The sequence below is a fragment of the Streptomyces roseolus genome (genome assembly GCF_014649855.1).
Taxonomy (GTDB): domain Bacteria; phylum Actinomycetota; class Actinomycetes; order Streptomycetales; family Streptomycetaceae; genus Streptomyces; species Streptomyces roseolus.
Genome location: NZ_BMTV01000016.1, coordinates 57,672 through 169,002, shown reverse-complemented (window position 1 = coordinate 169,002; position 111,331 = coordinate 57,672). Strand labels below are relative to the sequence as shown.

Annotated in this window: 108 protein-coding genes and 9 tRNA genes (2 of these 117 only partly in view); 79 read left to right on the top strand and 38 right to left on the bottom strand. The window is 74.1% G+C overall.

Going from position 1 to position 111,331, the window contains the following annotated elements; translation table 11 throughout:
- The 5 genes from dop to prcA all read left to right on the top strand — a co-directional run.
- Positions 1–191, top strand: partial view of a depupylase/deamidase Dop gene (gene dop / locus IE245_RS20500; protein WP_189949656.1) — the 3' end only. The gene continues 1,321 nt to the left of window position 1, outside the view; the window shows 191 of its 1,512 coding nt (coding positions 1,322–1,512); the start codon falls outside the window, past its left edge; the stop codon is at positions 189–191.
- Positions 192–359: 168 nt separating this feature from the next.
- The gene (locus tag IE245_RS20495) at positions 360–572 is read left to right on the top strand and encodes a ubiquitin-like protein Pup (protein WP_189949653.1); all 213 of its coding nucleotides are present in this window, start codon (positions 360–362) and stop codon (positions 570–572) included.
- Between the two features lie 36 nt (positions 573–608).
- The gene (locus IE245_RS20490) at positions 609–1,208 is read left to right on the top strand and encodes an endonuclease VII domain-containing protein (protein WP_189949651.1); all 600 of its coding nucleotides are present in this window, start codon (positions 609–611) and stop codon (positions 1,206–1,208) included.
- Positions 1,160–1,999, top strand: coding sequence for a proteasome subunit beta (gene prcB, locus IE245_RS20485; protein ID WP_189949649.1), 840 nt, complete (start codon positions 1,160–1,162; stop codon positions 1,997–1,999). The genes IE245_RS20490 and prcB overlap by 49 nt, the downstream gene beginning before the upstream one ends.
- Positions 2,000–2,045: 46 nt before the next feature.
- Complete coding sequence (prcA, locus tag IE245_RS20480) at positions 2,046–2,798, top strand: proteasome subunit alpha (RefSeq protein WP_189949647.1); 753 nt, start codon at positions 2,046–2,048, stop codon at positions 2,796–2,798.
- Between the two features lie 63 nt (positions 2,799–2,861).
- Here prcA and IE245_RS20475 read toward each other — a convergent pair whose 3' ends face one another.
- Entirely contained in the window at positions 2,862–3,881 is a 1,020-nt protein-coding gene (locus IE245_RS20475) for a LacI family DNA-binding transcriptional regulator (protein ID WP_189949699.1), read from the bottom strand.
- Between the two features lie 144 nt (positions 3,882–4,025).
- Between IE245_RS20475 and IE245_RS20470 the strand changes: the two genes are divergently transcribed.
- The 12 genes from IE245_RS20470 to IE245_RS20415 all read left to right on the top strand — a co-directional run bounded on the left by IE245_RS20470 (position 4,026) and on the right by IE245_RS20415 (position 16,965).
- Positions 4,026–5,297, top strand: a complete 1,272-nt coding sequence (locus IE245_RS20470; protein ID WP_189949645.1) for an MFS transporter — start codon at positions 4,026–4,028, stop codon at positions 5,295–5,297.
- A gap of 69 nt (positions 5,298–5,366) precedes the next feature.
- Positions 5,367–6,728 carry a Pup--protein ligase gene (gene pafA, locus IE245_RS20465; protein ID WP_189949642.1) on the top strand — a complete coding sequence of 454 codons (1,362 nt, stop codon included), beginning with the start codon at positions 5,367–5,369 and terminating at the stop codon, positions 6,726–6,728.
- A gap of 118 nt (positions 6,729–6,846) precedes the next feature.
- Positions 6,847–7,782, top strand: a complete 936-nt coding sequence (locus IE245_RS20460) for an FKBP-type peptidyl-prolyl cis-trans isomerase (RefSeq protein ID WP_189949640.1) — start codon at positions 6,847–6,849, stop codon at positions 7,780–7,782.
- Positions 7,783–7,878: 96 nt separating this feature from the next.
- Positions 7,879–8,259 carry an FKBP-type peptidyl-prolyl cis-trans isomerase gene (locus IE245_RS20455; RefSeq protein WP_189949638.1) on the top strand — a complete coding sequence of 127 codons (381 nt, stop codon included), beginning with the start codon at positions 7,879–7,881 and terminating at the stop codon, positions 8,257–8,259.
- Between the two features lie 127 nt (positions 8,260–8,386).
- Positions 8,387–9,343 carry a helix-turn-helix transcriptional regulator gene (locus IE245_RS20450; protein ID WP_189949636.1) on the top strand — a complete coding sequence of 319 codons (957 nt, stop codon included), beginning with the start codon at positions 8,387–8,389 and terminating at the stop codon, positions 9,341–9,343.
- Positions 9,344–9,359: 16 nt separating this feature from the next.
- The gene (locus IE245_RS20445; protein WP_189949634.1) at positions 9,360–10,325 is read left to right on the top strand and encodes a helix-turn-helix transcriptional regulator; all 966 of its coding nucleotides are present in this window, start codon (positions 9,360–9,362) and stop codon (positions 10,323–10,325) included.
- Between the two features lie 140 nt (positions 10,326–10,465).
- On the top strand, positions 10,466–10,711 hold the full coding sequence (locus tag IE245_RS20440; protein WP_373305361.1) for a hypothetical protein: 246 nt from the start codon (positions 10,466–10,468) through the stop codon (positions 10,709–10,711).
- A gap of 35 nt (positions 10,712–10,746) precedes the next feature.
- The gene (locus IE245_RS20435; RefSeq protein WP_189949630.1) at positions 10,747–10,944 is read left to right on the top strand and encodes a hypothetical protein; all 198 of its coding nucleotides are present in this window, start codon (positions 10,747–10,749) and stop codon (positions 10,942–10,944) included.
- 188 nt (positions 10,945–11,132) lie between these two features.
- Complete coding sequence (gene tatA / locus IE245_RS20430) at positions 11,133–11,417, top strand: Sec-independent protein translocase subunit TatA (RefSeq protein ID WP_189949628.1); 285 nt, start codon at positions 11,133–11,135, stop codon at positions 11,415–11,417.
- An 80-nt stretch (positions 11,418–11,497) separates the two neighbouring features.
- On the top strand, positions 11,498–12,454 hold the full coding sequence (gene tatC / locus IE245_RS20425; RefSeq protein WP_506005185.1) for a twin-arginine translocase subunit TatC: 957 nt from the start codon (positions 11,498–11,500) through the stop codon (positions 12,452–12,454).
- 128 nt (positions 12,455–12,582) lie between these two features.
- The gene (locus IE245_RS20420; protein WP_189949625.1) at positions 12,583–15,411 is read left to right on the top strand and encodes a DEAD/DEAH box helicase; all 2,829 of its coding nucleotides are present in this window, start codon (positions 12,583–12,585) and stop codon (positions 15,409–15,411) included.
- A 168-nt stretch (positions 15,412–15,579) separates the two neighbouring features.
- A complete protein-coding gene (locus IE245_RS20415) occupies positions 15,580–16,965 on the top strand; it encodes a cytochrome P450 (protein WP_189949623.1) in 1,386 nt (461 codons plus the stop codon).
- 52 nt (positions 16,966–17,017) lie between these two features.
- On the opposite strand, the gene IE245_RS20410 is transcribed toward IE245_RS20415, so the two are convergent.
- The 3 genes from IE245_RS20410 to IE245_RS20400 form a co-directional block, all read right to left on the bottom strand.
- On the bottom strand, positions 17,018–17,947 hold the full coding sequence (locus tag IE245_RS20410) for an ADP-ribosylglycohydrolase family protein (RefSeq protein ID WP_189949621.1): 930 nt from the start codon (positions 17,945–17,947) through the stop codon (positions 17,018–17,020).
- A 125-nt stretch (positions 17,948–18,072) separates the two neighbouring features.
- Positions 18,073–18,921 carry a siderophore-interacting protein gene (locus tag IE245_RS20405; protein ID WP_189949619.1) on the bottom strand — a complete coding sequence of 283 codons (849 nt, stop codon included), beginning with the start codon at positions 18,919–18,921 and terminating at the stop codon, positions 18,073–18,075.
- Between the two features lie 70 nt (positions 18,922–18,991).
- The gene (locus IE245_RS20400; protein ID WP_189949696.1) at positions 18,992–19,903 is read right to left on the bottom strand and encodes a 5'-3' exonuclease; all 912 of its coding nucleotides are present in this window, start codon (positions 19,901–19,903) and stop codon (positions 18,992–18,994) included.
- Between the two features lie 464 nt (positions 19,904–20,367).
- On the opposite strand from IE245_RS20400, the gene IE245_RS20395 reads away from it, so the two are divergent.
- The 4 genes from IE245_RS20395 (at position 20,368) to IE245_RS20380 (ending at position 24,804) form a co-directional block, all read left to right on the top strand.
- Positions 20,368–21,423, top strand: a complete 1,056-nt coding sequence (locus IE245_RS20395) for a quaternary amine ABC transporter ATP-binding protein (RefSeq protein ID WP_189949617.1) — start codon at positions 20,368–20,370, stop codon at positions 21,421–21,423.
- Positions 21,416–23,224, top strand: a complete 1,809-nt coding sequence (locus IE245_RS20390) for an ABC transporter permease/substrate binding protein (protein ID WP_189949615.1) — start codon at positions 21,416–21,418, stop codon at positions 23,222–23,224. Before IE245_RS20395 ends, IE245_RS20390 begins: the two co-directional genes overlap by 8 nt.
- 288 nt (positions 23,225–23,512) lie before the next feature.
- Entirely contained in the window at positions 23,513–24,064 is a 552-nt protein-coding gene (locus IE245_RS20385) for a helix-turn-helix domain-containing protein (RefSeq protein ID WP_189949612.1), read from the top strand.
- Positions 24,061–24,804: a helical backbone metal receptor gene (locus IE245_RS20380; RefSeq protein ID WP_189949610.1), complete on the top strand. Its 744-nt coding sequence runs from the start codon at positions 24,061–24,063 to the stop codon at positions 24,802–24,804. Before IE245_RS20385 ends, IE245_RS20380 begins: the two co-directional genes overlap by 4 nt.
- Here the strand turns inward: IE245_RS20380 and IE245_RS20375 are convergent.
- On the bottom strand, positions 24,731–25,891 hold the full coding sequence (locus tag IE245_RS20375; RefSeq protein ID WP_189949608.1) for a TDT family transporter: 1,161 nt from the start codon (positions 25,889–25,891) through the stop codon (positions 24,731–24,733). The genes IE245_RS20380 and IE245_RS20375 overlap by 74 nt on opposite strands.
- A gap of 70 nt (positions 25,892–25,961) precedes the next feature.
- On the opposite strand from IE245_RS20375, the gene IE245_RS20370 reads away from it, so the two are divergent.
- Positions 25,962–27,053: a LysR family transcriptional regulator gene (locus IE245_RS20370; protein ID WP_229851413.1), complete on the top strand. Its 1,092-nt coding sequence runs from the start codon at positions 25,962–25,964 to the stop codon at positions 27,051–27,053.
- Positions 27,054–27,116: 63 nt separating this feature from the next.
- Here the strand turns inward: IE245_RS20370 and IE245_RS20365 are convergent, their stop codons facing one another.
- Together IE245_RS20365 and IE245_RS20360 are read right to left on the bottom strand one after the other, a co-directional pair.
- Positions 27,117–28,748, bottom strand: coding sequence for an amidohydrolase (locus IE245_RS20365; protein WP_189949606.1), 1,632 nt, complete (start codon positions 28,746–28,748; stop codon positions 27,117–27,119).
- A gap of 410 nt (positions 28,749–29,158) precedes the next feature.
- Positions 29,159–29,929: a TetR/AcrR family transcriptional regulator gene (locus tag IE245_RS20360; protein ID WP_189949603.1), complete on the bottom strand. Its 771-nt coding sequence runs from the start codon at positions 29,927–29,929 to the stop codon at positions 29,159–29,161.
- A gap of 67 nt (positions 29,930–29,996) precedes the next feature.
- Here IE245_RS20360 and IE245_RS20355 point away from each other — a divergent pair, with 67 nt between their 5' ends.
- Positions 29,997–31,442, top strand: coding sequence for a purine-cytosine permease family protein (locus IE245_RS20355; protein WP_189949601.1), 1,446 nt, complete (start codon positions 29,997–29,999; stop codon positions 31,440–31,442).
- 87 nt (positions 31,443–31,529) lie between these two features.
- Here IE245_RS20355 and IE245_RS20350 read toward each other — a convergent pair whose 3' ends face one another.
- Positions 31,530–32,219, bottom strand: coding sequence for a gamma-glutamyl-gamma-aminobutyrate hydrolase family protein (locus IE245_RS20350; protein ID WP_189949599.1), 690 nt, complete (start codon positions 32,217–32,219; stop codon positions 31,530–31,532).
- A 77-nt stretch (positions 32,220–32,296) separates the two neighbouring features.
- Positions 32,297–33,031: a FadR/GntR family transcriptional regulator gene (locus IE245_RS20345; RefSeq protein WP_189949692.1), complete on the bottom strand. Its 735-nt coding sequence runs from the start codon at positions 33,029–33,031 to the stop codon at positions 32,297–32,299.
- A gap of 93 nt (positions 33,032–33,124) precedes the next feature.
- Here IE245_RS20345 and IE245_RS20340 point away from each other — a divergent pair, with 93 nt between their 5' ends.
- From IE245_RS20340 to IE245_RS20330, 3 genes are read left to right on the top strand one after another with little or no spacing between them, the layout of a single operon-like run.
- Complete coding sequence (locus IE245_RS20340) at positions 33,125–34,492, top strand: glutamine synthetase family protein (protein WP_189949597.1); 1,368 nt, start codon at positions 33,125–33,127, stop codon at positions 34,490–34,492.
- Between the two features lie 55 nt (positions 34,493–34,547).
- A complete protein-coding gene (locus IE245_RS20335) occupies positions 34,548–35,963 on the top strand; it encodes an aldehyde dehydrogenase family protein (protein WP_229851412.1) in 1,416 nt (471 codons plus the stop codon).
- Positions 35,964–35,965: 2 nt separating this feature from the next.
- Entirely contained in the window at positions 35,966–36,751 is a 786-nt protein-coding gene (locus IE245_RS20330; RefSeq protein ID WP_373305360.1) for a 3-oxoacyl-ACP reductase, read from the top strand.
- Positions 36,752–36,754: 3 nt separating this feature from the next.
- Here IE245_RS20330 and IE245_RS20325 read toward each other — a convergent pair whose 3' ends face one another.
- Positions 36,755–37,957, bottom strand: coding sequence for an amino acid deaminase/aldolase (locus IE245_RS20325; RefSeq protein WP_189949595.1), 1,203 nt, complete (start codon positions 37,955–37,957; stop codon positions 36,755–36,757).
- A gap of 106 nt (positions 37,958–38,063) precedes the next feature.
- Between IE245_RS20325 and IE245_RS37140 the strand changes: the two genes are divergently transcribed.
- The 3 genes from IE245_RS37140 to IE245_RS20310 are packed head-to-tail and all read left to right on the top strand — an operon-like array spanning position 38,064 to position 41,560.
- Positions 38,064–39,587, top strand: coding sequence for a hypothetical protein (locus tag IE245_RS37140; protein ID WP_229851411.1), 1,524 nt, complete (start codon positions 38,064–38,066; stop codon positions 39,585–39,587).
- Complete coding sequence (gene mycP / locus IE245_RS20315; RefSeq protein WP_373305359.1) at positions 39,584–40,801, top strand: type VII secretion-associated serine protease mycosin; 1,218 nt, start codon at positions 39,584–39,586, stop codon at positions 40,799–40,801. Before IE245_RS37140 ends, mycP begins: the two co-directional genes overlap by 4 nt.
- Positions 40,802–40,825: 24 nt before the next feature.
- A complete protein-coding gene (locus IE245_RS20310; RefSeq protein WP_189949593.1) occupies positions 40,826–41,560 on the top strand; it encodes an SseB family protein in 735 nt (244 codons plus the stop codon).
- A gap of 30 nt (positions 41,561–41,590) precedes the next feature.
- Here the strand turns inward: IE245_RS20310 and IE245_RS20305 are convergent, their stop codons facing one another.
- The gene (locus IE245_RS20305; protein WP_189949591.1) at positions 41,591–41,980 is read right to left on the bottom strand and encodes a DUF1844 domain-containing protein; all 390 of its coding nucleotides are present in this window, start codon (positions 41,978–41,980) and stop codon (positions 41,591–41,593) included.
- Positions 41,981–42,284: 304 nt separating this feature from the next.
- Between IE245_RS20305 and infC the strand changes: the two genes are divergently transcribed.
- From infC to IE245_RS20255, 10 genes are all read left to right on the top strand, one after another.
- Positions 42,285–42,986, top strand: a complete 702-nt coding sequence (infC, locus tag IE245_RS20300; protein ID WP_189949589.1) for a translation initiation factor IF-3 — start codon at positions 42,285–42,287, stop codon at positions 42,984–42,986.
- 124 nt (positions 42,987–43,110) lie between these two features.
- Entirely contained in the window at positions 43,111–43,305 is a 195-nt protein-coding gene (rpmI, locus tag IE245_RS20295; protein ID WP_015032399.1) for a 50S ribosomal protein L35, read from the top strand.
- Positions 43,306–43,411: 106 nt separating this feature from the next.
- Positions 43,412–43,798 carry a 50S ribosomal protein L20 gene (gene rplT, locus IE245_RS20290; protein ID WP_030493496.1) on the top strand — a complete coding sequence of 129 codons (387 nt, stop codon included), beginning with the start codon at positions 43,412–43,414 and terminating at the stop codon, positions 43,796–43,798.
- A 115-nt stretch (positions 43,799–43,913) separates the two neighbouring features.
- On the top strand, positions 43,914–44,753 hold the full coding sequence (locus tag IE245_RS20285; protein WP_189949682.1) for a TrmH family RNA methyltransferase: 840 nt from the start codon (positions 43,914–43,916) through the stop codon (positions 44,751–44,753).
- Between the two features lie 146 nt (positions 44,754–44,899).
- Positions 44,900–46,033 (top strand): sensor histidine kinase, encoded by a 1,134-nt coding sequence (locus IE245_RS20280; RefSeq protein WP_189949586.1) that lies wholly within the window; start codon positions 44,900–44,902, stop codon positions 46,031–46,033.
- 166 nt (positions 46,034–46,199) lie between these two features.
- On the top strand, positions 46,200–47,327 hold the full coding sequence (gene pheS / locus IE245_RS20275) for a phenylalanine--tRNA ligase subunit alpha (protein WP_189949585.1): 1,128 nt from the start codon (positions 46,200–46,202) through the stop codon (positions 47,325–47,327).
- On the top strand, positions 47,327–49,855 hold the full coding sequence (gene pheT, locus IE245_RS20270) for a phenylalanine--tRNA ligase subunit beta (protein ID WP_189949584.1): 2,529 nt from the start codon (positions 47,327–47,329) through the stop codon (positions 49,853–49,855). The genes pheS and pheT overlap by 1 nt, the downstream gene beginning before the upstream one ends.
- Before the next feature lie 286 nt (positions 49,856–50,141).
- Entirely contained in the window at positions 50,142–51,227 is a 1,086-nt protein-coding gene (locus tag IE245_RS20265) for a PP2C family protein-serine/threonine phosphatase (protein WP_189949582.1), read from the top strand.
- Positions 51,228–51,511: 284 nt separating this feature from the next.
- Entirely contained in the window at positions 51,512–52,852 is a 1,341-nt protein-coding gene (locus IE245_RS20260; RefSeq protein ID WP_189949581.1) for an NsdA family TPR-like regulatory protein, read from the top strand.
- A 62-nt stretch (positions 52,853–52,914) separates the two neighbouring features.
- The gene (locus IE245_RS20255) at positions 52,915–53,445 is read left to right on the top strand and encodes an NUDIX hydrolase (protein WP_189949579.1); all 531 of its coding nucleotides are present in this window, start codon (positions 52,915–52,917) and stop codon (positions 53,443–53,445) included.
- Between the two features lie 127 nt (positions 53,446–53,572).
- Here the strand turns inward: IE245_RS20255 and IE245_RS20250 are convergent, their stop codons facing one another.
- A complete protein-coding gene (locus IE245_RS20250) occupies positions 53,573–54,433 on the bottom strand; it encodes a 3-hydroxybutyryl-CoA dehydrogenase (RefSeq protein WP_189949577.1) in 861 nt (286 codons plus the stop codon).
- 170 nt (positions 54,434–54,603) lie between these two features.
- Here IE245_RS20250 and IE245_RS20245 point away from each other — a divergent pair, with 170 nt between their 5' ends.
- Entirely contained in the window at positions 54,604–55,968 is a 1,365-nt protein-coding gene (locus IE245_RS20245) for a glycoside hydrolase family 10-like protein (RefSeq protein WP_444545738.1), read from the top strand.
- Here the strand turns inward: IE245_RS20245 and IE245_RS20240 are convergent.
- The gene (locus tag IE245_RS20240) at positions 55,965–56,162 is read right to left on the bottom strand and encodes a DUF1918 domain-containing protein (RefSeq protein WP_189949573.1); all 198 of its coding nucleotides are present in this window, start codon (positions 56,160–56,162) and stop codon (positions 55,965–55,967) included. The two genes, IE245_RS20245 and IE245_RS20240, sit on opposite strands and share 4 nt — an antisense overlap.
- Positions 56,163–56,230: 68 nt before the next feature.
- Positions 56,231–57,172, bottom strand: a complete 942-nt coding sequence (locus tag IE245_RS20235; protein ID WP_189949571.1) for a DMT family transporter — start codon at positions 57,170–57,172, stop codon at positions 56,231–56,233.
- On the opposite strand from IE245_RS20235, the gene IE245_RS20230 reads away from it, so the two are divergent.
- The 4 genes from IE245_RS20230 to IE245_RS20215 all read left to right on the top strand — a co-directional run bounded on the left by IE245_RS20230 (position 57,171) and on the right by IE245_RS20215 (position 60,997).
- The gene (locus tag IE245_RS20230) at positions 57,171–58,604 is read left to right on the top strand and encodes an aminotransferase-like domain-containing protein (protein ID WP_189949568.1); all 1,434 of its coding nucleotides are present in this window, start codon (positions 57,171–57,173) and stop codon (positions 58,602–58,604) included. The genes IE245_RS20235 and IE245_RS20230 overlap by 2 nt on opposite strands.
- A 90-nt stretch (positions 58,605–58,694) precedes the next feature.
- Positions 58,695–59,138, top strand: coding sequence for a GNAT family N-acetyltransferase (locus tag IE245_RS20225; RefSeq protein ID WP_189949566.1), 444 nt, complete (start codon positions 58,695–58,697; stop codon positions 59,136–59,138).
- Positions 59,139–59,206: 68 nt separating this feature from the next.
- On the top strand, positions 59,207–59,785 hold the full coding sequence (locus IE245_RS20220) for a histidine phosphatase family protein (RefSeq protein WP_189949564.1): 579 nt from the start codon (positions 59,207–59,209) through the stop codon (positions 59,783–59,785).
- Between the two features lie 51 nt (positions 59,786–59,836).
- A complete protein-coding gene (locus IE245_RS20215; RefSeq protein WP_189949563.1) occupies positions 59,837–60,997 on the top strand; it encodes a methyltransferase in 1,161 nt (386 codons plus the stop codon).
- Between the two features lie 5 nt (positions 60,998–61,002).
- Here the strand turns inward: IE245_RS20215 and IE245_RS20210 are convergent, their stop codons facing one another.
- Both IE245_RS20210 and IE245_RS20205 read right to left on the bottom strand, forming a co-directional pair.
- Entirely contained in the window at positions 61,003–61,611 is a 609-nt protein-coding gene (locus IE245_RS20210) for a sigma factor-like helix-turn-helix DNA-binding protein (RefSeq protein ID WP_189949560.1), read from the bottom strand.
- A gap of 26 nt (positions 61,612–61,637) precedes the next feature.
- Positions 61,638–62,114: a hypothetical protein gene (locus tag IE245_RS20205; protein ID WP_189949558.1), complete on the bottom strand. Its 477-nt coding sequence runs from the start codon at positions 62,112–62,114 to the stop codon at positions 61,638–61,640.
- Positions 62,115–62,558: 444 nt separating this feature from the next.
- Between IE245_RS20205 and argC the strand changes: the two genes are divergently transcribed.
- From argC to IE245_RS20180, 5 genes are read left to right on the top strand one after another with little or no spacing between them, the layout of a single operon-like run.
- Positions 62,559–63,587 (top strand): N-acetyl-gamma-glutamyl-phosphate reductase, encoded by a 1,029-nt coding sequence (argC, locus tag IE245_RS20200; protein WP_189949556.1) that lies wholly within the window; start codon positions 62,559–62,561, stop codon positions 63,585–63,587.
- Positions 63,584–64,750, top strand: a complete 1,167-nt coding sequence (gene argJ, locus IE245_RS20195) for a bifunctional glutamate N-acetyltransferase/amino-acid acetyltransferase ArgJ (RefSeq protein WP_189949555.1) — start codon at positions 63,584–63,586, stop codon at positions 64,748–64,750. The genes argC and argJ overlap by 4 nt, the downstream gene beginning before the upstream one ends.
- Complete coding sequence (gene argB, locus IE245_RS20190) at positions 64,747–65,652, top strand: acetylglutamate kinase (RefSeq protein WP_189949553.1); 906 nt, start codon at positions 64,747–64,749, stop codon at positions 65,650–65,652. Before argJ ends, argB begins: the two co-directional genes overlap by 4 nt.
- On the top strand, positions 65,649–66,854 hold the full coding sequence (locus IE245_RS20185; protein WP_189949551.1) for an acetylornithine transaminase: 1,206 nt from the start codon (positions 65,649–65,651) through the stop codon (positions 66,852–66,854). Before argB ends, IE245_RS20185 begins: the two co-directional genes overlap by 4 nt.
- Before the next feature lie 7 nt (positions 66,855–66,861).
- Complete coding sequence (locus tag IE245_RS20180; RefSeq protein WP_189949549.1) at positions 66,862–67,398, top strand: arginine repressor; 537 nt, start codon at positions 66,862–66,864, stop codon at positions 67,396–67,398.
- A gap of 7 nt (positions 67,399–67,405) precedes the next feature.
- Here IE245_RS20180 and IE245_RS20175 read toward each other — a convergent pair whose 3' ends face one another.
- From IE245_RS20175 to IE245_RS20160, 4 genes are read right to left on the bottom strand one after another with little or no spacing between them, the layout of a single operon-like run.
- Complete coding sequence (locus IE245_RS20175; protein WP_189949546.1) at positions 67,406–68,101, bottom strand: L,D-transpeptidase family protein; 696 nt, start codon at positions 68,099–68,101, stop codon at positions 67,406–67,408.
- Between the two features lie 38 nt (positions 68,102–68,139).
- Complete coding sequence (locus tag IE245_RS20170; RefSeq protein ID WP_189949544.1) at positions 68,140–68,745, bottom strand: pyridoxamine 5'-phosphate oxidase family protein; 606 nt, start codon at positions 68,743–68,745, stop codon at positions 68,140–68,142.
- A 59-nt stretch (positions 68,746–68,804) separates the two neighbouring features.
- Complete coding sequence (locus tag IE245_RS37750; RefSeq protein ID WP_189949542.1) at positions 68,805–69,944, bottom strand: hypothetical protein; 1,140 nt, start codon at positions 69,942–69,944, stop codon at positions 68,805–68,807.
- Positions 69,945–69,953: 9 nt separating this feature from the next.
- Positions 69,954–70,751 carry a hypothetical protein gene (locus tag IE245_RS20160; RefSeq protein ID WP_189949541.1) on the bottom strand — a complete coding sequence of 266 codons (798 nt, stop codon included), beginning with the start codon at positions 70,749–70,751 and terminating at the stop codon, positions 69,954–69,956.
- Between the two features lie 139 nt (positions 70,752–70,890).
- On the opposite strand from IE245_RS20160, the gene argH reads away from it, so the two are divergent.
- The 3 genes from argH (at position 70,891) to IE245_RS20145 (ending at position 74,568) form a co-directional block, all read left to right on the top strand.
- Positions 70,891–72,321, top strand: a complete 1,431-nt coding sequence (gene argH / locus IE245_RS20155) for an argininosuccinate lyase (protein WP_189949538.1) — start codon at positions 70,891–70,893, stop codon at positions 72,319–72,321.
- A 136-nt stretch (positions 72,322–72,457) separates the two neighbouring features.
- A complete protein-coding gene (locus tag IE245_RS20150; RefSeq protein WP_189949536.1) occupies positions 72,458–73,009 on the top strand; it encodes a TetR/AcrR family transcriptional regulator in 552 nt (183 codons plus the stop codon).
- The gene (locus tag IE245_RS20145) at positions 73,006–74,568 is read left to right on the top strand and encodes an MFS transporter (protein ID WP_189949534.1); all 1,563 of its coding nucleotides are present in this window, start codon (positions 73,006–73,008) and stop codon (positions 74,566–74,568) included. The genes IE245_RS20150 and IE245_RS20145 overlap by 4 nt, the downstream gene beginning before the upstream one ends.
- A gap of 72 nt (positions 74,569–74,640) precedes the next feature.
- Here the strand turns inward: IE245_RS20145 and IE245_RS20140 are convergent, their stop codons facing one another.
- Complete coding sequence (locus IE245_RS20140; RefSeq protein ID WP_373305358.1) at positions 74,641–75,264, bottom strand: lysophospholipid acyltransferase family protein; 624 nt, start codon at positions 75,262–75,264, stop codon at positions 74,641–74,643.
- A gap of 274 nt (positions 75,265–75,538) precedes the next feature.
- Here IE245_RS20140 and IE245_RS20135 point away from each other — a divergent pair, with 274 nt between their 5' ends.
- The 3 genes from IE245_RS20135 (at position 75,539) to IE245_RS20125 (ending at position 77,874) form a co-directional block, all read left to right on the top strand.
- Positions 75,539–76,720, top strand: a complete 1,182-nt coding sequence (locus IE245_RS20135) for a glycerophosphodiester phosphodiesterase (RefSeq protein ID WP_189949529.1) — start codon at positions 75,539–75,541, stop codon at positions 76,718–76,720.
- Positions 76,721–76,826: 106 nt separating this feature from the next.
- Positions 76,827–77,369: an RNA polymerase sigma factor gene (locus IE245_RS20130; RefSeq protein ID WP_189949528.1), complete on the top strand. Its 543-nt coding sequence runs from the start codon at positions 76,827–76,829 to the stop codon at positions 77,367–77,369.
- 25 nt (positions 77,370–77,394) lie between these two features.
- A complete protein-coding gene (locus IE245_RS20125) occupies positions 77,395–77,874 on the top strand; it encodes a GNAT family N-acetyltransferase (protein ID WP_189949526.1) in 480 nt (159 codons plus the stop codon).
- 6 nt (positions 77,875–77,880) lie between these two features.
- Here the strand turns inward: IE245_RS20125 and IE245_RS20120 are convergent, their stop codons facing one another.
- Together IE245_RS20120 and IE245_RS20115 are read right to left on the bottom strand one after the other, a co-directional pair.
- Entirely contained in the window at positions 77,881–78,309 is a 429-nt protein-coding gene (locus tag IE245_RS20120) for a hypothetical protein (protein WP_189949524.1), read from the bottom strand.
- A gap of 2 nt (positions 78,310–78,311) precedes the next feature.
- Entirely contained in the window at positions 78,312–78,674 is a 363-nt protein-coding gene (locus IE245_RS20115; RefSeq protein ID WP_169092653.1) for a hypothetical protein, read from the bottom strand.
- Positions 78,675–79,224: 550 nt separating this feature from the next.
- Between IE245_RS20115 and IE245_RS20110 the strand changes: the two genes are divergently transcribed.
- From IE245_RS20110 to IE245_RS20075, 8 genes are all read left to right on the top strand, one after another.
- The gene (locus tag IE245_RS20110; protein WP_189949522.1) at positions 79,225–80,298 is read left to right on the top strand and encodes a methionine ABC transporter ATP-binding protein; all 1,074 of its coding nucleotides are present in this window, start codon (positions 79,225–79,227) and stop codon (positions 80,296–80,298) included.
- Entirely contained in the window at positions 80,295–80,963 is a 669-nt protein-coding gene (locus IE245_RS20105; RefSeq protein WP_189949520.1) for a methionine ABC transporter permease, read from the top strand. Before IE245_RS20110 ends, IE245_RS20105 begins: the two co-directional genes overlap by 4 nt.
- 77 nt (positions 80,964–81,040) lie before the next feature.
- The gene (locus tag IE245_RS20100; RefSeq protein ID WP_189949519.1) at positions 81,041–81,895 is read left to right on the top strand and encodes a MetQ/NlpA family ABC transporter substrate-binding protein; all 855 of its coding nucleotides are present in this window, start codon (positions 81,041–81,043) and stop codon (positions 81,893–81,895) included.
- 126 nt (positions 81,896–82,021) lie between these two features.
- A complete protein-coding gene (locus IE245_RS20095) occupies positions 82,022–82,669 on the top strand; it encodes a GNAT family N-acetyltransferase (protein ID WP_189949517.1) in 648 nt (215 codons plus the stop codon).
- A gap of 73 nt (positions 82,670–82,742) precedes the next feature.
- The gene (gene cbiE, locus IE245_RS20090; protein WP_189949515.1) at positions 82,743–83,966 is read left to right on the top strand and encodes a precorrin-6y C5,15-methyltransferase (decarboxylating) subunit CbiE; all 1,224 of its coding nucleotides are present in this window, start codon (positions 82,743–82,745) and stop codon (positions 83,964–83,966) included.
- Positions 83,967–84,281: 315 nt separating this feature from the next.
- The gene (gene cobT, locus IE245_RS20085) at positions 84,282–87,845 is read left to right on the top strand and encodes a nicotinate-nucleotide--dimethylbenzimidazole phosphoribosyltransferase (RefSeq protein ID WP_189949513.1); all 3,564 of its coding nucleotides are present in this window, start codon (positions 84,282–84,284) and stop codon (positions 87,843–87,845) included.
- A 388-nt stretch (positions 87,846–88,233) separates the two neighbouring features.
- A complete protein-coding gene (cobA, locus tag IE245_RS20080; protein WP_189949511.1) occupies positions 88,234–89,475 on the top strand; it encodes a uroporphyrinogen-III C-methyltransferase in 1,242 nt (413 codons plus the stop codon).
- 95 nt (positions 89,476–89,570) lie between these two features.
- Positions 89,571–90,389: a TrmH family RNA methyltransferase gene (locus IE245_RS20075; protein WP_189949509.1), complete on the top strand. Its 819-nt coding sequence runs from the start codon at positions 89,571–89,573 to the stop codon at positions 90,387–90,389.
- Positions 90,390–90,459: 70 nt separating this feature from the next.
- Here the strand turns inward: IE245_RS20075 and IE245_RS20070 are convergent, their stop codons facing one another.
- Positions 90,460–91,629, bottom strand: a complete 1,170-nt coding sequence (locus IE245_RS20070) for a serine/threonine-protein kinase (RefSeq protein ID WP_189949506.1) — start codon at positions 91,627–91,629, stop codon at positions 90,460–90,462.
- Positions 91,630–92,135: 506 nt separating this feature from the next.
- On the opposite strand from IE245_RS20070, the gene IE245_RS20065 reads away from it, so the two are divergent.
- The 3 genes from IE245_RS20065 to IE245_RS20055 all read left to right on the top strand — a co-directional run bounded on the left by IE245_RS20065 (position 92,136) and on the right by IE245_RS20055 (position 93,773).
- Positions 92,136–92,303, top strand: coding sequence for a hypothetical protein (locus IE245_RS20065; protein ID WP_189949504.1), 168 nt, complete (start codon positions 92,136–92,138; stop codon positions 92,301–92,303).
- 181 nt (positions 92,304–92,484) lie between these two features.
- Positions 92,485–93,441 (top strand): phosphotransferase family protein, encoded by a 957-nt coding sequence (locus IE245_RS20060; RefSeq protein WP_189949501.1) that lies wholly within the window; start codon positions 92,485–92,487, stop codon positions 93,439–93,441.
- A gap of 47 nt (positions 93,442–93,488) precedes the next feature.
- Positions 93,489–93,773, top strand: a complete 285-nt coding sequence (locus IE245_RS20055) for a TFIIB-type zinc ribbon-containing protein (RefSeq protein ID WP_189949499.1) — start codon at positions 93,489–93,491, stop codon at positions 93,771–93,773.
- A 114-nt stretch (positions 93,774–93,887) separates the two neighbouring features.
- On the opposite strand, the gene IE245_RS20050 is transcribed toward IE245_RS20055, so the two are convergent.
- The 7 genes from IE245_RS20050 to IE245_RS20020 all read right to left on the bottom strand — a co-directional run bounded on the left by IE245_RS20050 (position 93,888) and on the right by IE245_RS20020 (position 94,556).
- Positions 93,888–93,959, bottom strand: a tRNA-Val gene (locus IE245_RS20050).
- A 27-nt stretch (positions 93,960–93,986) separates the two neighbouring features.
- Positions 93,987–94,061: transfer RNA gene (locus IE245_RS20045), tRNA-Val, on the bottom strand.
- Between the two features lie 27 nt (positions 94,062–94,088).
- Positions 94,089–94,163: transfer RNA gene (locus tag IE245_RS20040), tRNA-Val, on the bottom strand.
- Between the two features lie 27 nt (positions 94,164–94,190).
- Positions 94,191–94,265, bottom strand: a tRNA-Val gene (locus IE245_RS20035).
- Between the two features lie 32 nt (positions 94,266–94,297).
- Positions 94,298–94,369 (bottom strand) — tRNA-Val (locus IE245_RS20030).
- Between the two features lies 1 nt (position 94,370).
- Positions 94,371–94,444: transfer RNA gene (locus IE245_RS20025), tRNA-Cys, on the bottom strand.
- A 39-nt stretch (positions 94,445–94,483) separates the two neighbouring features.
- Positions 94,484–94,556: transfer RNA gene (locus tag IE245_RS20020), tRNA-Gly, on the bottom strand.
- Positions 94,557–94,789: 233 nt separating this feature from the next.
- Between IE245_RS20020 and IE245_RS20015 the strand changes: the two genes are divergently transcribed.
- Genes IE245_RS20015 through IE245_RS20005 form a run of 3 tightly spaced genes read left to right on the top strand, consistent with a single transcriptional unit; the run spans position 94,790 to position 97,582 of the window.
- Entirely contained in the window at positions 94,790–95,872 is a 1,083-nt protein-coding gene (locus IE245_RS20015) for a chorismate-binding protein (protein WP_189949497.1), read from the top strand.
- Positions 95,869–96,699 carry an aminotransferase class IV gene (locus tag IE245_RS20010; protein WP_189949495.1) on the top strand — a complete coding sequence of 277 codons (831 nt, stop codon included), beginning with the start codon at positions 95,869–95,871 and terminating at the stop codon, positions 96,697–96,699. The genes IE245_RS20015 and IE245_RS20010 overlap by 4 nt, the downstream gene beginning before the upstream one ends.
- A gap of 43 nt (positions 96,700–96,742) precedes the next feature.
- Positions 96,743–97,582, top strand: a complete 840-nt coding sequence (locus IE245_RS20005; protein WP_189949492.1) for a GNAT family N-acetyltransferase — start codon at positions 96,743–96,745, stop codon at positions 97,580–97,582.
- 12 nt (positions 97,583–97,594) lie between these two features.
- Here the strand turns inward: IE245_RS20005 and IE245_RS20000 are convergent, their stop codons facing one another.
- Complete coding sequence (locus tag IE245_RS20000; RefSeq protein ID WP_189949490.1) at positions 97,595–98,107, bottom strand: DsbA family protein; 513 nt, start codon at positions 98,105–98,107, stop codon at positions 97,595–97,597.
- A 181-nt stretch (positions 98,108–98,288) separates the two neighbouring features.
- Here IE245_RS20000 and IE245_RS19995 point away from each other — a divergent pair, with 181 nt between their 5' ends.
- Together IE245_RS19995 and IE245_RS19990 are read left to right on the top strand one after the other, a co-directional pair.
- On the top strand, positions 98,289–98,732 hold the full coding sequence (locus tag IE245_RS19995; RefSeq protein WP_189949488.1) for a hypothetical protein: 444 nt from the start codon (positions 98,289–98,291) through the stop codon (positions 98,730–98,732).
- A gap of 132 nt (positions 98,733–98,864) precedes the next feature.
- On the top strand, positions 98,865–99,047 hold the full coding sequence (locus tag IE245_RS19990; RefSeq protein WP_189949486.1) for a hypothetical protein: 183 nt from the start codon (positions 98,865–98,867) through the stop codon (positions 99,045–99,047).
- Positions 99,048–99,051: 4 nt separating this feature from the next.
- Here IE245_RS19990 and IE245_RS19985 read toward each other — a convergent pair whose 3' ends face one another.
- On the bottom strand, positions 99,052–99,609 hold the full coding sequence (locus IE245_RS19985) for a CGNR zinc finger domain-containing protein (RefSeq protein WP_189949484.1): 558 nt from the start codon (positions 99,607–99,609) through the stop codon (positions 99,052–99,054).
- A gap of 191 nt (positions 99,610–99,800) precedes the next feature.
- Entirely contained in the window at positions 99,801–100,214 is a 414-nt protein-coding gene (locus IE245_RS19980) for an SsgA family sporulation/cell division regulator (protein WP_030493555.1), read from the bottom strand.
- A gap of 189 nt (positions 100,215–100,403) precedes the next feature.
- Here IE245_RS19980 and IE245_RS19975 point away from each other — a divergent pair, with 189 nt between their 5' ends.
- Entirely contained in the window at positions 100,404–100,826 is a 423-nt protein-coding gene (locus tag IE245_RS19975) for a TIGR02611 family protein (RefSeq protein WP_189949482.1), read from the top strand.
- Between the two features lie 54 nt (positions 100,827–100,880).
- Positions 100,881–100,952, top strand: a tRNA-Val gene (locus tag IE245_RS19970).
- Between the two features lie 61 nt (positions 100,953–101,013).
- On the opposite strand, the gene IE245_RS19965 is transcribed toward IE245_RS19970, so the two are convergent.
- A complete protein-coding gene (locus IE245_RS19965; RefSeq protein ID WP_189949480.1) occupies positions 101,014–103,479 on the bottom strand; it encodes an SCO7613 C-terminal domain-containing membrane protein in 2,466 nt (821 codons plus the stop codon).
- An 80-nt stretch (positions 103,480–103,559) separates the two neighbouring features.
- Here IE245_RS19965 and IE245_RS19960 point away from each other — a divergent pair, with 80 nt between their 5' ends.
- Both IE245_RS19960 and IE245_RS19955 read left to right on the top strand, forming a co-directional pair.
- The gene (locus IE245_RS19960) at positions 103,560–104,006 is read left to right on the top strand and encodes an SRPBCC family protein (RefSeq protein ID WP_189949478.1); all 447 of its coding nucleotides are present in this window, start codon (positions 103,560–103,562) and stop codon (positions 104,004–104,006) included.
- 45 nt (positions 104,007–104,051) lie between these two features.
- A tRNA-Val gene (locus IE245_RS19955) sits at positions 104,052–104,123 on the top strand.
- 57 nt (positions 104,124–104,180) lie between these two features.
- Here the strand turns inward: IE245_RS19955 and IE245_RS19950 are convergent.
- Positions 104,181–104,909, bottom strand: a complete 729-nt coding sequence (locus IE245_RS19950; RefSeq protein WP_189949476.1) for a 3'-5' exonuclease — start codon at positions 104,907–104,909, stop codon at positions 104,181–104,183.
- A 121-nt stretch (positions 104,910–105,030) separates the two neighbouring features.
- Here IE245_RS19950 and IE245_RS19945 point away from each other — a divergent pair, with 121 nt between their 5' ends.
- The 3 genes from IE245_RS19945 to thrS all read left to right on the top strand — a co-directional run bounded on the left by IE245_RS19945 (position 105,031) and on the right by thrS (position 109,052).
- Positions 105,031–105,597, top strand: a complete 567-nt coding sequence (locus IE245_RS19945; RefSeq protein WP_189949474.1) for a DUF4365 domain-containing protein — start codon at positions 105,031–105,033, stop codon at positions 105,595–105,597.
- Positions 105,597–106,955, top strand: a complete 1,359-nt coding sequence (locus IE245_RS19940) for a serine/threonine-protein kinase (RefSeq protein ID WP_189949472.1) — start codon at positions 105,597–105,599, stop codon at positions 106,953–106,955. The genes IE245_RS19945 and IE245_RS19940 overlap by 1 nt, the downstream gene beginning before the upstream one ends.
- A 111-nt stretch (positions 106,956–107,066) precedes the next feature.
- Entirely contained in the window at positions 107,067–109,052 is a 1,986-nt protein-coding gene (gene thrS, locus IE245_RS19935) for a threonine--tRNA ligase (protein ID WP_189949470.1), read from the top strand.
- Between the two features lie 27 nt (positions 109,053–109,079).
- Here thrS and IE245_RS19930 read toward each other — a convergent pair whose 3' ends face one another.
- Positions 109,080–109,784 (bottom strand): potassium channel family protein, encoded by a 705-nt coding sequence (locus IE245_RS19930; protein WP_189949468.1) that lies wholly within the window; start codon positions 109,782–109,784, stop codon positions 109,080–109,082.
- A gap of 65 nt (positions 109,785–109,849) precedes the next feature.
- Here IE245_RS19930 and IE245_RS19925 point away from each other — a divergent pair, with 65 nt between their 5' ends.
- Entirely contained in the window at positions 109,850–110,413 is a 564-nt protein-coding gene (locus IE245_RS19925; protein WP_189949467.1) for an HIT family protein, read from the top strand.
- Positions 110,414–110,480: 67 nt separating this feature from the next.
- Here the strand turns inward: IE245_RS19925 and IE245_RS19920 are convergent, their stop codons facing one another.
- Positions 110,481–111,331: the 3' portion of an AbeC-like domain-containing protein gene (locus IE245_RS19920; protein WP_189949465.1), read on the bottom strand. It continues 808 nt past the right edge of the window; the window shows 851 of its 1,659 coding nt (coding positions 809–1,659); the start codon falls outside the window, past its right edge; the stop codon is at positions 110,481–110,483.

The following is a 111,331-nucleotide window of genomic DNA, read 5'->3' as shown; positions in this document are numbered from 1 at the left end:
GCCTGGAGCAGTACGCCGACGACGTGGCCGCCGCCTCCTGGGACTCGGTGATCTTCGACCTGCCGGGTCGCGACTCGCTCCAGCGCGTCCCGACCCTGGAGCCGCTGCGCGGCACCAAGGCCCATGTGGCGGCCCTCCTGGACCGCTGCCGCACGGCGGAGGAGCTCGTCAGGGTCCTCTCCGGCAGCTGATTCGAGACCGGAAAAGGGCCTGAAACACCCGGGCCCTGGGAATCATGGAAGCAGTGCGCGGGCGTTGCGGAAATGCGGGGGCCGATGTCGGTCCCGGCTTGTAGGGTCTGATCTTGCAGGACCCCAGCAGCACATGTCCGAGCGATCCGATTCGAGCGGGGTGAGGAAATGGCGTCCAAGGACACCGGCGGCGGACAGCAGAAGGCCACGCGTTCCACGGAGGAGGTCGAGGAGACCACCACGGAGGCGAACTCCGACCTCAAGGAACGCCAGGAGAAGCTGAGCGAGGACGTGGACTCGGTCCTCGACGAGATCGACGACGTGCTCGAGGAGAATGCTGAGGAGTTCGTTCGAAGCTTCGTGCAAAAAGGCGGCCAGTAGCCTTCGAATCGAAGGTGAAGTCGCAGGGGTGGGGAGATGTCGGATGCCGTCAAACATTGCCGCGGTTGCGGGAGGGACGTCCCGCTGGCCGGGTTCGCGCAGGACTGCAATCGCGGTGACGGACTGCAGGTGAGGTGCCGGGAATGCGTTTCGGCCTACGGGGCCGAGCGCTACCGGATCAGACAGGCAGCCAAGGGCAAGGTCGTCCGAAGCGCGGTGGACGTACCGGTGGGGCACAAGCTCTGCCGGCAGTGCGGTGAGGTCAAGCCGCATGACGACTGGCATCGCAACGCCACCGCGTCGGACGGCCTCGCCACTCGCTGCAAGGCGTGCAAGAAGGCCCAGGGGCGAGCCGGGCATCTCAAGCGTCAGTACGGCATCACCGAAGTCCAGCGCGAGCAGATGATCGCCGACCAGGGTGGTGTCTGCGTGATCTGCCAGGCGGGTCCGGCGGAGCATGTGGATCACGATCATCGGACGGGTAAGGTCCGAGGCGTACTGTGCTTCAGCTGCAACGCGGCTCTGGGGCAACTCAAGGATCGGCCGGACGTCATCAGGCGTGCAGCCGCATACGTGGAAGGAAACCTGTGGAACCCAACACTCGTAGCACAGGGCGTCTACCGGCAGCCTTCCTGACGCCGGGGTCCTCGTCCTTCATCGACTTCCTCGCCGACCACTCGCCGGAGCTGCTGCCGGGCAACCGGAAGCTGCCGGAGGGGATCGTCGAGGCTCCGCACGGCACCACCATCGTGGCCGCGACGTTCCCGGGGGGCGTCGTGCTCGCGGGTGACCGGCGGGCCACCATGGGCAACATGATCGCGCAGCGGGACATCGAGAAGGTGTTCCCGGCGGACGAGTACTCCGCGGTCGGCATCGCCGGCACCGCCGGTCTCGCCGTCGAGATGGTGAAGCTCTTCCAGCTGGAGCTGGAGCACTTCGAGAAGGTGGAGGGCGCCACGCTCTCCCTGGAGGGCAAGGCGAACCGTCTCTCCACCATGATCCGCAGCAACCTCGGCATGGCCATGCAGGGCCTCGCCGTCGTGCCTCTCTTCGCAGGCTGGGACGAGGGCCGCGAGAAGGGCCGGATCTTCTCGTACGACGTGACCGGCGGCCGCTCAGAGGAGCACGGCTTCGCCGCCACCGGCTCGGGTTCCATCTTCGCCCGCGGCTCCATGAAGAAGCTGTACCGCGAGGACCTGACCGAGCAGCAGGCGACCACCCTGGTCGTGCAGGCGCTGTACGACGCGGCGGACGACGACTCGGCGACCGGTGGTCCGGACCTGGCCCGCCGGATCTTCCCGATCGTCACCGTCATCACCGACGAGGGCTTCCGCAGGCTGACCGAGGCGGAGTCCTCCGAGCTGGCCCGTTCGGTCACCGAGCGGCGTCTGGAGCAGCCGGACGGACCGCGCGCCGCCCTGCTCTGACCCGTACGTCGCCCCCTCACAGCCCAGAAGAAAGGGACGAGCGCCGGTGTCGACACCGTTCTACGTCTCCCCCCAGCAGGCCATGGCCGACCGCGCGGAGTACGCCCGCAAGGGCATCGCGCGGGGCCGCAGCCTCGTGGTCCTCCAGTACGCCGACGGCATCGTCTTCGTCGGCGAGAACCCGTCCCGTGCCCTGCACAAGTTCAGCGAGATCTACGACCGGATCGGCTTCGCCGCCGCCGGCAAGTACAACGAGTACGAGAACCTGCGCATCGGCGGCGTCCGCTACGCCGACCTGCGCGGCTACACCTACGACCGGGACGACGTCACCGCGCGCGGCCTGGCCAACGTCTACGCGCAGACGCTGGGCACCATCTTCTCCAGCGCCGGCGAGAAGCCGTACGAGGTGGAGCTGGTGGTCGCCGAGGTCGGTACCGAACCGGCCGGTGACCAGATCTACCGGCTGCCGCACGACGGTTCCATCGTGGACGAGCACGGCTCGGTCGCGGTGGGCGGCAACGCGGAGCAGATCAGCTCGTTCCTGGATCAACGGCACCGGGACGGGATGTCGCTCGCGGAGGCCCTGAAGCTCGCGGTGCAGGCGCTCTCCCGGGACACCAACGGCACCGAGCGGGAGATCCCCGCCGAGCGCCTGGAGGTGGCGGTCCTGGACCGCACGCGTCCGCAGCAGCGGAAGTTCAAGCGGATCGTCGGCCGCCAGCTGTCCCGTCTCCTGGAGGCGGACAACGCGGCGGCGGCGAAGACGGACGAGCCCTCGGACGAGGCCCCCGAGGAGTAGACGGGCCCGCACGCGTGGAGGGGCCCGGTCCACCTGGACCGGGCCCCTCCACGCGTTCCGGGTTCAGGGGGCCGGTGCCGGGCCTGTGGAGCCGCGCGGGACCAGTTCGGCGGGCAGGACGTCCGAGCGGGCCGGTTCGCCCGCCAGGACGGCGAGCAGCGCCTCCATGCCCCGGCGGCCGAACTCCTCGGCGGGGAGCCGGACGGTGGTGAGTTCCGGTTCGACCGCGGTCGCGAGCGCCATGTCGTCGAAGCCGGTGACCGACAGGTCCTCCGGCACCCGCAGGCCGAGCCGTCGGGCGGCCTTGCAGACACCGGCCGCGAGGATGTCGTCGTCGCAGACGACGGCCGTGGGGCGGGGGCCGGGCGCGGCGAGGGCGGCCCCGGCGGCCTCCCGTGCGGCCGCGACGGTCAGCGGGGACCGCACGGTGCGGACCTCGGCTCCGCGCAGCGCCTCGCCGAGCGCGGCGGCCCGGACGTCGAAGGTCCAGGAGGGGGCGGCGGAGGCCAGGTGGAGGAAGCGGCGGTGGCCGAGGGCGAGCAGGTGGGCGGTGACGAGCCGCATGCCCCGGGCGACGTCGAGGTTGACGTGGGCGGCCGCGCCCGTGTCCGCCGGGTCGCTGTCGAGCATGACGAGCGGCAGTTCGCCGCCCCGGAAGGCCTCCAGGGCGGCGGTGGCCATGGAGGAGGCCAGGACGCCGTCCAGGGCCGTCTGGGCGGAGGCGAAGGGGTCGCGGGCCGGGCCGACGCCGTCGGGGGAGGGGTAGAGCACGACGCCGAAGCCGTGGTCGGCGGCGACGGCCGCCGCGCCGGTGTACACGTGGGCGAAGAACTCGTTGGTGAGGGCGGGGACGACGAGCAGGGCGGTGCGGGTGCGGCCGAGGCGCAGGTTGCGGGCCGCGAGGTTGGGCCGGTAGCCGAGCTCGCGGGCGGCCTCCCGGACGGTGCCGGCGGTGCGTTCCGACACGCGGCCGCGCCACTTCTCGCCGAGGACGAGCGAGACGGTGGCCTGGGAGACGCCTGCTGCCCGGGCCACGTCCTTGCTGGTCGGACGGGTGGCGCCCAGGGGTTCGGGGGTCTGCACGGGGCCTCCGCGTCGGGCGCTGTCGGTGGGGAGCCGGTCGGTGGGGTGGGGCGCGGGGTGGACCCGCGTCACGTCGCCATGGTACGTATGACCTCGGAAGTTATACGTAAAACCTCGGCGGGAGCCGACGGAGGGGAGACCCGCATGGCCACCGAGGCCACGGCACACGGCGGCTACCGCGACATCCTGCGGGCGCCGCACGCGCTCCGCCTGCTCACCGGCACCCTGGTCGGCCGACTGCCCAACGGCACCGGCCCCGTCGCCATGACCCTCTTCGTCCGCGAGCAGGGCGGCAGTTACACCCTCGCGGGCGGCCTCGTCGCCGCGTACGGCCTCGCCAACGCCGTCGGCCAGCCGCTCCTCGGCCGCGCCGTGGACCTCAAGGGCCAGCCGCGGGTCCAGCTGCCCGCCGCCGTGCTCTCCGCCCTCGGCATGGCCCTCTTCGCCCTTGCTGGCACCGGGAACCTCCCGCTCGCCTACGCCGCCGTCGTCCTCGCCGGGTTCTTCACCCCGCCGCTGGAGGGCGGCCTGAGGGCCCTCTGGCCGAGCGTCCTGGGCCGCGAGGACCGGGTCCACCGCGCCTACGCCCTCGACGCGGTCGCCCAGGAGGTCATGTTCACCGTCGGCCCGCTCCTGGTGACCCTCCTCGTCGCCCTGTGGTCGCCCGCCGCCGCCCTCCTCGTCATCAACCTCCTGGGTGTGCTCGGAGCCCTCTCCGTCGTCCTCTCCGAGCCCTCCCGGGCCTGGCGCTCCGCCCCCCGCGAGGCCCACTGGCTCGGCGCCCTGCGCTCTCCGGGGCTGCTCGCCCTGCTCGGCTCGTTCTTCTTCGTCGGCCTCGCCCTCGGCTCCATCACGGTCGCCGCCGTCGCCTACGCCGACGACCGCGGCGCCCCGTCCGTCTACGGATGGCTGATGGCCGCCCTCGGCCTCGGCGCCCTCCTCGGCGGCGTCCTCTACGGCGCCCGGCGGTGGGCCGGCGCGCCCGAGCGCCGGCTGCGCGTCCTGGTGGCGCTCCTCGCGCTCTGCTACCTGCCGCTGACGCTCATGCCCGGCCCGGTCGCCATGAGCGGCCTCGCGGCCCTCTCGGGCTTCTTCCTCGCCCCCGTCCTGGCCTGCGCCTTCATCGTGGTGGACCGGCACGCCCCGGCCGGCACGGTCACCGAGGCCTTCTCCTGGCTGGTCACGACCTTCGGCGTCGGTGCCGCCCTGGGCTCGGCCGCCGCCGGGCCCGCCGTCGAAATGGCCGGTACCGTGGCCGGTTTCGCCGTGGCGGGGGCCGGTGGCCTGGCCGCGCTGCTGGTCCTGCTCGCCACCGGACGGGTGCTGAACGACCCCGACGCGCCCGGGCGCGGCTCGCGACACGCCGTGAGCGGGGGCGCCGCCACCGCCGTGCACGCCGAAAAGAACGCCCTCTGACCGGAAAACGATCGGGACGGAAACGTCCAACCCGGTTTCAGCACAGGCCGTCAGGCGTAATGTTCAGACATGGACCGCCGCATTTTCGGGCTGGAGAACGAGTACGGCGTCACGTGCACGTTCAGGGGACAGCGCCGACTGTCTCCTGACGAAGTGGCGCGGTACCTCTTCCGCCGAGTCGTGTCATGGGGCCGCAGCAGCAATGTCTTCCTGCGGAACGGCGCCCGCCTGTACCTCGACGTGGGTTCGCATCCGGAATACGCCACACCGGAATGCGACGACGTGACCGAACTGGTCACCCACGACAAGGCCGGCGAGCGCATTCTCGAAGGTCTTCTCGTGGACGCCGAACGCCGCCTGCACGAGGAGGGAATCGCGGGCGACGTCTATCTCTTCAAGAACAACACCGACTCCGCCGGAAACTCCTACGGCTGCCACGAGAACTATCTCGTCGCCCGCCACGGCGAGTTCTCCCGCCTCGCCGACATCCTCATCCCCTTCCTGGTGACGCGTCAGCTGATCTGCGGCGCGGGCAAGGTGCTCCAGACCCCGCGGGGTGCCGTGTACTGCGTCTCCCAGCGCGCCGAGCACATCTGGGAGGGCGTCAGCTCCGCCACCACCCGCTCCCGGCCCATCATCAACACCCGGGACGAGCCGCACGCCGACGCCGAGCGCTACCGCCGGCTCCACGTCATCGTCGGCGACTCCAACATGTCCGAGACGACCATGCTCCTCAAGGTCGGCGCCACCGACCTCGTGCTGCGCATGATCGAGGCGGGCACCGTGATGCGCGACCTGACCCTGGAGAACCCGATCCGGGCCATCCGCGAGGTCAGCCACGACATCACCGGCCAGCGCAAGGTGCGGCTGGCCAGCGGCCGCGAGGCCTCCGCCCTGGAGGTGCAGCGCGAGTACTTCGAGAAGGCCTCCGACTTCGTCGACCGGCGCGGCATCCGCTCCGGCACGGTCGCCCAGGTGCTGGAACTGTGGGGCCGCACGCTCGACGCGATCGAGCAGGAGGAGCTGGACCGCATCCAGACCGAGATCGACTGGGTGATGAAGTACAAGCTCATCGAGCGGTACCGCGCCAAGCACAACATGACCATGTCGAACCCGCGGGTCGCCCAGATAGACCTCGCGTACCACGACATCCACCGCCGCCGCGGGCTGTACTACCTGCTCCAGAAGAACGGGCAGGCGGCGCGGATCTGCAACGACGTGAAGATCTTCGAGGGCAAGTCCGTGCCCCCGCAGACCACCCGGGCCCGGCTCCGCGGCGACTTCATCCGCCGCGCCCAGGAGCAGCGCCGGGACTTCACCGTCGACTGGGTCCACCTCAAGCTCAACGACCAGGCGCAGCGCACGGTCCTGTGCAAGGACCCGTTCCGCTCGGTCGACGACCGGGTGGAGAAGCTGATCGCCGGCATGTAGGACGATCACAAGAACAGGCCGGGGCCCCGCGCGTGCGACGCGCGGGGCCCTGGACGTCTCGGGCGGGTCCCCTAGAGTGTCCGGACAACTACTGTGCCGTCTGAGATCTGAGGAACACGTGCGCCGAATTGCCGGCCTTCTCGTCGTCCCGCTGCTGCTGCTCACAGCGGCCTGCGGCAGCGACACCAAAGGCTCCGATAACGCCTCGATGACCAACGGGCTCCCCGCCATCACCGCGGGCGAGAAGTTCGGCGAGAAGCCGACCCTCGCCAAGGGCGAGGGCGACCCGCCGAAGGAGCTCAAGGTCAACGTCATCAGCGAGGGCGACGGCCCGGCGACCAAGGACGGCGACGCCCTCCAGGTCAACTACCTCGGTCAGACCTGGGACTCGACGACCCCCTTCGACAACAGCTTCGACCGCGGCGAGCCCTTCACGCTCACCCTCGGCGCCGGCCAGGTCATCAAGGGCTGGGACCAGGGCCTCAAGGGCCAGAAGGTCGGCAGCCGCGTCGAGATCGGCATCCCGCCGGAGCTCGGCTACGGCGAGCAGGGCTCCCCGCCGAGCATCAAGGGCGGCGCCACCCTCGTCTTCGTCGTCGACATCCTGAAGGCGACCACGATCCCGAAGTCCGCCGAGGGCACCGTCGTCGCCCAGGAGAACAAGGACCTGCCCAAGGTCGGCACCAACACCGACGGCAAGGCCCCCTCGCTGACCGTCCCGAAGACCGACGCGCCCACGAAGCTCGTCTCGAACTACGTCATCGAGGGCAAGGGCGAGGCCGTCAAGGCCACCGACACCCTGACCGTCCAGTACCAGGGCGTGCTCTGGAAGGACGGCAAGAAGTTCGACAGCTCCTACGACCGGGGCGCCCCGGCCACCTTCCCGCTCGCCAACGTCATCAAGGGCTGGAGCAAGGGGCTGGAGGGCAAGAAGGTCGGCAGCCGCGTGCTGATCGTCGTCCCGCCGGCCGACGGCTACGGCGACCAGGCCCAGGGGCCGATCCCGGCGAAGTCGACCCTCGTCTTCACCGTGGACATCCTGGCCAAGCAGTGACGGGTTCCCGCGCGCCCCGGCCCTCCAGGCGGTAGGTTGTCGGGGTCGCGCGGGCCATCGTCCGCGCGGTTCCACCCGTATGAGGAGCACACTGCAGTGAGCATCGAGAAGCCCGAGGTCGACTTCCCGGGCGGCGAGCCGCCGGCCGACCTGGAGATCAAGGACATCTGGCAGGGCGACGGCGCGGAGGCCGCGGCCGGCGACCACGTCAAGGTCCACTACGTGGGTGTCTCCTTCAGCACCGGCGAGGAGTTCGACGCCTCCTGGAACCGCGGCGAGGCGCTGCCGTTCCAGCTCGGTGTCGGCCAGGTCATCAAGGGCTGGGACCAGGGCGTCCAGGGCATGAAGGTCGGCGGTCGCCGCCAGCTGGTCATCCCCGCGCACCTGGCCTACGGCGACCGCGGCGCCGGCGCCAAGATCGCCCCCGGCGAGACGCTGATCTTCGTCTGCGACCTGGTGGACGTGAAGAAGGGCTGACCCGGCCCCACGCACCGACGAGGGCCCCCGCCTCCGCGGCGGGGGCCCTCGGCTTTTGCCCGGACACCCCGGGGCGGTACGGTCGGACGTCCGAGAACGGAACCGGGGAAGAGGGTGCAAGGCGTCCATGGCGATTGCCAAGGCCGAGCGGCTCATGAATCTCGCGCTGTGCCTGCTCGGGACGCGGCGCGCCCTCAGCAAGCGGGAGCTGCGCGGCTCCATCGAGGCCTATCTGGAGGCCAGCGGCGACGAGGCCTTCAACCGCATGTTCGAGCGCGACAAGGACGACCTGCGCGAGCTCGGACTGGTGATCGAGACCGTCGAGAACCTCGACGGCGAGACCGGCTACCTCGCCCGCCGCGACTCCAACCGCCTCCCTCCCATCACCCTGGACGTCGAGGAGGCCGCCGCGCTGGGCCTCGCCGCCCGCGTCTGGCAGCAGGCCCGGCTCGCCGGGGCCGCCAGCGGCGCCCTCCAGAAGCTGCGCGCCGCCGGCATGCCCGAGGCCGAGGACGCCTACGAGATCCAGCCGGGCGCCCTCGAACCCCGCATCCCGGTCCACGAGGCCGCCTTCGAGCCGCTGATGCTCGCCTGCCGCGACCGGCGCCCGGTCTCCTTCGAGTACCGCAAGGCCAACGCCGCCCGCCCCGAGCCCCGCCAGGTCGAGCCCTGGACGCTGGAGTGCTGGCGCGGCCACTGGTACCTCGCCGGCTGGGACCGCGACCGCGGCGCCGAGCGCGTCTTCCGCCTCTCCCGCATCACCGGCAAGGTCCGCTCCCGGGCCGGCGCCTTCACCGCGCCGGTGCCCGACGCCGTCACCGTCCGCGAGACCGTCGAGAGCTGGGCGGGGGAGACCGCCACCCGCTCCGCCCGGATCCGGCTGCGGAGCGGCTGCGGCTATCCGCTGCGGGCCCGCGCCACCGAGACGCGCGAGGGCGCCGACGGCTGGGACGAGCTGGAGATCCCGTACGGGCACGGCCTCGACGCCTGGCTCGTCGAGTTCGGCCCCGACGTCGTCGTACTGGAACCGGCCGACCTGAGGGCCGACGTGGTGGAGCGGCTGCGCGCCGTCGCCAAGGGCTGAGGGGAAGACGAACCGCATGGCTGCCAACGCGATCGACCAGACGAGGCGGATGCTCTCCCTCGTCACCTACCTCCGGGAACGCCCCGGCGCGCACGTCGCCGACGTGGCCCGCGCCTTCGGCATCACCGAGGACGAGCTCATCTCCGACCTCGACGTGCTGCCCATGTGCGGCACCAGCTTCCGGGGCGGCGACCTCCTCGACATCGACACCGACGGCGACCGGATCTGGTGGCGCAACCCGGGCGCCCTGAGCGCGGAGGCCTCCGAGCCGCTGCGGCTCGCCGCCGACGAGGCCACCGCCCTGCTCGTCGCCGCCCGCGCCGTCGCCACCCTGCCGGGGCTGCGGGAGGGCGACCGGGACGCGCTGGTGCGCGCCACCGCCAAGCTGGAGGCCGCCGCGGGCGAGGCCGCCGGCGCCAGCGCCCGGCTCTCGGTCACCTTCGAGTCCGAGGGCGGCGTCTTCGCCGAGGTGGACCGCGCCATCTCCGAGCGCAAGCGGCTCTGGCTCCGCTACTACTCGCCGGCCCGCGACGAGCTCACCGAGCGCGAGGTCGACCCCATCCGCCTCTTCGCGGTCGGTCACACCTACATGGAGGCGTGGTGCCGCCTCTCGGAGGACCGCCGCACCTTCCGGCTCGACCGGGTCGCCGAGATCCGGATCCTGGAGGAGGCCGCCGCGCCCCCGGAGCTGGAGCTGCGGGACCTCTCCGAGGGGCTGGTCCAGCCCTCCGCCGACGACCCGGAGGTCGTGGTCGAGGTCGGACCCGGCGGGCGCTGGGTCGCCGAGTACTACCCCCACGACCGGGCCGACGAGCTGCCCGACGGCGGCCTGCGGATCACCCTGCGGACCCCCGACCCGGCCTCGCTGAAGCGGCTCGCGCTGCGGCTCGGCAGCGACGGGCGGATCGTCGCGCCGACCGGGCTCGCGGACAGCGCCCGCGAGGCGGCGGCGGCGGCCCTGGCCGCGTACGAGGGCGTGTGACCCGTCTCTCGTACGAGGGTGGGTGACCGGCCCCGGCGCGAGGGCCGGGCGGGAAGGCCGCTCCCGAGGGGGGCGACTTTCCCGAGTGGCAGCGAATCCCAGCGAGTCTTCCAGGTAGAGAGTTGAGGGAAATGTCCGTGATGTCCGGCTTGTCGGCGTCGATCGCCCCGGTCCTCTTCAAGGCCGCCTGCCCCGACTGCCGCTGCCGCTTCGAACTGGCCGCCGGCGCTCTGCGCCTGGCCATCGGGGCCAGCCGCCGCACCACCTTCTACTCCTTCACCTGCCCCGAATGCGGAAGCTCCGTCCGCAAGCCCGCCGGCGAGCGCATCGTCGAACTCCTCACCGGCGGCGGCGTCCGCACCCTCCGCCTCCACACCACCGCCTGACCGGCGCCCCACCCCGAAAACGCTAGGCTCCGCCCATGTTCTGGCCCATGCTCGCGATCGCCCTCGGCTTCCTCGGCCTCGCCGTCCTCGGCGTCCTCGCCGTCCGGGTCTTCCTGGAGGTGCGGCGTCTCGGTCGACAAGTGGAAGACACCACACGGCGCATCCAGCGCGCCGCGGACGACCTGGAGACCGCGGCCGGCGGACTGGCGCGAACAAGCCGTTCCCTGCCGTGAGTCGAAAGGCCCGACCCCGGGCCGATACGGCCTGATCAGGGCCCCTCGGACGCAATCGCGAGTACGCACGGGCATTGCCCGACGTTTACTCCTGCGGGTTACGATCGCAGACAGCGCGGAGGCCGGACGCATGTCCGACCGGCCGGGCACGCACCCATGCCGCCTCGGTGAGAAGAGAGACCACAGTCATGTTCCGTCAGATCGGTCCCCTGGAGATCAGCCTCATCCTGCTGGTCGTCGTGCTCCTCTTCGGTGCCAAGAAGCTCCCGGAGATGGCCCGCTCCCTCGGCAAGTCGGCCCGCATCCTCAAGAGCGAGGCCAAGGCCATGAAGTCGGAGGGCCAGGAGGCCGCTCCGGCCGAGGCCCCGGCCGACCAGGCCGCCCCCGCGGCCCCGCGCACCATCAAGGCCGCCCCCGGCGACGTCACCGGCGCCCGTCCCGTGACCGAGGCGTCGGACACCACCCAGCGCTGACCCGGCCCGCGCCGGCCGCTGAACCGTTCGCCCGCAAGTTCGCCGCCCAGCGGCCTGCCCGCACGAGATGAGGACGTGGGTTGCTGAAGTCTGCCCGCATCAAGAAGGAGAAGGACCCCGAGGGGCGGATGCCGCTCGCGGACCACCTCCGTGAGCTGCGCAACCGCCTGGCCAAGGCGATGCTGGCGGTCGTGCTCGCCTCCGTGGTGGCCGCGTTCTTCAGCCAGCAGCTGATGGACCTCCTGTCGTCCCCCGTACCGAAGTGCCCTCCGGACACCTCCCTGTCCGAGAACACCGGCGGACGGTGCGTCGTCATCGCCTACCAGACCATGCTCTCCCCCTTCACCTCGACGGTGAAGGTGATCATGCTGGCGGGTCTCATCGCCTCCAGCCCGGTCTGGCTGTACCAGCTGTGGGCCTTCGTCGCGCCCGGCCTCCACAGGAGCGAGAAGAAGTACACGTACTGGTTCGCCGCCATCGCCGTCCCGCTCTTCGCGGCCGGCGCCTACACGGCGTTCCTGATCATGCCGGTCAGCGTCCGGGTCCTCATCAGCATCACGCCCGACGTCGCCTCGAACTTCCTCTCCCTCGACGACCTCCTGGACTTCACCACCAGGATGGTGCTCGTCTTCGGCCTCGCCTTCGAACTGCCGCTCCTGCTGATCATGCTCAACCTCACCGGCGTGGTCACCGGCAAGCGCATGGCCGGCTGGTGGCGCGCCATGGTGATGGGCACCTTCGTCTTCGGAGCCGTCGCCACCCCGTCCACCGACCCGGTCGGCATGATCGCCCTCGCCGGGCCGATCATCGTCCTGTACTTCATCGCCGTCGGCTTCTCGCTCCTCAACGACAGGCGGCGGGCCCGCAACAACCCCGACGCCCAGCTCGCCGACGACGAGGCGTCCGTACTGGACCTCACCCCCGAGCCCGTCGGAGCCCTGGACCCCGTCCCCGCCGCCCGCGCCCTGCCCGAGCAGGCCACCGGCGACAGCGACGGCGCCCGCGCCCACCGCGCCGGCTACGACGACATCACCTGACCCCGGCCCGGTCGCCCCAGGTCCCCCCGGACGCGAACCGGGGGGACCTCGTCGTCTCCGGGAAGCCGTGAAGCCCCTCGATAAAGATCGCGTCACTGTCGGAGGGGGCGGGTAGGCTCGAAGGCAAGATGACAGAGGACCTCACCCCAGCCGAGGCGTACGCGGCCGCACGGGCGCGCAACGCGGAGCAGGCCACCGCGCTGGCCCCCTTCCGAGAGATGTACGAATTCGGACTGGACGCGTTCCAGATCGAGGCGTGCCAGGCTCTCGAAGCGGGCAAGGGCGTGCTCGTCGCCGCCCCCACGGGCTCCGGCAAGACCATCGTCGGCGAGTTCGCCGTCCACCTCGCCCTCACCCAGGGCCGCAAGTGCTTCTACACGACGCCCATCAAGGCGCTGTCGAACCAGAAGTACGCCGATCTCGTCAAGCGGTACGGCCCCGGCAAGGTCGGCCTGCTCACCGGCGACAACAGCGTGAACGGCGACGCGCCGATCGTCGTCATGACCACCGAGGTCCTCCGCAACATGCTCTACGCGGGGTCCCAGGCGCTCTCCGGCCTCGGCTACGTCGTCATGGACGAGGTCCACTACCTCTCCGACCGGTTCCGCGGCGCCGTCTGGGAGGAAGTGATCATCCACCTCCCCGAGTCGGTCACCCTCGTCTCCCTCTCCGCCACCGTCTCCAACGCCGAGGAGTTCGGCGACTGGCTCGACACCGTCCGTGGTGACACCGAGGTCATCGTCTCCGAGAGCCGGCCCGTCCCGCTCTGGCAGCACGTGCTCGCCGGCCGCCGGATGTACGACCTCTTCGAGGAGGAGACCGACCACGGCGGCCGCGGCGCCGGCCGCCGCGAGGTCAACCCCGACCTCCTCCGCCTCGCCCGCACCGAGAACTCGCGCACGTACAACCCCCGGGACCGCCGCCGCGGCAAGATGGTCCGCGAGGCCGACCGCGAGCGCGAGCGCCGCCAGCGCTCCCGCATCTGGACCCCCGGCCGCCCCGAGGTCATCGAGCGCCTCGACAACGAGGGCCTGCTCCCGGCCATCACCTTCATCTTCAGCCGCGCCGGCTGCGAGGCCGCCGTCCAGCAGTGCCTCTACGCCGGCCTCAGGCTCAACGACGACGAGGGCCGCCGCCGCGTCCGCGAGATCGTCGAGGCCCGCACCGCCTCCATCCCCGACGAGGACCTCCACGTCCTCGGCTACTTCGAGTGGCTGGAGGCGCTGGAGCGCGGCATCGCCGCCCACCACGCCGGCATGCTCCCCACCTTCAAGGAGGTCGTCGAGGAGCTCTTCGTCCGCGGCCTCGTCAAGGCCGTCTTCGCCACCGAGACGCTCGCCCTGGGCATCAACATGCCCGCCCGGTCGGTCGTCCTGGAGAAGCTGGTCAAGTGGAACGGCGAGCAGCACGCCGACATCACCCCCGGCGAGTACACCCAGCTCACCGGCCGGGCCGGCCGCCGTGGCATCGACGTCGAGGGCCACGCCGTCGTCCTCTGGCAGCGCGGCCTCGACCCGGAGCACCTCGCCGGGCTCGCCGGAACCCGCACCTACCCGCTGCGCTCCAGCTTCCGCCCCTCGTACAACATGGCGGTCAACCTGGTCGAGCAGTTCGGCCGCCACCGCTCCAGGGAGCTCCTGGAGACCTCCTTCGCCCAGTTCCAGGCGGACCGCTCCGTCGTCGGCATCTCCCGCCAGGTCCAGCGGAACGAGGAGGGGCTGGAGGGCTACCGCGAGGGCATGACCTGCCACCTCGGCGACTTCGAGGAGTACGCGCGGCTCCGCCGCGACCTCAAGGACCGCGAGACGGACCTGGCCAAGCAGGGCGCCGCCCAGCGGCGCGCCCAGGCCGCCGCCTCCCTGGAGAAGCTGAAGCCCGGCGACGTCATCCACGTGCCCACCGGCAAGTTCGCCGGCCTCGCGCTCGTCCTCGACCCCGGCATCCCGGCCGGCCGCACCAACGGCCACCGCGGCTTCGAGCACCACGACGGGCCACGGCCCCTCGTCCTCACCGCCGAGCGGCAGGTCAAGCGCCTCGCCTCCATCGACTTCCCCGTCCCGGTGGAGGCCCTGGAGCGCATGCGGGTCCCCAAGTCGTTCAACCCGCGCTCCCCGCAGTCCCGCCGCGACCTCGCCTCGGCGCTCCGCTCCAAGGCCGGGCACATCAACCCCGAGCGGCACCGCAAGCAGCGCTCCGGCGCGGCCGACGACCGCGAGATCGCGCGGCTGCGCTCGGCGATCCGCGCCCACCCCTGCCACGGCTGCGACGAGCGCGAGGACCACGCCCGCTGGGCCGAGCGCTACCACCGCCTCCAGCGCGACACCAAGCAGCTGGAGCGGCGCATCGAGGGCCGGACGAACACCATCGCCCGCACCTTCGACCGGATCGTCGCGCTCCTCACCGAGCTCGACTACCTGCGCGGCGACGAGGTCACCGACAACGGCAAGCGGCTCGCCCGCCTCTACGGCGAACTCGACCTCCTCGCCAGCGAATGCCTCCGCGAAGGCGTCTGGGAGGGGCTCGCCCCCGCCGAGCTCGCCGCCTGCGTCTCCGCCCTCGTCTTCGAGGCGCGGCAGGCCGACGACGCCGTGGCGCCGAAGGTGCCCGGCGGCCAGGCCAAGGCGGCGCTCGCCGAGATGGTCCACATCTGGGGCCGGCTCGACGCACTGGAGGAGGAGTTCAAGATCAACCAGGCGGAGGGCGTCGGCCAGCGCGAGCCCGACCTCGGCTTCGCCTGGGCCGCCTACCAGTGGGCCTCCGACAAGAGCCTCGACGAGGTGCTGCGCGAGGCGGAGATGCCGGCCGGCGACTTCGTCCGCTGGTGCAAGCAGGTCATCGACGTCCTCGGACAGATCGCCGCGGCGGCCCCCAAGGAGAACAGCACGGTCGCGAAGAACGCGCGCAAGGCCGTGGACGCGCTGCTGCGCGGTGTGGTGGCGTACAGCTCGGTGGGCTGACGTCGCGTCACTTCCCGCTGGGAGGGCCCGTGGTGGAGGACACCGCGGGCCCTCCCGCCGTTTCGGCGCGGTTGTCCACAGGCCGTCGTCCACAGGGGTGGCGCGGTGGCCCTGCCTTCCGCTTGCATGGACTCGCACAGGGGACAGCGAGTGGGGGAGGGGCCGTACATGACCACGCACGCCGGCGCGGAGGCGGGAAGCGCCATCACCATCGCCGAGGGACCGCGCGGGGTGCCGGTGCTCGGCAATCTGCCGGCCTTCGGCAAGGACCCGCTCGCCTTCTTCGAACAGCTGCGGGAGCGGGGCGACTTCGTCCGCTGGCGGTTCGGCCCCAGCCCCGCGCTCTTCATCGCCCACCCCGAGACCATCGGCGAACTCCTCACCGGGATCGAGTCCGCCTTCGACCAGCCGGACCTGGGCATCGCGCTGCGCACCCTGCTCGGGAACGGCGTGGTGGTCGCCAAGGGCCGCGACTGGCGCCGCAAGCGCTCGCTGGTCCAGCCGTCGGTCCGCCCCAAGCAGGTCCGCTCCTACGCGGCGACCATGACGGAGTGCGCCGTCGCCCTCGCCGACCGCTGGTCGGACGGGCAGCGGATCGACATCAAGAAGGAGATGGCGGCCCTCACCCAGCTCATCGCCGTCCGCACCATCTTCGGGGCCGACACCGCCGCCGACGCGGAGGCCATCGGGCGGGCGATGGACGTCGCCCAGCAGGAGATCGGCGCCGAGCTGAGCGGGATCGGCGCCCTCCTGCCCGACTGGGTCCCCACCCCCGGACGGGCCCGCGTCAAGCGCGCCACCGCCGTCATCGACGCCGAGGTCGCCCGCCTCGTCGCCCGCCACCGGGACGGCGACGAGGACCGCCCCGACCTCCTCAGCCGGCTTCTGACCGCCCGGGACGAGACGGGCGCCCAGCTCTCCGACCGCGAGATCCGCGACGAGACGGTCACCCTCTACATCGGCGGCCACGAGACCACCAGCTCCACCCTCGTCTGGGCCTGGTACCTCCTCTCCCGCGACGAGAAGGTCCGGCGGACGCTGACCGAGGAGCTCGACCGGGTCCTCGCCGACCACGAGCCCGGCCACGACGACTACGCCTCCCTCACCTACACCCAGGCCGTGATCAAGGAGACCCTCCGCCTCTACCCCACGATCTGGCTGCTCACCGGCGTCGCCAAGGAGGGCGCCACCCTCGGCGGCACCCCCGTCCCGCCCGGCACCCGCGTCTGGTCCAGCCAGTGGGCCACCCACCGCGACCCCCGCTGGTACGGCGACGCCGACACCTTCCGCCCCGAGCGCTGGCTCACCGACGACGAGGCCGCGCCGGCCGAGAAGATCCCCGAATACGCCTGGTACCCCTTCGGCGGCGGCCCCCGCGTCTGCCTCGGCACCCGCTTCGCCCTCGTGGAAGCGGTCCTCGTCCTCGCCGTCCTCGCCCGCCGCTACGACCTGGACGTGGACCCCGAGGAGATACGCCCGGTCCCCGGCCTCACCCTCCAGCCCCACCGCGAGGTCTTGGCCCACGTCCGGGCACGGGGGAGCGCGACGGGGTGACCGGGCGTGCGGTTCGGCGGCGTGGCGGTTCAGCGGACGGACGGAACCGGGGTCAGGTGCTGAGGCGCAGAGCGAGCGCCAGCGACCGTAGGTCGCCCGCACGCAGGACGCGGCCGCCGAAACCGGGAAGGGGGACGTGCAGCGCGGCCGTCCAGCGGTCCGGGATCGCCCCGGCGCCGTGCACGGCGCCCGCCAGCATGCCGGTGACGGCGGCCACCGTGTCGGTGTCCCCACCGAGATCGACGGCAGCGGTCAGAGCCTCCTCGAAGGTGCCGGTGGTGCGCAGCGCCCACACGGCGGAGCCGAGGCAGGGCCACACGGCCCCGTTGAACTCCGTCGCGTCCTCCGGCCGCCAGCCGGGCGCCAGGACGGTGGCCCAGCGCTCCCGATGACGCGGGTCCACCTCGGCGAGGACGTCAGGGAGCGCGGCCAGGGGATCGCCGTCGAGCAGGGCCACGCGGATCAGCTCGTGCAGCAGTGCGGTGCCCTCCCAGGCGGCAGGGTCCCCGTGGGTGAGGGCGGCGAGCCGGCGGCCGGCGTCCATGGTCGCGGTCCGCCCCCGGGCGGCGAAGTGGACGGCGGCCGTGGAGGCCCGCATCAGAGAACCGTTGCCGGCGCCGCGCCCCTCCACCCGGAAGTCCAGGGCGGCCGCCCGGTCCCACGGCTCGCCGCCCAGCAGCACGCGCTCGGTCAGGAGGCCGATGTCCTTGGGATCGGCGGCAGCCCAGCGCCGGAACCGGTCGAACACGTCGGGAAGGTCGAGCCCGCCGCGGTCGAGCAGCGACTCCCCGATGAGCACCGCCATCTGGGTGTCGTCGGTGGCCTCGCCCGGGTCCCAGCCCCCGCCCCCGCACAACTCCCCGACACCGTCCGGGAACCGGGCGCTGAAGACACCGGGCAGCCCGAACTCGAAGGGCGCGCCCAACGCGTCGCCGACCGCGGAGCCGAGCACGGCGCCCACGGCGCGTTCGGGGGTGACCATGGCGCCAGGATAGGTGCCTGGAAGGGGCAGGGGAGGAGAGGGAGGGGGGAGGGGAGGGGGAGGGAGAAGGAAGGGGTAAGAGGGAAGGGGTAAGAGGGAAGGGGCTTCCCCGGTCCGGGTGTTCGTCAGGGGGTCTGGGTGGGTTCCTGTTCGCGTTCCACCTGGGCGTTCCATTCCCGCTTGATGGCGCGCCAGGCCTCGTCCGTCTTGCCATGGCGCCAGTAGCCGGAGATGGAGAGGCGTTCGCGGGGGACCTGGCGGTCCATGCGGAGGTGGCGGCGGAGTTCCTTGACGAAGCCGGCCTCGCCGTGGACGAAGGCGTGGACGTCGCCCTCGGGGAAGGGCAGGGCGCGTACGGCTTCGATGAGGGCTTCGCCGGTCGGGCGGCCGGTGCGGTGGAGCCAGGTCACCTCGATGCCCGCCTCGGTCGCGAACTTCTGCTCGTCGGCGGCGTCCTCGATCTCGATGAAGGCGTGCACCTTCGCGTTCGCGGGGAGGCGTTCGAGGGCGACCGCGATGGCCGGGAGGGCGCTCTCGTCGCCGACGAGGAGGTGCCAGTCCGCGGCCGGGTCCGGGGCGTAGCCGCCGCCGGGGCCGAGGAAGCGGACCGTCTCGCCGACCTGGGCGCGGGCCGCCCAGGGGCCCGCCAGGCCCTCGTCGCCGTGGACCACGAAGTCCAGGGTCAGCTCGCGGTGGACCGGGTCCCAGGCGCGCACCGTGTACGTGCGGGTGGTGGGCCACTGCTCGCGCGGGTACTCGGCCCGGATCCGCTCCATGTCGAAGGGCTCCGGGTAGGTGACCTCCGCGGGAGCGAAGAGCACCTTCACGTAGTGGTCGGTGAAGGACCCGGCGTCGAAACCGTCCAGGCCCGGACCGCCGAGCACGATCCGCACCATGTGCGGGGTGATGCGCTCGGTGCGCACCACGCGCGCTTCGGTGGCCTGGGGGGCCTTGCGGGCCGGCTGCTCTGCCACGGCGGGCTCTCCTGACTGCCTGGGTGAGACTTAGGTATGCCTAAGTTAACATCCCCGCCCGTTCGGCGCGTCAGCCGCGGCCGGCGAGGACCGGCAGCAGCCGGTTCACGGCGCCTCCGAGGTTCCAGCGGGCCGCCAGCGCGTCCAGGGCCGCCGGATCGCGCGGGGCCGCCGGCAGCGCCGGGTCGAAGTCGGGCAGCTTCACGTCCCGCGCGACCCGGACCACCGTCGGCGCCACGTCCAGATAGGCCGCCGCCTCCACGATCCCCCGCCGCTTGGCCGGGGTGAGCTTCGAGGTGCCGTCCTCGGCCGCCGCCCGCACGCCGGCCAGGTCGCCGTATTCCGTGATCAGCTGCGCCGCCGTCTTCTCGCCGATGCCCTTCACGCCGGGCAGGCCGTCGCTGGCGTCGCCGCGGAGGGCCGCGAAGTCGGCGTACCGGTCGGGCCGCACCCCGTACTTGGCGCGGATCAGCTCGTCGTCCACCAGGTCGCAGTCGCCGACGCCCTTGCGCGGGTACAGCACCCGGACCGCCCGCTCGTCGTCGACGAGCTGGAAGAGGTCCCGGTCACCGGTCACGATGTCCACCGGGCCCTTCGCCCGCTCCGCGAGCGTGCCGATCACGTCGTCCGCCTCGTAGCCCGCCGCGCCGATCCGGGCGATGCCGAGCGCCGCGAGGACCTCCTCGATCACCGGCACCTGCGGGGCGAGCGTGTCCGGGATCTCCTCCTCGTCCGGCCCGGTCTCCGTCTCCACGGCCACCCGGTGCGCCTTGTAGGAGGGGATCAGGTCCACCCGCCACTGGGGGCGCCAGTCCTCGTCCCAGCAGGCGACCAGGTCGTCCGGCCGGTGGTCGTGGACCAGCCGGCCGATGAAGTCGAGCAGCCCCCGCACGGCGTTGACCGGCGTCCCGTCCGGGGCCCGGACCGAGTCCGGCACGCCGAAGTACGCACGGAAGTAGAGGCTGGCGGTGTCCAGGAGCATCAGGCGTCGCGTCACACCCCGATCATGCCGCACCCGACCGACACCGTCCCGGACCGGACGCCGCCGCACCCGACCGGCACCGGCCTGGACCGGATGCCGCCGCACCCGACCGGCACCGGCCTGGACCGGATGCCGCCGCACCCGACCGGCACCGGCCCGGGCCGGACGTCGCCGCACCCTGCCGCACCGGCCCGGAGCTGCGGTCGCCGCGTCCTGCCGCACCCGCCCGGCGCCTGCCTCCCGCCCCCGCGCGGAGACCCGTCCTTCGTACGTCGCCGTGACCCCCGTCACCTTTGCGTTTGCCCTTGGGGGGGCGGGGCAGGCGCGAGCCCGGAGCGGACCCGGTAAGGGGCCCCGAGTGGTGGGCCCCGTACGCGACGGGTGTCGCGGGCAGATCCCGCCCCGCTCCAACGGCCCGGTCGCGGGGGTGGCGGGCCGTTTTCCCTGCTATCCGTGAGGTGAATGTGTCCAGGCTCCAGGCCGACCACCTGTTCAAGGTGTTCGCCAGACGCCCCGCCGACGAGACCGCGGCCGTCCGCGCGCTCGTGAACGGCGCCGACCGCGACGCACTGCGCGAGGACGGCGTCACCGCCGCCGTCGTCGACGCGTCGTTCGTGGTCGAACCGGGTCAGATCTTCGTGGTCATGGGCCTCTCGGGTTCCGGCAAGTCCACCCTGCTGCGCATGCTCAACGGCCTGCTCGAACCGACCGCGGGCCGCGTCCTCTACGACGGCGACGACCTCACCGCGCTCTCCCCCCGCGCGCTGCGCGAGGTCCGCTCCCGCCGCGTCAGCATGGTCTTCCAGCACTTCGCGCTCTTCCCGCACCGCACCGTCCTGGAGAACGCCGGCTACGGCCTGGAGGTCCAGGGCGTCCCGCGCGCCGAACGCGAGAAGCGCGCCGCCGAGGCGCTGGAGCTGTGCGGCCTGGCCGGCTGGGAGAACTCCTGGCCCGACGAGCTCTCCGGCGGCATGCAGCAGCGCGTGGGCCTGGCCCGGGCGCTCGCCACCGACGCCGACCTGCTGCTCATGGACGAGTCCTTCAGCGCCCTCGACCCGCTGATCCGACGCGACATGCAGGACCAGCTCCTGGTGCTCCAGAAGCAGCTGAAGAAGACCATCGTCTTCATCACCCACGACCTCAACGAGGCCATGCGCCTCGGCGACCGCATCGCCGTGATGCGCGGCGGCCGGATCGTGCAGCTCGGCTCGGCCGAGGACATCCTGGTCCGGCCAGCCGACGACTACGTCGCCTCCTTCATCCAGGACGTCGACCGCTCCCGGGTGCTCACCGCCTCCGCCGTGATGACCTCCCCCGAGGCCGGTGCCGAGCCCGACCCGGACGCCCCGGTCGCGGGCCCCGACACGCTCCTCGCCGACCTGTGCGCCCTCGCCGCCGAGGGCCCGCACCCGGTGACCGTCCGGGACTCCGGCGGGGTCACCCTCGGAGTCGTACGGAAGGAGAAGCTGCTCGCCGTGATGGGCGGGCTCGCGACCGAGGGGGTGACCGCTCATGCCTGAGCTTCCCCTCGGTTCCTGGGTCGACGCCTCCGTCGACTGGCTCCAGGCACGGTTCTCCTGGCTCTTCGACGCCGTCAGCTCCGGCATCACCGGCCTGTACGACGGCATCGACGCCGTCCTGTCGGCGCCGCAGCCGCTGCTCTTCGCCGGCATCCTCGCCGTCGTCGCCTGGTGGCTGCGCGGCCTCGCCGCCGGCCTTCTCTCCTTCGCCGGGCTCGCGCTCGTCGACTCCGTACAGCTGTGGGACGAGGCGATGGCGACGCTCTCGCTGGTCCTCGTCGCCACCCTCGTCACCCTGGTGATCGCCGTCCCGCTCGGCATCTGGGCGGCCCGGTCCAAGACGGTCAGCGCCGTGCTGCGGCCCGTCCTCGACTTCATGCAGACCATGCCGGCGATGGTCTACCTCATCCCCGGCATCATCTTCTTCGGCGTCGGCGTGGTCCCCGGCATCATCGCCACCATCGTCTTCGCGCTGCCGCCCGGCGTCCGCATGACCGAGCTCGGCATCCGGCAGGTCGACGCCGAACTCGTCGAAGCCGCCGAGGCGTTCGGCACCACCCCGCGCAACACCCTGCTCCGCGTCCAGCTGCCGCTCGCCGTGCCGACGATCATGGCCGGCGTCAACCAGGTCATCATGCTCGGCCTCTCCATGGTCGTCATCGCCGGCATGGTCGGCGGCGGCGGGCTCGGCGGCGCCGTCTACAAGGCCATCGGCAACGTCGACATCGGCCTCGGCTTCGAGGCGGGCGTCTCCATCGTCGTCCTCGCCATGTACCTCGACCGGATGACCGGCGCGCTCGGCCGCCAGGTCTCCCCGCTCGGCCGCCGCGCCCTCGTGAAGGCCCGCGCCGCCGTCGCCCGCCGCCGCACCGCGAGGCTGTGGGCGCACCGCCCGCAGCCCGTCACCGCGCTCGTCGGCATCGTCGTCCTCGCGCTCGTCGCGGGCGGCACCGGCTTCCTCGGCGGCTCCGGTGCCACCTCGACCGCCGCGTCCGGCGCGGGCGCCGGCCACGGCAAGAAGATCAGCATCGGCTACATCCCGTGGGACGAGGGCATCGCCTCCACCTACCTGTGGAAGGAGCTCCTGGAGCGCCGCGGGTACGAGGTCGAGACCAAGCAGCTGGAGGCCGGCGCGCTGTACACCGGCCTCGCCGGCGGGCAGCTCGACTTCCAGACCGACGCGTGGCTGCCCGTCACCCACGCCTCGTACCTGGAGAAGTACGGGAACAAGCTGGAGGACCTCGGTTCCTGGTACGGCCCGACCTCCCTGGAGCTGTCCGTCCCCTCCTACGTGAAGGACGTGAAGTCCCTCGCCGACCTCAAGGGCAAGGGCGACCGCTTCAAGGGCCGCATCGTCGGCATCGAGCCCAGCGCCGGCATGATGGGCATCCTCAAGGACAAGGTCCTGAAGGAGTACGGCCTGGAGGGCGAGTACGAGGTCGTCGACGGCTCCACGCCCGGCATGCTCGCCGAGCTGAAGCGCGCCTACGACCGCGAGGAACCGGTCGTCGTCACCCTGTGGTCCCCGCACTGGGCCTACTCCGCGCACGACCTGACGAAGCTCGCCGACCCGAAGGGCGTCTGGGGCAAGGGCGACGGCGTCCACACCCTGGCCCGCAAGGGCTTCAGCGAGGAGAACCCCGAAGTGGGGGCCTGGCTGAAGGACTTCGAGCTCAGCGAGAAGCAGCTCACCGGCCTCGAGGCGGAGATCCAGGAGAGCGGCAAGGGCAAGGAGCAGGAGGCCGTCCGGGCCTGGCTGGACGCCCAGCCGGGCCTCGCGGAGCGGCTCGCCCCGCAGTGACGGGGGAGTGACGGGGGACCGTCATCCGTGGGGGAGGGGTGGTCGCCGGGCACGTCCGGCGACCACCCCTCCCCGGATCCGGCCCCGGCTCGTCGCCCGCTCGACCCGGGATCCACCCCGACTCGTCCCCGACTCGTCCCCGACTCGTCCCCGACTCGTTCCTTGGCCCGTTCCCCGCTTCCTTCCGGGCTCCTTTCCGCCACGACGCGAAACCCCGGCCCAAAGCTGCGTAAGGTGCAGGTAACCAGCAGGTACGCGTCGAGGCAGCCGGCAGAGGGAGGGAGCGCCATGGACGAGAAGGAAGCACCCCGCGTGGGCGCGGCCGTCAAGAGGCGCCGCAGGGCCCTCCAGCTCACCCTGGCCGTCGTCGCCTCCCGCAGCGGCCTCTCCGTGCCCTTCCTCAGCCAGATCGAGAACGAGCGCGCCCGCCCCAGCCGCCGCTCCCTGGAACTGGTCGCCGAGGCCCTCCAGACCACCGCCGCCGAACTCCTCGCCGCCGCCGAGGCCGCCCGCACCGTCGACGTCGTCCGCGCCGACGAGGGCACGCCCGGTCTCCCCGACGGGATCCGGCGCCTGGTCCGCGCCCGGCACCAGCTGCACGCCCTGGAGTTCACCGGCGAGCAGGACGCGGGCCGCGAGTTCCAGCACCGCAACGACGAGCTGCTGTACGTCGCCGACGGCGCCGTCGAGGTCGAGGCCGAGGGCCGCGCCCACCGCCTCGGCCGGGGCGACACCCTGTACCTCTCCGGCGGCGTCCGGCACCGCTGGCGCGCCACCGAGCCCGGCACCCGCCTCCTGGTCGTCGCGGTCGCCGACCACGTCGAGGTGGAGGAGGAGTGACGCGGCTCAGGAGCCGGTCCCCGCGCGTGGTCTCCCTGGTGCCCTCGCTCACCGAGGCCGTCGCCGTCACCGCCCCCGGGCTCCTCGTCGGCGCCACCGACTGGTGCGCCCGCCCCGCCGGGCTCGACGTCGCCCGGATCGGCGGCACCAAGAACCCCGACGTGGCCGCGGTCCTCGCCCTCCGGCCCGATCTCGTCCTCGCCAACGAGGAGGAGAACCGCGCCCCCGACCTGGACGCCCTGCGCGCGGGTGGCGCCGACGTCCTCGTGACGGAGGTCCGCACCCTCGACCAGGGGCTCGACGTCCTCGGGGACGTCCTCGCCGCCTGCGGCGCGCCCCGGCGCCCGCGCTGGCTGGCGGAGGCGGAGGAGGCGTGGGCGGCGGCCGAACCGGTCGGGGACGGCGTCACCGCCGTCGTGCCGATCTGGCGGCGGCCCTGGATGGTGCTCGGCCGGGACACCTTCGCCGGCGACCTCCTCGCCCGGCTCGGCGTCCGCAACCTGTACGCCGACCACCCCGAGCGCTACCCGAAGGTCCCGCTCGCCGAACTGACGGCGGCCGGTCCGCGGCTCGTGGTCCTGCCGGACGAGCCGTACCGCTTCACGGCGGACGACGGCCCCGAGGCGTTCCCCGGGGCCGCGGCCGCGCTCGTCGACGGGCGGATGCTCACCTGGTACGGGCCGTCGCTGGTCCGGGCGCCGCGGCTGCTCCACCGGGCCCTGCGAGCAGCGCTCCGCTGACCAGGCCGCGCACGGTGTGCGCACCGGCCACCAGCCAGGCCGCGGCCAGGAGGACGTACAGGGCGACGGCCAGCCAGCGGAAGGCGTCGAGCCCGGTGTGGCGGGCCAGCCCCTCGGCGCCGGTGACGCAGGTGCCGACCGGGAAGGTGAAGGCCCACCAGGTCATCGCGAACCCCATGCCGGCACGCCGGGCCCGCACCACCATCGCGCCGGCGAGCGCCAGCCACAGCAGGGCGAAGCCCATGACGGGCACGCCGTAGAGGACGGCGAAGGCGGCGAAGCCGTGCGCGTACGGCTCGGGGAGCACGCCCGCGGCGGTGTCGGCGAAGGCGTTGGCGGCGGTGGTCGACTGGCCCAGCGGGCCGAGGACCAGGAAGAGCGTGGGGGTGAGCGCGAGCGGCAGCGGCCCGGTGAGGACCAGCCGGCCGAAGACCAGCGGCAGCATCACCAGGGTGGCGAGCAGGCTGATCCCGAACATCGCGTAGCAGGCGAGCAGGAGGGTCTGCCGGGCCTGGCCCCCGGGCAGGTGGGGGAGGAGCAGCGGGCCGAGCGCGGCGGAGACCATGGGCGCGACGACGGGCAGCAGCCAGATCGGGGAGGCGTGCTCGATACGGTGCCGGACCACCATCAGATACGGAACGGCGACCGCCGCGGCCAGGCCCACGGCGGTGCCCGCGGTGAAGAGGACGGCGTCGACGGCGACGGCGGCGGGGAGTCCGATCCAGTCCCGGCCGACCGTCAGCGTGCCGCCCCCGACGGCCAGCAGCGCCATCGACAGACAGCCGTAGAAGGGGGCGACCGCCGGGTCCAGGAGGTGGGCGCGGGCCTGGTCGGGGTGGCGGCGCCAGTGGGCGGCCCGGGCGGTGAGCAGGGTCAGCAGCATCGCGAGCGAGAGCGCCCAGACGGCGGTGCAGAGGGTACGGAGACCGGGCACGGCGACCGGAAGCGCGGCGCCCGCCGTGCCGACGACGGAGGTGCCCATCACGGAGGCGTACCAGTTGGGTCCGAGGTGACGGACGGTGCGGGGCGCGCGGAGGCCGGGGGTGGTGGCTCCGAGGAGGGTGCCGGAGGGTGCGAGGCTTGCCATGACCCCACCGTCGCCCGCGCGCGCCTCCCCCACCAGGGATCATGCGGCTATGACGTCATAAGCTGGCCTTATGAGCAGGGAGCGGGGCGCGGGCGGCGCGGAACCGGTGCGGGGCACCGGGGGCGCGGGTTTCGGCGCGGGGGCGGCGGGCCGGGGGACGGGTGCGAGCGGGGGCTCGGGCGTGGGTGCGGGGGCGGGTACGGGCGCGGGGTCCGGTACGGGCTCCGGACCCGGCTCCGGTTCGGGATCCGGTTCCGGGACCGCGCACCTGTCGCACCGGGTTCCCGACCTCGGTGCCCTCGAACTGCTGCTCGCGGTCGCCCGGCACGGCAGCCTCGGCGCCGCCGCGCGCGAGGTGGGGATCACCCAGCCCGCGGCGAGCAGCCGGATCCGTTCGATGGAGCGGCAGCTCGGCGTGGCGCTGGTGGACCGTTCGCCGCGCGGTTCCCGGCTGACCGACGCGGGGGCGCTGGTCACGGACTGGGCGCGGCGGATCGTGGAGTCCGCGGAGGCGTTCGACGCGGGCGTACAGGCGCTGCGCGGCCGCCGGGACTCGCGGTTGCGGGTGGTCGCGTCCATGACGATCGCCGAGTACCTGCTGCCCGGGTGGCTGATCGCGCTGCGCGCGGAGCGGCCGGACACCGCGGTCTCGCTCCAGGCGGGGAACTCGGCGGTGGTCGCGGAGCGGCTGCTCGCCGGGGAGGCGGACCTCGGGTTCGTCGAGGGCCTGGCCGTCCCCGACGGGCTCGACGGCACGATCGTCGCCCACGACCGGCTGGCCGTGGTCGTGGCGCCCTCGCACCCGTGGGCCCGCCGCCGGAAGCCGATCGACCCGGCCGAACTGGCCGCGACCCCGCTGGTGCTGCGGGAGCACGGCTCGGGCACCCGCCAGGTGCTCGACGCGGCGCTCGCCGGGCACGGCGGGCTCGCCCGGCCGCTGCTCGAACTGGCCTCCACCACCGCGGTCAAGGCCGCGGCGGTCAGCGGCGCGGGCCCGGCGGTCCTCAGCGAACTGGCCATCGCCGAGGAGCTGTCCTCGCGCCGTCTGGTCGCCGTCCCGGTCGCGGGCGTGCGCCTCGCCCGCGACCTGCGCGCCGTCTGGCCCACGGGCCACCGCCCGACCGGCCCGGCCCGCGACCTGCTCTCCCTGACGAGGTCCTAGGACCTCCCGGCCCGTCCCGGCCCGTCCCGGCCCGACCCGTCGCCCCGGGCCGGGCCGGGGCGGTCACAGCTGCGGAGCGCGGTGGGTGACGCGGCCGTCGACGGCGGTGAGGAGGACCGGGACGTCGGGGAGGTCCGCGGCCGGGGTGGTGAGCGGGTCGGCGGCGAGGACCGTCAGGTCGGCGCGGTGGCCGACGGCGAGGCGGCCGGAGAGCCGCTCCTCGCCCGCCGCGTAGGCCGCGCCGGTGGTCAGGCCGCGCAGCGCCTCCAGCGGGGACAGCGCCTGCTCGGGGCCGTGCGGCGGCTGCGCGAGGTCGCGGGTCGGGCGGCGGTGCACGGCGCCGGCCAGCACGCCCAGCGGCGGGAACGGGGCGATGGGCCAGTCCGAGCCGAGGACCACGGTCGCCCCGGAGTCCACCAGGTCCCGGCAGCGCCAGGCGCGTCCGGCGCGCTCCTCGCCGAGCCGGCGCGACCAGTTGTCGGTGTGGTCGGCACGGGTGAAGTCGCAGCAGTGGGTGGGCTGCATGGAGGCGACCACGCCCAGCTGGGCGAACCGGCGCAGGGTGTCGTCCGGGACGGTCTCGATGTGCTCGACCCGGTGGCGTACGGCCGGGTCGCCACCGGTCGCCCGGGCCTTCTCGACCGAGTCGAGGACGTGCCGGACGGCGGCGTCGCCGATGGCGTGGGTCGCGGTCGGCACCCCGGCCCGGTGCAGCGCGCCGATGATCTCCGTGTACGCCTCCGGGTCCGGCCAGAAGGCGTGGGTGGACTCGCCGTGGCAGTCGGGCCGCTCCAGCCAGGCCGTGCCGTTGTCGATCGTGCCGTCCATGAAGAGCTTCACGCCGGCGACCTGCCACAGGGCGCCGCCCCGGCCCTGGAGCGCGATCAGCTCGCGGACCCCGGCGTCGTCGGTGCCGGGCTGGCACCAGGGGGCCACGCGCAGCCGCAGCGGCAGTCGGCCGGCGGCGTCGAGCTCGGCGAAGAGGTCGAGGCTGTCGCCGTTGGCGTCCATGACGTGCCCGCCGGTCAGTCCGGCCGCCGCCATCGCGTCGAGCGCGGAGGCGAGCCGTTCCAGGCGTTCGGCGCGGTTCGGCTGGGGTGCGACCCGCTCGACCAGCTCGCAGGCGGCGTCCTCCTGGAGCAGCCCGGTGGGGCGCCCTTCGGCGTCGCAGACGATCTCGGCGGAGGCCTGGGCGAAGGTGCGGGGGCCGTCGATCCCGGCGAGTTCGAGGGCGCGGCGGGAGGCGAGCGCGGAGTGCGCGTCGAAGAGCAGCAGGAAGGCGGGTACCCCGTCGAGGACGGCGTCGAAGGGCGCGATGCCGACCGGCTCGTCGCCGAAGACGTTCGGGTCGAGGCCCCAGGCGAAGAGCCAGCCGCCGCGCCGCAGCCGCCGCGCCTCCCGCGCCAGCGCCTCCCGTACGTCCCCGAGCCCGGCGCAGCCGGAGAGGTCGAGACCGCCGGTCAGCTCGGCACCGGTGACGGGGTGTACATGGCCGTCGACCAGACCGGGCGTGACGACGGCCCCCTTGAGGTCGACGACGGTCGTCCCGGCCCCGGCGAGCGCCCGTACCTCCCGGTCGTCGCCGATCGCGGCGATCCGCCCCTCCCCGTCCACGGCGAGCGCACTCGCCGCGAGGAACCCTCCGGTGGCGGGGTCGAGCAGTCGTGCGGAGTGGATGACGAGTCGGCTGGACACGGTGACGCTCCTTGCGGTGGTGGTGCGGGAGAGAGGGAGGGGCGGTGGTGGGGGAGGGAGGCTGTGGCCGGGCCGAGCGGTGGACCGCTCCCCGGCCCCGCCCCCTGCCCGCGCCCCGGCCTCCGGCCATGGGCACGGGACCGGGACCGCGGGCGGCAGAAGGGCCGGGGCCGTGGGTGGTCGGGGGAGGGGCGGGGCGGGGCGGTGGACTGTGGGGCGGCGGGATCGTGGGCGACAGGAGGCTGACGACCGGGGGCCCTGGGCGGCCCCCGCCTGGCGGCGCTTCCGGCCGGAGGGCCGGGGCCGGGACCCCTCACGGACCGAGCCGGTTCGGCGGCCGGCGGAGGCGGGCGCCCGCCTCCGCCGGCACCTCCGCCGTCCGGCCCGCCGCCCGCCGAAGCCACCAGGCGTCAGGCGTCCGCGTCCGCCTCCGCCGCGGTGTCGGCGGGATCCGCCACCGTCACCGCCACGGTCGTCGCCGCCGCCGCGCGCGGCACCGCCGCCTCCGCCGCCTCCGTGGGGGAGTACTCCAGGGGCAGGGTGCCGGTGGCGCCGGGGGCGTCGAGGGTGCCCGGGGGGAGGTCCAGGGCGCGTTCGGCCGTGCTGAGGGCCAGGCGGGCGACGGCCGGGGGGCGGTCGGTGCGGTCGGAGTTGGCGTGGGCGCCCAGGCCGTCGAGGACGACGAGGATCTGGATGGCCGCCGACCGCGCGTCGCCCGTGCGGAACTCGCCGCGCGCGACGCCGTCGAGGATCAGGGTCTCCAGCCGGTCGTCGGAGGCGAGCTCCATCCGGGTGACCCGTTCCCGCAGGACCGGGCGGTACCGGCTCAGGTGGCGGGCGTTGATCCAGAGGCGGCTGATGTCGTCGTAGGCCTCGCCGGACGAGAGGGCGAAGTAGCGGGCCAGGTACTGCGCGGGGGTGCCGTCCGGGCGCTCCGCCGGCAGCAGCGTGTCGAGTTCGCCGAGGGCGGCGGTCGAGAACGCCTCGGCCACCAGGTCCTCGGCCGAGGGGAAGTAATGGCTGATCAGGCCGGGCCTGACCGACAGCTCCTCGGCGACCCGCCGCAGGGTGACGCACTCCAGGCCCTCGGTGAGGGCGATCCGCGCGGCGGTCGCGACGATCTCCGCCCGCCGGGCCTCGGGTGATTTCCGGATGCGCTTGCGCTGAACGCTTGACGACATACCGGCGATGCTATTGAGTGTGCGACCAATAAGCAACCAGGTGGGCAATCACGCACCGGAGGGCCGCATGGCTTCCACGATCCCCGACCCGCGCCCCGGGACAGAGCGCGAGCGGGCACCCCTGCCGGCCGCCGACCGGCCCGGCCGCGTCGAGGCCCACGGCATCGACCACATCCCGGACGCCGAGCGCCACGGACACCCCCGCGAGCTCTTCTCCGTCTGGGCTGCGGCGAACGTCAACTACCTCAGCCTCGTCATCGGCGGCGCCCTCGTCCTCATGGGGCTGACCCTCTGGCAGGCGATCGCCGTGATCGTGGCCGGCAACCTCTTCTGGGTGCTCACCGGCGTGCTCGCCACCTCCGGCCCGGCCGCCGGCGCGCCCAGCGAGGTCATCACCCGCGCCCTCTACGGCGTCCTCGGCAACCGCGTGAACAACGCGGTCGGCGGCTGGCTGGTCTCCGTCTGCTACTTCGCCCTCAACCTCGCCGCCGCCGCGGCCGCCGCCTTCGCGCTCGTCGAGAAGACCGGCGTACCGGCGAACGTCCCGGTCAAGATCGCCGTCGTCGTCGTCATCGCCGCCCTCACGCTGACCATCAGCGTCTACGGCCACGCGCTGATCGTCCGGCTCTACCTGCCGATCACGCTCGCCCTGACCGCCGCCTTCGCGGTCGTCGCCCTCGCCGTGTTCCGGCACGCCGACTTCGCCTACGCCCCCGCCGAACCGCTCTCCGGCCCCTCCCTGTGGGCGGTGCTCCTGGCGGGCACCACGATGATCGCCTCGGGCCCGCTCTCGTACACGACGAGTGCCGACTTCTCCCGCTACCTGCCCCGCGACAGCTCCCCGCGCGCCATCGTCCTGTGGACCGCGCTCGGCGCGTTCGTCCCCAGCGTCGTGGTCTGCTCGCTCGGCGCGTTCGCCGCGACCGCCGTCGACATGTCGGACCCCCAGACCGCGCTCCAGGAGTTCCTGCCCGGCTGGTTCGTGCCGGTCTTCCTGCTCTCCCTGGTCCTCGGCACCATCGCCATCAACGCCCTCACCGCCTACAGCGCCGGTCTCGCCCTCCAGGCCGTCGGCCTGCGCGTCCGGCGCACCGTCAGCGTCCTCTTCGACGGGGCCGTCGCCGTCGCCCTCACCCTCTACGCGCTGCTGGTCTCCGACTTCCTGGACACCGTCAGCAACGCCCTCCAGGCGATCACCGTCCTCACCGGCCCGATGATGTGCGTCTACGCCACCGACATCGTGCTGCGCCGCCGCCGCTACGACTCCGCCGCCCTCGCCGACGAGACCCCCGGCAGCCCCTTCTGGTACTCCGGCGGCTTCCATCCGGCCGGTACGGCGGCCCTCCTCGGCGGTCTCGCCGCCGGAGCCCTCTGCGTCGACAGCGTCTACACCGGGCCCGTCGCCGCCGCCGTCGGCATGGACCTCTCGCTGCCGGTCGGCATGGCCGTCGCCACCGTCCTCTACGCGGTCCTCGGCCGCCGCGCGATCGCCGCCACCACCCCCGCCGCCTGACCGCGGCCCCGAACCGCGGGGCGGCCGGACCGCCCACCCCGGCCGCCCCGCGCCCAGCCCCCCGTACGGCCCGCCCCGCGCCCCGTCTCACCCCCGCGCGGCCGCCGCCGCCCGGACGAGCCCCCGGACCACCCGGGGGTCCTCGCCCATCTCCGGGTGCCACTGCACTCCGAGCGCCCAGGCCGGTGCCGCCAGCTCCACCGCCTCCACCGTGCCGTCCTCCGCGTACGCCGAGGCCACCAGGCCCGCGCCGAGCCGGTCCACCGCCTGATGGTGGTACGTCGGCACCTCGGCCAGATCGGGGACGAGGGAGGCGTACAGCGTCCCCGGCACCGGCTTCACCGGATGGCGCCCCATCACCCCCACCGCCTCCACGTGCCCGTCCACGTGCTGCGTCAGCGTCCCGCCCAGGGCCACGTTGAGCAGCTGCATCCCCCGGCAGACGCCGAGCAGCGGGGCGCCGGAGGCGAGCGCCGCGTCGATCAGCGCCAGCTCCCAGGCGTCCCGTTCCCGCGCCGGCGGGCCGGTCCGCGGATCGGGCTCGGCCCCGTACCGTACGGGCTCCACGTCCGCCCCGCCCGCCACGACCAGGCCGTCGAGCCGGGCCAGCACGGCCGCCGCCGCCCCCGGCTCGTCCGGCGGCAGCATCGCCACCAGACCGCCGCCCTCCCGCACGTACCGCGGGTAGGCGGCGGGCAGCAGCGCCGCCGGCAGGTCCCACACCCCCCAGCGCGCCCGGTCGAGATAGGTCGTCACGCCGATGAGCGGCTCGGTCACGGCACTGCCTCCTGGACTCGCGGAACGTGCGCCGACTCTAGGGCCTCGCCCGGGCCAATGGACCGCTGACGTACCTTTCAGGCCAGGAAGCCGCGCAGCAGCGCCGCCGTTCCCGCGCAGTGCTCGCGCATCACCTCGCGCGCCGTGTCCGCCTCCCCGTCCAGGACCGCCTCCACCAGCGCCGTGTGCTGATGCTGGGAGTGCTCCAGGTTGCGGACGAGCAGCGGGATGCGGTCGAGCAGGTCGTTGACGGTCGCGCGGACCGCCGCGTACTGGGCCGTCAGGCTGGGGGAGCCGGAGAGCTCGGCCAGCGTCAGATGGAGCAGGGTGTCCTGGCGGCGGTAGTCGGCGGGCGGCGCGTCCCGGGTGGCCGCGAGCGCCGCCCGCAGCCGCTCCACGCCCGCCGCGTCCAGGCCCTGCCCGGCGCACAGCCCGGCCGCGCCCACCTCCAGGACCTCCCGGAAGCGCAGCGCGTCCTCCAGGTCGACGGCGGCGATCCGGCGGCGCAGCCCGGCCTCGTCGGGGCCCTGCGGGCGGGGCAGCACGAACGTCCCGCCGTAGCGGCCGCGCCGGCTCTCCACCAGGCCCTGCTCCTGGAGGACCTTCAGGACCTCGCGCAGCGTCACCCGGCTGATCCCCATCCGCTCGGCCAGCTCCCGTTCGGCGGGCAGCCGTCCGCCGTCCGGGACCAGGCCGAGCCGGACCACCTGGAGGAGCTGCTCCAGCGCCTCCTCGAAGCCGTTGCCGGCCCGTACCGGGCGCAGCACCGGCGTCAACCGGTCGGCCGGGCCCGTCGGTTCACTCGTACGGATCACTTCTCGTCACCCCTGCCCCCGACGCTTCCCAAGCAATGGTCTCGCCCCATACCTTATGACTCCCGTCAGCCGAACGAGGAGAGTCGTCCCGTGGCAGACCGCACACCCCCGCTGGCCGTCGAGGAACTGCGCTCCCTCGTGGCGGCCGGCGAGATCGACACCGTCGTCCTCGCCTTCCCCGACATGCAGGGCCGGCTCCAGGGGAAGCGGTTCGCCGCCCCCTTCTTCCTCGACGAGGTCCTCGCCCACGGCACCGAGGGGTGCAACTACCTCCTCGCCGTCGACACCGAGATGAACACCGTCGACGGCTACGCGATGTCCTCCTGGGAGAACGGCTACGGGGACTTCGCCATGCGCCCCGACCCCGCCACCCTGCGCCGCGTCCCCTGGAACGAGGCCACCGCCCTGGTCACCGCCGACCTGGCCTGGGCCGACGGCTCGCCCGTCGTCGCCGCGCCGCGCCAGATCCTCCGCCGGCAGCTGGAGCGGCTCGCCGCCCACGGCCTCACCGCCCACGTGGGCACCGAGCTGGAGTTCATCGTCTTCCGGGACACCTACGAGCAGGCCTGGGACTCCGGCTACCGCGACCTCACCCCGGCCAACCAGTACAACATCGACTACTCGGTCCTCGGCGGCGGCCGCGTCGAGCCCCTGCTGCGCCGCATCCGCAACGAGATGGCCGCCGCCGGACTGACCGTCGAGTCCGCCAAGGGCGAGTGCAACCCCGGCCAGCACGAGATCGTCTTCCGCTACGACGAAGCCCTCGTCACCTGCGACCAGCACGCCGTCTACAAGACCGGGGCCAAGGAGATCGCCGCCCAGGAGGGGTACGCCCTCACCTTCATGGCGAAGTACAACGAGCGCGAGGGCAACTCCTGTCACGTCCACCTCTCGCTCGCCGACGCCGCCACCGGCCGGAGCGTGATGGCGGGGGAGGACGAGCACGGGATGTCACCCGTCATGCGGCAGTTCCTCGCCGGGCAGATCGCGGGGCTCCGCGACCTCTCCCTCCTCCTCGCCCCCAACGTCAACTCCTACAAGCGGTTCCAGCCCGGCTCCTTCGCCCCCACCGCCGTCGCCTGGGGCCACGACAACCGCACGTGCGCCTTCCGGGTCGTCGGCCACGGCCCCTCCACCCGCTTCGAGAACCGCGTCCCCGGCGGCGACGTCAACCCCTACCTCGCCGTCGCCGCGATGATCGCCGCCGGCCTCCACGGCATCGAACGGGGCCTCGAACTCCCGCCGCCCTGCCCCGGGAACGCCTACGCCGCCGACCTCGCCCACGTCCCCACCACCCTGCGCGAGGCCGCCGAGCTCTGGGAGACCAGCGAGATCGCCAAGGAGGCCTTCGGCTCCGAGGTCGTCGCCCACTACCGCAACATGGCCCGCGTCGAACTCGCCGCCTTCGACGCGGCGGTCACCGACTGGGAACTGCGCCGCTCCTTCGAACGCCACTGATCAACGCCTCTGAAGCACGCCTCCGACGAACGCTTTCGAAGCTCGCCTTCGAAGCATGCCTCCGACGAACGCCTCCGACGAACGCCTCCGAGAGGAACGACAGCCGTTGCTCACCGAACTCCCGGTGCTGAACCCCGCGACCGAGGAACTCGTCGCCACCGTCCCCGCCGCCACCCCCGCCGACGTCGACGCCGCCGTCACCCGGGCCGCCGCCGCCCAGACCGCCTGGGCCGCCGCGGCCCCCGCCGACCGCGCCCGGCTGCTGCGCCGCTTCGCCGCCGTCGTCGACGCCCACGCCGAGGAACTCGCCCTCCTGGAGGTCCGCGAGGCCGGCCACACGATCGGCAACGCCCGCTGGGAGGCCGGCAACGTCCGCGACCTCCTCGACTACGCGGCCGGGGGAGTCGAGCGCCTGAACGGCCGCCAGATCCCGGTCCCCGGCGGCCTCGACGTCACCCTCCTCGAACCGCTCGGCGTCGTCGGCGTCATCGCGCCCTGGAACTTCCCCATGCCGATCGCCGCCTGGGCCACCGCACCCGCCCTCGCCGCCGGCAACGCCGTCCTCCTCAAACCGGCCGAGACCACCCCGCTCACCGCCCTGCGCCTCGCCGCGCTCGCCCTGGAGGCGGGCCTCCCCGAGCACCTCTTCCAGGTCCTCCCCGGCGAGGGCCCCGTCGCCGGCGAGGCCCTCGTCACCCACCCCGGCATCGCCAAGATCGTCTTCACCGGCTCCACCCGCACCGGCAAGCGGATCATGGCCAAGGCCGCCGACCAGGTGAAGCGCCTCACCCTCGAACTCGGCGGCAAGAGCCCCAACATCGTCTTCGCCGACGCCGACATCGAGGCGGCCGCCGCCGCGGCCCCCATGGCCTTCCTCGACAACAGCGGCCAGGACTGCTGCGCCCGCACCCGGATCCTCGTGCAGCGCGGCGCGTACGACCGCTTCCTGGAACTCCTCGCCCCGGCGATCGAGGAGACCGTCGTCGGCGACCCCCTCGACGAACGCACGCAGATGGGGCCGCTGATCTCCCGCGCCCAGCTCGACCGGGTCCGCTCCTACGTCCCCGAGGACGCGGAGGCCATCACCGGCAAGGCGCCCGAGGGGCCCGGCTTCTGGTTCCCGCCGACCGTCCTCACCGGCGTGGCGGAGGACGCCCCCTGCGCCGTCGAGGAGATCTTCGGGCCCGTCGCCGTCGTCCTCCCCTTCGAGGACGAGGCCGACGCGATCCGGCTCGCCAACGCCACCCCGTACGGCCTGTCCGGCTCGATCTGGACCCGTGACGTCGGCCGCGCCCTGCGCGCCTCCCGCGCCGTCCGGGCCGGGAACCTCTCCGTCAACTCCCACTCCAGCGTCCGCTACTGGACCCCCTTCGGCGGCTTCCGGCAGTCCGGCCTCGGCCGGGAGCTCGGACCCGACGCCCTGACCGCCTTCACCGAGACCAAGAACGTCTTCATCAGCACGGAAGGCTGACCATGACCACCGAAGAGATCATCTGCCGCCGGCTCGTCGGCCGCACCGCCGTCATCACCGGAGCCGGCAGCGGCATCGGCCTCGCCACCGCCCGCCGGCTCGCCTCCGAGGGCGCCCACGTCGTCTGCGGCGACATCGACGAGCAGGCCGGGAAGGCCGCGGCCGAAGCCGTCGGCGGCACCTTCGTCAAGGTCGACGTCACCGACCCGGAGGAGGTCGAGGCGCTCTTCCGCACCGCCTTCGAGACCTACGGCTCCGTCGACATCGCCTTCAACAACGCCGGCATCTCCCCGCCCGACGACGACTCCATCCTGGAGACCGGCCTGGAGGCCTGGAAGCGCGTCCAGGACGTCAACCTCACCTCCGTCTACCTCTGCTGCAAGGCCGCCCTGCCGTACATGCGGCGCCAGGGCAAGGGCTCCATCATCAACACCGCCTCCTTCGTGGCGATCATGGGCGCGGCGACCAGCCAGATCTCGTACACCGCCTCCAAGGGCGGCGTCCTCGCCATGTCCCGCGAGCTCGGCGTCCAGTTCGCCCGCGAGGGCATCCGGGTCAACGCGCTCTGCCCCGGCCCGGTCAACACCCCGCTGCTCCAGGAGCTGTTCGCCAAGGACCCGGAGAGGGCCGCCCGCCGGCTCGTGCACATCCCGGTCGGCCGGTTCGCCGAGGCCGACGAGATCGCGGCGGCCGTCGCCTTCCTCGCCAGCGACGACTCCTCGTTCGTCAACGCCTCCGACTTCCTCGTCGACGGCGGCATCTCGGGCGCGTACGTGACCCCGCTGTAGCCGTCAGAGGAAGGTCAGGCCCTCGCCCCGGTAGGTGGGGACCGCGTCCACCACGCGATCCCCCTCCACCAGGTGCAGCACGTCGAACCGCTCGCACAGCTCGCCGGCCTTCGCGTGCCGGAACCACACCTTGTCGCCGATCCGCAGGTCGTCCGCCGGCGAGCCGAGCAGCGGCGTCTGCACCTCGCCGGGACCCTCCCGCGGGTCGTAGCGCAGCCCCTCCGGGAGGTACGGGACCGGCAGCCGGTCCCGGCCGGCCGCGCCGGACGCCGGATAGCCGCCGCCGAGCACGGTGACGCAGCCGACGCCGGGCCGGCGCACCACGGGCAGCGCGAAGAGCGCCGCCGGGCGGCCGGTGAAGGACGAGTAGCCGTCGAAGAGCCGCGGCACGTAGAGGCCCGAACCGGCGGCGATCTCGGTGACGGCCGCCTCGGCGGCGGTGTGCTGGACGCTGCCGGTGCCGCCGCCGTTCACGAACTCCAGGTCCGGCGCCACCGCCCGTACGGCCCCGACCACCGCCGCCCGCCGCTCGGCCAGCTCCCGGCGGGCCACCGCCTGCATCGCCCAGACCGCCCGCGACCGCAGCGGCCGGCCCGCGACCACGTCGCCCACACCCGCGACGTGCCCCTCGTACGCCATCAGGCCCACCAGCCGGAACCCCGGCCGCCGGGCCACCGAGCGGGCCAGCTCCGCCAGCTGCGCCGGGCTCCGCAACGGCGACCGCCGGGCCCCGATCCGCACCCGGCCGCCGAGCAGCCGCAGCGCCGTGTCCATCTCCAGGCAGACCCGCACCTCCTCGCCGCCGCCGGCCCGCGCCGCGTCGACGAGATCGAGCTGCGCCACGTCGTCCACCGTCACCGTCACGGCGGCGGCCAGCTTCGGATCCCGCGCGAGCTCCGCGAAACCGGCCCGGTCGGCCGACGGATACGCCAGCAGGACGTCCTCGAACCCGGCCCGCGCCAGCCACAGCGACTCGGCGAGCGTGAACGACATGACCCCGGCGAAGCCGTCGCGCGCGAGGACCCGTTCGAGCAGCGCCCGGCACCGCACGGACTTGCTCGCCACCCGGACCGGCTTCCCGCCCGCCCGCCGCACCAGATCGTCCGCGTTCGCGTCGAACGCCTCCAGATCGACCAGCGCCAGCGGCGCGTCCAGGGCGGCGGTGGCCCGGTCGTACCGGGCCCGGTCGGCGGCACGTGGAGTCATGGCCCGAGCTTGCCAGACCGTCAGGGGGGCCGGTACCCCTCGGTTCCCGTCCGACGGGGAACAGCCCGTAGAGTGACGGGCATTGTCGGCAGGAGCAGGGGGCGGGATGACCAGCGAACAGAACCCCCGCACGCCCCGCGTCACGGAGACCCTCCCTCCTCCCGGCACCACCCCCGCGCCCCCTCCCCGGAGCGCCCCCGGGCTCGCCCCCAAGAGCGCCCTCTCGGCCCTCACCACCGACCTCACCCCGCCCGACCCGGCCACACCCCCGCGCCCGGCCACGGCCCCCCGCCCCACCCCCGGCACGCCCGCGCCCCCCGGCACGGCCCCGGCCCCGAGGACCGTGTCCGGCGCCGTCCCGCGCCCCGAGGCCGGCAGGGCTCCGGCCCCGCGCCCCGCGCCGGGTGCGCCCCCGGCTCCGCGCCCCGAGGCCGGTACGGCTCCGGTCCCGAAGCCCGCGCCCGGCGCCGCCCCCCGTCCCACCCCCGGCACGCCCGCGCCCCCGGCCCCCGGCACGGCTCCGGCCCCGCGCCCCGAGGCCCGTACCACGCCGCGCCCCTCGCCCACCGTGCCGCCCGTCCAGGGCGGCGCCGGCGGTCGGGCCGGTTCGCCTCCGCCCCGCCCCGCGCGGCCGGCGGCCGCCGCCCCGCCCGCCCGGCCCGCGGCCGCGCCGCGCCGCCCCGCCGCCCCGCCGCCCCCGCCCGTCCCGCCGCGTCCGGCCGGTGCCGGCTCCGCGCCGTTGCCGCCGCCGCGCGTGGCCGACGCCGTGCCGGCCGTCGAGACCACCACCCGACTGCGGCCCGTGCGGGTCCCGGCGTACGGGGTGGAGGAGACCGCCGTCGAGACGACGACGCGGCTGCGGCCGATACGGGAGCGGCGGCGAGGGCGCGCCCTGGCCGCCGCGGCGTGCGTCGTGCTCGGGGTCGGGCTGATCGGCGGGGCGCTCGCCGGGGTGTGGCTCGCGTCCGACGGCGGCGGGAAGCCCGCCGAACCCGCCGGGTACGCCGTCGCCAAGGAGCTCTGGCACAACGCGCCGGTCGACACCCTCTTCCCGCGCACCCTCACCGCCCCCCAGGCCGGTCCCGGACCCTCCGCCCGCACCTGGACGCGGGTCGTCGTCGCGCCCGACGCGCCCTGCGCCCCCGCCTCCCTCGCCCCCAAGCTGCTCACCGCCCTGCGCCCGCTCGGCTGCGAGCGGGTGCTGCGCGCCACGTACACCGACGCCACCGCCAGCAGCGTCCTCACGGTCGGCCTCGTCTTCACCCGCGCCGAGGTCGAGGCCCAGCGCGCCCTCGGCGGCCGCGGGCTCACGGCCCGCCTGGGCCAGGACGTGCCGCCCGCGCTGCCCGGGCCCGGCACCGTCGCCGCCGGGTTCGGCCAGGACCAGCGGGCCGGCTGGTGGGCGTCCGCCCCCGCCGACCTGCCCGTCGTGGTGACGGCGGTCTCCGGCTTCGCCGACGGCCGCGCCGTCGACCGCGCGGTCCCCGCCGACCAGGCCATGAAGAAGGACCGCACCGACGCCGTCGCCCAGTCCGGCCTCGGCCACGAGGCCCTCGGCATCGCCGAGGGCCTGGAGAAGCAGCTCCGCACCACCGCCCTGAACGCGGCGAAGGAAGAGGAACAGCGGTGATCCCGCCCCCCGCCCCGACCCCCACCCGCACCCGGCCCCGCACCCGCGTCCGCGCCGCGGTCACCGCGCCCGCCGCCGCCCTCCTCGCCGCCGCGTTCTCCGTGCTCCCCGCCGCGACGCCCGCGCACGCCGACGCCATCCGCGACCGCCAGTGGGGCCTGGACACCCTCCGTACGGAGGAGGCCTGGCGCACCACCAAGGGCGAGGGCGTCACCGTCGCCGTCCTCGACACCGGTGTCGACGCCGACCACCCCGACCTCACCGGCTCCGTCCTGCCGGGCGAGGACTTCATCGGCTTCGGCGCCGCCGAGGGCGACGCCCACTGGGCCCGCCACGGCACCGCGATGGCCGGCATCATCGCCGGCCACGGCCACGGCTGGGCCAAGGACAGCGGCGTCCTCGGCATCGCCCCGGGCGCCCGCGTGCTGCCCGTCCGGGTCATCCTCGAAGGCAAGGACAAGGCCCGCGAGAAGGCGCGCAAGACGCGCGGCACCGCCCTCGCCCAGGGCATCCGCTGGGCCGCCGACCACGGCGCCGACGTCATCAACCTCTCCCTCGGCGACGACTCGGAGTCCGCCCACCCCGACCCCGGCGAGGACGCCGCCGTCCAGTACGCCCTCGCCAAGGGCGTCTCCGTGGTCGCCTCCGCCGGCAACGGCGGCGAGAAGGGTGACCGCATCTCCTACCCGGCCGCCTACCCCGGTGTCATCGCCGTCACCGCCGTCGACCGCTACGGCACCCGCGCCTCCTTCTCCACCCGCCGCTGGTACGCCACGGTCAGCGCGCCCGGCGTCGACATCGTCATCGCCGACCCCGACCGCAAGTACTACGAGGGGTGGGGCACCAGCGCCGCCGCCGCGTTCGTCTCCGGCGCCGTCGCCCTCGTCCGTTCCGCCCACCCCGACCTGACCCCCGCCCAGGTCAAGAAGCTCCTCGTGGACACCGCCCGCGACCGGCCCGAGGGCGGCCGCAGCGACGCCAAGGGCTACGGCACGGTCGACCCGGCCGCCGCGATCGAGGCCGGCGCGGCCCTGAAGGCCGGCGACCCGAAGAACGCCACCGCCGGCTACCGGGGCCGGTACTTCGGCCAGGGGCCCGTCGCGGCCGAGGAGGAGAGCGGCGCCCCGGGCCTGCTCGCCCCGCTCGCCGGCGGCCTCGGCGCGCTCCTGCTGGTGGCCGCCGTCGTCCTCCACCGGACCGGCCGCGGCCGGTGACCCCCGGGCCGTTAGGCTCGGGGCGTGGAGCTCAAGAACATCCCCGACCCCGGTTTCTCCGACGACGACGGCGCCGCCGACCCGGCGCTCGCCGCGGCCCTCGCGGCCTGGGCGGAGGACAGAACCGCCCACGGTCCCGTCCTGGAGGCGCTGCGCGGCGCCCGGCTCCTCGTCCCCGTCGTCGCCGTGCTCGGCGAGGTGGAGACCGACCCGGAGACCGGGCTGAAGCGCGAGAAGACCAGCGACATGGCGGTCCCGACGCTGACCGCCGGTGACCGGCGCGGGCTGCCCGCCTTCACCTCGATCGCCTCGCTCGCCCGGTGGGACCCGGCCGCCCGGCCCGTCGCCGTCCCGCTCCGGCAGGCGCTGGCCGCCCTCGTCCACGAGAAGGCCGACACCCTGGTCCTCGACATGGCCGGTCCGGTGCCGTACCAGGTGAGCGGCTCCGCGCTGCTGGCCCTCGCCGAGGGCCGCACCAGCACCGATCCGCTGGACGACCCGGCGGTACGGGAGGCGGTGCGCGCCGCGCTCGCCGCCGAGCCGGCCGTCCTCCGCGCCCACCTCGGCCCCGGCTCCGCCGACGGCACCCTCGCCCTGGTCCTCGCCGGGGACGCCGCCCCCGCCGAGACCGCCCAGCGGGTGGCCCGGGCCCTGGCCGCCGACGAGACACTGAGGGCCCGCCTGGTGCGGGGCCTCGACCTGGCACTGCTGCCGGCCGCGGCCACCCCTCCGGGCGAGCCCTTCTACGTCAGGAACTGAACTCCGCGGGGACCGACCGGTCCCCGCGGACTAGCCGTACACCGCGCCGGTGTACTTCTCGCCCGGGCCCTGGCCCGGCTCGTCCGGGACGATCGACGCCTCGCGGAAGGCGAGCTGGAGGGACTTCAGGCCGTCGCGCAGCGGGGCGGCGTGGAAGGACGAGATCTCCGTGGTGCCGGCGTCGAGGAGGCCCGCGAGCGCGTGGATCAGCTTGCGCGCCTCGTCGAGGTCCTTGTGCTCGTCGCCCTCCTCGGTGAGGCCGAGCTTGACCGCGGCGGCGCTCATCAGGTTGACGGCGACGGTCACGATCACCTCGACCGCCGGGACCTCGGCGATGTCACGGGCCATGGCCTCGAAGTCGGGGTTGTCGCCGGTCTGGCCGGGGGCGGTCGTGGACTCGTTCTGGGGGGTCTCGCTCATGCCCCACACGATAAGCGGGCGCACGGTTCGCGCCGACCGCCGGGTCCTGCTAACCTTGTGTAACGACCGGCTGGACACCTGTGTGCCCGGCCCACAAGTGGAGGCTCCGATCTCCCACCTGACCGCCCTCGCGGGCGGCGGGTCACCGGTCAGGTGGCGCCCATCGTTCCGTACGGACGATGGAGCCGCCCGATGTGCGCCCCGCGGTTGACCGTGGTGGTGCTCCGGTTCGCCTTGGAGCCCCGCCTGTGTCCCGTCCGGGGCATTTTTTGTGCACCCGCTCGGTTGGTCTCAGTGATGTCACGTGACGTGTCCGTCCGCCAAGGCGGTCGCGTGGTGCTACCGAGGAGGATCCATCAGCGCCGAGCCCCGCATCAACGAGCGGATTCGCGTTCCCGAGGTGCGTCTTGTCGGCCCCAGCGGCGAGCAGGTGGGCATCGTCCCCCTTGCCAAGGCCCTGGAGCTCGCACAGGAGTACGACCTCGATCTTGTCGAGGTCGCGGCGAACGCCCGTCCGCCCGTGTGCAAGCTCATGGACTACGGGAAGTTCAAGTACGAGTCGGCCATGAAGGCCCGTGAGGCGCGCAAGAACCAGGCGCACACGGTCATCAAGGAGATGAAGCTCCGGCCGAAGATCGACCCGCACGACTACGACACCAAGAAGGGTCACGTCGTCCGGTTCCTCAAGCAGGGCGACAAGGTCAAGATCACGATCATGTTCCGTGGTCGTGAGCAGTCCCGGCCCGAGCTCGGCTACCGCCTCCTGCAGCGCCTCGCCGAGGACGTCCAGGAGCTTGGCTTCATCGAGTCCAACCCGAAGCAGGACGGCCGGAACATGATCATGGTTCTGGGCCCGCACAAGAAGAAGACCGAGGCCATGGCCGAGGCGCGCGAGGCCCAGGCCGCGCGCAAGGCGGAGCGCCAGGGCATCGCGCCCGAGGCCGCCGCCCCGGCCGACGCCGAGGAGGCTTCGGCCGACACGTCGGCCGAGAACGCCGAGGCGTGACCCCAGGGGGCTGCCCCCGTGGCAGCCCCCGGGTCCCGCCCGGACCACCACACGAAGGATTGACGCTCCCGGTTCTCCGGTGCCCGCACCGGGGGAGCGCCACTGACGAGGAGATAACGGCGCTATGCCGAAGAACAAGACGCACTCCGGTGCCAAGAAGCGCTTCAAGGTCACCGGCTCCGGCAAGATCCTGCGCGAGCGCGCCGGCAAGCGCCACCTGCTCGAGCACAAGTCGTCCAAGCTGACGCGTCGCCTCACCGGCAACGCCGAGATGGCCCCGGGTGACGCCGCCAAGATCAAGAAGATGCTGGGCATCTGAGCTTGATCTCCCGCCCTCGGGCCCCGAGGGCATCCGGCCAAGACCGGGACCCATCCGTTTTCCGGGCCGTGTGAACACACCACGGCCCCGCTACAAGGAGTAAGAAGTGGCACGCGTCAAGCGGGCAGTCAACGCCCACAAGAAGCGCCGGGCGATCCTCGAGCAGGCCTCCGGCTACCGCGGTCAGCGTTCGCGCCTGTACCGCAAGGCCAAGGAGCAGGTCACCCACTCGCTGGTCTACAACTACAACGACCGCAAGAAGCGCAAGGGCGACTTCCGTCAGCTGTGGATCCAGCGCATCAACGCCGCTGCCCGCCAGAACGGCATGACGTACAACCGCCTCATCCAGGGTCTGAAGGCCGCCAACATCGAGGTGGACCGCAAGATCCTCGCCGAGCTGGCCGTCAACGACATCAACGCGTTCGCCGCGCTGGTCGAGGTCGCGCAGAAGGCCCTCCCGGCCGACGTCAACGCCCCGAAGGCCGCCGCCTGATCTTCCAGGCCGCCGTACTTCCGACCGGACCCGCAGGCCCCGCGCCTGCGGGTCCGGTGCGTTGACCGCCGCACCCCGCACCCCCGACGAGACCGAGACAGAGAGCCGCAGGCACATGTCCACCCCCGAGCTGATCTCCCCGCGTTCCCCGCGCGTCGTCGCCGCCCGGCGGCTCGCCAAGCGCAACTTCCGGGGCAAGGACCGCCTCTTCCTCGCCGAGGGCCCGCAGGCCGTCCGCGAGGCCGTCGCGCACCGGGGCCCGGACGGCGCCCCCACCCTCGTCGAGCTCTTCACCACCGTCGAGGCCGCCGAGCGGTACGCCGCCATCGTCGAGGCCGCCCGCGCCGCCGGCGCCCGCGTCCACCACGCCTCCGACACCGTCCTCGCCGAGGTCTCCCAGACCGTCACCCCGCAGGGCCTCGTCGGCGTCTGCCGCTTCCTCGACTCGCCCTTCGAGGCGATCCTCGCCGCGAAGCCCAAGCTGGTCGCCGTCCTCGCGCACGTCCGCGACCCCGGGAACGCCGGCACCGTGCTCCGCTGCGCCGACGCCGCCGGCGCCGACGCGGTGATCCTCACCGACGCCTCCGTCGACCTGTACAACCCCAAGTCGGTCCGCGCCTCCGTCGGCTCGCTCTACCACCTCCCCGTCGCCGTCGGCGTCCCCGTCGAGCAGGCCGTCGCCGGCCTCAAGGCCGCGGGCGTCCGCATCCTCGCCGCCGACGGCGCCGGCCAGGACGACCTCGACGACGAACTCGACGCCGGCACCATGGGCGGCCCCACCGCCTGGATCTTCGGCAACGAGGCCTGGGGGCTCCCCGAGGAGACCCGCGCCCTCGCCGACGCCGTCGTCCGCGTCCCCATCCACGGCAAGGCCGAGAGCCTCAATCTCGCCACCGCCGCGGCGGTCTGCCTGTACGCCTCCGCCCGCGCCCAGCGCCCCCGCCGCACCGCCTGACCCCTTCCGCCGGCCCGCCCGGCGGCGTACCCCGTGGAGGGGATTCGGCCACCCCGCGTGCCCTTCCGGCTCCCGCCGGTCACCCTCGCCCAGTAGAGTGACGCACTCGGGGCCCACTGCGGTACACGGAGGGGTGGGAGACGGGGATGACGGCCGGTACGGACAGTCCCGCGCGAACCGCACGACGAGGCGGAGGCGGGACGCGCGCGCCCGAACCCTGGCCCGGGATCGACCCCGACGACCTGCCCGACGGGCTCGTCGTCGCCGACGAGGACGGCCGGGTGGTCTGCTTCAACGCCGCCGCCAGCCGCATCACCGCCGTCCCGGCCGCCGAGGCGCTCGGCCGCCCGCTCGACCAGGCCCTGCCCCTGGAGGACCTCAAGGGGCACCGCTGGTGGTCCCTCACCGACCCGTACGGCGGGCTCGCCACCCGGCGCGGCCAGCCCGAGCGGAACCTGCTCCTGCCCGGCGGCCGCGAGGTCCTCGTCTCCGCCCGGTACGTCCGCGAGCACCCCACCGGACCCGTCCGCCGGGTCGTCGTCTCGCTGCGCGGCACCGAGGCCCGCCGCCGCTCCGAGCGCAGCCACGCCGAGCTCATCGCCACCGTCGCCCACGAACTGCGCTCGCCGCTCACCTCCGTCAAGGGCTTCACCGCCACCCTCCTCAGCAAGTGGGAGCGGTTCACGGACGAGCAGAAGCGGCTGATGCTGGAGACCGTCGACGCCGACGCCGGCCGCATCAAACGGCTCATCGCCGAACTCCTCGACATCTCCCGGATCGACGCCGGCCGCCTGGAGGTCCGCCGCCAGCCCGTCGACATCACCGCCGCCGTCGGCCGCCACATCCAGGTGCACACCACCGGCGGCCAGGCCCCCGACCGCTTCTTCGTCCGCACCCGCCCCGGACTGCCCCCGCTCTGGGCCGATCCCGACAAGATCGACCAGATCCTCGGCAACCTCCTGGAAAACGCGGTGCGCCACGGCGCCGGAACCGTCACCATCGAGGTGGCGCCCCGCACCGCGGGCGACGACGGCACCGGCGAGGAGGGGACGGAGGTCACCGTGAGCGACGAAGGACCGGGCATCCCCGAGGAGTCCATGAACCGCGTCTTCACCCGCTTCTGGCGGGGCAGCAAGCGCGGCGGCACCGGCCTCGGCCTCTACATCGTCAAGGGCCTCGTCGAGGCCCACGGCGGCACCATCACCGTCGGACGCGGCCCGCGCGGCGGGGCCGAATTCCGATTTATCCTGCCCGTCGGCGCCCCGGCCCACCTCGTCTGACGTCTCATCCACCGAGACCCGACGGGATCCACGGCCACCGGGGCCCCCACGGGCTCATCAGCGTGTCCCCACCCCGTTAGACTCGACCTTTGGCACGTTTGCGCCCTTGTCGTCTGACGTCGAACCGGGGTCGCCCCAGCCAAGCCCAACGGAAGCACGGGAAGAAATGTCGGCACCCAATAAGTCGTACGACCCGGTCGAGGTCGAAGCCTTGAAACCGGAAGAGATCGAGCGCATGCGGGACGAGGCGGTCGCCGCCTTCGCGGCCGCCGGCGACCTCGACGAGCTCGCGCACGCCAAGACCGCCCACACCGGCGGCACCTCGCCGCTCGCCCTCGCCAACCGCGAGATCGGCGCGCTGCCCCCGCAGGCCAAGGCCGCGGCCGGCAAGCTCGTCGGCCAGGCCCGCGGCGTCGTCTCCAAGGCGCTCGCCGCCCGCCAGGCCGAGCTGGAGGCCGAGCGCGACGCGCGCGTCCTCGTCGAGGAGGCCGTCGACGTCACCCTGCCGTACGACCGGATCCCGGCCGGCGCCCGCCACCCGCTGACCACGCTGATGGAGCGCGTCGCCGACGTCTTCGTCTCCATGGGCTACGAGGTCGCCGAGGGCCCCGAGGTCGAGGCCGAGTGGTTCAACTTCGACGCCCTCAACTTCGTGCCGGACCACCCGGCCCGGCAGATGCAGGACACCTTCTTCGTCCAGGGTCCTGAGGGCACCACGGGCGACGAGTCCGGTGTCGTGCTCCGCACCCACACCTCGCCGGTCCAGGCCCGCACCCTCATCGACCGGGAGCCCCCGGTCTACGTGGTGTGCCCCGGCCGCGTCTACCGCACCGACGAGCTCGACGCCACGCACACCCCGGTCTTCCACCAGATCGAGCTGCTCGCCGTCGACGAGGGCCTCACCATGGCCGACCTCAAGGGCACCCTCGACCACATGGTCCAGGCGCTCTTCGGCGCGGACATGAAGACCCGGCTCCGTCCGAACTTCTTCCCGTTCACCGAGCCGTCCGCCGAGATGGACATGCTCTGCTACGTCTGCCGCGGCGAGTCCGTCGGCAACCCCGACCGGCCCTGCCGCACCTGCGGCAGCGAGGGCTGGATCGAGCTCGGCGGCTGCGGCATGGTCAACCCGAAGGTGCTCGTCGCCTGCGGCGTGGACCCGGAGAAGTACAGCGGCTTCGCCTTCGGCTTCGGCATCGAGCGGATGCTGATGTTCCGGCACAACGTGGAAGACATGCGAGACATGGTCGAGGGTGACGTCCGGTTCACCCGGCCGTTCGGGATGGAGATCTGATGCGGGTCCCGCTTTCTTGGCTGCGGGAGTACGTCGACCTGCCGGCGACGGAGACCGGCCGCGACGTCCAGGCCAAGCTCATCACCGCCGGCCTCGAGGTCGAGACCGTCGAGCAGCTCGGCGCCGGCCTCACCGGCCCGCTGGTGGTCGGCAAGGTCCTCACCATCGAGGAGCTGACGGAGTTCAAGAAGCCCATCCGCTTCTGCACCGTCGACGTCGGCTCCGCCAACGGCACCGGCGAGCCCCAGGAGATCATCTGCGGCGCCCGGAACTTCGCCGTCGGCGACAAGGTCGTCGTCGCCCTCCCCGGCGCCGTCCTCCCCGGCGACTTCCGGATCGCCGAGCGCAAGACGTACGGCAAGGTCTCCCGCGGCATGATCTGCTCCAGCGAGGAGCTGGGCATGGGCGAGGACCCGAACCACGGGATCATCGTCCTGCCGCCGGAGCACGAGGTCGGCCTCGACGCCACCGCCCTCCTGGAGCTGTACGACGAGGTCCTCGACATCGCCGTCACCCCGGACCGCGGCTACTGCCTCTCCATGCGCGGCGTCGCCCGCGAGGCCGCCATCGCGTACGGGCTGCCGCTGCGCGACCCGGCGCTCCTCGACGTGCCCGCGCCGAACTCGTACGGCTACCCGGTCCAGATCGCCGACCCGATCGGCTGCGACCGCTTCACCGCCCGCACGGTCGTCGGCCTCGCCCCCGAGGCCCGGTCGCCGATCTGGCTCCAGCGCCGCCTCCAGAAGGCGGGCATGCGCCCGATCTCGCTCGCCGTCGACATCACCAACTACGTGATGCTGGAGCTCGGCCAGCCGCTGCACGCCTACGACCGCACCCGGATCGACGGCCCCATCGGGGTCCGCCGCGCCGAGGCCGGCGAGAAGATCACCACCCTCGACGGCACGGTCCGCGTCCTCGACGCCGCCGACCTGGTCATCACCGACAACCGCGGCCCCATCGGCATCGCGGGCGTCATGGGCGGCGCCGACACCGAGATCGCCGACCCGGTCACCGACGCCGAGACCGGCGCCGTCACCGGCTCCAGCGAGGTCGTCATCGAGGCCGCGCACTTCGACCCGATCTCGATCGCCCGCACGGCCCGCCGCCACAAGCTGTCCTCCGAGGCGTCCAAGCGCTTCGAGCGCGGCGTCGACCCGCAGGCCGCGGCCGCCGCGGCCCAGCGCTGCGTCGACCTGCTCGTGCTGCTCGCGGGCGGCACCGCCGAGGCCGGCGTCACCGAGATCGCCGCCCCGTCCGCGCCGCGCACCGTCACCATGCCGGCGAACCACCCCGACAAGGTCGCGGGTGTGGACTACGGCCGCGAGACCGTCGTCCGCCGCCTCCAGGAGGTCGGCTGCGACGTCTACGGCCAGGACGAGCTCGTCGTCACCGTGCCCTCGTGGCGCCCCGACCTGAACGAGCCGAACGACCTCGCCGAGGAGGTCATCCGGCTGGAGGGCTACGAGAACCTGCCCTCCACGCTGCCCAAGCCCCCGGCCGGCCGCGGCCTCACCGAGCGCCAGCGCGTCCACCGCCGGGTCGGCCGCGCCCTCGCCGGCGCCGGCTACGTCGAGGCCCTGAACTACCCCTTCATGGGGCAGCAGGTCCTCGACCAGCTCGGCCTCGACGCGGACGACGCCCGCCGCAGGGTCGTCACCCTCGTCAACCCGCTCTCCGACGAGGAGCCCGCGCTCCGCACCACGCTGCTCCCCGGCCTGCTCGGGGCGCTGCGCCGGAACGACAGCCGCGGCAGCCACGACCTGGCGCTCTTCGAGACCGGTCTGGTCTTCCGCCCCGAGGGCGAGCCGAAGGTCGCGGTCCGCCTCCCGGTGGACCGCCGTCCCACCGACGAGGAGATCGCCGGGGTCAACGCCGCGCTGCCCGCGCAGCCGCGCCGCGCCGCCGTCGTCCTCGCCGGCGCCCGCGAGCAGTCCGGCTGGTGGGGCAAGGGCCGCCCGGCCGACTGGGCCGACGCGATCGAGGCCGCCCGCACCATCGCCGCCGAGGCCGGTGCGGAGCTGCTGATCGAGGCCGACCAGCACGCCCCGTGGCACCCGGGCCGCTGCGCGGCCTTCCACGTCGTGGTCGACGGGGTCAAGACCCTCGCCGGCCACGGCGGCGAGCTCCACCCGCGCGTCGTCAAGGCGCTGGGCCTGCCGGCCCGCTCCTGCGCGATGGAGCTCGACCTGGACGTCCTGGAGAAGGCGAGCGAGGGACCGGTCAAGGCCCCGCGCATCTCCGCCTTCCCGATCGCCACCCAGGACGTCGCCCTGGTCGTCGACCAGGCCGTGCCGTCCTCCGAGGTCGAGTCCCACCTGGCCGAGGGCGCGGGTGAACTCCTGGAGTCCATCCGCCTGTTCGACGTCTACACCGGCGACCAGGTCGGCGAGGGCAAGAAGTCCCTGGCGTACGCGCTCCGGTTCCGCGCCGCGGACCGCACGCTCACCGTCGAGGAGGCCACCGCCGCCCGCGACGCGGCCGTCGCACGGGCCGCCGAGCACACCGGCGCCGTGCTGCGCGGCGCCTGACGCCGGCGGTACGCCACGGAGGGCCGTCCCGGGACCAGTTCCCGGGGCGGCCCTCCGCCGTCACCCGCCCCGCCCCGCTCGTACGGGCCGTCGACGGTCGGCAGCCCGTCCGCGTGGCGCGCCCGTGGCGCGGGGCGGCGCGCCGGGGGTGCTCACTCCTTCGGGTGAGATCGCCGGGGGCTGTTCCCCCGCGGTCCGTACAGTCGGCAGAATCGACGCGGCCACAGGGGCGGACCTGTGTGCCGCAGGGCCTTCGGGCGCTGTCGGGGCTCGGGAAGGGCCGTACATGATCCGTACCAGCCGTAGCGGCCGCGGCCGCACCGGGTCCGCCCTCGGGGCCCGGCTCCGCGAGACCGCCCCGCTCGCGCTCCCCGTCGGCTGGGGGGCGGTGGCGGTGGCCTGGAAGTTCGGCTGTCCGCTGGCCCGGCAGCCGGGGCTGCCGATGCGGATCGCGACCAGCATCGTCTTCCTCACCGTCGGCACGGGCCTGGTCCTCGGGGTGCGAGGGCGGCTGCGGCGCGAACTGGCGCGCGTACGGGCCGTCGCGGAGGCCACCCAGCAGGTGCTGTTGCGCCCGCCGCCCGCCCGGCTCGACGGACTCGCCCTGGCCGCCGGGCAGTTGTCGGCCACCCGCGGTGCCTCGGTGGGCGGCGACCTGTACGAGGCGGTGGCGACGCCGTACGGCGTGCGCATCCTGATCGGGGACGTACGGGGTCACGGGCTCGCCGCCCTGGGCGCGGTCGTCGCCGTCCTGGGGAGCTTCCGGGAGGCCGCCCACGACGAGGCCGAACTCGGCGGGGTGCTGCACAGGCTGGAGCGGGCGCTGCAACGGCACCTGCGGGAGCGGGCGCGCGACGAGCACCCGGCCGGGGGCAAGGGCGCGCCCGAGCACCCGGTGGCCGAGGAGTTCGTGACGCTGCTGCTCCTGGAGGTCCGCGCCGACGGCCGGCTCGCCGTCCTCGACTGCGGCCATCCCGCCCCGTACCGGCTCGGCGACCGGGTGGAGCGCCTGCCGGTGGGGGAGCCGCTGCCGCCGCTCGGCGTGCTGCCGCTGCCGGCCGCGCTCGTCCCGTACACCGGTGCCCGGCTGCTGCCCGGCGAGACGCTGGTGCTGCACACCGACGGCGCGGAGGAGGCCCGGGACGACCGGGGCCGCTTCTTCGGCCTGGAGGCGGTGCTCGCCCGGAGCGCCGGCCTGCCGCCTGCGGGCGTCGTCCGGCAGGTGCACGAGGCGCTGCTGCGCCACACCGGCGGCCGGCTCGACGACGACGTGGCCCTGCTCGTCGTCCGCAACGACCGCGTCCGCGTGCCGACGCAGCCCGCCGAACCCGGGCTGCGCCGTCCCCGGCCCGCTCCCTCCACCCACTGCTGAGCGGAGGGCCCGGGGGTACGGGCGCCGCCCGCCCCGCCACGGAGTGTCGGGCAGATCGGCGGGGCGGGCGGCGTGGACCGGGCGGCCGCACTGTACGAGGGGGGAGCCGGCGGCCCGGTCGTTCCTCGCCCTTCCGGCGAGGAAGCCCAGTCAAGCGGTACGGCCCCGGCGGCGGCAGCGCGCGCGGACCGGAAGAACGGGTACTTCATTCACACCCCGTGCGAAATCGCACCGGGCTAATTCGGCCACCGCTAGGCTGAGTTCACCGAGCGACCGGAGGGGCCATGCAGCCCAACACCCTGCTCGACGCCCTCCTGGACGAGGCGGGCGTCTCCCACGCCGGGCTCGCCGACCGTGTGAACCGGGCCGGACGGGCCAGGGGCCTTGCCCTGCGTTACGAACACACCGCCGTGGCGCGGTGGTTGAAGGGCCAGCGGCCGCGCGGCCAGGTGCCCGACCTGATCTGCGAGGTGCTCGCGGACCGGCTGCGCCGGCCCGTCACCCTCGACGACATCGGGCTCGGCGTGCCCGTCGGCGGCCCGCCCGCGCCCGGCACGCCGCTGAACGGCTTCGTCGACCGGGCCACCGCGCTGTGGCGCTCGGACGAGCAGCAGCGCCCGTACCTCGCGAGCGCGCCCGCGGTGACCGGCACGCCCGCGGTGATGCCGGTGTGGGAGTGGGAGAACCCGCCGGAGGACACCGACGTCTCCCGGACCGGTCTCACCCGGGTCGAGCCCGCCGACATCGCCCTGCTCAGCGCGGCCCGCGCCCACTACGAGCAGATGTACCGCAAGGCCGGCGGCATCGCGACCCGCGCCCGGATCGTCGGCTTCCTCACCACCGAGGCCGCGCCCCGGCTCCGCGGCTCGTACAGCGACGCCCTGGGCCGCTCCCTGCACCGCGCCACCGGCGGCCTCGTGGCGGTGGCCGGAATCTGTGCCTACGACGCCGACGCCCACGGGCTCGCGCAGCGCTACTTCCACCAGGCGCTGCGGCTCGCCAAGGCCAGCGGGGACCGGGCCTTCGGCGCCTACGTGGTGGCGCTGATGGTCAACCAGTCGCTGCTCCTGGGGGAGTTCCGGCAGGCGGTGGCCTTCGCGGAGGCCGCGCTGCGGGCGGCGGACGGGACCATCTCCCCGGCGCTCGCCGCCGATCTGACGGCCATGCAGGCGAAGGCGTACGCCCGGCTCGGCGACGGGCCGGCGGCGCTCGGCTGCATCCTGCGGGCCGAGCGGGCGGCGGACCGGATCGCCCCGGCCGCGGAACCGGCCGAGACCGGCTACGTCCAGCCCGGGCTCGTCAACGTACAGGTCGCGGAGGCCCTCCTCAGTCTGGGTGATCTCGCGGGGGCGTACGAGCACGCGGCGCGGGCGGCCGGGACGCCCTCGCACGACCGGGGCCGGGTGCACCGGCTCGCGCTGCTCTGCCAGGTCGAACTGCGGCAGGGCGAGGCGGACTCGGCGGCGCGGGCGGCGGTCGAGATGACCGAGCGGGCGCGCGGGATGGAGTCGCGCCGGCTGCGGGACCGGCTGCGCCAGGCCCGGGAGCACCTCCTCGCCTGTGACGCGGGGGACGCCCGGGAGGCGGCGGCGCTGATCGACGGGGCCCTGCGCGTTCCGCTCTGACCGTTCACCTGCTGCGATATTGCCACCGAACACGCGCCTACCAGTCGGAAGGTGGCAAGAACGTGCAGTGGACGAAACTGAGCGAACGCTCCGTCTATGAAAACCGTTGGTTCCGAGTGAACCTCGCGGACGTCGAACTCCCGGACGGCCGCCACCTCGACCACTATCTGATCCGGCTCCGCCCCGTCGCCGTCGCGACCGTCGTCAACGACGCCGACGAGGTCCTGATGCTCTGGCGCCACCGCTTCATCACCGACAGCTGGGGGTGGGAGCTGGCCGCCGGCGTCGTCGAGGACGGCGAGACCCCCGAGGCGGCCGCCGCCCGTGAGATGGAGGAGGAGACCGGCTGGCGGCCGGGCCCGCTGCGCCACCTGCTCACCGTCGAGCCCTCCAACGGGCTCAGCGACGCCCGGCACCACCTCTACTGGACCGAGCGGGCCACCTGGACCGGCCCGCCGGCCGACGGCTTCGAGTCCTCGCGGCGCGCCTGGGTGCCGCTGAAGGAGGTCCCGGAGCTGATCGCGCGCGGCGAGGTGCCGGCGGCGAACATGGCGGCCGGACTGCTGATGCTGCACCACCTGCGGCTCGGCTGACGCCCGGGCCGCCGGGGCCGCCGGGGTCGCCCGGAAAAGTCGGAACGGCTCGTACCTGTGCGGGGGTACGAGCCGTTCCTGCCGCGGAGAGCGACAACCGTGGGACGCCGGAGGCGTCGGAGGCGGGTCAGGCGTAGACGTAGAAGCCCGAGCCCGTCTTGCGGCCGAGCCGGCCCGCGTCGACCATCCGCTGGAGCAGCGGGGGAGCGGCGTACAGCGGCTCCTTGAACTCGGAGTACATCGAGTCCGCGATCGAGGCGATCGTGTCGAGGCCGATGAGGTCCGAGAGCTTCAGCGGGCCCATCGGGTGGGCGCAGCCGTACTCCATGCCGTTGTCGATGTCCTCGCGGCTCGCGATGCCGGACTCGAACATCCGGATCGCGGAGAGCAGGTACGGCACGAGCAGGGCGTTCACGATGAAGCCGGAGCGGTCCTGGGCGCGGATCGCGTGCTTGCCGAGCAGCTTCTCGGCGAAGGCCTGCGCCCGGCTGATGGTGCCCTCGGAGGTGGTGAGGGCCGGGATCAGCTCGACGAGCTTCTGCACCGGGGCCGGGTTGAAGAAGTGGATGCCGATGACGTGGTCGGGGCGGGAGGTCGCCACGGCCAGCTTCACCAGCGGGATGGAGGAGGTGTTCGAGGCGAGGATGGCGTCGGGCCGGGTCAGGACCTGGTCGAGCACCTGGAAGATCTCGGTCTTGACCTGCTCGTTCTCGACGACCGCCTCGATGACGAGGTCGCGGTCGGCGAACTCCCCGAGGTCGGTCGTGAAGCTCAGGTTGGCCAGGGCCGCGTCCCGCTCCTCCTCGCTGATCTTGCCGCGTTCGGCGGCCTTGGTCAGCGAGTTCAGCAGCCGCGTACGGCCGATCTCCAGCGCCTCGCCGGTGGTCTCGGCCACCTTCACCTGGAGACCGCTCCGGGCACACACCTCTGCGATGCCCGCGCCCATCTGGCCGCAGCCCACCACTCCGACGCGCTCAATGTCGGCCATGGAGTCCGTCACCTCGTGCCTTTCGCTCTTCTCTGGCGGCGGGCCCCGTGTGATTCCGGTGCGCACGCCTCGACCCCATGACGTTACTCCGATTCGCGCGATGATCGATCGGTCGGAGGCGGGCATGCTGTCCCAGGAGGTGTGACGTGTCCGACAGCTGAGGGGTACAAGTGCGGCCTATCGGGAGAAGAGGGTTTGTGACGACCGCCACGGGAGCGGCATTCGCCGTCGTGGGGAGCGGTGCCCCGGGCACCGCCGCGGAGCGTCGAGGGGTGCGCGGAAGGGACCCGGACCCGGCACCGGCGTCCGGGGCGGACCCGGCGCCCGGGGCGGGTCCGGCGGCGGAGCCCGTGCCGGAGCCGGCCGCGGAGGCGGCGGCGGACAGCTTCCGGTTCCGGGGCGTGTGGGTGGCGACCGTCGCCAACCGCGACTGGCCGTCCCGCGCCGGCCTCACCGCCGCGGCGCAGAAGGCCGAGCTCCTCGCCCACCTGGACAAGGCGGTGGAGCGGCGGCTCAACGCGGTCGTCCTCCAGGTGCGGCCCACCGCCGACGCCCTGTGGCCGTCGCCGTACGAGCCCTGGGCGCAGTGCCTCACCGGGACGCAGGGCCGCGACCCCGGCTGGGACCCGCTGGGCACGGCGGTCGCCGAGGCCCATGAGCGGGGGCTGGAGCTGCACGCCTGGTTCAACCCGTACCGCGTGGCGAACCACACTGACCCCGCCCGGCTCGCGGCCTCCCACCCGGCCCGGCTCCACCCCGAGTGGACCGTGCCCTACGGCGGAAAGCTCTACTACGACCCCGGGCTGCCCGAGGTCCGGCGCTTCGTCCAGGACGCGATGCTCGACGCGGTCCGCCGCTACGACCTCGACGCCGTCCACTGGGACGACTACTTCTACCCGTACCCGGTGGCGGGGGAGGACTTCGCCGACGACGACACGTACGCCCGCCACGGCGCCGGCTTCCCCGACCGCGCGGACTGGCGGCGCCACAACACCGACCTGCTGGTCTCGGAGATGTCCGCCCGCGTCAAGGAGCTCAAGCCGGGCGTCGCCTTCGGTGTCAGCCCCTTCGGGGTGTGGCGGAACCGCGCCGACGACCCCGCGGGCTCCGACACCCGGGGCGGGGTGGCGACCTACGACGACCTGTACGCGGACACCCGCAAGTGGGTCCGGGAGGGGTGGATCGACCACGTGGTGCCGCAGCTGTACTGGCACGTCGGCCACCCCGCCACCGACTACGCCACGCTCCTCGACTGGTGGAACGCGACGGTGGAGGGGACGGGCGTCGGCCTCTACATCGGCGAGGCGCTGTACAAGGCGGGCGACCCGGACCAGCCCGAGGCATGGCAGGACCCGCGGGAGCTGTCACGGCACCTCGCGCTGGCCGTCGAACGGCCGGGCGTCGGCGGGCACTGCTACTTCGCGGCGAAGGAGGTCACGGAGGACCGCCACGGCGCCCTGGCGGCCATCGTGGCCGACCACTACCCGGTGCGGGCCCGCGGGCCGCGCGCCGCGGGCCCGGGACCCGCTTCCTAGCGCTGCTCGCCGTGGTGACGGACGACGGTGTCGGGGCCTGGCGACATCAGGGCCTCGTGACCGTCGTCGTCGAACTTCACCTTGTACGGGGGAGCGCCGTTCTCGCCCTTCACCTCAAGGACCTGGGCCGTACGGTCGTGCTGACCCACGGTCCGGCCGTGCACCAGCAGCTTGTCGCCCACTCTCGCCTGCATCGGTGACCTCCTCGCGCGCGTAGGGCCTCTGCCTGTCATTGTGACGCAGGTCACCGCCGTCCGTCGCGTCAGCTCTTCGCGCGCTGGGTCACCGCGATGCAGACCAGCACGCCGACCGCCGCGACCGGCGCGGCCAGCGGCAGGGACTCGCCCAGCAGGAAGACCGACCAGAACAGCGTCAGGAGCGGCTGGGCGAGCTGGAGCTGGCTGGCGCGCGGGATGCCGATCGCGGCCATGCCGCGGTACCAGACGTACAGGCCGAAGAAGGTGGAGCCGGCCGCCACCCAGACCAGGCCGATCACGCCGTGGGCGGTGAGGCGCACCGGTTCGAGGGCGAGCGCCACCGCCGAGGCCGGGACCGTCAGCGGCAGGCAGAGCACCAGCGCCCAGCCGATCACCTGCCAGCCCGGCATCAGCCGGGCCAGGCGGCCGCCCTCGGTGTAGCCGGCGGCGCACACGAGGAGCGCGCCGAAGAGGTAGAGGTCGCCCGTGGAGAGCGCGCCGCCGCTCTGCTGGACGGTGAAGGCGATCACGACGGAGGCGCCGGCGACGGCCGCGATCCAGAAGGTGCGCGACGGGCGGCGGCCGGTCCGCACGGCGGCGAGGGCGGCCGTGGTGAGCGGCAGCAGGCCCACGACGACGGCGGCGTGCGAGGTCGTGGAGGTCTGCAGGGCGAGCGTGGTCAGCAGCGGGAAGCCCACCACCACGCCCCCGGCGACCACCGCGAGCCCGGTCCAGTGGCGGCGCTCCGGCAGCGGCACCCGGCCCGTGCACAAGAAGGCTCCGGCGATCACCGCGGCGAGCGTGGAGCGCACGGCCACCAGCGACCAGGGGCCGAAGCTCTCCAGACCCCACACCGTCGACGGGAACGTCAGCGAGAAGGAGACGACGCCGAGGAGGGCGAGGAGGGTGCCCTGCGCGCCCGGGGCCGTCACCGGGGCGGAAGCGGTGTCCGTCCTGCCGGTGACCGCTATCGTCGTCGGGGCAGTAGCGCTATTCTGTGCTCTCATGCATGAGCGTAGCAGCGTGGCCGAACTGGCGAAAACCCTGAAAGCGGAGCTCGACCGCTACTCTCCAGGTGGAAAGCTCCCGTCGAGCCGGGCGCTCGTCGAACGCCACCACGTCTCCCCGGTGACCGTCACCCGCGCCCTCGCCCAGCTCGCCGCCGAGGGCCTGGTCGTCACCCGGCCCGGCGCCGGCGCCTTCAAGGCCGAGGCGCCCGCCCCGGCCGCCACCGGCGACACCTCCTGGCAGGAGCTGGCCCTCAGCGCCGACGCCGCCACCGAACTCGTCCCCCGCGCCGTCGACGCCTCCGGAGTCCTCGTCACCCTGGCCGCGCCCCCGCCCGGCGTCGTCGAGTTCAACGGCGGCTACCTCCACCCCTCCCTCCAGCCCGAGCGGGCCCTGGCCGCCGCCCTCGCCCGGGCCGGCCGCCGCCCCGGCGCCTGGGGCCGGCCGCCCTCCGACGGACTCACCGAACTCCGCGAGTGGTTCGCCCGCGAGATCGGCGGCGGCGTCACCGGCGCCGAGGTCCTCATCACCGCCGGCGGCCAGTCCGCCCTCACCACCGCGCTGCGCGCGCTCGCCCCGCCCGGCACCCCCGTGCTCGTCGAGTCGCCCACCTACCCCGGCATGCTCGCCGTCGCCCGCGCCGCCGGGCTGCGCCCGGTGCCCGTGCCCACCGACGCCGACGGCATCCGCACCGACCTCCTCGAAGCCGCGTTCCGCGCCACCGGCGCCCGCGTCCTCGTCTGCCAGCCGCTCTTCCAGAACCCCACCGGCGCCGTCCTCCCGCCCGAGCGCCGCCGCGAGGTCGTCCGCATCGCCCGCGCCGCCGGCGCCTTCGTCGTCGAGGACGACTTCGCCCGCCGGCTCGTCCACGAGGACGCCCCGCCGCTGCCCGCGCCGCTCGCCGCCGACGACCCCGACGGCGTCGTCGTCCACGTCCGCTCCCTCACCAAGATCACCTCGGCGAGCCTCCGGGTCGGCGCGCTCGCCGCCCGCGGCCCCGTCCTGGAGCGCCTCCGCGCCATCCAGGTCGTCGACAGCTTCTTCGTCCCCCGCCCCCTCCAGGAGGCCGCCCTCGAACTCGTCGGCGCCCCCGCCTGGTCCCGCCACCTCAGGACCGTCTCCCAGGAGCTGAAGGCCCGCCGCGACGTCCTCACCGCCGCCGTCGCCCTCCGGCTCCCCGAACTCGCCCTGCCCCACGTCCCCTCCGGCGGCTACCACCTCTGGCTCCGCCTCCCCGACGCCCTCCCCGAGCCCGCCCTCCTCGCCGCCGCCCTCCGCGCCGGCGTCGCCGCCGCCCCCGGCCGGCCCTACTTCTGCGCCGAACCGCCGGCCGGCCACATCCGGCTGAGTTTCGCCGGTGTCGCCGGCCCCACGGAGATCACCGAGGGCGTCCGCAGGCTCCGCACCGCCATGGACGAACTCCTTCCGTGACGCCCGGCGGGCCGGGCCGGCGCGCGCGGACACCGCGCCAGCCCGGAAAACCCGCCTGACACGTGCCCACGGCTTTGGCATCCTCCGGCCATGACCGAGACCACCACCGTCACCCTCCACGGGGCGTACGAGATCTCCGCCGACCCCGCCCGCCTCGACGCCGCCCGCGTCCACCACTGGCTCTCCACCGACGCGTACTGGGCCCTCGGCCGACCTCGGGAGAAGCAGGACGCCGCCATCGCCGGCTCGCTCAACTTCGGCGCCTACCACCGCGACACCGGCGAGATCGCCGCGTACGCGCGCGTGATCACCGACCACGCCACCTTCGCCTGGCTCTGCGACGTCTACGTCGACCGCCCCGCCCGCGGCACCGGCCTCGGCACCGCCCTCGTCACCGCCGTCCGCGACCACCTGGAGCCGTACGGGCTCCGCCGGATCATGCTCGCCACCGCCGACGCCCACGGCGTCTACGAGAAGGTCGGATTCGCGCCACTGAAGAATCCGGACATGTGGATGTCTCTCGGACAGGACTGAACCGGGGCCTCCCGGTCCCCCCGCCGCGCCCCTTGACCCGGGGCCCCACCGGCCTCACGATCGCGGCCATGGGTCTTCGGGTCACGCTGGTCGCGGCGGCGCGCAGTTCCTCCCTGCTCGCCGAACGCTTCGACGACGACCGGCCGCTCGACGAGGCCGGATGGTACGAGGTGCAGCAGGCCGCGCCCGCGCTCCTCCCGCTCGGCGCCGCCGAACTCCGCTACTGCGCGCCGACGCCGCGCAGCCGCGCCACCGGCACCGCCCTCGGCTACGCCCCGCTCGCCCAGCCCGCGCTGCGCGACTGCGACATGGGCCGCTGGCGCGGCCTCACCCTCGCCGAGGTCGCCGCCCTCGAACCGGCCGCCGTCGACGCCTGGCTCGCCGACGCCCGCTCCGCCCCGCACGGCGGCGAACCCCTCCTCGCCTTCATCTCCCGCATCGGCCACTGGCTCGACACCCGCCCCGCCGACGACGCCACCGTCGTCGCCGTCGCCGAACCCTCCGTCGTCCGCGCCGCCCTCGTCTACGCGCTCCGCGCCGCCCCCGCCACCTACTGGAGCGTCGACGTGCGCCCCCTGTCGACCGTCACCCTCACCGGCCGCCCCGGCGCCTGGCACCTCCACCTGGACGCTCCCGCGCTGCGCTGACCGGCCGGGACCGGCGGGCGGGCCGGGCGGAGCGGCTAGCCTGGGGGCACGATGAACCGTTTGACCACGCCATGGGGCGACGTCACCCTCACCCGCCACCCCGAGGACCCGCGCGATCCGCTGCGCGCCTGGGACGCGGCCGACGAGTACCTGCTGAACCACCTCGCCGAGACCGGCACCGGCCTCTCCGGCACCGTCGCCGTCCTCGGCGACCGCTGGGGCGCGCTCGTCACCGCGCTGACGGCCGCCGGATCCGGGGAGCTCGTCCAGATCTCCGACTCGTACCTCGGCCGCGAGGCCACCCGCACCAACCTCGCGCGGGCCGGCGCGGCCCCCGGCGCCGTCCGGCTCCTCACCACCCAGGACCCGCCGCCCGCCCGGATCGACGTGCTCCTCGTCCGCGTCCCCAAGAGCCTCGCGCTCCTGGAGGACCAGCTGCACCGGCTCGCGCCCGCCGTGCACGAGGGCACGGTGATCGTCGGCACCGGCATGGTCAAGGAGATCCACACCTCCACGCTGACCCTCTTCGAGCGGATCCTCGGCCCCACCCGCACCTCGCTCGCGGTGAAGAAGGCCCGGCTGATCCACGCCACCGCCGGGCCGGCCGCCGCGCCCGGGCCGAACCCGTGGCCGTACCGCTACGCGCTCCCCGCCGACACCCCCGCGCCGGGGCTCGCCGGCCGGACGGTCGTCAACGAGGCGGGCGTCTTCTGCGCCGACCGCCTCGACATCGGCACCCGCTTCCTCCTCGGGAACCTGCCGACGGGCCTCGGCCGCGCGCGCGTGGCCGACCTCGGCTGCGGCAACGGCGTCGTCGGCCTCGCGGTCGCCCTCGCCGAACCCGATGCCGAACTGCTCTTCACCGACGAGTCGTACCAGGCCGTCGCCTCCGCGGAGGAGAACTTCCGCACCCACGCGGGGGAGGGGCGCAAGGCCGAGTTCACGGTCGGCGACGGGCTCGCGGACGTCCCCGCCGGCTCGCTCGACCTCGTCCTCAACAACCCGCCCTTCCACAGCCACCAGGCCACCACCGACCGCACCGCCCGCCGCATGTTCTCCGACGCGCGGCGCGCCCTGCGCACCGGCGGCGAACTGTGGGTCGTCGGCAACCGCCACCTCGGCTACCACGTCACCCTGCGCCGCATCTTCGGCAACAGCGAACTGGTGGCGAGCGACCCGAAGTTCGTGGTGCTGCGCGCGATCAAGCGCTGACCCCGTCACGCCTCGGGGAAGACCGGCCCGAGGGCGCGGAGCCCGTCCGTCCCCGTCGTGATCTCCACGCCGACGATCCGGTCGCGGCGGAAGGCGAAGGACACGGCGGCGACCGGTCTCCCGTCCACGCGGGCCACCGCCCCGACCGCGCCCTCCACCAGCGCGGGCCGCAGCAGGACGCCCGGCCGGGCGAGCGCGGCCGCGGCGGCGGCCACGGCCGGAGCACCGTGCACGGCGCCCCGCTCGGAGTACGCGACGGCGTCCGGGGCGAGCAGCGCGGCGAGCGCGACGGCGTCACGCGCGCGTGCGGCGGCGAGGAAGGCCTCCACCAGCGCCCGCCGTGCCCCCGGACCGCCGTTCCCGCCGCCCGGCCCCCCGCCCCGCAGCCGCTCCCGCGCCCGCCGCGCGCACCGGGCCGCCTCGGCGGGGGAGCCGCCCATGACCCGGGCGGTCTCCCCGGGCGGCAGCCCGAACACGTCGTGCAGCAGGTACGCGACCCGTTCGCGCGCCCCGAGCCGGTCGAGCACGGCGAGGAAGCCCCCGAGCACGGCCGCGTCCAGCCCCTCCGCCACCGCGCCCCCGCGCCCGCCGTCCGGCCCGGCGCCGTCGTCCATGGGGTCCCTCTCTCCGTCAGGTGCCTTCACACCTGCTTGACGGCCCGCCCGCGGGCGTTGTGACGCGGCTCCGCGAGCGCGAGGCACGCGAACGCGCCCGAGGCCGCGAGGAGGACCACCGCGGCCGGGCCCGCGGCGCCGCCCCCGGTGTCGATCGCGTACGCGTCGCCGTCCTGGCGGACGCAGGAGTAGCGGGGCGGCAGGTAGGTGACCCGATGGCCGACCACGTCCGACGCCGCGCCCGGGTCGCCCTCCACCCGGCACGGCCGGGGCGGGAACGCGTCGGTGCCGCTCTCGTCCGTGACGACCAGCGCCAGCCCCACGCCGAGCAGCCCCCAGGCGTACAGCGCGGCCGCGGCGGCGGCCGCCAGCGCGGCCCCGCACCGGAACCACGTCTCCCGCCCGGCGGCCCGCACCCCGACCGCCCCGAGGCGGCCGAAGCCGTATCCGGCGAGACCGAAGCCCACGAGAACCGTGACGATGAGGAGAGGGAGAAGCACCATGCGGCCGACCCCATCAGGGAACACCGCCGAAATCCAGGGGAGTTCAGGGTTTCCCGGATCTCGTCACCGGGCCGCCCCGGCGGGGACGGAGACGGGGGGCGGGGGCGAGCGGGGTGCGGCCGGCGTCCGCGGGGACCGGGCGCGCGCCGTCCGCGACGAGCGGTTCGTCGGCCCGCGGGGCGTCGAGCGCGGCCCGGGTCTCGGCCGGGCCGGCCCTTGGGACCGACGAGGACCGTGGCGGCCGGCTCGTCGGGGCGCGCGGGGCGCCGGTGGCGATTTCCGGGCCCCGTGGCCCCGTGTCATACCGTGCCAAACTGGCCGTGAGGGTCGAGGGCCGCCCGGCAGGAGCCGTCCCTGCCCGGCCCGAAGCCGCCGACACGAACGAGCTCGTTGCATAAAACTACGGCTCCACGTATAGTCATGCCATCCATGAGGAGGGTATTGATGACGGTACGAGCAGCAGTGGCGGGCGCGAGCGGATACGCGGGCGGGGAACTCCTGCGCCTGCTCCTCGCGCACCCCCACGTCGAGATCGGCACCCTGACCGGCCACTCCAACGCCGGACAGAAGCTCGGCGGCCTCCAGCCCCACCTGCTGCCGCTCGCCGACCGCGTCCTCGCGCCCACCACCGCCGAGGAGCTCGCCGGCCACGACGTCGTCTTCCTCGCCCTCCCGCACGGGCAGTCCGCCGCCGTCGCCGAACAGCTCGGCCCGGACGTCCTCGTCGTCGACATGGGCGCCGACTTCCGGCTGAAGGACCCGGCCGACTGGGAGACGTACTACGGCTCGCCGCACGCCGGCACCTGGCCCTACGGCCTCCCCGAACTGCCGGGCGCCCGCGCCGCGCTTGAGGGGTCCAAGCGCATCGCGGTGCCCGGCTGCTACCCCACCGCCGTCTCGCTCGCCCTCTTCCCGGCGTACGCGGGCGGGCTCGCCGAGCCGGAGGCCGTGATCGTCGCCGCCTCCGGCACCTCCGGCGCGGGCAAGGCCCTCAAGCCGCACCTCCTCGGCAGCGAGGTCATGGGCAACATGACCCCGTACGGCGTCGGCGGCGGCCACCGGCACACCCCCGAGATGATCCAGAACCTCTCCGGCCCGGCCGGCGAGCGGGTCACCGTCTCCTTCACCCCCACCCTGGCCCCGATGCCCCGCGGCATCCTCGCCACCTGCACCGCCGCCGCGAAGCCCGGCACGACCGCCGAGGCCGTCCGCGCCGCGTACGAGAAGGCGTACGCGGACGAGCCGTTCGTCCACCTCCTCCCCGAGGGCCAGTGGCCCGCGACGGCGTCCGTCCACGGTTCCAACGCCGTTCACATCCAGGTCGCGTACGACGCGAACGCGCACCGGATCATCGCGATCAGCGCCATCGACAACCTCACCAAGGGCACCGCCGGCGGCGCGGTGCAGAGCATGAACATCGCCCTCGGCCTTCCCGAGGACACCGGACTCTCCACGATTGGAGTCGCTCCATGAGCGTCACCGCAGCGCAGGGATTCACGGCGGCGGGCATCGCCGCCGGGATCAAGCAGAACGGCAACCCGGACCTGGCCCTCGTGGTCAACACCGGGCCGCGCCGCGCCGCCGCGGGAGTCTTCACCTCCAACCGCGTCAAGGCCGCCCCGGTCGTCTGGTCCCAGCAGGTCCTCGCCGACGGCGAGCTGACCGCGGTCGTCCTCAACTCCGGCGGCGCCAACGCCTGCACCGGTCCGAAGGGCTTCCAGGACACCCACGCCACCGCCGAGAAGGTCGCCGAGGTCCTCAGCGCGCGGGGCACCGAGGTCGGCGCCGGCGAGGTCGCCGTCGCCTCCACCGGCCTCATCGGCGTCCTCCTCCCCATGGACAAGCTCCTCCCGGGCGTCGAGAAGGCCGCCGCCGAACTCTCCGCGCACGGCGGCGAGAAGGCCGCCATCGCCATCAAGACCACCGACACCGTCCACAAGACGGCCGTCGTCTCGAAGGACGGCTGGACGGTCGGCGGCATGGCGAAGGGCGCGGGCATGCTCGCCCCCGGCCTCGCCACCATGCTCGTCGTCCTCACCACCGACGCCGACGTCGACGCCCAGGGCCTCGACGCCGCCCTGCGGACCGCCACCCGGCTCACCTTCGACCGGGTCGACTCCGACGGCTGCATGTCCACCAACGACACCGTCCTCCTGCTCGCCTCCGGCTCCTCCGGCGCCACCCCCGCCCAGGACGACTTCGCCGAGGCCGTCCGGGAGGTCTGCGCCGACCTCGCCCGCCAGCTCATCGGCGACGCCGAGGGCGCCAGCAAGGACATCCGCATCGAGGTGGTCAACGCGGCCACCGAGGACGACGCCGTCGAGGTGGGCCGCTCCATCGCCCGCAACAACCTCCTCAAGTGCGCCATCCACGGCGAGGACCCCAACTGGGGCCGTGTCCTCTCCGCCATCGGCACCACCTCCGCCGCCTTCGAGCCCGACGAGCTGAACGTCGCCATCAACGGCGTCTGGGTCTGCAGGAACGGCTCCGTCGGCGAGGACCGCGACCTGGTCGACATGCGCTACCGGGAGGTCGTCATCACCGCCGACCTCGCCGCCGGCTCCGAGTCCGCCGTGATCTGGGCCAACGACCTGACCGCCGACTACGTCCACGAGAACAGCGCGTACTCGTCATGACCAACGCCACGCGGAAGCACACCGCCCTCCCGAAGGCCCAGACGTTGATCGAGGCGCTGCCCTGGCTCACCCGCCACCACGGCAAGACCGTCGTCATCAAGTTCGGCGGCAACGCCATGATCGACGAGGATCTGAAGGCGGCCTTCGCGCAGGACGTCGTCTTCCTCCGCCACGCCGGCCTCAAGCCGGTCGTCGTGCACGGCGGCGGCCCGCAGATCAGCGCCGCCCTCGACCGGCACGGCATCGTCAGCGAGTTCAAGGCGGGCCTGCGGGTCACCACCGAGGACGCCATGGACGTCGTACGGATGGTGCTCGCCGGCCAGGTCCAGCGCGAGCTCGTCGGCCTGCTCAACCAGCACGGCCCGCTCGCCGTCGGCCTCACCGGCGAGGACGCCCACACCATCACCGCCGTCAAGCACCGGCCGGAGATCGACGGCGAACGCGTCGACATCGGCCGCGTCGGCGAGATCACCGCCATCGACACCGGCGCCATCCAGGCGCTCCTGGAGGACGGCCGCATCCCGGTCGTCTCCTCCATCGCCCGCTCCCAGGACGACGGACATGTCTACAACGTCAATGCTGATACGGCGGCTGCGGCACTCGCTGCGGCGCTGGGCGCCGAAACGCTGATGGTCCTGACCGACGTCGAGGGCCTCTACGAGGACTGGCCGAACAGCGACGAGGTCATCAGCCGGCTCACCGCGAGCCAGCTGGAGAAGCTGCTGCCCGAGCTCTCCAGCGGCATGGTCCCCAAGATGGAGGGCTGCCTGCACGCCGTACGGAACGGGGTCACCACGGCCCGCGTGATCGACGGACGCGTCCAGCACTCCATCCTTCTGGAGATCTTCACCGACGAGGGCATCGGCACGATGGTCGTGCCGGACGGACAGGGGGAAGCGTGAGCAACAAGCAGCTGACCGAGCGGTGGCAGGGCTCGCTCATGGACAACTACGGCACCCCCCGCCTGCCCCTCGTCCGCGGCGAGGGCGCCAGGCTCTGGGACGCCGACGGCACCGAGTACCTCGACTTCGTCGGCGGCATCGCCGTCAACGCCCTCGGCCACGCCCACCCGGCCGTCGTCGAGGCCGTCACCCGCCAGATCCGGAGCCTCGGCCACGTCTCCAACCTCTTCGTCGCCGAACCGCCCGTCGCGCTCGCCGAGCGGCTGCTCCAGCTCGCCGGCCGCCCCGGGAAGGTCTTCTTCTGCAACTCGGGCGCCGAGGCCAACGAGGCCGCGTTCAAGATCGGCCGGCTCACCGGCCGCACCCACATGGTCGCCACCGACGGCGGCTTCCACGGCCGGACCACGGGCTCCCTCGCCCTCACCGGCCAGCCCGGCAAGCAGGGCCCGTTCCTGCCGCTCCCCGGCGACGTCACCCACGTCCCGTACGGCGACGTCGAGGCGCTGCGCGCCGCCGTCACCGAGGAGACGGCCTTCGTCATCATCGAGCCCATCCAGGGCGAGAACGGCGTCGTCGTCCCGCCGCCCGGCTATCTGAAGGCGGCCCGGGAGATCACCCGCGCCACCGGCACCCTCCTCGTCCTCGACGAGGTCCAGACCGGCATCGGGCGGTGCGGCCACTGGTTCGAGCACCAGGCCCACGAGGGCGTCGACCCGGACGTCGTCACCCTCGCCAAGGGCCTCGGCGGCGGCCTGCCGCTCGGCGCCACCGTCGCCTTCGGCGCGGCCGCCGAGCTCTTCGCCCCCGGCCACCACGGCACCACCTTCGGCGGCAACCCGGTGGCCTGCGCCGCCGGCCTCGCCGTCCTCGACACCCTCGGCGCCGACGCGGCCCTCGACCACGTCAAGGCCGTCGGCGAGCGGCTGCGCTCCGGAATCGAGGCCCTCGGGCACCCGCTGGTCTCCCATGTCCGTGGTGCGGGGCTCCTGCTGGGTATCGTGCTCACCGAGCCCCTCGCGCCCCAGGTGCAGCAGGCGGCTCAGGACGCCGGCCTCCTGGTGAACGCGCCCGCCCCCGACGTCGTACGGATCATGCCTCCGCTGGTCCTGACCGACGCCGAGGCGGACACCTTCCTCCGGGTGTTCCCGGCCGTCCTCCAGCAGGCGTACGAGGCGAACGGGCAAGGAACGACCGGAGAATGAGGCGACGATGACCGACGCGCAGGGGAACGAGCCCGGAGGGCCGTCGGTCCCGCAGACCCGCACCGCACGCCACCGCAGGATCGTCGACATCCTCAACCGGCAGCCGGTGCGGTCGCAGAGCCAGCTCGCCAAGCTCCTCGCCGACGACGGGCTGAGCGTCACCCAGGCGACGCTCTCCCGCGACCTCGACGAGCTCGGCGCGGTGAAGATCCGCAACACCGGCGGCGAGCTGATCTACGCGGTCCCCAGCGAGGGCGGCTTCCGCACCCCGCAGGCCCCGCTCGGCGAGTCCGCCAAGGAGGAGCGGATGCGCCGGCTCTCCGGCGAACTCCTCATCTCCGCCGAGGCGTCCGCCAACCTCGTGGTGCTGCGGACCCCGCCGGGCGCCGCCCAGTTCCTCGCGTCGGCCATCGACCAGGCCGAGCTCCACGCCATCCTCGGCACCATCGCGGGCGACGACACCCTGCTGCTCATCTCTCGCGACCCGGTCGGCGGCCAGGCCCTCGCCGACCACCTGCTGCGCCTGGCGCAGAAGGGCGGCTGAGCGCCGCTCAGTACCGTGTGATCGCCGTCGGACCCCGCCGGGTGCCGACGGCGATGTGCGGCCGCCGGCCGGGATCGGCCCAGGCCAGGATCGCCCGCATCGCGTCGGCCGGGACGGAGACGCAGCCGGCCGTCGCGCCCTTCCCGTCGACGTGGAGGAAGATCCCGGCGCCGCGCATCCGCACCGGGCGGGCGTAGTTGAAGCCGATGACGAGCGCGTGGGCGTACTGCGTCCCGTACGCGACGATGTGCTCGGCCTCCGCGGGGCGGCAGTCCGCCGGGAGCTTCTCGACCCAGCGGTTGTAGGCGCGCGAGCCGTTGTCCTGGCACCACCAGGAGTCCTCGGTGGCCCGTACGTACCGGTAGCGGGTCCCGGCCGGCGCGGGCCGGATCCCGAAGGCGTACGGCAGGTCGTACAGGCCGGTCGGCGTGGTGTTCGTCCCCTGTCGCCGGGTGGCCCCCTCGGCCAGCCCGTTCGCGCCGAACCGGGCCGCCGCCGACCCCGCCCGCACCCACCGTCCGCCCCGCCGGTCCCACCAGGTGACCGTCCCGGTGGTGGCGGAGGCGTCGGCGGCGACGGCGGTGATCAGCTGGGAGCCGCCGCCGGTGTCCGCCATCCGCGCGGGCAGCGGTGCCGGCGGGGGCGGAGCCGGGGCGGACGCGAGGGAGAGCAGCACGGCGCCGAGCGCGAGGAGGGTACGCATGGCGGCGACGCTAGGCCGCCCCTCCCGCCGCGGCCAGGCTACTGGGCCGACCGGGGGAGCGGCGGCAGCGGCAGCGGGAGGGCGGGCAGTCCGTCGAGGCTGGTGGCGATGTGGTCCTTGCCCTCGCAGTAGGTGTTGAACTCCTCCTCCGTCTTCCGGTTGAAGAAGTCGGCGTGCAGCGAACGCTCCTCCCGGTACTCCATCACCGGCACGGCGAACCCGCAGGAGTCGCTGACCCGCCGCGCGTGCACGAGGACGATCGCCCGCGCGCTGAACTGGTCCTTCACCGCCTCCTCGGGGAACCGTGCGAAGAGCTCGGCCCAGCGCGGGTCGTCCCGCAGCACGACCTCGCCGTCGCCGTGCACCCGCACCACGGTCGGCGGGCCGGAGAAGGACGTCCACATGAGGGTGATCCGCCCGTTGCCCGGCTCGCGGAGGTGGGCGACCGTCTCGGCGCTGCTGCCGCCGAAGTCGACGTAGGCGAGGGTCAGTTCGTCGAGGACGACGAGGGTGCCCCGCCGGCCCTTGGGAGAGAGGTTGACGTGCCCGTCCCCGGAGAGCGGGGCGGTGGCGACGAAGTAGAGGGGCTGCTCCTCGATGAAGGCCCGCAGCCGCCCGTCGATACGTTCATACGTTTTTCCCATGGGTCCATTTTCCCGCCGCGGTCCCCGCCGTGACGGGCCGTCTCACGGAAAAGACCCCGTCAGGACCGCAGTGCCCGCCGCGCCTCCCGTACGACGGCCGGCTCGGGGTCGTCGAGCAGCGCCTTCATCCGCCGGGACTCCACCGCGTCGAGCAGCCGCAGCCCGGCGACCGCCGAGGCCCGCACCCGGCCGTCCCGGTGCTCCGTCAACTTCCGCAGCAGCGGCGCGTCCACGCTCCGCGACCCGCACTCGCCCAGCCCGAGCGGCGCCCGGTCCGGTACGTCGTGGCCCGCGCAGGCGGTCCGGTACGCGGCCACCGGATCGCCGCCGCCCTGCCGCAGCACCCACCGGGCGCAGGCCCGGGTCCGACCCGAACGGTCGTAGAGGTACGGCTCCGCCTCCGCGTACCGGCCCGCCCCGCGCAGCGCGGTGACCCCGGCCGCCCGCACCCGCCCGAACCGGGCGCCCAGCAGGACGGGCACGGTCGTGTCCGGCTCGTCCGCGGCCACCGCCGCCGACGCGGCCCGCTCCTGCACCAGGGGGTCGTGGTCCCCGGCGGCCACCAGGGCGAGCCCGAGGCCGTCGAACAGGCCGCGGTCGAGGACGACGGAGAGCGCGGCCCGCCGGGTCAGGCCGTCGCGGCAGCCGAACAGCAGGCCGTTCACTCGCGCCGGATCCCCCTCCCGCAGCAGCCCGTCGAGGAGTTCCGCCGCCGCGCCGCCCCGCAGTCGGCGGGCGAGCCGCAGGATCACCGGAGCGGTGACCGCGAGCGTCCCGGCGGAGGCGCCGGGCAGTGCCTCCCGCAGGAGGCGCAGCGCACGCGCGCGTACCGGCGCCGCCCAGTCCGCCGTCCGCACCGCGACCAGCGGCAGCAGCTCGGGCCGCCCCGCCGTGTACGACAGCGCGGCCCCCCGGATCCGGCCGTCCGGGTCGCACAGCGCGAGCGCGAGCCGCGCCTCGGTCGGCGACTCCCGCACCAGGTCGGCGGCCCGCTCCCGGAGGCCCCGCCACCCGGGGTCGTGGACCCCGGTGAGCCACCCGTGGGAGGGCACGAGGGCGCCGTGCCGGACCGCCTGCCGTACGTCCTCGTCAAGGTCCGCCCAGGCCTTCGGCCGCGTCACGTCCAGCACCCGGTGCAGGGGGAGCCCCCGCCCCAGGCGCCGTACCGCCGCCTCACGCGATTCCGTCTCGTGTGCCATGCGGGGAGGCTAGACGCCGCACGCCGTCCCCCGCTCACGGTTTTTCCGGTCCCTGACGCGCTGTCCGCGCGCCGTCCACCAGGTGACGATCCGTTCCTCGTTCGCCCGGGCGAGGGCGCGGATCGCGTCCCCGTGCGGGCCCTGGACGACCTTGCGGTCCCCCACCACGCGCAGGGCCTGGGCACGGGCGGACGCGCGGACGTCCGGCTGGGGGTCGTCCAGCAGGCGCAGGGCGTCGAGCAGGTCCGCAGGGGTGAAGCGGTTCCCGAGGAGTTCCATGGCGAGCGCCCGCGGCGCCACCGGCCCGCCGGACGCCGCGCAGGCGATCAGCCGCTCCGCGGAGGCCTCGCGGGCGGCCCGCCGGAGGGCCCCGCGCGCCGCCCGGGCCACCTCCGGCGCCGGATCGGCGCGGTGCGGCAGAGCCTCGTCCCGGCCGAGCCCGTGGCGGTGCGGGAGGAGGGCCGGCGCGCGGACCCGCACGCGCGCGTGCCGGTGGCCGAGCATGCCGCGCGGGGCCTCCGGGTCGTCCCGCAGGCGCGCAGCACGACCGCTCCGACCCGGGTCGGGGTCGTCGGCGTACGGCGGGAGCGCGTCGTCCGGCAGGGCGCGCGGGAGCCGCAGCCCGCCGAGCGCCCGGGCCCGCCGTCCCGCGACGCGGCCCAGGGACCCGGAGAAGACGTCGGAGTCGAGCCGCGTCCAGTCCTCCGCGCGCCCGGCGCCGACGGCCGAGGCCGTGTCCTCGCCGTGCGGGAGCCGTTCTCCCCCGCGAAGGAGGTGCGTGGGACCCGGCAGCCGTTCGCTCGTCATGCGGCGGACTGTATTCCCGCGCCCGCCGACCCGACCTGGGGTTCTCCGGCCCGGTCGGCGTTTGATTGACGAATCATGCGGAGTTCTGCATACTCATGCATCAAGGGTTTCGGATCATCGAGGCGAGGAGCAACCAGAAGTGAGCAGCAACAACGGTGACGTCCGGCTCTGGGGCGGGCGCTTCGCCGACGGTCCGGCCGAGGCCCTCGCGAAGCTCTCCGCCTCCGTCCACTTCGACTGGCGCCTCGCGCCGTACGACATCGCCGGATCCCGGGCCCACGCGCGCGTGCTCCACGCGGCCGGGCTGCTCACCGAGGACGAGCTGACCCGCATGCTGGCGGGCCTCGACCGGCTGGAGGCGGACGTCGCCGACGGCTCCTTCGTCGGCACCATCGCCGACGAGGACGTCCACACCGCCCTGGAGCGCGGCCTCCTGGAGCGCCTCGGCGCCGAGCTCGGCGGCAAGCTGCGCGCCGGCCGGTCCCGGAACGACCAGGTCGCCACCCTCTTCCGGATGTACCTCCGCGACCACGCCCGGATCATCGGCGGGCTGATCGCCGACCTCCAGGACGCGCTGGTCGGCCTCGCCGAGGCCCACCCGGACGTCGCCATGCCCGGCCGGACCCACCTCCAGCACGCCCAGCCGGTGCTCTTCGCCCACCACGTGCTCGCCCACGTCCAGTCCCTCTCCCGGGACGCCGAGCGGCTGCGCCAGTGGGACACCCGGACGGCGGTCTCCCCGTACGGCTCCGGCGCGCTCGCCGGCTCCTCCCTCGGCCTCGACCCGGAGGCGGTCGCGAAGGACCTCGGCTTCGAGCGGGGCAGCGCGGGCAACTCGATCGACGGCACGGCCTCCCGCGACTTCGTCGCCGAGTTCGCCTTCATCACCGCGATGATCGGGGTGAACCTCTCCCGGATCGCCGAGGAGATCATCATCTGGAACACGAAGGAGTTCTCCTTCGTCACCCTCCACGACGCCTTCTCCACCGGCTCGTCGATCATGCCGCAGAAGAAGAACCCCGACATCGCCGAGCTGGCCCGCGGCAAGTCCGGCCGCCTCATCGGCAACCTCTCCGGCCTGATGGCCACCCTCAAGGCCCTGCCGCTGGCCTACAACCGCGACCTCCAGGAGGACAAGGAGCCCGTCTTCGATTCCTGCGACCAGCTGGAGGTCCTGCTCCCCGCCTTCACCGGCATGATGGCCACCCTCACCGTCAACCGCGAGCGCATGGAGGAACTGGCCCCGGCCGGCTTCTCCCTCGCCACCGACATCGCCGAGTGGCTGGTCAAGCAGGGCGTGCCGTTCCGCGTCGCCCACGAGGTCGCCGGCGAGTGCGTCAAGGTCGCCGAGTCCGAGGGCAAGGAGCTGGACGAGCTCACGGACGAGCAGTTCGCCAAGATCTCCGAGCACCTCACCCCCGAGGTCCGCACCGTCCTCGACGTCCCCGGCGCCCTCGCCTCCCGCAACGGCCGCGGCGGCACCGCCCCCTCCGCCGTCGCCGCCCAGCTCATCGAGGTCAAGGCCGACCTGGTCATCCAGCACGCCTGGTCCACCGCCAAGCAGAAGTAGCGAAGCCGGGTGGCCGAGCCCGTCGCCCCACCGGAAGGCCCCCTCGTGGGGCCTTCCGGCGTTTCCCCGCACGAAGAAGGGAGTCGTTCACGTCTTGTGTGAGACATTTATGTCTCACTTGGTGTATGGTCGTCTCATGTCAGTCGACCGCACCCAGGTGCTCCGCGCCGCCGCCGCCCTGCTCTCCCGCAAGGCGACCGCCACCATGGACGAGGTCGCCCGGGCCGCCGGCATCGGGCGGGCCACGTTGCACCGGCACTTCGCCGGGCGGGACGCGCTCGTGCGGGCGCTGGAGCAGATGTGCATCGAGGAGGCGGAGGCAGCGCTCGACGCGGCCCGCATCGAGGAGGGCCCGGCCGACGAGGCCGTCCGGCGGCTCGTCACCGCCTCGCAGCCCGCCGCCCCGCTGCTCTCCTTCCTCGTCACCGAGAACCAGCTGTTCGAGGGGGACGGGCAGAACGAGGGCTGGGCCCGCCTCGACGCCCGCCTCGTCGCGCTCTTCCGGCGCGGCCAGGAGGAGGGAACCTTCCGGATCGACCTCAGCCCCGCCTGGCTCTGCGAGGCCTTCTACGGGCTGATCAGCTCGGGCGCCTGGGCCGTCGCCGACGGCCGGGTCGCCGCCAACGACTTTTCGTACATGATCGCCGAGCTGCTGCTCGGCGGAGCGCGCAGGAGCGTGGAGAAGTGACCACCGAAACCGTCCGTCACGACAAGGGGAACGAGGAGAGCCATACCGAGGGCGTGCGCCGTCCCGGCCGGTGGCTCGCCCTCGCCGCGCTCGTCCTGGCCGTGCTGCTCGTGGCCGTGGACGCCACCGTGCTCGGCCTGGCGACCCCCTTCCTCTCCGAGGACCTGAAGCCGACCGGCACCCAGCTGCTCTGGATCGGCGACGTCTACTCCTTCGTCATCGCCGGCCTGCTGGTCTCCATGGGCAGCCTCGGCGACCGCATCGGCCGCAAGAGGCTCCTCCTCGTCGGCGCCGCCGCGTTCGGCGCCGTCTCGGTCCTGAACGCCTACGCGACCAGCCCCGAGATGATGATCGCCGCCCGCGCCCTGCTCGGCGTCGCCGGCGCGACCCTGATGCCGTCCACCCTGGCCCTCATCCGGAACCTCTTCCACGACCCGCGCGAGCGCAGCCTCGCCATCGGCATCTGGGGCGCCATGGCCTCGGCCGGCGCCGCCGTCGGCCCGGTCGTCGGCGGCTTCCTCCTGGAGCACTTCTGGTGGGGCTCGGTCTTCCTCATCAACCTGCCCGTCATGGCCGTCCTGGTCGTCATCGGCGTCAAGCTGATCCCCGAGTCGAAGAACCCGGACCCGGGCCCGTGGGACCTCCCCAGCGTCGCCCTCTCCCTCGTCGGCATGATCGGCGTCGTCTACGCGATCAAGGAGCTGGCCTCGCACGGCCCCACCCTCGACGTGGCCGTCGCCGCGCTCGTCGGCGCCGGCGGCCTCACCGGGTTCGTCCGCCGCCAGCTCACCCTGCCGGCCCCGCTCCTGGACATGCGCCTCTTCCGCAACCGCGGCTTCTCCGGCGCCGTCCTCGCCGACCTGCTGACCATCCTCGGCCTCGCCGGCCTGGTGTTCTTCCTGTCCCAGTTCTTCCAGCTGGTCCAGGGCCGCTCCCCGCTGGAGGCCGGCCTCGCCGAACTGCCCGCCGCGATCGGCTCGGTGACCGCGGGCCTGCTCGCGGGCCGGTTCGCCCGCCGCTTCTCGGTCCGCTCCGTCGTCGCCGGCGGCCTCGCCGCCATCGGTCTCGCCCTCGCGGTCCTGACCGCCCTCGGGCGGACCACCGGCTACCCGGTCCTCGGCGCGAGCCTCCTCGTCGTCGGCGTCGGCGCGGGCCTCGCCTTCACCGTCACCGCCGACGTGATCCTCTCCGGCGTCCCCAAGGAGCAGGCCGGATCCGCGTCCGCCGTCTCCGAGACCGCGTACGAGCTCGGCGCCGCCCTCGGCATCGCCGTCCTCGGCTCCATCGTGACCGGCGTCTACCGGGGCTTCACCACCCCGGCCGGCATCCCCTCGGACGTCGCCGCGGCCGCCCACGACTCGCTCGGCGGCGCCGTCGAGGCGTCCTCGGCCCTCGCCCCGGACCGGGCCGGCGCCCTCGTCTCGGCCGCCCAGGAGGCCTTCGTCGACGGCCTGCGGATCGCCGCGGGCGTCGGCGCGGCCGTCCTCCTCGCCACCGCCGTCGCCGCCTGGTTCCTCCTCAGGGACCAGGAGCTCGCGGACGGCGCCGTCGAGCACTGACGCACCCCGCCCCACGCACGAGGGCGCCCCCGGGACCGTTCCGGGGGCGCCCTCGTCGCGTACGGCCGACCGCTACGCGGCCTCCTTCGCCTTCGTGGCGTACATGTCCACGTACTCCTGGCCCGACAGCCGCATGACCTCCGCCATCACCGAGTCCGTCACCGCGCGCAGCACGTACCGGTCGCGGTCCATGCCCTCGTAGCGGGAGAACTCCATCGGCTCGCCGAAGCGGACCGTCACCCGCACCGGCCGCGGGAAGCCCGCGCCGCCCGGCTGCGCCCGGTCCGTGCCGATCATCGCGAAGGGGATCACCGGCGCGCCGGTCATCAGCGTCAGCCGCGCCACGCCCGTACGGCCCCGGTACAGCCGGCCGTCGGGGGAGCGGGTGCCCTCCGGGTAGATCGAGAAGATCTTGCCCTCCTCGATGACCCGACGGCCCGTCATCAGCGCCGCCACACCGCCCCGGCCGCCGTCCCGGTCCACCGGGATCATGCCGACGCTGGTGAAGAACCAGGCCATCAGCCGGCCCTTGACGCCCTTGCCCGTCACGTACTCGTCCTTGCCGATGAAGAAGACCTGGCGGTCCAGGCAGATCGGCATGATCATCGAGTCGATGAAGGTGAGGTGGTTGCCCGCGAGGATCACCGGACCGGTCCCGGGGACGTTCTCGGCGCCCTCGACACGGGGGCGGAACATCAGACGCAGGATCGGACCGAGGACGGCCTTGACGATCGCGTGACGGGACAACGGTTCCTCCGGTGTCGGGCGGGCGGCTCCGGGGAGCCGACGGTGCAGCACCGGACGATACTCGCGGGTCACCGCCGCGCGCACATCGGGTTCACCGAACGGATACGCGGTGTTGACGCGTGTTTCCGCCATGTTCCGCCGGGGTCTGCCGCCCGTAGGGGCGGCGTGCCTACCGTCGGGTCCACCCGACGACAGGTGCGGGACATCACACAGGAGGACCTCCATGACCCAGGGCGCACCCCGGACCCCGGCACGCCGCACGGTACTCGGAGCGGCCGGCGCCGCCGCGTTCGGCGTCTCCGCCGGGCTCGCCGCCGGCGCGGGCGCCGCGCGGGCCGCCGAGACCGGCCGCCCGCACGACCGGGGCCACGGGCACGGCCGCGGCTTCCGCTCGCTCCCCGTCCCCACCGTCATCGCCCACCGGGGCGCCAGCGGCTACCGCCCCGAGCACACCCTGGGCTCCTACCGGCACGCCCTGGACCTCGGCGCCCACGTCATCGAGCAGGACCTCGTCCCCACCAAGGACGGTCACCTGGTCTGCCGCCACGAGAACGACATCACCGGCACCACGGACGTCGCCGACCACCCGGAGTTCGCCGCCCGGAAGACCACCAAGACCGTCGACGGGGTCGCCTACACCGGCTGGTTCACCGAGGACTTCACCCTCGCCGAGCTGAAGACCCTGCGCGCCAAGGAGCGCATCCCCGGCACCCGCCAGGAGAACACCCTCTACGACGGCCGCTGGACCGTCCCCACCTTCGAGGAGGTCCTGCGCTGGGCCGACGAGGAGGGCCGCCGCCGGGGCCGCGAGATCTGGCTCCACGTCGAGACCAAGCACCCCACCTACTTCCGCTCCCTCGGCCTCGGCCTGGAGGAGCGCCTGGCGAAGCTGCTCCGCCGCTACGGCCGCCACCGCGCGGACTCCGCCGTCTTCCTCCAGTCCTTCGAGCCCGGCAGCGTCCAGCGCCTGTCGAAGCTGGTCGACTCCCCGCTGGTGGTGCTGCTCTCCGGCGCGAACACCCGCCCCTGGGACTTCGTCGAGTCCGGCGACCCGCGCACCGTCGCCGACCTCGTCACCCCGGCCGGACTGCGCTGGATCGCCTCGTACGCCCAGGGCATCGGCCCCACCCTCGACCTGGTGATCCCCAAGGACGCCGCGGGCCGCCTCACCACTCCCACCACCCTGGTGCGGGACGCCCACGCCGAAGGCCTGATCCTCCACCCGTACACCCAGCGCAACGAGAACGCCTTCCTGCCGGCCGACTTCCGCCGGGGCACCGACCCGGCCGCCTACGGCGACGCCTTCGGCGCCCTGCGGCGGTACTTCGAGACCGGCATCGACGGCGTCTTCTCCGACAACCCGGACACGGCCCTGCTCGCCGCCGCGGACTTCGCCGGCCGCTGACCCGGGCCCGCCGCCCGGTCGGCCGGCGCCGCGCCGCCGTACGCCGACCGGGTGGTTCCCCCGCGGGGACGCAACCGCGCCCCCGCGCCGCCGCATCGTGGCGGGCATGACCTCCCCGGAAACCCTCCTCGCCACCCTCACCCCGCTGCTGGCCGCCGAGTCGCGCGCCGAGGCCGCGGCCGCCGGGATCGACCCCGCCGACCTCGAACAGGCCGTCTGGCTCCGTCTCCTGGAGCGGCTCAGCGCCGACGGCGCCCCCGAGCGCCCCGCCGCCTGGCTCCGCCGCGCCGTCCGCGCCGAGGCCCGCCTGGCCCGCCGCACCAGCGGCCGGGAGCGCCCGTACCACGGCGACGCGCCGCCCGACGCGCGCCACGAGGCCCTGGGCCCCGAGGGCTCCGCGCTCACCGCCGAACGCCGCCGCACCCTGCGCGCCGCCGTCACCCGGACGCCCGGCCGCTGCCCCCGCCTCCTGCACGCGATGCTCGACCCCGCCGACCCCACCTACCGGGAAATCGCAGGAACGTTGGGTATCTCACAAGGCAGTCTGGGGCCGATGCGTTCCCGTTGCCTGGGATGCCTGCGCAGAATGCTCGCGGCGGAGGTTCCCGCATCCGGCCGACGGGGAAGGGTGCGGGGTACCGATCGGTGATCAGATGAGCGGGAGGCATGCGCACATGGGCCTGAGTGTGACCATCTCGGCAGCGGCCGCGGACGACGCGGAGCAGATCCTGAAGCTCCAGTACCTCTGCTACCAGAGCGAGGCCGAGCTGTACGGCGACTGGTCCATCGAACCGCTCACCCAGCCGCTCGACGCCGTCCGCGCCGAACTCGCGGAGGGCCACGCCCTGGTCGCCCGGCTCGGCGACGAGGTCGTCGCCTCCGTCCGCGCCCGCACCGACGAGGACGGCACCGTCCACATCGCCAAGCTCATCGTCCACCCGCGGCTGCGCCGCCACGGCATCGGCGGCCGGCTCCTCGACGCCATCGAGCGCCACTTCGCCGGGGCGGGCACCGCCCCCAAGCGCTTCCAGCTCTTCACCGGCCACCGCAGCGAGGGGAACCTCCGCCTCTACCGCGCCCGGGGCTACGCCCAGGTCGGCACCCGCGAGGTCGGCCCCCGGCTCACCCTCGTCACCCTGGAGAAGGCCGCCTGACGCCGCTCAGGCGGTACGCGACCGCCTGAGCCACCAGATGCCCGTCAGCGGCAGCAGCACCGGGATGAAGACGTAGCCGTACCCGAAGTCCGACCAGACCGTCGCGTCCGGGAAGGCGGACGGGTCGACCAGCGTCCACGTGCCCACCACCAGGACGCCCGCGAGCTCGGCGGCGCAGCACACCAGCGCCGCCCTGCGGGCCGCCTCCCCGCCGCGGACCAGCGTGTACGTGATGAAGACGTACACGACCGCCGCCACCGCCGAGAGCGCGTACGCCAGCGGGGCCCGGTCGAACTCGGTCGACACCTGGTAGATCGAGCGCGAGACCGCGCCCACCGACATCACGCCGTACAGCCACACCAGCAGCATGCCCGGGCCCTTGACGAGCCGGGTCCGCCGCTCCGCGGACTCCGTCGCCCCCACCGTCTCCGCCATGGTCAGCCCACCGTCCAGATGTCGAAGAGACGCACCTCCAGGACGGCGAGCACGACCGCGCCCGCCGCCACCGTCGCCGAACCCCAGCGGCTCCGCTCCGCCAGCGACATGAAGCCGGCGATCGGCACCGCGCACAGCGCGCCGAGCAGGTAGGAGACGAAGATGACCGTCCCCTCCTCGGCCGTCTCGCCGCGGACCAGCTGCACGATGCCGACGATCAGCTGGACCAGGACCAGGAAGGTCACCACGGCCATGCCGATGAAGTGCCAGTCCTTGGTGGGCTGGTCCCGGTAGGCGGCGAAGCCGCACCAGGCGGCGAGGGCGAGCGCGGCCACCGAGACCGCGACCGTGAGGGCGTCAAGCATGCGCCCGAGGGTATTACGGGCCGAATGGCCCGATGCGCTCGGCCCCGTCGAGCCCGTCGAGCCCCGTCCGGAGACCGTGGCCTTGGCCACATCCCGCCCTCGCCCCGCCCCCGCGGGCGCCCCGCCCGGACCGGCTCCCGCGCAGGCCGCGCACGGCGGGGATCCCCGTACGGCCGTCCGCCCTGTGTCTCAGCGACGTCCGGAATGCGGACACCGGACTTTCGTTCGCACCTGCGCATGCTTTACTTGCAGCCATGACCACGACGAGCAGCCGCATCCTTGCGACCGAGGCGATCCAGACGCCCGGTGCTCCTCGCATGTGTCGAATGTGCGCCATCTGAGGGCCCCCGCCTGAGCCTCGCGCCCCGAAGCGAGACCCGACGGCCGAGCCGATTCCGACCGCCCCACCGGCGCCGGAACGTGCCCGCCCCGCGCACACCGCCGCCCCGGCCCCGCCGGTACGGCCCCCGTGCGCCTGACTGTCCGATTGACGAATGCCCCGTGCACGGCGGACCCACGCGTCGCGCACTCGACAGTGACGGAAACCCCTGTGATCACCACTTCGGGCCTGACCAAGGTCTACGAGTCACGTGGCCGCCAGGTCACCGCCCTGGACGGCGTCGACCTCCACGTCCGCGAGGGCGAGGTCTTCGGCGTGATCGGCCAGAGCGGCGCCGGCAAGTCCTCCCTCATCCGCTGCGTCAACCTCCTGGAGCGCCCCACCTCCGGCACGGTGACCGTCGACGGCGTCGACCTCACCGCCCTCGCCGGCAAGGGCCGCCGCGCCGGCAAGGACCTCCGCCGGGCGCGCAGCAGCATCGGCATGGTCTTCCAGCACTTCAACCTGCTGTCCTCGCGCACCGTCAAGGACAACATCGAGCTCCCCCTGGAGATCCTCGGCGTCCCGGGCGCGGAGCGCTCCCGCCGGGCCCTCGAACTCCTCGACCTCGTCGGCCTCGCCGACAAGGCGAAGAACTACCCGGGCCAGCTCTCCGGCGGCCAGAAGCAGCGCGTCGGCATCGCCCGCGCCCTCGCCGGCGAGCCCAAGGTCCTCCTCTCCGACGAGGCCACCAGCGCCCTCGACCCGGAGACCACCCGCTCGATCCTCCAGCTCCTGCGCGACCTCAACCGGCAGCTCGGCCTCACCGTCCTGCTCATCACGCACGAGATGGACGTCGTCAAGACCGTCTGCGACTCCGCCGCCCTCATGCGGAAGGGCCGGATCGTCGAGTCCGGCACGGTCGCCGAACTCCTCGCCACCCCCGGCTCCCAGCTGGCCGCCGAGCTCTTCCCCGTCAGCGGCCGGGCCACCGGCGCCGACCGCACCGTCGTCGACGTCACCTTCCACGGCGAGGCCGCCACCCAGCCGGTGATCTCCCAGCTCTCCCGCACGTACAACATCGACATCTCCATCCTCGGAGCCGCGATGGACACCGTCGGCGGGAAGCAGATCGGCCGGATGCGGATCGAACTGCCCGGACGGTACGAGGAGAACGTCGTCCCGATCGGCTTCCTGCGCGAGCAGGGCCTCCAGGTCGAGCCCGTCGACGACGCCCACGGCGAGGCCGCCCCCGCCGTCCCCGTACAGCAGCCGCACGTGCTCGTGAAGGAGAGTGCCAAGTGACCTGGGAAGAGATGCGCCCCCTGCTCGAACAGGGCACGATCGACACCCTCTACATGGTCCTGTGGGCCACCGTCGTCACCATCGTCGGCGGCCTCCCGCTCGGCATCCTCCTCGTCCTCACCGACAAGGGCGGACTGCTGCAGAACCGGCCCGTCAACAAGGTCGTCGGTGCGATCGTGAACATCGGCCGCTCGCTGCCGTTCATCATCCTGCTGATCGCCCTGATCCCCTTCACGACCTTCGTCGTCGGCACCTTCATCGGCCCCACCGCGATGATCGTGCCGCTCGCCATCGGCGCCATCCCCTTCTTCGCGCGCCTCGTCGAGACCGCGATCCGCGAGGTCGACCACGGGCTCGTCGAAGCCGTCCAGTCCATGGGCGGCGGCATCCCGACCATCGTCCGCAAGGTGCTGCTCCCGCAGGCCCTGCCCTCGCTGGTCGCCGCGGTCACCACCACCGTCATCGTGCTCATCGGCTACTCCGCGATGGCCGGCGCGGTCGGTGGCGAGGGCCTCGGCTCCAAGGCCGTCACCTACGGCTACCAGCGCTTCGACACCACCTTCATGCTCGTCACCGTCGTCGTCCTGGTCGCCATCGTCACGATCGTCCAGCTCCTCGGCGACGGAGTCGTACGGCTCCTCGCCCGCCGCGGCCGCACCGCCTGACGGCCCCCCGGACCACCCCCCTGAGCCAGGACTTGTTGTCCAGGCGTCCACCGCTCCACAAGAAAGAGGCACTCTTCGTGCGCAAGAACATCAAGCTCGCCGCCGGCTTCGCTTCCGTCACCGCCCTCACCCTCGGCCTCACCGCCTGCGGCACCTCCTCGGACCCGGCCTCCGCCAAGGACAAGGCCGGCTCCGCCGACAAGGCGCTCGTCGTCGCCGCGTCCCCGACGCCCCACGCCGACATCCTCAAGTTCGTCCAGGACAACCTGGCCGCCGAGGAGGGCCTGAAGCTGGAGGTGAAGGAGTTCACGGACTACGTCCTGCCGAACACCGCCACCCAGAACGGCCAGGTCGACGCCAACTTCTTCCAGCACAAGCCCTACCTGGACGACTTCAACGCGAAGAACAAGACCACCATCGTCCCCGTGGTCGACGTCCACCTGGAGCCGCTCGGCGTCTACTCCAAGTCCGTGAAGTCCCTCAAGGACATCAAGGCCGGCCAGACGATCGCCGTCCCCAACGACACCACCAACGAGGGCCGCGCGCTCCACCTCCTCGCCGACAACGGCCTCATCACCCTCAAGGACGGCGCCGGCACCGACGCCAAGCTCTCCGACATCACCGACAAGAAGGGCCTGGAGTTCAAGGAGCTGGAGGCCGCCACCGTGCCCCGCGCCCTGAACGACGTCGACGCCGCCGTCATCAACGGCAACTACGCGATCGAGGCCGACCTCTCCCCGGCGAAGGACGCCCTCGTCCTGGAGAAGGGCGAGGGCAACCCCTACGCCAACCTCCTCGCCGTCAAGAAGGGCAACGAGAACGACCCCCGCGTCGAGAAGCTCGCCAAGCTCCTCAACTCCCCCGAGGTGAAGAAGTACATCGAGGACACCTACAAGGGCTCCGTCACCCCCGCCTTCGGTGCCGCCGAGTAAGGCCCCCGGTACGGTCCTTCACCACGAGGCCCCGCCCGCCCCGTCCGGCGCGCGGGGCCTTGTGCGCACCCGCGCATGCGCGTCGGCCACGCCATGCTGCATGCTGTGCCTTCACGGTCTTCACGTATGGAGCTGCGCATGACTACCACCTTCCCGGACGTCTCCATCAACACGGAGCGACTGGTGCTGCGCCCGTACGAGGAGACCGACATCCCCGCCTTCGTCGAGATGATGAACGACGAACTCGTCACCGCCTGGACCACGGTGCCGCACCCGTACACCCGCGCCCACGCCGAGGAGTGGGTCCGCCGGATCGCCCCCGCCGAACGGACCGACGGCCACGGCATCGTCTTCGCCGTCACCGAGTTCCTGACACAGCGTCTGGTCGGCACCGTCCACCTCCACTCCACCGACTGGCGCGTCCGGGCCACCGAGGTCGCGTACGTCACCGCCCCCTGGGCCCGCGGCGAGGGCTACGCCACCGAGTCCGTCCTCGCCGTCGCCCAGTGGCTCTTCCGCGACCGGGGCTTCGAACGCCTCCAGCTCCGCACCGCCGCCGACAACACCGCCTCCCAGCAGGTCGCCCAGAAGATCGGCTGCATCAGCGAGGGCGTGCTGCGCAACGCCTGGATAGCGCGCAGCCTCACCGAGAGCGGCGAGTGGACCGACATCCGCACCGACCTCATCCTCTGGGGCCTCCTCCCCGAGGACCTCGACGGCGTCGCCGACCACATGGCCGAGGCCGGATACTCCTCGTACACCGACTGGAGCTGAACGCTCCGGACGCCGGCCCGGGGTACGCTCGACCCGCCCCCGACCTGCGACGACACCACAGGAGACAGACGCGATGGCCGATCGGGTCACGGTGATCGGCTGGGACGGCTCGCCCCTCACCGCCGCGGCCGGCTCCGCGCTCTCGGCCGCCACCCTGGTGGCCGGTGCGGCCCACCACCTGGCGCTCCCCGAAGTGCCCGCCGGCGCCGAGCGCGTCCGGCTCGGCAGCGTCGACCTCGCCGCCCGCCGGATCGCCGGCCACCGCGGCACCGCCGTCGTCCTCGCCGACGGAGACCCCGGCTTCTTCGGCGTCGTCCGCGCCCTGCGCGCCCCCGAGCACGGCCTGGAGGTCGAGGTCGTCCCCGCCGTCTCCTCCGTCGCCGCCGCCTTCGCCCGGGCCGGCATGCCCTGGGACGACGCCCGCGTCGTCGTCGCCCAGGAGAGGACCCTGCGCCGCGCCGTCAACGTCTGCCGCGCCCACCCCAAGGTCGCCGTCCTCACCTCCCCGGGCGCCGGCCCCGCCGAACTCGCCCTCCTCCTCGACGGCGTCCACCGCACCTTCGTCGTCTGCGAACAGCTCGGCACCACCCGCGAACAGGTCTCCGTCCTCACCTCCGACAAGGCCGCCGACCACACCTGGCGCGACCCCAACGTCGTCCTGGTCATCGGCGGCGCCGGCGGCACCGGAGCCTCCGCCGCCCCCTGGCTGATGGGCAGCGACCCGGCCGCCGGAGCCGTACGCGGCTGGGCGGACCGCCCGGAGGAGCACGGCTCCGAGGAGCGGCCCGGCGTCGGCCACGACCCCACCCTGCGCGCCGTCCAGCTCGCCCGGCTCGGCCCCCGCGCCGGCGACCTCGTCTGGGACGTCGGCAGCGCCGGCGGGAGCTTCGCCGTCGAGGCCGCCCGCTTCGGCGCCGCCGTCATCGCCGTCGACGCCGACCCCGCCGCCCGCGTCCGCACCGAGACCGCCGCCCGTCGCCACGGCGTCCTCCTCCAGACCGTCACCGGCCGTGCCCCGCACGTCCTGGAGAGCCTCCCCGAACCCGACGTCGTACGCGTCGGCGCCGGCGGCGTCCCGGTCGTCACCGCCTGCGTCGACCGGCGCCCCGAACGGATCGCGGCCCACGCCACCACCCGCGACGAGGCCGAGGCGATCGGCACCGCCCTCGCCGCCGGCGGCTACGCCGTCGAGACCGTCCTCCTCCAGGCCGTCGGCCTCGATCCGGCCGACTGGTCCGAGCGCGAACGCTCCGTCGTCTTCCTGCTCTCCGGCCGCAGGACCACCGGCGCCCCCTGACCCCGGCCGGGCGCCGGGGCAGGTAGGCTGGCCGATTGTTGTACCGCACGGGGATGTTCGGCAGGTTGTTCGTCAATGTCCCGAATCGATGACCGTCTTGACCCGTTCTCGGTGGTCACCGGCGTGCGGGACACCGGGGGGACGGCGCGACGTGGCGCAGTCCACAGCGCACCGTGGCGGATCCGCCTGCCACGATGGGCGCGGGCCGCGACAATGCTCGGGTGACGGCGCGTCTCCGTGCCGCGCGGCACGGGCGCTCGTTCTCGTTGACGGGCGCGGCTCTGAACGAAGACGAACGATGGGCGAGGGGTACGCATGACGGACACCGGCCAGGTCCCGGGCGAGGGACTGCCGGAGAACTCAGGCATGGTCGAGCAGCCGGGCATCCCCGCTCCGGGCGCCTACACCTACCTGGACCCCTCCGGCCCCACCCCCGGGCAGCTCCCCGAGGACGACGACCTGCTGCTGATGCCGGGCGCCCAGGGCGCCTGGAGCGAGCAGGCCCCCGGCGCGGTGCCCGCCCCGCCGGTCGCCGTCCCCGCCCCGCCCGCGGTCCCGCCGCAGGGCGGCCCCGAGGGCCCCGCCCAGGCCGCCCCGATGGGCGACCCGCTCACCGGCCCGCTGCCGGATCCGCTCACCGACCCGCTGACCGGACCCCTGCCGGACCCGCTCACCGGTCCGCTCCCGGACGGCCTGGTCCTCGCCGACCAGCTCACCGCCCCGGTCACCCCGGCGCACGGCGTCCCCGTGCCCGGCGCCACCCCGCCGCAGGGCGTGCCGCTCGGCACCCCGGCGCACGGCGTCCCGGTCGCCCCGCAGGAGCCCGTCGCCACCGCCCACGGCTACGAGCCCGGCATCCTCGACACCGGCGCCCACGAGGCCGCCGGCCGCGACTCCGGCTCCGTCGACCTCGGCGGCGTCCGCGTGCCGTCGGCCGCCGCCCCGCAGCCCGCCCCCGCGCGCCGCCCGCTCCACATGGGCCCGCCGGTCCCGGACACCGCCACCGGCGGCGTCGTGCGCTCGCTCGCCGACCGGGGCCCGGCCGCGCCGGCGCCCGCCGCCCCCCAGGTCCCGGCGCCCGCCCCCGAGCCCCTCGTGGCCACCGGTCCCGCGCCCGTGCCCGTACGCACCCCGGGGCCGCCCACCACCGGGCCCGAGTACTTCGACATCGCGCAGGACCAGCAGACGGCCCCGCAGGGCGCCGAGCCGTGGACCGCGCAGCCGCAGGAGGCCCCGGCGCCGGCCGAGGCCCCCGCAGAAACGGTCGTTCCGCCGAGCGGCCGGTTCGTCCAGGTCGAGGGCACCGTCCCGACCGCCGAGCAGCCCGCCCCGACCCCGCCGGCCGGGACCGTGATCCCCGAGCCCGAGACCGTCACGCCCGAGACCGTCACGCCCGAGGCCGTGGCACCCGAAGCGGTGGCACCGGAGGCCGTGGTCCCCGCGCCCCGCGAGCCCGAGGCCGTCCCGGCCGCCGAGGAGCCGGTGGCCGAGGAGCCGACGGCGGAGGAGCCCGCCGAGGCTCCCGCGGCCGAGGCCGTGGAGACCGCCGCACCCGCCGACGTACCGGCGGAGACCGCGCCGGAGGCCCCGGCCGAGGAGATTCCGACCGGGGAGATTCCGGCCGGGGAGATTCCGGCCGAGCAGGCTCCGGCCGAGGAGGCTCCGGCCGAGGAGACCCCGGTCGCCGAGCAGCCCGTGGAGCCGGCGGCCGAGGCCGTCGTGGTGGAGCCCGCGGCAGAGCCCGTGGCTGCCGAGGAGCCCGTGGCCGCCGAGCCCCGGCCCGAGGCCGTCCCCGTGGCCGTCGTGGAGGGGCCCGCCGAGGAGCCCGTCGTCGTGGCGGCCCCCGTCGCGGTCGAGGCCGTCGCCGAGCCCGCCACCGAAGCCGCGCCGGAGCCCGAGACCGTGCCGGAGCCCCGGCCCGAGGCCGGTGTCGAGCCCGAACCCCAGCCCGTCGCCGCAGAACAGGCCCCCGTCGAGCCGGCCCCCGCAGAGCAGGCGCCGGCCGACCAGGCCGTCGCCGAGTCGTTCGCCGACGCCGCCGCCGAGGTTCCCGCCGAGGCCCCCGTCGTCGCCGTGGCGGAGGAGATCCCGGTCGTCACCGAGGACGCGGCGGAGGAGGCCGAGGAGACCCCGGACGCCGAGCCCCGCCCCGCCGCCCCCGGCTACGACGAGGCCGAGCGCGAGGCGGTCCTGCGCGTGATGCGCGAGCGCCGCGACATCCGCAACGGCTTCCGCTCCGACCCGATCCCGCACGAGGTGCTGCTCCGCGTCCTGGAGGCCGCCCACACGGCCCCCAGCGTCGGCCACTCGCAGCCCTGGGACTTCGTCGTCATCCGCTCCGCCGAGACCCGGCAGACCATGCACGAGCTGGCCCAGCGCCAGCGCGAGGCCTACGCCAAGTCGCTGCCGAAGGCCCGGGCGAAGCAGTTCAAGGAACTGAAGATCGAGGCCATCCTCGACACCCCGGTCAACATCGTGGTGACCGCCGACCCCACCCGGGGCGGCCGGCACACCCTCGGCCGCTACACGCAGCCGCAGATGGCCCCGTACTCCTCGGCCCTCGCCGTCGAGAACCTCTGGCTCGCCGCCCGCGCCGAGGGCCTCGGCGTCGGCTGGGTCAGCTTCTTCGACGAGCGCGAGATGGTCCGCGAGCTCGGCCTCCCCGAGCACCTGGAGGTCGTCGCGTACCTCTGCGTCGGCTACGTCGACGAGTTCCCCGACGAGCCCGAGCTGATGCAGGCCGGCTGGGCCAAGCGCCGCCCGCTCTCCTGGGTCGTCCACGAGGAGACGTACGGCCGCCGGGCCCTGCCCGGCGAGGAGCCGCACGACCTGCTCCAGGAGACCGTCGCCGCCATCCGTCCGCTGGACGCCAAGGCGCTCGGCGAGGCCTGGGAGCGGCAGAAGCGGATGACCAAGCCGGCCGGCGCGCTCGGCATGCTGGAGATCATCTCCGCGCAGCTCTGCGGCCTCTCCCGGGCCTGCCCGCCGCCGATCCCCGAGCCCGCCGCCGTCGCGATCTTCGCCGGCGACCACGGCGTGCACGCCCAGGGCGTCACCCCCTGGCCGCAGGAGGTCACCGGCCAGATGGTGGCCAACTTCCTCGGCGGGGGAGCGGTCTGCAACGCCTTCGCGAACCAGGTCGGCGCCGAGGTCTGCGTCATCGACGTGGGCGTCGCGAGCGAGCTGCCCGCCACCCCCGGCCTGCTGCCCCGCAAGGTCCGCGCCGGTTCCGGCGACTTCACCACCGGCCTCGCGATGACCCGCGAGGAGACGACCGCCGCGATCGAGGTCGGCATCGAGACCGCCCGCGACCTGGTCGCGGCCGGGAACAAGGCGCTCCTCACCGGCGAGATGGGCATCGCGAACACCACCGCGTCCGCCGCCCTCATCTCCGTCTTCACCGGCGTCGACGCGGCCGAGGTCACCGGCCGCGGCACGGGCATCAACGACGAGACCCACGCCCGCAAGGTCGACGTGGTCCGCCGCGCCCTCGACCTGCACAAGCCGGACCCCGAGGACCCGATCGGCGTCCTGTCGCAGATCGGCGGCCTGGAGCACGCCGCCCTCGTCGGCTTCATCCTGGGCGCCGCCTCGCTGCGCACCCCGGTGATCCTCGACGGCGTCTCCACCGGCGCGGCCGCCCTGGTCGCCCGCGCCATCGCCCCCGAGTCGCTGGCCGCCTGCATCGCGGGCCACCGCAGCGCCGAGCCCGGCCACGTGGCCGCGCTCAACAAGCTGGGCCTGCGCCCGCTGGTCGACCTGGACCTCCGCCTCGGCGAGGGCACCGGCGCGCTGCTGGCCCTCCCGCTGGTGCAGAGCGCGGCCCGCGCCATGCACGAGGTCGCGACCTTCGACTCCGCCGGCGTCACGGAGAAGTAGCCCGTACGGCCCCGGTGCCGCCGCCCCCACCACGGGGGACGGCGGCACCGGGGCCGCCCCATGTCCCTCGTCCCCGGCCCGCCCCGGCCCGAGGGGCGAGGGACGAGGGTCACAAGGTGCCCACGTCACGTCACCGATATCGTGTTCACAGGGCCTCCCGCCCGCCCCACCAGCCGCTTCACCGCCGCAGCGGCCCCCAGGGCCCGCCCGACCATGCGCGTCGGGTCCGGCCCGCCCGGCACGCACGCTCGCCGCACGGCAGAGTCGCCCGAGTAGCTCCGCTACGAGGGCGCCCCACCGCACGCCGATCGCACGCACCGTACGACCCGGCCCGATCCGACGCGAATGGTCGGACAGGCCCCAGCCCCGTCCGAGGAGCCGCCCGCACATGGCCCAGCACGTCGAGCCCGCCGAGCACCCCGCCTACCCCGTCGGCCTCCGCCTCGCCGGCCGGCGCGTCGTCGTCCTCGGCGGCGGCACGGTCGCCCAGCGCCGCCTGCCCGCCCTCATCGCCGCAGGCGCCGACATCACCCTGATCTCCCCCTCCGCCACCCCCTCCGTGGAGGCCATGGCCGAGACCGGCGAGATCACCTGGGTGCGCCGCCGCTACGAGGACGGCGACCTGGCCGAGGCCTGGTACGCGCTCGTCGCCACCACCGACGCGGCCGCCAACGCCGCCGCCTCCGCCGAGGCCGAGCGGGCCCGCGTCTGGTGCGTCCGCTCCGACGACGCCGAGGCCGCCACCGCCTGGACCCCGGCCACCGGCCGCGGCGCCGGCGTCACCGTCGCCGTCCTCACCGGCCACGACCCGCGCCGCTCGGCCGCCGTCCGCGACGCCGTCCTGGAGGGCCTGCGCGACGGCTCCCTCGCCGCGCCCGCCCAGCGCGCCCGCACCCCCTTCGTCGCCCTCGTCGGCGGCGGCCCCGGCGACCCCGACCTCATCACCGTCCGCGGCCGCCGGCTGCTCGCCGAGGCCGACGTCGTCATCGCCGACCGGCTCGGCCCCCGCGACCTCCTGGACGAACTGCCGCCGCACGTCGAGGTGATCGACGCGGCGAAGATCCCGTACGGCCGCTTCATGGCCCAGGAGGCCATCAACAACGCGCTGATCGAGCACGCCAAGGCCGGCAAGTCCGTCGTCCGCCTCAAGGGCGGCGACCCCTTCGTCTTCGGCCGGGGCATGGAGGAGGCGCAGGCGCTCGCCGCCGAGGGCATCGCCTGCACCGTCGTGCCCGGCATCTCCAGCTCCATCTCGGTCCCCGGCGCCGCCGGCATCCCGGTCACCCACCGGGGCGTCGCCCACGAGTTCACCGTGGTCAGCGGGCACGTCGCCCCCGACGACCCGCGCTCGCTCGTCGACTGGGCCTCGCTCGCCAAGCTCACCGGCACCCTGGTGATCCTCATGGGCGTCGACAAGATAGGGAAGATCGCCGAGGCGCTCGTCGCCCACGGCAAGGCCCCCGACACCCCGCTTGCCCTCGTCCAGGAGGGCACCACCGCGACCCAGCGCCGGGTCGACGCCACCCTCGCCACCGTCGCCGAGGTGGTGAAGGCCGAGGAGGTCCGTCCGCCGGCCGTCATCGTCATCGGCCCGGTCGTCGCGGAGGGGCCCGACAAGCTCACCCGCTGACGCCCCGCACCCACCCCGCGCACGGACGGACGGGCGGCGACCGCCGCCCGTCCCCGCGCATCGGCACCACATCCCGGACAAGGCACTATCACCCCGTGGCCGAAATCATCACGATCACCGACGCCGACGACCCCCGCCTCCACGACTACACCGGCCTGACCGACGTCGAGCTCCGCCGTCGGCGCGAGCCCGCAGAGGGCCTGTTCATCGCCGAGGGCGAGAAGGTCATCCGCCGTGCCAAACAGGCCGGTTACGAGATGCGGTCGATGCTGCTCTCCGCCAAGTGGGTCGACGTCATGCGCGACGTCATCGACGAGGTGCCCGCCCCGGTGTACGCGATCCAGCCCGACCTCGCCGAGCGCGTCACCGGCTACCACGTGCACCGCGGCGCCCTCGCCTCCATGCAGCGCAAGCCGCTCCCCGAACCCGCCGAACTCCTCGCGGGCGCCCGCCGGGTGGCCGTCATGGAGGCGGTCAACGACCACACCAACATCGGTGCCATCTTCCGCAGCGCCGCCGCCCTCGGCATGGACGCCGTCCTCCTCTCCCCGGACTGCGCCGACCCGCTCTACCGCCGCTCGGTGAAGGTCTCCATGGGTGCGGTCTTCTCCGTCCCGTACGCTCGCCTGGAGGCCTGGCCGCGCGGTCTGGAGGCGGTACGGGAGGCGGGCTTCAAGCTCCTCGCCCTCACCCCGGCGGAGAAGGCCACCGCCATGGACGAGGCCGCCCCGCACCGCCTCGACCGGGTCGCCCTGATGCTCGGCGCGGAGGGCGAAGGCCTCTCCACCCAGGCGCTGCGCGCCGCCGACGAGTGGGTCCGCATCCCGATGGCCCACGGCGTCGACTCCCTCAACGTGGGCGCGGCCGCGGCCGTCGCCTTCTACGCGGTCACGGCCGGCCGCCCCGAGGCGTAGGTCCCGCCCCCGGCCACGGGAATCGCCCCCGGTACGTCCGCGTACCGGGGGCGATTCCCATGGCCGGGGGTCAGCCCTGGAGGGCCTGGGCGGCGGCGATGCCCAGCGCCACCAGGAGGGTCACCACCACGAAGACGACGAGCCGCTGGCGCAGCAGCCGGGGGTTGGCCGGGCGGCGGCCGGTGGACGTGGTCCGCGCCCCCGGCCGGGTCCCGGGCCGCGACTGCGGATTGCGGGAGCCGCCGGTCCGCGAGGGCGCCGAGGGGCGCGAGGAGGGGCCGGACCCGCGTCCCCGGGCCACTGCCCGCTCCGGCTCGCGGCCCGGCGCGTCCCGCTCCGTGTACCGCTCGGTCGGCCGCAGCGTGCCGCGTTCCTCCATCCGCTCGCGCGGGGCCGGCGGCCGCGCGGACGGCAGGCCCTGTGCCTCGCGGGCCGCGATCTCCTTGAGCCGCATGGACAGCTGGAGGGTGCTGGGCCGGTCCTCCGGGTCCTTCGCCAGACAGGCCCTGATCAGCGGCGCGAGCGCGTCCGGCACCCCCTGGAGCTGTGCCTCCTCGTGCACCACGCGGTAGAGCATGACCTCGGAACTGCCGTGCCCGAAGGGGGAGTCGCCCATCGAGGCGTACGCGAGGGTGGCGCCGAGCGAGAAGACGTCCGTCGCCGGGGTGACGGCCGCGCCCCGCACCTGCTCGGGCGCGAGGAAGCCGGGGGAGCCGACCGCCGTGCCGACGTGCGTGAGGGTGCTGGCCCCGGTGGCCCAGGCGATCCCGAAGTCGATGATGCGGGGGCCCTTGGGGGAGAGCAGGATGTTCGAGGGCTTCAGGTCCCGGTGCACGACCCCGGCCTCGTGGACGGCGACCAGGCCCTCCGACAGGGCGGCGCCGATGGAGGCCACGTCGGCGGCCCGCAGCGGACCCTCCTCGGCGACCCGGTCGTGCAGCGAGGGCCCGGGCACGTACTGGGTGGCGAACCAGGGGCGGTCGGCGTCCAGGTCGGCGGCGACCAGCCGGGCGGTGCAGCCGCCCCGGATCCGCCGGGCCGCCGACACCTCACGGGCGAACCGCGAGCGGAACTCCTGGTCCTCGGCCAGGTCCGGGCGGATCACCTTCAGCGCCACCCGCTGGCCGCGCCGGTCGGAGCCGAGGTACACGACCCCCATCCCTCCGGCGCCGAGTCTGCGGTGGAGCCTGAACGCCCCGACGATCCGCGGGTCCTCGCGCCGGAGCCGCATCATCGCCATGTCCGTCCCCTCGTCCGTTCGACGTGGCACAGCTTACGTAGTGGCGCCCGCGCGCGCTCATAGGCCGCGCCCTCCCACCGGCTTCGATTGTCAGTGCTGAGGGGGACGACGGTCCCGTGCCGCACCGACTCTCCCCGCCAACACCCCTTGCCGTCCAGCCCACTTGACAACACCCCCGGACAACTCCCGCCGCCCGGCGCCGACTGCCTCCGCCCCGCCCCGCGTGCCCGGCCCACCCCGCTCCCCATCGGACGTGACCCAAGTCACCCGGGGGCGCGTCCCCTCCGGGAAGACCCCCACCCGCGCGCCCCCGTCTCCACCCAGGGGAGTACGCCGGGGGGAGCGGCGTCATCCTCCCGTAGGCCCGGAAGCCGGTACGCGGGCATGACGCCCCGGGCGCTGCCGCTCCCTACTGTTGAGGTCATGCGGTGGGCGCGACTCTCGTCCCCCGAGGAACACGCGCCCACCGCACCGAGAACCGGCAAGAGAAGCGACAGGAGAGGACCATGGCCCACACGGCACACCGGCCGACCCCCCGCCCCGCGGGACGCCGTCACCCCCTGGTGGCCACCGCCATGGTCCTCCCCCTCGCGGCCCTGCTCGTGGTCGTCTTCGGCGGCTGGGAAGCGGTGGTCACACAGGCGTCGTCCGTGGGCGTGATGCTGGGGCGCTGAGCGGCGCCCCGGACCCGGGAGAGCGGCCCGGGTCGGGGACATCGGCCGACAGCCCCGTGGGGACGGGGGTGCGGCGGACGACAGCGCAGGGGCCGGTCGGCCGGGGAGCCGACCGGCCCCTCCGCGCGTCGCCGTCCCGTCCCCGCCCCCGCCGTCGGCCCGCGCCGCGTACGCTCGCCGGATGGAGCGTGTGGAGAGCGACGGCGACGTGCTGGGGGCGCTGGCCCTGATCGCGCGCGGGGCCGTGCACGGCGGGGCGGCCTGCGGATGCGACCCGGGGGTGGTGCGGGTGCTCGCGGACCGGGAGGACGGGGCCGTCGTGCGGCACGGCGGGATCGTCGCCAAGGCGCACGCCCCCGGCACCGAGGACGCTCCGCACGCGGTGCGGGTCGCGCTCGCCGGTGACCCGGCCCTCGCGGGGGTCCTCCTGCCGCCGGTCCCCGGGCCCCGCACGGAGCGGGTCGCGGGACGGCCGGTGACGGTGTGGCCGTACGGGCCCCCGGTCGACCCCGGCGACCCCGACGCGGCGCCCTGGGAGGAAGCGGCCCGGCTGCTCGCCCTGCTGCACCGCACCCCGCCCCCGCCCGGCCCGCTGCCCGCGATGCGGGCCCCCGTGAAGGCGGCGCTCGCCGTCGGGCGGATGCTCCGCGCCGTGCCGGACCACCCGGCGACCGCCACCGTCCTCGCGGCCTGGCGCACCGTCACCGAGGAGCTCGGCGAGGACGGGACCGGGGGCACGCGCGCGTACCTGTGCCACGGCGACTTCCATCTCGGGCAGCTCGTCCGGGACTTCCACGGCGCCTGGCGCCTCATCGACGTCGACGACGCCGGGCTCGGCGACCCCGCCTGGGACCTGGCCCGCCCCGCCGCCTGGTTCGCCGCCGGGCTGCTGCCGGCGGAGGTGTGGGCGCGGTTCCTCGGCGCGTACGATGCGGCCGGCGGCCCCGCCACGGAGCCGGACCCGTGGGCCCGCCTCGACCTGCCGGCCCGGGCCCTGACGGTGCAGACCGCGGCGCTGGCGCTCGCCAAGTCCACGGCGGAGGGCCGGGGGCTCGACGAGGTCGAGGGCGTGATGATCGACACCTGCGCCAGGATCCCGACGGCCCGAACCGTCCCGGGCTCCGCCGCGTCCTCATAAGCTGAAGCAGTCACACGAACGGCAACGGCAGGGGAGTTGAGCCGAGCATGCAGTGTCCCAAGTGTCACGCGGCGATGCACACGTACAACCGCAACGGCGTCCAGATCGAGCAGTGCAGCGGCTGCCGCGGGATCTTCCTGGACTACGGCGAGCTGGAGGCCCTGACCCGCCTGGAGTCGCAGTGGCAGGCCCCGCCGGCGCCGCCCGCCCCGCCGGCCGGCTACCCGGCGCAGCCCGCCCCGGCCGCCCCCGCCTGGGGCGCCCCGCACGGCGGCCACCACGGCGGTCACTACCGTCAGCGCGGCTTCGGCCGGATGCTCTTCTCCTCCTGAGCCGTCCGCGTCGCTCCGGCCCCCGGATCCGTACGGATCCGGGGGCCGGAGCGACCCCCGCCCGCACGACGAAGCCCCCGGCCGCGAACCGCGGCCGGGGGCTTCGTCCTTCTGTGCGCGATACTGGGATTGAACCAGTGACCTCTTCCGTGTCAGGGAAGCGCTCTCCCGCTGAGCTAATCGCGCGGGACGCGCCCGAAGGCGCAGGAGATGTGGTGCGCGATACTGGGATTGAACCAGTGACCTCTTCCGTGTCAGGGAAGCGCTCTCCCGCTGAGCTAATCGCGCGGGACGCGCCCGAAGGCGCAGGTGAAGTGGTGCGCGATACTGGGATTGAACCAGTGACCTCTTCCGTGTCAGGGAAGCGCTCTCCCGCTGAGCTAATCGCGCGGGACGCGCCCGAAGGCGCAGGTGAAGTGGTGCGCGATACTGGGATTGAACCAGTGACCTCTTCCGTGTCAGGGAAGCGCTCTCCCGCTGAGCTAATCGCGCGGGGATCCGAAGATCAGGACCCGAAGGTCCAGTGGACGATACTGGGATTGAACCAGTGACCTCTTCCGTGTCAGGGAAGCGCTCTCCCGCTGAGCTAATCGTCCTTGGAGGTGGAGACGGGATTTGAACCCGTGTAGACGGCTTTGCAGGCCGTTGCCTCGCCTCTCGGCCACTCCACCAGGAGTGATAACGGGGGTTCGGGAAGATCCCCCACATCGAGCGGACGACGAGATTCGAACTCGCGACCCTCACCTTGGCAAGGTGATGCTCTACCAACTGAGCCACGTCCGCTTGTCGTTTCCGGTCCGCTTGCGCGTCCCGGCGACGTGTTGAACTCTAGCGGATTCCTGGGCCAGTACAAAAACGCGTTTCCGCAGCGTGCTGACCTGCGCGCCCTCCGGCACGCCCGGCGGCGGCTCCCGGAGGGTTCGAACGGTGTTCACCCCCCGTGTCCCCGAGGTCGCGCGGAGCCCCCGCCGCCCGCGTCCCCTCCCCTCCGGAGCGGCCCGACCTAGACTCGACGCGTGTACGACCTACCTCCCCTGGCCCGCTTCGGCGGCCTCGTCGCGACCGACCTGCGGGACGTCACCCATGATCCCGGGGCTCTCGACTCCACCGGCTTCTGGGCCGTCTGCGCCGACTTCGAGGGCCGGCTCACCTGCGCCCGCTTCGGAGACGTCCGCAGGGCGCCGGTGCCCGCCGCCGTCCCCGGCGCGTGGCTCGGCCCGCGCCCCGGTGACTGGACGTCGTCGCTCGACCGCGCCGCGTACACCGAGGGCGTACGGGCGGTGCGCGAGCACATCGCGCGCGGCGAGGTCTACCAGGCGAACCTCTGCCGGGTGATGACCGCGCCGCTGCCCGACCCGGCCGCCGCCGACGTCGACGCCCTCACCTCGCTGCTCGCGGCCGGCAACCCCGCCCCGTACGCCGGAACGATTCGGCTGCCCGCGCACGGCGTGGAGATCGCCACCGCCTCACCCGAGCTGTACCTGCGGCGCGAGGGCGCCCGGGTCTCCTCCGGCCCCATCAAGGGCACCGGCAGGACCGCCGCCGACCTGCTGCCCAAGGACCACGCCGAGAACGTGATGATCGTGGACCTGGTCCGCAACGACCTCGGCCGCGTCTGCGAGACCGGCTCCGTCGCCGTCCCCGCCCTCTGCGACGTCGAGGAGCACCCCGGCCTGGTCCACCTCGTCTCCACCGTCAGCGGCGTGCTGCGCGAGGACGCCGGCTGGCCCGAACTGCTCGACGCCACCTTCCCGCCCGGCTCCGTCACCGGAGCCCCCAAGTCCTCCGCGCTGCGGATCATCGAGGCGCTGGAGACCGCGCCCCGGGGGCCGTACTGCGGCGGCATCGGCTGGGTGGACGCCGACAGCGGCCACGGCGAGCTGGCCGTGGGCATCCGCACCTTCTGGATCGACCGGCCCCTCGGCGTGCTGCGCTTCGGCACCGGGGCCGGCATCACCTGGGGCTCCGACCCCGAGCGGGAGTGGGAGGAGACCGAGCTGAAGGCGGCCCGGCTGGTCGCGATAGCGTCGGGCGCCTACGAGTCGGGCGCCCGGGCCGACGAGGTCCCAGGGGCGAGCGGAAAGGCCATCTCTCGATGAAAATCTGGGTCAACGGCGGGCTGTACGACGAGGAGACCGCCCGCGTCTCCGTCCTGGACCACGGGCTGACCGTCGGCGACGGCATCTTCGAGACGGTCAAGGCCGAGCGCGGCGAAACGTTTGCTCTCACCCTCCACCTGGAGCGGCTCACCCGCTCCGCCCGCGGCCTCGGGCTGCCCGACCCCGACCTCGACGAGGTCCGACGGGCCTGCGCCGCCGTCCTCGCGGCCAACCCGGTGGAGCTCGGCCGGCTCCGGATCACCTACACCGGCGGCCTCTCCCCGCTCGGCTCGGAGCGCGGCGACGCCGGCACGAGCCTCGTCGTCGCCGTCGGCGGGACCTCCCGCCGCCCCGACGCCACGGCCGTGGTCACCGTCCCCTGGACCCGCAACGAGCGCGGCGCCCTCACGGGCCTGAAGACCACCTCGTACGCGGAGAACGTCGTCGCCCTGGCCCGGGCGAAGGAGGCCGGCGCCACCGAGGCCCTCTTCGCCAACACCACCGGCCGGCTCTGCGAGGGCACCGGCTCCAACGTCTTCGTCGTGCTCGACGGCCGGATCCATACCCCGCCGGTCTCCTCCGGCTGCCTCGCCGGCATCACCCGCGCCCTCGCCGTCGAGTGGACCGGCGCCGTCGAGACCGACCTGCCGTTCGACGTCCTGGAGACCGCCGAGGAGGTCTTCCTCACCTCCACGCTGCGGGACGTGCAGGCCGTCCACCGCGTCGACGGCCGCGAACTCGCCGCCGCCCCCGGCCCGGTGACCGCCAAGGCCATGCGGATCTTCGAGGAGCGGGCCGCCGCCGACCGGGACCCGAAGCTCGGCTGAAATCCGGATGACGGGGCCTTCCCGAATGGGTAGAACACCCCTGATGACCACCACCCTGCGGCCGGCCGAGCCGCTCCAGCACTCCGCCGACGGCGGCCGTTCCCGCGTCTACGACATCTGCGTGAACAGCCGCCGGGTCGGTTCCGTCCGCGTCGCCACCGATCCGGACTTCGGAGCCGCGTCGGGGAGGATCGACCGCCTCCGGGTCGATGAGCCGGACCGCGGCCGGGGGCGGGGGACGGTGGCGGCGCTCGCCGCCGAGGAGGTGCTGCGCGGCTGGGGCTGCTCGGACGTCCGGGTGTCCGTGCCCGCGGACGCGACGGCCGCCCTCGCCCTGGCCCGTGCGCTCGGCTACGCCGAGCTCAGCCGGAACATGCTGAAGGAGCTCGCGGACCCGTCGCCCGCGCTGCCGTCCGGCGTCGAGGCGCGGCCGATGACCGAGGACGAGTTCACGGCCTGGCAGGCGACCGCCAAGGAGGTCTTCGCGCGGAGCTGGACCGACCGGGGCGTGCCCGAGGACCAGGCCCGCGCCAAGGCGGAGGCCAGCCACCGCGAGCTGCTGCCCCGGGGGCTCGCCAGCCCCGGCACGGCGTTCCACGTGGCCCTCGCCGACGGCCGGGTCGTCGGGAACGTGTGGACCGCGGTGCGCGAGCTGGAGCCCGGCGTGAGCGCCGGATACGTCTACGACGTCGAGGTCGCGGAGGAGCGGCGCGGCCAGGGGTACGGCCGGGCGCTGATGCTGCTGGCCGAGCGCGTGACCCGGGAGGCCGGGGAGAGCCGGCTCGGACTGCACGTCTTCGCGGGCAACACCCCGGCGATCCGCCTGTACGAGTCGCTCGGCTACCGCACGACCCACGTCAACAGCGCCAAACGGCTGCTCTGAGACCCGGACGGGTCAGCCGGCCAGGAGGCGGTCGGCGATCTCCTCGATCCGGGCGCGCAGCCCCTCCTGGCTCTGGCCGCCGTCGAGGCGCTCCCCGTCGATGACGTAGGTCGGGGTGCCGGTGATCTTGAGGGCCTGGCCCTCCGCCTGGTCGGCGTCGACCGTGAGCAGGTGCCGGCCGTCGATCAGCGCGGTGTCGAACTCCTCGGCGTCCAGGCCGAGTCCGGCCGCCACCTCCAGCAGCACCGGCTCGCCCCGCTCGGCGAGCTCGGCGGTCCTGGCGAGCAGCGCCTCCGCGTAGGCCCAGCCCCGTCCCTGGTCGGCCGCCTCCTCGGCGGCCTGGGCGGCGGCGTAGGCGTGCTTGTTCTTGGAGAGCGGGAAGTGGCGCAGCTGGACGTCGAGCCGGTCGCCGTACGCCGCGCGCAGCGCGCGGACGTCGTCGAGGGCCCGGAAGCAGTCGGGGCACTGGAGGTCGAACCAGGCCTCCAGGACGACGGGGGAGGGGGTGGTGGTGGAGTCAGTCATGGACGGCAGTCTTCCAGCAGGTCCGCGCCGGGCCCGCATCGGCACGGCACCGGCACCTGAGGAGGAGATCCGGTCCGGGACGACCCGGAGATCTCCCTGAGACCGGCCCGGGGCCGTGGCCCCCGGCGGGTGGGCCGGTGCAGGATGGAAGGGACGTATCACCCGGGACCTGGAGGATCGCATGCTGGCCGAGACCATCTGCTCCGCGGTGTCCGCGGCGGGCCTGGGCATCGCCGCGATCACGGCGTACCGGAAGAAGTACCTGAGCGCGGCGCGGATCGCCGGCTGGTCGCTCGTCCCGCTCGGCCTCGTGATGACCGGCGCCGTCGAGTGGGCCTTCGACACCGTCTTCAGCCCGGTCGCCTGGGCCGGCTTCGGCGTGCTCGGCGTGGCCTGGCTGCTCCTGCTGACGACCCGGGGCGTCGAGCGCCGCCGGGGCGGCCGGAAGGCGGCGGACGCGGGAGCGCGGCCCGGGGCGGTCGCGCCCGGCGCCTCGTCCCCGGCCTCCGCTTCCGCCCGGGCCCGTGAGGCCCTGGCCCGTCCCGCGTCGGGCACGCCCGCCCGTGGTGGGGACGCCGAGGACTTCAGCGACATCGAGGCGATTCTGAAGAAGCACGGAATCTGACCGCTTCTGGCCGTTGCCTGCCGGGCCGCGACCGGGCGGTGATCCGGAGATCCACGGGAAGGGATGAACCGCCCCGCCGAGGGGCGGATTCCGGTCTTCCCGGGGCCCGCGGTGCGCGATCATCCCCCCGAGATGCTCGATACCTCGCGGGAACCCGTCCCCGCCTCCGCCGAGTCCGTGCCCGCCGCCGATCCGCCGGCCGAGGAGCCGAGGGGTTGTCTCTTCGCGCTGTCGCAGCCGCCCCTCATGATCTTCCTGACGGTGATCGGGGCCCTGCTCCTGATGGCGGCCCTGCACGACCTCTACGTGCTCTGAGGCGTCAGCCGGCGGCTTCCTTGCGGCGGGCCCGGTAGGCGGCCACGTGCAGCCGGTTGCCGCAGGTGCGGCTGTCGCAGTAGCGGCGGGAGCGGTTGCGGGAGAGATCGACGAAGGCCCGGCCGCAGTCCGGGGCCTCGCACCGGCGCAGCCGTTCGCGCTCGCCCGAGACCACGATGAAGGCGAGCGCCATCCCGCAGTCGGCGGCCAGGTGGTCGGCGACCGAGGCGCCCGGCGCGAAGTAGTGCACGTGCCAGTCGTAGCCGTCGTGGTCGGTGAGCCGCGGGGTGGTGCCCGCGGCGGCCACCAGCTGGTTGATCAGCGGGGCGGCGATCCTGGCGTCGGGGGCGGTGAAGACGGCGGCGAAGCGGTCCCGCACCTCGCGGACGGCCCGCAGGTCCTCGGCGTCCAGCTCGCCCACGTCGCTGATCCGGTGCTCGCGGACGAACACCCCGAGCGCGTCGAGGTCCGCGAGCGTGTCCTCGCGGTCGCCCTGCGCGGCGGTGTTCATGAGATCGACGACGGTGTCGAGGGCGATCCGGGTGTCGTGGGGAATGAGCACGCTTCGCTCCCTGGCCGGCCGCGGGCGGGCGCCCGTGGATTGCGGTCGACTCTAGCGCGCCCCGGAAAAGCGCGACGGCGCCCGTCACCGCGCCGGCTGCGCGATGAGGACGCCGGAGGTCGAGCGGATGCGACCGCCCGCGCGGCGCCGTCGCCCCGAGTCGGACGGCGCCGTGCGGTCGATGGCCTGGCTCAGCTGTCGGCCAGGATGTGGGACAGCTCCGTATCGAGGTCGAAGTGCCGGTGCTCGGTGCCCGGTGGCACCGCGGCGTCGGTCCGCTTGAGGAACGATTCCAGGGCCCTCGCGGGGGCCTCCAGCAGGGCCTCGCCCTCGGGCGAGCTCAACGCGATGCAGACGACTCCCTGGCCGTGACTACGGGAAGGCCAGACCCGGACGTCGCCCGTGCCGGTGGGCCGGTGCAGCCCCTCGGCGAGAAGGTCGCGGGCGAAGACCCACTCGACCGTCTCCTCGGCTCCGGTGTGGAAGGTGGCGTGCACGGCGTACGGATCCGCCGTGTCATACCGCAGGCCCGCGGGTACAGGCAGTGAGGACTCGCTCGACACAACGAGGCGCAGGTGCAGCTCGCAGCTCACCACGGTGTTCATAAGCGCCAGGGCCTTTCGCTCAGTGTGCGCTCGGGGATTCGCACGTCGGCGAAATCGACATGCCACCTCCGGTGGCGTTGTAAACCCCTCTGTCGCTTTTGTGATCGTTCAGGTAGCTCGTATGGCGGTATGTAACTTTGGGTAATACCGCCATACCGGTGGGGCTGGTGAGTCGGGTAAATTGGCACCATGAATGCGGAGAGTGACGAGCGCGCGCCCGAGCCCCAGCCCGCCGAGCAGGTCGAACTGGGATCCCGCGCGCCGGAGTTCATCAAGGCCCGCCGCGGCCTCCACCTCAGCTGGCAGGTCGGCGTCTTCATCGTCGGACTCGCCGTGATCGTGGCCGGCATCCTGATGCTCGTCTTCCCCGGACCGGGCTGGCTGGTCATCTTCGCCGGCATGGCGATCTGGGCCACCGAGTTCGTCTGGGCGCAGATCGTCCTGCGCTGGACCAAGCGCAAGGTCACCGAGGCCGCCCAGCGCGCCCTCGACCCCAAGGTCCGGCGCCGCAACATCACCCTCACCGTCATCGGCCTGGTGATCGTCGCCGCACTGCTCGGCTGGTACCTCTGGAAGTTCGGCCTCGTCATGCCCTGGAAGATCGCCGAGTGACCCAGGGGTGGTTCGGAAGCCCCGCTGACATGCGGTAATGTTTGCGGTGCGCCGGGGCGATTAGCTCAGCGGGAGAGCACTTCGTTCACACCGAAGGGGTCACTGGTTCGATCCCAGTATCGCCCACCCCGGTCCGAGGGCCCGGAGACGACACCGTCTCCGGGCCCTCGGCGCGTCCCCGCCCGGATCACCGCATCCGGGCCAGCCGCTCCCGCACCAGCCGCGCCTCCCGCAGCCGCCGCTCGTACGTGGCCCCCACCCCGAGCAGCAGCAGCCCGGCCGCCGCCGGCGGCAGCCAGCGCGGCAGCGCGCCCACCAGCTGCATCACGTACGGGGCCAGCTCGTGCACCGCCACCAGGGCGAGCACCGCCCCGCCGAGGACCAGCGGCGCCTGGAGCCGGAACCGCGCCCCCAGCAGCGTCACCGCGAGCGCGCCCGCCCCCAGGAGCAGCGGCCGCGTCCCGTACGGGTCCGACCAGACCGCCAGCAGGCTCGGCACCAGCGTCGCCGCGAGCCCGGGGCCGTACGCACCCCAGGACGAGGCCGCCGGGTCCCGCCGCCGCCGCAGGAGGCCCACCACCAGCGCCGGCGCCGTCACCGGCAGCGTGTACGCCTCCGGGACCGTCACGCCCCACACCCCGAGCCGCAGCCAGGCCGCGGCCAGGAAGAGCGCGCCCGCCGTCCACGAGGCCGCGCGCCGCCGCTCCGCCCGCAGCGCCGTCGCCGCCGCGATCACCCCGCCCAGCGCCAGCGCCAGGGCGAGCACCGCGGGACGCGGCGCCGTGAGGGCCACCGCCAGGGCGCCCGCCGCCACCCCCGACAGCTCCGCCGCGAGCGACCGGAACCGCACGGCCAGGGCCGCCGTACCGGCCGGGACGAGCAGCAGCACCAGGCCCGCCGTGGCCGTGGAGAGCCCCGCCGCCGCCGCTCCGGCCCCCACCAGACCCGCCGCCGCGAGCACCCCGCCACCGGCCGACGCCTCGCGGACCGCTCCGGCGCCGAGCGCGGCCGCCGCCGCGAACAGCCCGAGCAGCACACCCAGCACCACGAAGGTCGCCGCCCGCACGTCCAGCGCCAGGAGCAGCACCGAACCCGCCGAGGCGAGCCCCGCCGCCAGCCCGGTCAGGGACAGCAGCGGCCCCGCCGCCACCGGAACCGCCGGCGCCCCGGCCGCCCCGGCCGCCCCGGCCGTCCCTGCCGTCCACGAGGTGCCCCAGCCGCCCCCGGGCCGCGCCGGCGGCTCAGGACGCTCCGGCACGGGAGCCGGCCCGGGCAGGCCGCGGGTGAGCGCCCCCGGCCGCACCGCCACGGCCAGCGCCGCGCCCGTCGCCACCAGCCGGACGGCGATCCCCGCCCCGTACGACAGCTCCAGGACGACCGGCAGCGCCGTCAGCACCGCCCACCCGAGCAGCACCGCACCCCACCGGCCCCACGTCCCCCGCGCCACGACCGCCGCGCCCGCGCCGAGCAGCAGCACCAGGAGCGCCGTCGCCGGATGGTCCGCCGGCACCGGCGCCGCGTGCGTCCCGGACCAGACGCCCGCGCTCCGGACGGCCGGGCCGAGCAGCCCGCCGAGCACCGGCGGCAGCGCCCACACCAGGCCGAGCGCCACGACCCCGCCCCCGGCGAGCCCGAACCCGGCCCGCACCTCCGCCGGGATCCGCGCCGCCCGCACCGGGCGCCACAGCGACGCCACCGCCAGACCGCAGACCACGTACACCGGCACCGCCCACGCCGCCGGCAGCGCGGCCCGCACCGGGCCCGCCACCGCCGCCACCCCCGCCAGGGCGGCCACCACCGCGAGCACCCGCGCCGCCGGACGGACCACCCGGGCCGCGAACAGCAGGACCGCGGCCCAGCCGAGCAGCAGCGGACCGCCGGTCCACGGACCCGTCAGCGACAGCGTGCCGCCGACCGGCAGCGCCCCGACCGCCAGGAGGGCCGCCGCCACCCCCGCCGTCGTCCGTACCGCCACCCCCGCGGGGCGGGCGAGCAGCAGCACGTCCGCCGCCGCCGTCAGCGCCGCCGCCCACGCCACGGCCGCCGGACCCCCGCCGGCCGCGAGCACCCCCAGCGGCAGCGGCAGCTGCGCCGCGGCCACCGCCGCGGGGAACGGCAGCCGCAGCCCCCGCAGCAGCCCGCCGTACCCGGCCCACAGCCCCGCGAGGAGTCCGGCGGCGACCGCCGCGTACCCGAGCCCGTCCGTCTCCGGCAGCGCCACCCGGTGCAGGGCGTACGCGTCCAGGACCGTCAGTGCCAGGCCCAGCGCGCCCACCGCCTCCGCCGTCGACGCCAGCCCGCGCCGCAGCAGCGCCGCGGGCACCGCCAGCGCCGCGGAGGTCACCACGAGCAGCACCGCCGCACGCCCCGCGATGCCCATAGAGCCCCAGCTCACCAGCGTGAACGCGAGCGCGGCGACCGCGAGCAGCGTCCCGCCCAGCGTCAGCAGCACGTTCTGCGCGCCGCGCGGCGAGGTCTCCGCCGCCGGCGGCGCCCCCGGGAACGGCGGGGCCGCGGCGGGGCCCACGGGGGAGCGCAGCACACCGAGCAGCCACACCCGACGGGCCAGCAACTCCGCACGGCGCGCGTCGAGTCGGGCCAGCTCGGCGTCGACGCGCCGCAGCTCCTCGACCGGAGGAAGGTTCATGTCCATGCCCGGAGTGTCGCGCCGCGGCCCCGGCCGGGGAATGCGCGCCGCTACTCAGATCCCGCCCGAGTACCCACACTGGACCCATGGACTGGTGCCGGTACCGCTTCCGCAGCGTCTGGCGGCTCGCCGCCCCGCCCGACCGGGTCCACGCCGCCCTCGCCCGCGCCGAGGACTACCCCCTCTGGTGGCCCCAGGTCCGCGCCGTCGTCCCCCGCGACGACACCACCGGCACCGCCCGCTTCCGCTCCCTGCTCCCGTACGACATCGAGGTCACCGTCCGCGCCCTCCGCCACGACCCCCGGGCCGGCGTCCTGGAGGTCCGGCTCGACGGCGACCTGGAGGGCTGGGCCCGCTGGACCCTCACCCCCGACGGGGCCGGCACCCGCGTCCTCTACGAGCAGGAGGTCGAGGTCCGCGCACGGCTGCTGCGCCTCCTCGCCGTCCCCGGCCGCCCCTTCTTCCGCGCCAACCACGCCCTGATGATGCGCGGAGGGCGGCGCGGACTCGCCGCGCACCTGCGCTCCGAATGAATTTGGAGCCCGGCCCGGAAGCCCTGTATGGTTCAACCCGTTCCCGGGCGATTAGCTCAGCGGGAGAGCACTTCGTTCACACCGAAGGGGTCACTGGTTCGATCCCAGTATCGCCCACCGGGAGAGGCCGGTCCGTCATCACGACGGACCGGCCTCAGCCGTTTCCGGCACCGCTCACGCCGCCTTCCGCAGCTCCGGACGGAGCGGCCACGAGGGATCCACCAGCTCCGGCGTCCCCTGCCGGGCGAACCACGCCTGCAGCCCCCGCGCCTGCGCCGCGTGCCACACCGCCTGGAGCGTGTGCAGCTCCGCCGGGGACAGCCGCTCCAGACGGGACGCGAAGCGCCGCCCGACGGCCCGCACCACCTCGAGCGCGGCCGTGGCGTCCGCCGCCGCGTCGTGCGCCCCCTCCAGCTCCACCTCGTAGTGCGCGCACAGGTCCGTCAGCGTCCGGCGGCCCTTGCGGTACCGGTCCAGATGCTTGTCCAGGACCCGCGGGTCGAGCACGCACAGCGAGGTGCGCTCCAGGTACCGGCTCAGCGTCGACGCCCGATGGCGCCTCAGTTCCCGGTCCAGGATGGTGAGGTCGAACGGCGCGTTCATCACCACCAGCGGCCTCCCGGCCGCGTTCTGCTCCGCCAGGGCGCGCCCCAGCTCCTCCATCACCGGCGACGGCCACCGGCCGTTGCGCTGGAGGTGGTCGTCCGTCAGGCCGTGCACCGCCGTGGCCCCTTCCGGCACCGGGATCCCCGGGTTGACCAGCCAGCGGGTCACCCGGGGCCGTGCCCCGGCCGCGTCCTGGACGACGAGCGCGGCGGACACGATCCGGTCCTGCTCGACGTCCACTCCGGTGGTCTCCGTGTCGAAAGCGGCCAGGGGCCCTTCGTACCAGTTCGTCGTCATACCCGAACTCCTCGCACCCGCGCGGCAGATGGCCAACCCCCTGCCCCGAATCGGTGATACCCGCCCTGTTTGCGGCGTACGCGGACCGGTCACAACACTGGTGACGGGGAAGGACGTTCACATGTCGCTCGGCCAGGCCGAGCCGGGAGGGCTGCCGCCCCAGCGGGCGGCCCCGGTACGCGGCTCGCTCGCCACCACCGCCTGCATGGAGACCCTCCAGGTGGGATACCTGCACGCCGTCGCCGCCGCGGCGGGCTGCTCGCTCGCGCAGCCCTTCCCGGACAACGGCGTCGACTGGCACGTGAGCCACGGCTCACCCGGACACACCGTCGACGACGAGGTCACCATCAAGGTGCAGCTGAAGTGCACCTACCAGCTGCCACCGCGACCGACGGGGAGCACCTTCCCCTTCACCCTCGACAACGACCACCTGGTGAAGCTCGCCCGGACACCCGTGGCGGTGCACAAGATCCTGGTCGTGATGATCGTCCCGAGGGACCCGGAGGACTGGCTGAGAGCGAGCCACGACCGGCTCGACCTGAGGCACTGCTGCTACTGGACGAACCTGGCCGGACACCCGGTCACCGGACGCCGCCGGACCACCGTGCGCGTCCCCACGGCGCGGATCTTCGACGACCGGGCGCTCTGCGAGATCATGACCCGGGTCGGCCGGGGAGGGAGACCTTGATGCACCGACCGATCGACGATTCCGGACACGGCGCGGGGGACGGGTACGGAACCGGGTACGGGGCGGGCGACGGGTACGGAACCGGGGACGGGTACGGGGCGGGCGACCGGGGCGCACCCGGGCCCGCCCCGTCGCCGTACCGGCCCCACCCCGTCCCGGCCACCGACCCCGCCGGCTCCTGGTCCTCCCCGGGCGACGGCGTGCCCGACCCCGGCCGGGTCGACCCGCGCGTCCTCGGCGCCCTGCTCGCCCGCCACGGCTGGCAGCGCCGCGGCGGGGCCGCCGGCCGCTACGGCCGCTGGACCCCGCCCGGCGGCCGGGCGAGCGGCGGGACCAGCCTCCTCGTCCCCGACAGCCTCGGCTTCCCCGACTGCGAGGACCTCATCGGCGAGGCCCTCACCGCCCTCGCCCGCAGCGCGGCGCCCTCCGCCCGCGAGGTCCTCACCGGCCTCGCCGTCCCCAGCGACGAGGTCCGCTGGTGGCGCGAGGTCCCCCCGGGCCCGGCCGGCACCGTGCCCTGGCCCGCGCAGGAGAAGTTCCGCTCCGCCGCCCGCGGGATCCTCCTCGCCGGGGCCCTCGCCGTGCGCGGCCGCGCCGGCTATCACGGCTCCCGGCACCGCTCCGCCGCCCGGGCCGCCCTCGAACCCGTCGTCGTCGCCACCGACCCCGGCGGCCGGGTCCTCACCGCCTTCCTGCCGGTCCCGCCCGGCCGCCCCGTCGCCGTCCGGCTCTACCACGCGCTGCACGCCGCCCGCGAGGCCGTCGACTACCAGCGCGCCACCGGCGGCATGGAAGCCTTCGACTCCGCCGTCGAGGCCGGCGTCAGCCGCGAGCTCACCGAGGCGCTCGTCGCCCTCGTCCGGGGGACCGAAGGCGCCCGCATCGCCCTCGAATGGGCCCCCGCCGCCGGCGTCCCCGAGGGCTGTGCCGCCCGCCCCGAGCCCGTCGAGTTCTCGCCGGGCGACCTGCCCGCGCTCCGCGAGGCCGGCGCCCGCTACCTCACCGACGAGCCCTCCGTCCCGGTGCGGATCACCGGCGCCGTCGTCCGGCTGCGCCGCTCGGGGCCGCGCGGCGAGGGCACGGTCAAGCTCCGGGTGCTCGGCGGCGCGGAGGTCGGCCACGTCCGGGTCGCGCTCGACGAGGAGGCGTACCGCACGGCGGGCCACGCCCACCTCGTCGGCCTCCCGATCCGGGTCGTCGGCCGGCTGGAGAGCCGCGGCGGCTTCCGACGCCTCACCGACGCCTCCGGCGTGGTCCCGGTGCAGGTGGACGAGACGGAGCGGGACAGGCTGATGAAGTCCCTGCACGAGAACCTCGATTTCTTCGAGGAGGCGTGCGGGCCGGAGGAGGACCGGTGAGCGGGGCGCGGCCGGGCCCGTAAGATCGAGGGGACGCGGCACCTCGTCTCTGCCGCGCGCCGCCGGCGCCGGCACCTCGTGTCTGCCAGCGCCCCGATGCATGGAGTACCCGTGTCCGAAGTCCGTGTGACCGTCCAGACCGCCTCGGGACCAGAGGAGAGGACGGTGAGCGCGGGCACCACGGCCGGCGCCCTGTTCGCCGACGACCGCACCGTCATCGCCGCCCGCGTCGCCGGGGAGCTGAAGGACCTCTCGTACGAGCTCGCCGAGGGCGACCTCGTCGAGGGCGTCGAGATCTCCTCCGAGGACGGCCTGAACATCCTGCGCCACTCGACCGCGCACGTCATGGCGCAGGCCGTGCAGGAGCTCTTCCCCGAGGCCAAGCTGGGCATCGGCCCGCCGGTCCGTGACGGCTTCTACTACGACTTCGACGTCGAGAAGCCGTTCACGCCCGAGGATCTCAAGGCCATCGAGAAGAAGATGCAGGAGATCCAGAAGCGCGGCCAGCGCTTCGCCCGCCGCGTGGTGACCGACGAGGCCGCCCGCGAGGAGCTCGCCGACGAGCCGTACAAGCTGGAGCTCATCGGCATCAAGGGCTCCGCGGCCGTGGAGGAGGGCGCCGACGGCGCGAACGTCGAGGTGGGCGGCGGCGAGCTGACCATCTACGACAACCTCGACGCCAAGACCGGCGAGCTGTGCTGGAAGGACCTCTGCCGCGGCCCCCACCTGCCCACCACCCGGAACATCCCGGCGTTCAAGCTGATGCGGAACGCGGCCGCCTACTGGCGCGGCAGCGAGAAGAACCCCATGCTCCAGCGCATCTACGGCACCGCCTGGCCGTCGAAGGACGAGCTGAAGGCCCACCTCGACTTCCTCGCCGAGGCCGAGAAGCGCGACCACCGCAAGCTGGGCAACGAGCTCGACCTCTTCTCCGTCCCGGACGAGATCGGCTCCGGCCTCGCCGTCTTCCACCCCAAGGGCGGCATCATCCGCCGGGTCATGGAGGACTACTCGCGCAAGCGGCACGAGGAGGAGGGCTACGAGTTCGTCTACTCGCCGCACGCCACCAAGGGCAAGCTCTTCGAGAAGTCCGGTCACCTCGACTGGTACGCCGAGGGCATGTACCCGCCCATGCAGCTCGACGAGGGCGTGGACTACTACCTCAAGCCCATGAACTGCCCGATGCACAACCTGATCTTCGACGCGCGCGGGCGCTCCTACCGTGAGCTGCCGCTGCGCCTCTTCGAGTTCGGCACCGTGTACCGGTACGAGAAGTCGGGCGTCGTCCACGGCCTCACCCGGGCCCGCGGCTTCACGCAGGACGACGCGCACATCTACTGCACCCGCGAGCAGATGGCGGAGGAGCTGGACAAGACCCTCACCTTCGTCCTGAACCTGCTCCGCGACTACGGTCTGACGGACTTCTACCTGGAGCTGTCGACCAAGGACCCGGAGAAGTTCGTCGGCTCCGACGAGGTGTGGGAGGAGGCCACCGCCGTCCTCCAGCAGGTCGCCGAGAAGCAGGGCCTGCCGCTCACCCCCGACCCGGGCGGCGCCGCCTTCTACGGCCCGAAGATCTCGGTGCAGGCGCGGGACGCCATCGGCCGGACCTGGCAGATGTCGACCGTCCAGCTCGACTTCAACCTGCCGGAGCGCTTCGACCTGGAGTACACCGCCCCGGACGGCACCAAGCAGCGGCCGGTCATGATCCACCGTGCGCTCTTCGGTTCGATCGAGCGCTTCTTCGCGGTGCTCCTGGAGCACTACGCGGGCGCCATGCCGCCGTGGCTGGCCCCGGTCCAGGCGACCGGCATCCCGATCGGCGACGCGCACGTCGGGTACCTGCAGGAGTTCGCCGCCAAGGCGAAGAAGCAGGGCCTGCGGGTGGAGGTCGACTCCTCCTCGGACCGGATGCAGAAGAAGATCCGCAACGCGCAGAAGCAGAAGGTCCCCTTCATGATCATCGCGGGTGACGAGGACATGGCCGCCGGCGCGGTCTCCTTCCGCTACCGCGACGGTTCGCAGGAGAACGGCATCCCCGCCGACGAGGCCATCGCCAAGATCGCCAAGATCGTCGAGGAGCGCGTCCAGGTCTGACGGCCCGGCGCCGGGCCGAGCGCGGTCTCAGGAGGCCCCCGGGGAATCCCCCCGGGGGCCTTCCCCGTTCCCCGGCTTCTCGTCCTCCCGGGTGAACGCCTGGATCAGCCAGGACGAGAACGAACCCGTCACCGCGCCGAGCAGGGCCAGGCCGCAGGCCATCAGGCCGACCGCCACCGTCCGGCCGATCGGGGTCACCGGGCTCACGTCTCCGTAGCCGACCGTCGCGAGGGTGGCGCAGGCCCACCACGCCGCGTCCCCGAAGGTGCGGATGGAGGCGCCGGGGGCGTCGGCCTCGTGGTGGTAGACGGTGAGCGCTGCCGTGAAGCCGAGCAGGGAGACCGAGAGGCCGGAATACACCATCACCCGGGCGTAGAGGCTGAGCCGCGGCCGGCCCCGGCGGCGCTGGACGCGGTCGTAGAGCGCCACCATCCGGACCGGGCGCAGCAGCGGCAGCAGCAGGACGAGCGTGTCGAGGAGGTGGGTGCGGACGAAGCGGAGCGGGTGGAGCCCGCTGAGCCGGAGCCGTACCAGGTAGTCGGCGAGGAAGACCGCCCAGGCCGCCAGGACGACCCCCAGGCAGAGGTCGACGCCGAGCCGCGGGAGGTGGTCGCGGGCGAGGATCCGGACCGCGTAGCCGGAGAGGAAGGCGACGGAGGCCACGGCGAGCGGGGTCGCCATGCGGTGGTCCCAGTGTTCCTGGCGGCGCGGGTTCGGGGGCCTTTCGCTCATCCGGTCAGGATCACCCGAGGCGGCTTCGCTCGCCCCGCCGACACGTTCCGAACGGGCGACGCAATATGCTGCACGGCATGACGACTGAGCCGGAGCAGCAGATCGGGGTGGGGGCGCCGGACGCGTTCCAGCGCCTGTGGACGCCCCACCGGATGGCGTACATCCAGGGGGAGAACAAGCCGACCGGGCCGGGCGCCGACGACGGCTGTCCGTTCTGTTCGATCCCGTCGAAGTCGGACGAGGACGGGCTGGTGATCGCCCGGGGCGCGAGCGTGTACGCGGTCCTCAACCTGTACCCGTACAACGGCGGGCACCTGATGGTCGTCCCGTACCGGCACGTCGCCGACTACACGGACCTGGACGCGGCGGAGACGGCGGAGCTCGCCGACTTCACCAAGCGGTCGATGATCGCCCTGCGGGCGGCCTCCGGCGCGCACGGCTTCAACATCGGCATGAACCAGGGCGCCGTCGCGGGCGCGGGGATCGCCGCGCACCTGCACCAGCACGTGGTGCCGCGCTGGGGCGGCGACACCAACTTCATGCCGGTCGTCGGCCACACCAAGATCCTGCCGCAGCTGCTGGCCGACACCCGGAAGATGCTGGCCGACGCCTGGCCGGCCACCGTCTGAGCCGGCTTCGTCGCCGTACGGCCCCGGGGCGCCCGCCCCGGGGCCGTACGCGTCCCGCGCGGGGACGTCAGGCGTCGTAGACGTCGGCCTTCTTCGGGCCGGGCTCCTGCACGCTGCCGCCGAGGACGAGGGAGCGGTTGGTGAAGCGCTCGGTGTCGACGTTGTGCTCGTCGAGGAAGCGGATCGTCGCGGCGTGGACGGCGCGGAGCACGGGCGTGGCCATGCGGATGGCGTCGTCGGCCATGAAGCGGTTCTTCCAGAGCGGTCCGGCCCACACGTGCCGCAGGCCGAAGGGCTCGGGCAGCGTCATCTTGCCGCCGAGGAAGTCCAGGACCGGCGGGTACCAGGTGAGCGGCGCGCGGACGGCGAGCCGGACGATGTCGTCGGTGCCGAGCAGCGGCTGCGCGATCTCCTTCGTCTCCCAGAAGCGGACGGTCTTGGAGACCTCCTTGGTCTTCGCCTTGGGCTTGGTGGTGAACAGGCCGTGGACGGGGCCGAGGGCGTGGCCGGTGACCTCGATGCGCAGGGTGTGGTGGAGCGAGGTCACCGTGACCATCATGGTCAGGACCACATTGCCGTCCCAGAGCGTGAACTGGACGCCCAGGTAGTGGCGGTTGCCGGCGCCGAACTGCTGCTCGTTGCAGATCCGCTGTATCTCGTGCGGCTTGACCTGGTAGTGGACGATGTTGTCGCCCTCGGGGCGGCTGACCTCGTCGGCGCCCTCGCCGACGGGGGAGACGATCCAGTGCTTGACCGTCGGCTTCGGGAAGCCGGACTTCAGGGACCCGCGCTCCAGGAGCGTGAGCTGGTCGTGGATCTTGCGGACCAGGTCCCAGGCGCGGAAGTCGTGCATCTCCTTGCCGGCCACCGGGACCAGCTCCTCGGCGAGCGTCCAGCTGCCCCAGCGGGTGCCGAGGC

Bases quoted from the DNA above. Each gene is read 5' to 3' on its own strand.
- IE245_RS20375 (WP_189949608.1), bottom strand. From the start codon at position 25,891: ATGGCAAGCCTCGCACCCTCCGGCACCCTCCTCGGAGCCACCACCCCC.
- IE245_RS20135 (WP_189949529.1), top strand. From the start codon at position 75,539: ATGACCCAGGGCGCACCCCGGACCCCGGCACGCCGCACGGTACTCGGA.
- IE245_RS19995 (WP_189949488.1), top strand. From the start codon at position 98,289: ATGCTGGCCGAGACCATCTGCTCCGCGGTGTCCGCGGCGGGCCTGGGC.
- pheS (WP_189949585.1), top strand. From the start codon at position 46,200: ATGTCGGCACCCAATAAGTCGTACGACCCGGTCGAGGTCGAAGCCTTG.
- IE245_RS20095 (WP_189949517.1), top strand. From the start codon at position 82,022: ATGGAGCTGCGCATGACTACCACCTTCCCGGACGTCTCCATCAACACG.
- IE245_RS19980 (WP_030493555.1), bottom strand. From the start codon at position 100,214: ATGAACACCGTGGTGAGCTGCGAGCTGCACCTGCGCCTCGTTGTGTCG.
- IE245_RS19960 (WP_189949478.1), top strand. From the start codon at position 103,560: ATGGACTGGTGCCGGTACCGCTTCCGCAGCGTCTGGCGGCTCGCCGCC.
- IE245_RS20070 (WP_189949506.1), bottom strand. From the start codon at position 91,629: ATGGCGATGATGCGGCTCCGGCGCGAGGACCCGCGGATCGTCGGGGCG.
- IE245_RS20330 (WP_373305360.1), top strand. From the start codon at position 35,966: ATGACCACCGAAGAGATCATCTGCCGCCGGCTCGTCGGCCGCACCGCC.
- cbiE (WP_189949515.1), top strand. From the start codon at position 82,743: ATGGCCGATCGGGTCACGGTGATCGGCTGGGACGGCTCGCCCCTCACC.
- IE245_RS20060 (WP_189949501.1), top strand. From the start codon at position 92,485: ATGGAGCGTGTGGAGAGCGACGGCGACGTGCTGGGGGCGCTGGCCCTG.
- argJ (WP_189949555.1), top strand. From the start codon at position 63,584: ATGAGCGTCACCGCAGCGCAGGGATTCACGGCGGCGGGCATCGCCGCC.
- IE245_RS20355 (WP_189949601.1), top strand. From the start codon at position 29,997: ATGGCTTCCACGATCCCCGACCCGCGCCCCGGGACAGAGCGCGAGCGG.
- IE245_RS37750 (WP_189949542.1), bottom strand. From the start codon at position 69,944: ATGGCACACGAGACGGAATCGCGTGAGGCGGCGGTACGGCGCCTGGGG.
- IE245_RS20125 (WP_189949526.1), top strand. From the start codon at position 77,395: ATGGGCCTGAGTGTGACCATCTCGGCAGCGGCCGCGGACGACGCGGAG.
- IE245_RS20210 (WP_189949560.1), bottom strand. From the start codon at position 61,611: ATGGACGACGGCGCCGGGCCGGACGGCGGGCGCGGGGGCGCGGTGGCG.
- IE245_RS20000 (WP_189949490.1), bottom strand. From the start codon at position 98,107: ATGACTGACTCCACCACCACCCCCTCCCCCGTCGTCCTGGAGGCCTGG.
- IE245_RS20240 (WP_189949573.1), bottom strand. From the start codon at position 56,162: ATGCAGGCGAGAGTGGGCGACAAGCTGCTGGTGCACGGCCGGACCGTG.
- IE245_RS20415 (WP_189949623.1), top strand. From the start codon at position 15,580: ATGACCACGCACGCCGGCGCGGAGGCGGGAAGCGCCATCACCATCGCC.
- tatA (WP_189949628.1), top strand. From the start codon at position 11,133: ATGTTCCGTCAGATCGGTCCCCTGGAGATCAGCCTCATCCTGCTGGTC.
- IE245_RS20260 (WP_189949581.1), top strand. From the start codon at position 51,512: ATGCAGCCCAACACCCTGCTCGACGCCCTCCTGGACGAGGCGGGCGTC.
- IE245_RS19990 (WP_189949486.1), top strand. From the start codon at position 98,865: ATGCTCGATACCTCGCGGGAACCCGTCCCCGCCTCCGCCGAGTCCGTG.
- pheT (WP_189949584.1), top strand. From the start codon at position 47,327: ATGCGGGTCCCGCTTTCTTGGCTGCGGGAGTACGTCGACCTGCCGGCG.
- IE245_RS19930 (WP_189949468.1), bottom strand. From the start codon at position 109,784: ATGAGCGAAAGGCCCCCGAACCCGCGCCGCCAGGAACACTGGGACCAC.
- IE245_RS20160 (WP_189949541.1), bottom strand. From the start codon at position 70,751: ATGACGAGCGAACGGCTGCCGGGTCCCACGCACCTCCTTCGCGGGGGA.
- IE245_RS20250 (WP_189949577.1), bottom strand. From the start codon at position 54,433: ATGGCCGACATTGAGCGCGTCGGAGTGGTGGGCTGCGGCCAGATGGGC.
- IE245_RS20450 (WP_189949636.1), top strand. From the start codon at position 8,387: ATGGCGATTGCCAAGGCCGAGCGGCTCATGAATCTCGCGCTGTGCCTG.
- IE245_RS20280 (WP_189949586.1), top strand. From the start codon at position 44,900: ATGACGGCCGGTACGGACAGTCCCGCGCGAACCGCACGACGAGGCGGA.
- IE245_RS20285 (WP_189949682.1), top strand. From the start codon at position 43,914: ATGTCCACCCCCGAGCTGATCTCCCCGCGTTCCCCGCGCGTCGTCGCC.
- IE245_RS20140 (WP_373305358.1), bottom strand. From the start codon at position 75,264: ATGTTCCGCCCCCGTGTCGAGGGCGCCGAGAACGTCCCCGGGACCGGT.
- IE245_RS19945 (WP_189949474.1), top strand. From the start codon at position 105,031: ATGTCGCTCGGCCAGGCCGAGCCGGGAGGGCTGCCGCCCCAGCGGGCG.
- IE245_RS37140 (WP_229851411.1), top strand. From the start codon at position 38,064: ATGACCAGCGAACAGAACCCCCGCACGCCCCGCGTCACGGAGACCCTC.
- cobT (WP_189949513.1), top strand. From the start codon at position 84,282: ATGACGGACACCGGCCAGGTCCCGGGCGAGGGACTGCCGGAGAACTCA.
- IE245_RS20005 (WP_189949492.1), top strand. From the start codon at position 96,743: ATGACCACCACCCTGCGGCCGGCCGAGCCGCTCCAGCACTCCGCCGAC.
- IE245_RS20130 (WP_189949528.1), top strand. From the start codon at position 76,827: ATGACCTCCCCGGAAACCCTCCTCGCCACCCTCACCCCGCTGCTGGCC.
- IE245_RS20055 (WP_189949499.1), top strand. From the start codon at position 93,489: ATGCAGTGTCCCAAGTGTCACGCGGCGATGCACACGTACAACCGCAAC.
- IE245_RS20470 (WP_189949645.1), top strand. From the start codon at position 4,026: ATGGCCACCGAGGCCACGGCACACGGCGGCTACCGCGACATCCTGCGG.
- IE245_RS20120 (WP_189949524.1), bottom strand. From the start codon at position 78,309: ATGGCGGAGACGGTGGGGGCGACGGAGTCCGCGGAGCGGCGGACCCGG.
- IE245_RS20420 (WP_189949625.1), top strand. From the start codon at position 12,583: ATGACAGAGGACCTCACCCCAGCCGAGGCGTACGCGGCCGCACGGGCG.
- IE245_RS20175 (WP_189949546.1), bottom strand. From the start codon at position 68,101: ATGCGTACCCTCCTCGCGCTCGGCGCCGTGCTGCTCTCCCTCGCGTCC.
- IE245_RS20440 (WP_373305361.1), top strand. From the start codon at position 10,466: ATGTCCGGCTTGTCGGCGTCGATCGCCCCGGTCCTCTTCAAGGCCGCC.
- argC (WP_189949556.1), top strand. From the start codon at position 62,559: ATGACGGTACGAGCAGCAGTGGCGGGCGCGAGCGGATACGCGGGCGGG.
- IE245_RS20385 (WP_189949612.1), top strand. From the start codon at position 23,513: ATGGACGAGAAGGAAGCACCCCGCGTGGGCGCGGCCGTCAAGAGGCGC.
- IE245_RS20335 (WP_229851412.1), top strand. From the start codon at position 34,548: ATGCCTCCGACGAACGCCTCCGACGAACGCCTCCGAGAGGAACGACAG.
- IE245_RS20225 (WP_189949566.1), top strand. From the start codon at position 58,695: ATGACCGAGACCACCACCGTCACCCTCCACGGGGCGTACGAGATCTCC.
- IE245_RS19925 (WP_189949467.1), top strand. From the start codon at position 109,850: ATGCTGCACGGCATGACGACTGAGCCGGAGCAGCAGATCGGGGTGGGG.
- IE245_RS20400 (WP_189949696.1), bottom strand. From the start codon at position 19,903: ATGCTCCTGGACACCGCCAGCCTCTACTTCCGTGCGTACTTCGGCGTG.
- IE245_RS20495 (WP_189949653.1), top strand. From the start codon at position 360: ATGGCGTCCAAGGACACCGGCGGCGGACAGCAGAAGGCCACGCGTTCC.
- IE245_RS20305 (WP_189949591.1), bottom strand. From the start codon at position 41,980: ATGAGCGAGACCCCCCAGAACGAGTCCACGACCGCCCCCGGCCAGACC.
- IE245_RS19975 (WP_189949482.1), top strand. From the start codon at position 100,404: ATGAATGCGGAGAGTGACGAGCGCGCGCCCGAGCCCCAGCCCGCCGAG.
- IE245_RS20360 (WP_189949603.1), bottom strand. From the start codon at position 29,929: ATGTCGTCAAGCGTTCAGCGCAAGCGCATCCGGAAATCACCCGAGGCC.
- IE245_RS20215 (WP_189949563.1), top strand. From the start codon at position 59,837: ATGAACCGTTTGACCACGCCATGGGGCGACGTCACCCTCACCCGCCAC.
- IE245_RS20390 (WP_189949615.1), top strand. From the start codon at position 21,416: ATGCCTGAGCTTCCCCTCGGTTCCTGGGTCGACGCCTCCGTCGACTGG.
- IE245_RS20170 (WP_189949544.1), bottom strand. From the start codon at position 68,745: ATGGGAAAAACGTATGAACGTATCGACGGGCGGCTGCGGGCCTTCATC.
- IE245_RS20065 (WP_189949504.1), top strand. From the start codon at position 92,136: ATGGCCCACACGGCACACCGGCCGACCCCCCGCCCCGCGGGACGCCGT.
- IE245_RS20265 (WP_189949582.1), top strand. From the start codon at position 50,142: ATGATCCGTACCAGCCGTAGCGGCCGCGGCCGCACCGGGTCCGCCCTC.
- cobA (WP_189949511.1), top strand. From the start codon at position 88,234: ATGGCCCAGCACGTCGAGCCCGCCGAGCACCCCGCCTACCCCGTCGGC.
- IE245_RS20445 (WP_189949634.1), top strand. From the start codon at position 9,360: ATGGCTGCCAACGCGATCGACCAGACGAGGCGGATGCTCTCCCTCGTC.
- IE245_RS20410 (WP_189949621.1), bottom strand. From the start codon at position 17,947: ATGGTCACCCCCGAACGCGCCGTGGGCGCCGTGCTCGGCTCCGCGGTC.
- IE245_RS20010 (WP_189949495.1), top strand. From the start codon at position 95,869: ATGAAAATCTGGGTCAACGGCGGGCTGTACGACGAGGAGACCGCCCGC.
- IE245_RS20150 (WP_189949536.1), top strand. From the start codon at position 72,458: ATGTCAGTCGACCGCACCCAGGTGCTCCGCGCCGCCGCCGCCCTGCTC.
- IE245_RS20115 (WP_169092653.1), bottom strand. From the start codon at position 78,674: ATGCTTGACGCCCTCACGGTCGCGGTCTCGGTGGCCGCGCTCGCCCTC.
- IE245_RS20370 (WP_229851413.1), top strand. From the start codon at position 25,962: ATGAGCAGGGAGCGGGGCGCGGGCGGCGCGGAACCGGTGCGGGGCACC.
- IE245_RS20325 (WP_189949595.1), bottom strand. From the start codon at position 37,957: ATGACTCCACGTGCCGCCGACCGGGCCCGGTACGACCGGGCCACCGCC.
- IE245_RS19940 (WP_189949472.1), top strand. From the start codon at position 105,597: ATGCACCGACCGATCGACGATTCCGGACACGGCGCGGGGGACGGGTAC.
- IE245_RS20235 (WP_189949571.1), bottom strand. From the start codon at position 57,172: ATGAGAGCACAGAATAGCGCTACTGCCCCGACGACGATAGCGGTCACC.
- IE245_RS20180 (WP_189949549.1), top strand. From the start codon at position 66,862: ATGACCGACGCGCAGGGGAACGAGCCCGGAGGGCCGTCGGTCCCGCAG.
- IE245_RS19950 (WP_189949476.1), bottom strand. From the start codon at position 104,909: ATGACGACGAACTGGTACGAAGGGCCCCTGGCCGCTTTCGACACGGAG.
- IE245_RS20490 (WP_189949651.1), top strand. From the start codon at position 609: ATGTCGGATGCCGTCAAACATTGCCGCGGTTGCGGGAGGGACGTCCCG.
- IE245_RS19965 (WP_189949480.1), bottom strand. From the start codon at position 103,479: ATGGACATGAACCTTCCTCCGGTCGAGGAGCTGCGGCGCGTCGACGCC.
- IE245_RS20220 (WP_189949564.1), top strand. From the start codon at position 59,207: ATGGGTCTTCGGGTCACGCTGGTCGCGGCGGCGCGCAGTTCCTCCCTG.
- IE245_RS20435 (WP_189949630.1), top strand. From the start codon at position 10,747: ATGTTCTGGCCCATGCTCGCGATCGCCCTCGGCTTCCTCGGCCTCGCC.
- rpmI (WP_015032399.1), top strand. From the start codon at position 43,111: ATGCCGAAGAACAAGACGCACTCCGGTGCCAAGAAGCGCTTCAAGGTC.
- argB (WP_189949553.1), top strand. From the start codon at position 64,747: ATGACCAACGCCACGCGGAAGCACACCGCCCTCCCGAAGGCCCAGACG.
- IE245_RS20230 (WP_189949568.1), top strand. From the start codon at position 57,171: ATGCATGAGCGTAGCAGCGTGGCCGAACTGGCGAAAACCCTGAAAGCG.
- pafA (WP_189949642.1), top strand. From the start codon at position 5,367: ATGGACCGCCGCATTTTCGGGCTGGAGAACGAGTACGGCGTCACGTGC.
- IE245_RS20205 (WP_189949558.1), bottom strand. From the start codon at position 62,114: ATGGTGCTTCTCCCTCTCCTCATCGTCACGGTTCTCGTGGGCTTCGGT.